The organism is Chryseobacterium sp. GP-SGM7 (assembly GCF_049166575.1).
GTDB lineage: Bacteria > Bacteroidota > Bacteroidia > Flavobacteriales > Weeksellaceae > Chryseobacterium.
In genome coordinates, this window is the sequence record NZ_JBMHFF010000003.1 from 345,735 (window position 1) to 461,077 (window position 115,343).

Consider the following 115,343-nt stretch of genomic DNA (forward strand, 5'->3'; position numbering starts at 1 on the left):
CAGACAATCAATCGTTTTTTATCGGTAATAAAAAAAGCAAATGGTGGCTCGTTGCTTTCGGAATGATCGGAACAAGCTTAAGCGGTGTGACATTTATTTCCGTTCCGGGAACAGTCGGAAAAATGACCGAAAGCGAATATATTTTCGGTGGTTTTGAGTATTATATGATGGTGATCGGGTTTTTCATCGGATACTTCATCGTTGCAGCAATCCTTCTTCCACTCTATTACAAGATGAATCTGACCTCGATTTATACGTATTTAGGAAAAAGATTCAATGTAGAAGCGCACAAAATAGGCTCTGTATTTTTCATTGTTTCAAGAGCAATTGGTGCGACTGCGAGATTATATTTGGTCGTCAATGTTTTGCAGATATTTTTGTTGGAAGGTTTAGGCGTTCCTTTCTGGGTAACTGCTTTGGTGCTTTTATTAATGGTACTTTTATATACCTTTGAAGGCGGTGTAAAAACGATTGTGATAACAGACACTCTTCAGACTTCGTTTATGATCATCAGTTTGATTGCCTGCATCGTTTACATTTTATCTAATTTGAATTTATCATTTGGTGAAGCATACACGATTTTAGAACAGAAAAATTATACACATTTTATCAATTTCGATCCTAACTCCAAGACATTCTTCCTGAAAACTATTTTAGGCGGAATTTTCATTACCATTGCAATGACCGGATTGGATCAGGAAATGATGCAGAAAAATATTTCGGTTGATAATCTTCAGAATTCAAAGAAAAACATGCTGACTTTTGCGGGAACATTGCTTTTCGTCAATCTTGCATTCTTGTTTTTAGGCGGATTGCTTTATCTTTTTGCTTTACAGAATGGTGCAGGATATTCTCAAATTACAACTTTGGTTGATGGAAAAGAGGTCGTTTCAAATGTTTTCGGATTTAAAGATTCTGCCGGAAAAATTGTCAACGTCATGGGAGACGATTTATTCCCATCTTTATCACTTCAGGGGCATTTTCCGATGATTATTTCGGTGATTTTTATTATCGGTTTGATTTCTGCGCTTTTCCCTTCGGCAGATGGCGCTTTAACAGCTGTTACAAGTTCGTATTGTGTTGATATTCTTAATCTTAATGAAGTTAAAACCAAAACAGAAAAAGAGAAAAAACATTTAAGAATGAAAGTCCATTTGATTTTCACGGTAGTTTTCTTTATTTTAATTATGGTTTTCAAAGCAATGAATGACAAGTCGATTGTTTATCTCATCATGGAAATCGCCGGTTACACATACGGCCCGCTTCTCGGACTTTTCGCTTTTGGAATCTTTACTAAATTTAAAATCTCTACAAAATATTCCATTCTTTCGGTAACGCTTTTGGCTCCGGTTTTAACTTATATTATCAACATGTTGGTAACCAATTATACAGATTACAGAATCGGCGTAGAATTGATTATTCTGAATGGATTATTGACCTTTATAGGATTGTGGTTGGTGAAAAATAAGAATTATCTGAAGGTGGTTTAAGATTATTTGGCAGTTTAATACGCCCTCCACTTCGCTTTTTGTTCGCAATACCTCTTCACAAAAAGAGCTCGGTTCAGGTCGGGCCGTGAAGCCCTATAAAAAGCCTTCACTAGAATCATCAAACCTTCAAGGTTTTGTTTAATAAAATTTAAAATCCGGAACTCAATCTTCGGATTTTTACATTTCCGTAAGCCGACAAATTATTGTAATTTCGCATAGATCAATTTTAATAATAAATCCTAATATATGAGTAAAAGTATTGAAGAGCTGAAATCTCTTACAACACAAATCAGAAGAGACATTTTAAGAATGGTTCATGCTGTAAATTCAGGACATCCGGGCGGAAGTTTAGGCTGTACAGAGTACTTTACAGCACTTTACGGAAAAGTTTTGAATTATAAGCTTCCTTTCACCATGGATGGCAAAAACGAAGACCATTTTTATCTTTCAAACGGCCACATTTCACCGGTTTTCTATTCTACTTTAGCCAGATTTGGTTTCTTTCCGGTAGAAGAATTGAAAACTTTCAGAAAATTAGATTCTAGATTGCAGGGTCACCCAACAACTCATGAAGGTTTGCCAGGAATCAGAGTGGCTTCAGGATCTTTAGGACAGGGACTTTCTGTTGCTTTAGGTGTTGCGCAGGGTAAAAAATTAGACGGTGACGATTCTTTGGTTTATACGCTTCATGGTGACGGAGAATTGCAGGAAGGTCAGGTTTGGGAAGCTTTTATGTATGCTGCAGGAAAGAAGGTTGACAACATTATTTCTACAATTGATTATAACGGACAGCAGATTGACGGGAGCACAGAAAATGTACTTTCTTTAGGAAATCTTCGTGCAAAACTGGAAGCTTTCGGCTGGACAGTTTTAGAAGAAAAAAACGGCAATGATCTGGAAGCCGTAATTGCAATGCTTGAATTGGCAAAAACTGAAACAGGAAAAGGAAAACCAGTGGTAATTATCCTTCATACCATAATGGGTAACGGTGTAGATTACATGATGGGAACTCATGCTTGGCACGGAAAAGCGCCAAATGACGAGCAGCTTGATACAGCCTTTAAACAATTGTACTTAGAAGCTCCGGCAGATTACTAATATCGGTAATGAGCAATTGGTAATGAGTAATTTAAATACAGAAAAAATATTAAAACATTAAGAAATTTTAGTTCTTAAGATTTTTTTAGAGTCAGATAAATCTGATTCAACGTTATACTTAAGAATATCTAAGATATTAACTTCATTTTTCCTAAAATTTAAAAACCTTAATGGTTTAAATAATATTTATATTCGATTAAATTCATTAATCAATTATCAAAAATCATTAATCAATTATAAATTTAGAATTCTCATGAAATATACATATACAGAAAAAAAAGATACACGTTCAGGTTTTGGGGCTGGTTTAGCAGAATTGGCTGATACAAACCCTAATGTTGTTGCCCTTTGTGCAGACCTTATCGGTTCTTTGAAAATGGAAAAATTCATCGAAAAAGCTCCTGAAAGATTTTATCAGGTTGGTATTGCAGAAGCAAATATGATGGGTCTTGCGGCAGGTTTAAGCATCACAGGGAAAATTCCTTTCACAGGAACTTTTGCCAACTTTTCTACGTCAAGAGTTTATGACCAGATTCGTCAGTCGATCGCATACTCTGATAAAAACGTAAAAATCTGTGCTTCTCACGCAGGGCTTACTTTAGGGGAAGATGGCGCAACACACCAGGTTTTGGAGGACATCGGAATGATGAAAATGCTTCCTGGAATGACGGTTATCAATCCTTGTGATTATAACCAGACCAAAGCAGCTACTCTTGCCATTGCAGATCACCACGGTCCGGTTTATCTGAGATTTGGTAGACCAACTGTACCGGTTTTCATCCCTGAAGATATGCCTTTCGAAATTGGAAAAGGAATTCTTTTGCAGGAAGGAACTGATGTAACCATTGTTGCAACCGGTCATTTAGTTTGGGAATCTTTGGTTGCAGCAGACGAACTGGAGAAAGAAGGAATTTCTTGTGAAGTCATCAACATTCACACCATCAAACCTTTAGACGAAGAAATCATCTTAAAATCAGTTGAAAAAACCGGTAAAATTGTAACAGCTGAAGAGCACAATTATCTTGGTGGGATGGGTGAATCTATTGCCGGAATGTTGGCCAGAAGAAGACCCACAAAACAGGAATTCGTTGCTGTAAATGATACTTTCGGTGAATCTGCAACACCTGCAGAATTAATGAAAAAATATAAAATCGACTCCGCTGCTGTGAAGGAAGCTGTAAAAAGAATTTTAGCTTAAGATTTTTTAAAATATAAATGAAAAAGCATCCAGATTTGGATGCTTTTTGCTTGTATAAAGAATTCTAATCACTTTTTTGATTTATTGACAAGAATCAGAACTGCTTTATTAAATTATCTGAAAAATTTCCATTTTGGAATAATAGCCAACATTCCGAATCCTGTAAACAAAAACAGATTGGTAACGTCAGAATATAAGAATGTAGAAAGATAATAATTGTGCATAAAAAAGTGCAATAGCAACATCGCCGGAAACAATACAATGCCTAATTTTTTATAGAAAAACATTAATACAATTCCTAAGATCATCAAAATATCAACTGAGAAAATAAGGTAAAAATATCCTTGAGGAATGTTTAAGCCTTCATGTTGTAAATACTCATCGAAATCGAGCCCGATACCCATGAAAGTAAACAACAGCAAAGAAGCCAGTGCTAAAATAAAACCCCATCCTTTTTTCGGATCTTCATCAAAATAACTGTACTCTTTGTATTCTTTTTCCATACTGCAAAAATAAAGAACTTATGAATGATTTCATAAGTTCTTCGGTATTTATATCGTCTAAAATTTGATTAAATCGAGATTGCGTTGATCAATCTGTTTTTATCGCTTAAGAATTCTTCCATAGAAATCATAGATTCAGTTCTCATTACGTCCTGAATGTCGTCTATTTGATAGATAATTCTTTTTGCGTCGTTTGTATTTTTAGCTCTTACTTTACAGAAAATATTGTATTTTCCGGAAATAACGCTTGCTTCGATAACGTTTGGAATAGTTCCTAACTCTTTCAAAACCTCTTGCGTACGGTTTGATTTTGTTAAAAGAATCCCGATAAAAGCTGTGAAATGGTAATCTAATTTACCATAATCAAGATTAAGAGATGATCCTAAAATAATACCTGCATCTTCCATTTTCTTTACCCTTACGTGAATTGTTCCCGCAGAAACATCCATCTGCTTAGCAATTTCTGTAAAAGGCATTCTTGTGTTTTCTACTAAGAAATCAAGAATTTTCTTGTCTATTTCGTCCAGTTGATAGTTCATATTAGTGAAATTATATTTTTCCTAAAAAATCCATAAATTTTTTACAAAATTAAAAAAAATAATTAAACTAAAAAAATATTATTAAATATTAACAATAATTAACACGGATGATAAAAATCATTAAAAATTCCGAACTATTTAGCCTCTGATTTTACAGAATCTGTTTTTATTTCGTTATCGTCTTCAGGCTGTTTTTTTCTGTTTTTCTTCTTTTTAAAGAAAGAATTAAAACTTTTACTCCAAACGATACCACCACCATAAGCCTGATTTGCAGAACCGTTTGTTCCTACAGTTCCTACTCCCATCCCGATATTCGTTGGTTTAGAATATCCTCTTAAAAGCAGTGTACCATCATTTTTCTTTGATATATCATATTCCACCGTACCTTCTCCCGAAAGATAATTGTTGCTTGTATTATCTGTTCTGGTAAGTGGAATTCCCAAACCTGTTTTTACGGTAATTCTTGGTGACACATCAAAACTTACTCCCGCATTTGCTCTGTCGCCATTATTTGAATATTGGTCATTTCCTTTTACGTAATTTAGATCAATTTGAAATTCGTTACTGACTGTATTTAAAACAGAACCCAGTTGTTTCAATAACATATTATACCCGGAAGATTCTGCTACTCCTACTGCATCAAAGCTCAAACCACCGCCACTATTGGTTACATTAAACATATTGAGCAATAGAATGGAACCAAACTGCAATACATTCTCGCCTTCCGTCTGATTAATTTTCGCAGCTAATGTTTCTTTCACCTGACTCGAAACGTCCAGTGCAGTAACATTTAAGGCAACTTTAGGATCATTTAAAGTATTGGTAATATTCGCCTGAAGTAATACACTGATAGGTTGCAACTGTCCCATGTTCAAATAATCTCCTGCGTTGGAAACCATTCTCACATAATTGGCAGAAATATCTAAAGCCGGCTTCATTGCATCGCCATCCCAACGAATACTACTATTTTTCTGAATCTGGAAAGTTCTGTTCAAAATTGCTTTAGATACAAAAGTTCCGCTATCAACCATATAAGAACCGTTCATTGCAATATTTCCTTGTCTGCTCATCTGGAATCTCAGATTATTTGCCATTCCTTTTACAGAAATATTACCTACATCATCTCCAACCAATACATTTACTGTAGTGCCTTTGTCAACATCAAGATTGAAGTCGATATTCATGTTTGCCCCGGTTCTTTTCTTTTCTTCCAAAGTCACCAAACCATCTTTTCCTTCTTTTAGGAATCTCAGCATTTTAAATTCTTCCACATTTGAAGTTGATGCTGAATTGAACGTAAATGTACTTCCATTCAAAGCTTTCATATTTGGTGTGGAAAGATTTAAAGCTGAAACTGGTCCGTCGACGTATAAATCGCCTTGTCCGTAAACTCTTCCCCAGAATAAATCATAATCTTTCTGAGTAGTATTCAGCATTAATAAATTATCAGCTCTCATTACCAGGTTGACTCCCATAGAAGATAAGGTTTCAAATTGTATTGCTCCTGAAATTGTTCCCTGGGAATTTGTTCTCCCGTCATGAACTGCAATATTATTTAAAATCGCAAGACCTTTAGAAAGCGGAATCACCGTATCATCAAAAGAATAATCAACCCCGGTAAATAAAAGTTTTAAACCAAACTGTTTTAAAGCAATATCACCACTGTAATCTAAATTTTTAAGGGTACCGTTTATTTTTAAATCACCCGTTGCTTTTCCTCTTAGATTTCCGAAAATAGTCTGTACAAACTGTTGGGTAAATGCAAGATCGAAATCTCTCAATTCTGTCGTAAAATCTATTGTTGGTGAAGGCGTATTATTATTAACTGTTCCTGTTAAATGCAGATTATTATTACCGATAACTCCGGCTGAAGCTACCTTTACATCAACATCATAAACATTTAAAGAAAAGCCATTGACCGCAGAAATCGTAAGATCTCCCATATCATTGCCATTCATCATGATATTATCAACCGTAAGATCAACCAAAGGCTGCAAAGTGCTTTTATCCATCTTGATTTTCACACTTCCGTTGGCTAAACCTTTAATATCCATAGGATTTCCGCCTGACTGCATTTCGAATATCTTTTCGATCTGAAAATTCTGAACTTCTGCATCTACATAAAAGTCTTTAGCAGATTTAAATATAGATTCATTGATGAGCAACGAACTTGTATCAGAATAAATTTTTAAATTATGAATTTCAAAATCACCTGTCTTTCGCCGGTAACTTACATAATGATCGAGTTCGGGGTTGGTATCAATCGCCCATTTCACATTATTTAAATTAACTTCTGTAGGCTCAAATCTGAAAACATAATCTCCTGCCGGATTTGTCGATTGATTAAAATTAACTGCATATTCTTTCAGATTATCGTTAATCTCATCTTCCGGACTTCCGTGTTTGAAATTAGTGGCAATTCTGAGAATCGAATTATTCTCGTTTTTACCTGTTAATATTAAGTCTTTGAGGATATTTTTATTGTATTCTAATCTGCTGATTTTTGCATAAAGCTGTTGATCTGTATTGGCTGTATTTATTCTTACCATCACACTGTCGACCATTGCACTATCGCGGGTTACAGCGATTCTGTCATCCAATTTATAATCAGGATTGGCTTGTGCCAAAGCTTGATCTGCTTCTGTAATTTCCTCTTTTTTGGTCATTACATATTTCAGTGAGGCAGCGTCAAGATTTAGAATTAAATTATTTGAATTCCCATCATATTCTCCTTCTACTTTTGCCCCTTTAGGAAGTTTTAAATCAGGCAGAAAATAAGCAACAAGACCTTGCTCAACATCAAAATTCATTGCAAATGATTGTCCGCGATACAATTTTCTCGGTTCAGGCCCCACCAAAATTTTGCCTAAACCATTTTCTACCATTCCTGCTAAATCTGCCAAATTATATTTTCCTGAAATTTTGCCATTTGCAGCTCCGGGTGCATCAACTAAAATAGAACGTTCTCCTCCCTCAACAAAAGTTTTAAGTTTAGCATTCGGAATATGATATTTCTGGTCAGCAGTTGCAAAATTTACATTAAAGGCTTCAACATCCAGATTCAAATCATTGATGTTCGACATCGCCATTTTACCGCTTACTTTACCGCTTACCACCTGAGTTCCCGCTTTATCGGTAAAATAATTCATATTTAAATATGAAACATCTGCATCAACATTGGCAGAAATTCTTGAAGTACTAAAGTCTATCAAACCTTTTACTGTTGCTTTTGCCTGTTCATCATTCACAGTAATCAAACCGTTGTATTTTTTATGATCTAAAAGACCATCCAAAACTACATTATTGATTTCTTTATTCATGATTTCAATGCTCGAAATCTGAGATTTTGTACTCAAACGCATCGTATTGACATCAAAGCTCTGTCCGTCAAGATTAAATTTTCCTGAAATTAAACCAACTGCTTTGCTTTTGGTAATGACAGATGTGTTTAAATCATTCACTTCCGCATAACCTTTGTACTTTGGCAAAGGAGAACTGTAATCTGTTAAAGAAAAATTAGATATTTTTGCCTGCCCGATTCCTGTCATCAGATTTCCTGAGAAAACATAGACCTGTTTCGGATTTACTTTTGCAGTTCCGTTGTATTTTAATTTCCCAAAATCATCTGCAAAGTTTTTCATCTTCGACGAGACGAAAGTTGGCATCATTGCTTTCAAATCTTTATAGGTAAAATCTGCAGAAAGATCATTGGTTTCAATTTGAAAATTACCTTTCAGTAAATCTTTGGCTTTCAGTTTTCTGGTCGCAATATTAACACTCGGATTTCTGATTAAGAAATTTTCTAAAGTGAAATTATTTAAAGGACCCGTCATTTTACCACTTGCATTAAAAGGAATAAAATTATCCCAGTTGGTGACGAAATAAGAGATGTCATAACCACTTATCTGGCTTCCCAGCTTCATATTCATATCCCATTTTACTTTATTGGTAAAATCTGTCCACGCTCCATTATTCAGATTAAATTTTATATCTCCCTGAAGAAGCGAATGATCTGTATTTAAAGTTAAATCTCCCAAAGAGAGAAAATCATGAGTCATAGAAAAATCCGTAGAAAACGTCTCAACAAAGTGAGATTTTCCCCATCTTTTGGTTGTAAAAGTAAAATTATCAATTCTCGCAGCAATATTTACTCCGTTTACTTTTAATTTTGATACAATAAGATTGACATTGGTTGCGGTCAGCCATTTTCCCGGTTCTCCCGGAGAATTCTGATTGACGATGGAAATTTTAGAATTTAAAATCTCTAAACGTGCATTGAGCTGGAAAGGCGGTTTTTTAGGATCTTTCTTTTTACCGCTGTCAAAAAGTTGTGTAAAACGGATGAAGTTTGAAATACTGTCACCTTTGTAAGTAATCACTTTGATATCAGCGTCATTAAGCGTCAATCCGTTAAAGCTTAAAGAATTATTTTCACCGATATTTGTCGCTAAAGAAAACCAGTCGGAATTTGCTTTAAATTCCCGTGCTTTAATGAAATCTAAATCTTTATAATCTTTAATTCTTAAACCTTTGATGGTAACATCTCCAAAAAAATCTACTTCTACACTTTCTGTAGACATTTTGGCTTTAAAATCTTTGTTTACAATCTGTAAAGCCTGATTTGCAGCCCATCTTTTGGTAACCGGCAAATTGATGGCAATGAAAACCAAAACGACAATTGAAAGAACAGTCCAGAACAGAATCAATAACAATTTTGCCCACCAGGAATAGCTGACTACGGCTTTTGCAGCCTGCTTACCAAACTCCTGAGCAGTATCTATGGGGTGGTTTATAGCATCTGAAGCCAGTTCAGATGCTTCTTTCACCGTCTCCTGAACATTTTCTACGGTCTTCTGTACCTGATCTCCCAAGTTTTCAGCTACCGATTTTTTATTCTCATTTTCGTTATTATTCTCTAACTTTGCCATTATTATGAGCGACTCTATAATTTTAGGTATCGAATCATCTTGTGATGACACTTCAGCAGCTATTATCAAAGGAAATTCTATTCTCTCCAACATTGCAGCCAATCAGGAAATCCACAAAGAATATGGTGGTGTGGTTCCGGAGCTGGCTTCCCGTGCCCATCAGCAAAATATTATTCCCGTTGTTGAAAAATCGATACTCAAAGCAAATATACAACAAAATGCAATCTCTGCCATAGGCTTCACAAGAGGTCCCGGTCTTTTGGGTTCTCTGCTTGTAGGAACGTCTTTTGCCAAGTCGCTCGCCATGAGTTTAGATGTTCCTTTAATAGAAGTAAATCACCTTCAGGCGCATATTTTAGCGCACTTCATCGACGATGCAAATCCTGTGCCGCCCAAATTTCCGTTTCTGTGTCTTACCGTGAGTGGCGGGCATACCATGATCGTTTTGGTAAAAGATTATTTCGACATGGAAATCATTGGAAAAACAACTGATGATGCAGCAGGTGAAGCTTTTGATAAAATCGGGAAAATTTTTGATCTGGATTATCCGGCTGGTCCTATTATCGACCGATTGGCAAAAGAAGGAAATCCTGATGCTTTTAAATTCAATAAGCCTAAATTAGACAATTACGATTATTCTTTCAGCGGAATTAAAACTTCGGTGCTGTATTTTATTCAGAAAGAAGTAAAGAAAAATCCTGATTTCATTAAAGAAAACATGAATGATTTGTGCGCTTCGGTTCAGAAATGCATCATTGAAATTTTAATGAATAAACTGGAAAAAGCGGCAAAAGATTCAGATATAAAAGAAGTAGCGATTGCAGGCGGAGTTTCTGCCAATTCTGCGCTGAGAAAAGTAATGCAGGACAATCACGAAAAATTAGGCTGGAATATTTACATCCCAAAATTTGAGTACACCACTGATAATGCAGCCATGATTGCTATGGTTGCCCAGCTGAAATTTGAGCGGGGAGAATTTACAGATTTAAGAACAACAGCCATTTCAAAATACGATTTGTAATTATTTTTACCGCAAAAGTTCCAAAAGAAATAATTGAAAATAAAGACTTACAAAGTTTACAAAATGTAAACGAGCGATTTTCATTTCATTATTCGTTTGCAAGCGGTAAAAAATTTAAAATATATTATTCGATGAAAATATTATTAGAAGAAAAAGTACTGGGAACGCAATCTAAGAAGAACTCAAAATATTATTGGGTTTTGGAAACCGTGACAGGAAAAAATGAAGTAAAAGAACAGACTGAAGAAGATGATTATTTAATGATAAATTCAGAAACAGGATTTATTCAGAATATTAAGGAAGAAATTATTGAGAAAATTAATGCTGAAAATGTTTTTAATTTTGATTTTGAGCCTAAGGAAGGAGATTACTTATCCATCAAAAATAATTTAAGGAAAAAGGAATATTTAAATTTAATTTTCATGAATAATATTTGGGTTGAAGAAATCTATATGTGTTCTTACCGTGATTGCGAAGGCGATGTTTACTCCACCATCAAAACCGGGGTAGCGTTTATCAGCGAAAATGAAATTTATTTTTAAACGATTCTACTTATTTTTTTGATTACAAAACTGGAAACAGGAGTCATTTTGTCATTCAGGAGGAATCTAAACAGCTTTATTTTCACTACATTAAGATTGACAAACAAGTCGTTAAAAACTAAATTATAACAATTTACAGACATTCATATTTACAGATACCCATCGAAATTTTAATATTTAAACAATGAAACTTTTTTTTGGCGAAATCATTAACGGAACAGCAATCATTAATGACGAAGAACAACAGCACATTGTAAAAGTTCTTCGTATGAAAGACGGTGAAGAAATTTTTGTTACAGACGGAAAAGGAAATTTGGCTTCCGGAACATTGATTATTGAAGGTAAAAAAGCAGGAATTGAGGTTTCTGAAATTAAAACTGAAACTCCAGATTTCAACCCGAAACTTCATATTGCGATTGCGCCGACAAAAAATATTGACCGCATTGAGTTTTTCGTCGAGAAAGCTGTGGAAATGGGAATTTCTGAGATTACGATTCTTCAGACTGAAAAAACTGAACGTAAAAATATCAACATTGATAAAATAAGAAAACAAGCCATTGCGGCTTCAAAACAAAGTTTGAGATTTCATTTTCCGATAATTAATGATTTAATTAAAATTCAGGATTTTTTGAAAAACATCAATTCTGAAACCACTTTTGTAGCGCATTGTAATGAAAATTTAGAACGAACGGAACTGAATTCTGTTCCAAACTTAGAAAATTACACTTTCCTGATTGGTCCGGAAGGAGATTTTTCGGATAAGGAAATCTTGTTTTTAGCAGAAAAAGGAATTAAGGCAGTTTCTCTGGGAAATCAACGTTTAAGAACGGAAACTGCGGGAGTTTTTGTGGCAGCCTGGAATTATAATAAAATGATTAATAATATCCGTAATTAGTAACAATTTACTTTTCAATGATCTTTTTGTCATTCTGAAAGAATCTAAACTGCTTTATTTTCAATGCATTGAGATTCTTTCAGAATGACAAAATGACTGCTTATTTTAGCATTAAGCATTCCTAAAAAGTAATATTATTATCCCTCAAATATTTTTCAAAAATCTGTTCACCACTTCGTATAGAATTTACCGCCCATCGAATTTTCATTCTCAGGAGTTTTTCTTCGTTCAGTTTATAATTAATATTCGATTTTATCAATTTCTGCTTCAGTTCATACATACAGATTGATGCCGCAACTGAAACATTAAAGCTTCTCGTAAAGCCATACATCGGAATCGCTAAAGTTTCATCTGCAAAATCTAAAATTTCCTGAGAAACACCTTCCATTTCAGTTCCGAAAACCAACGCAATTGGCTCGGTAATTTCGTAATCAGGCAAATATGTAGCATTTTTTTCTAAAGAAACCGCTACAATTTTATAGCCCTGACCTTTTACTTTTTGAAAAGAATCCATATTTCGGGGAAGTTTTTCTACTTCAACCCAAGTATCCGCACCTTTTGTAACCCTTAAATTAGGTTCAAAAATATTTTCTTCCTGCAAAGCAACCACTCTATGAAAACCGCAGGCTTCAACGGAACGTACAATCGCAGCTGCGTTTCTGAACTGATAAATATCTTCAATGACAGGAAGAATAAAATCTGAACTTTCGGGAGCGAAATGTTCAATTTTTCTCAATCTTTCTTCCGTTAAAAACTGCTGTAAATACTCGTAAGTTTTTGCTAAATCTTCCATCTTCTTTCAAATCTTTGCAAATTAACGTAATTTTGAAATTCTGAACCTCACACAGCTTTAAATTCTTCAATAAAACTATGAAAAGAAAAGTCCTGCTCATTTATACCGGTGGAACGATTGGTATGGAAAAAGATTACGAAACCGGAAGTCTCCGTGCATTTGATTTTGGAAATATTTTTGAAAAAATGCCCGAAATGAAGCTCATGGAATGTGAAGTTTTCGTACACCCTTTTGCACAGCCGCTTGACTCTTCCGATATGGGCCCTGAAGAATGGAGAATGATTGCCAATCTGATATTTGACAATTATAAAAAATATGACGGGTTTTTAATTCTTCATGGAACGGATACAATGTCTTACACCGCTTCTGCACTAAGTTTTATGCTGAAAGGTTTGACAAAACCTGTTATTTTAACGGGTTCACAACTTCCAATCGGAGATTTGAGAACCGATGCGAAAGAAAATCTTCTGACAAGTTTGTATTACGCAAGTTTATACGAGTTCAATGATGCCGTTATTCAGGAAGTTGCGATTTATTTTGAATACAAATTATTACGTGGAAACCGTACCTTAAAATATTCTGCGGAGTATTTTGATGCTTACGCAAGTCCGAACTACCCTATCTTAGGACAATCCGGGGTTCATTTGAAGATTGATAAGGATAATCTTTTCCGTTGCGATGGCAGAATTGAGTTTCATGTAGACCAGCATATTTCGGAAGATGTTTTATTCTGGAGAATTTTCCCGGGAATGAAACTCAATCATTTTAAAGAAATTCCGAAAATGAAAGTATTGATCTTACAGGTTTTCGGTTCGGGAACGATTTTCAGCAGTGAAAAAACTTTGGAAACTTTACAGCAAATAAGAAATAACGGAACTGAAATCGTGGTGGTAAGTCAGTGTATTTCAGGTGGAATTTCGTTTGGGAAATACGAGAATTCTAATATTTTTGCGAAAATCGGAGCCATCAGTGGAAGAGATATGACGGCTGAAGCTGCGATTACCAAAGCAATGCACCTCATTGACAATCCTAATTACAGCGGAAGTTTTGCAGATAATTTTTCATGGAATCTTTGCGGAGAAATAAGCAACTAATTTAAGTTAAGAATTTGCAGATTCAATAAAATAGCCTATTTTTGCAGTCTTCAAAACATAGAGAGGTGTCCGAGTGGTTGAAGGAGCTACCCTGGAAAGGTAGTATGCGGGTAACTGTATCGAGGGTTCGAATCCCTTCCTCTCTGCAAAAGCGTTGAAAATCAACGCTTTTTTTTGTTTTATATTATTATATTATTTTTAAATCAGTTCAGGGAAAATATTGTCATAAATTGATACGTGAAATCTGATTCATCTTTACGTATACACAAAAACTTAATCAACTAATTTACAGGTTTTTAAATAAAACTCAAACAGGATTAACGTAATTATACATAATTCATATTTGCGCAATGCATATAATTTGGATGCTACCTGCAAGCTGATTCGATGAGCCGTCACCAAAAGAAAATTATGACATTGAACAAATCGAAATTTCTTTTCCGCTTTCATAAACTTTGCCCCAATCACATAGACTTTCTAAAATCGGAACTAAATCCAGACCTTTATTCGTAAGAACATATTCTATCCCAACTGGAACAGTATCGAGAATTTCTTTCTTGACAATTATTGCGTGTGTTTCCAATTCTTTGAGCTGACGACCTAAAACTTGTTCAGAAATATTCGGCAATTCTTTTTTCAACAAATGAAAACGATAGTTTCCTTGTGAAATCGAATAGACAATTTGAGATTTCCAACGTCCGCTAATCATAGCTATTGCTGAATTTAACTCGCAAACCTGAAATAAAAATCGCTCGTTCATTGAATTGGTCGAATTTTCTTTTCTCATAACATATAAAGTTAGACTAACAATTTTGTTCGTTATTGCAAACTCAAAAACGCTTGCAGAACTTTGCTACAAAATTACAAAAATGAAACAGCTGATAATAATAGTATTCGCATTTACGATGAGCATATCAACAAAAGCACAATAAAAATGGATTTTAAAATCGGAAAATTTAGCAAAACCCGACACTGTTTTGATTTTCAAGCCAAAAACATATAATGCAACCGAAAAATATCCTTTGGTTTATTTGCTTCACGGATATAGCGAAAATTACAAACAATGGTCGCAAACAACAGATTTACAAAAGTTGTCCGACCAATATGACTTTATCATTGTTACGCCAGACGGATTTGCCTCATATTATGTCAACAGTCCGATAAATAAAGGTTTTCTATATGAAGATTTTCTCTTCTCGGAATTAGTTCCTAAAGTTCATACGTCGTTTAACATTGACGATAAAAATATTTTCATAAGCGGTTTAAGTATGGGTGGTTATGGAGCTTTGAGATATTTCATTTTACACAAAAATTATTTTAATACAGCAGGTTCTACAAGTGGAGCCTTGGAAATTGATTATGTGAATTTTCAGAAAGTAAGCCTACAATTTTGGCAGACAAACAGAATGACAGATGACTTGACAAGAAATCTTGGAAATCCAAAAATCGAAAATTGGAACAATTACAGCATATCAACGCTTCTGAAACAAAATACTAACTTTAAAAAAGCGTTCATTTTTGATTGTGGAACAGAAGATGTCTTATATCCAAACTCAGAAAACTTAAAATTACTAACTGATAAATTAAAAATACCGACAACTTTTATTAGTCAACCAGGCGACCATAATACAGAATATTGGAGTAAATCTATTGAATATCATTTCGTGTATTTTCAACAACACTTGACGAAATAAAGAACCGAAACACAGCCAGCAGGCAACAAGGGTTTTGCAATAGTGGGGCTGAAAGTGATAAATTGAACTTGTATACTTCTATCAACTTTTGTACATTAATTGAACGGAAGTGCTTCGATTGCCCCACCATCGCAAAGCCCCAAAACGTTAGCGGCAACCTTGACCGACCACCGCACAGACAGACAATTACAATCCGTTTAAAAATTTTTCTAAAAAAATTGCATTGTTTTTTAGAAACCAATTATCTTTGCTACAAAGATATTTAGACAATGAGCAAAAAACAAACAGACAACATTGCTGACAAGTTTAGAATTGTAAGCCGACAGTATTCAGACGCTTCAATCTTTATGCACGAAGCCATTGCACAAAAGGCAGGTTTGTCGGGTACAGACCACAAGTATTTAGGTCTTATACTTCAACATAAGGAACTAACCGCAGGCGACATTTCCAAGTTGACAGGACTGACAACAGGTGCTGTTACAGGCTTAATAGACCGTTTAGAAAAGAAAAAACTACTGAAAAGACAGTTTACCAAAGACGACAGACGAAAAGTAATTATTATACCAAGCGTTGAAAATAGTATGAAACTTTTGCAACCAATTTTCAGCGGACTGCAACAAAAAACCGCTGACCTTATTGCTTCGTTTTCTGAAAAAGAAATTTTAATCATTGAACGCTATTTTACAGAAGCAACCAACATTATGAAAGACATAACCAATAATTTAAACAACAAATAGAATGACAAAAATGGAAAATATAGCTACTTCATACTTGACAAGAGCCGAATTTTGGCTTTGCATTACGACACTCATTTATTTTTTAATGAATGGTGCACAAATTTTTGAAACACTTGTGTTTGTTCCTAAGTGGACAGCTTCACCGCCCGACAATTTCAAAATTCTGTTAGACGGAAAAGGAACAAGTTTGAAATTCTTTTGGATAATTTTTCATTCGTTACACGAAATTACATTCTTACTTGCCATAATATTTTGTTGGAAAATAGAACTCGTAAGAAATTGGTTGTTGATTTTGTTTGCCGTTCATTTTGCAGTTAGGGTTTGGACACTTGCATTTTTTGCACCAAACGTAATAGACTTTCAAAAAGTTGCGAAAAATCCGACACTTGCAAAAGACTTAATAATCCGAACTTCACTTTGGCAGACACTTAACTATGTAAGAGTTGCAATTTTCATTGCAGTATCAATCGGGCTAATACCTTTGTGTATGAAGTTATTTAACCTGCGACACTAATCCGAAAAGAAAAGGCAGCCGCTAACATCGGTTTTGCGTCAGGCGGGATAACGTGCTTCTATTGAAAATTTTGTGAATAATTGAAGTGCGATTCTTCGTATCAAGTGCAGTGCTAAAACCCCGCCCGAACGCAAAGCCCCAAAACGTTAGCTGTTATTTAACAGCTAAATTAATTAAAGTTAAAAAATTTCATTGACATAAAATTCTCAAAAACAAAAACCAGATCAATCGATCTGGTTTTCACTTGAAATACAGTTTTTACATTGCATTTCAACAATATAATGATGTGTATGAATGTTTTAATGATGAACTACTTTCCTAGCCCGGATTGCAACGACATCCTTTTTCTGAAATGGCTTTGTAAAAAAACGTTGGCGAAAAAGATACAGTGGAAAGCCGGATTAAGCTCCTAAAAAAAATCAATTGCAAATAGTAAGAAAAGTCTGATTTCTCATGTGAATTTTCATCATCGCTTCAGATCGTAGTTCACTGTAAATACTTTGTTCGAAAGCTTCCACTCCTTTCAGTTTATAGTCGATAAAATTTGCAATTCTCACGACCGAAAAATAGAAATTTCTGTATAAAGACATATCAACGGTGTTTCCGAAATTCGGGAGAAAAGCCTTTAAAAAAGGCAATTTTTTTTGATGTAAATCATAATCCGGGCAATACCCCGTTTTTTCCTTTGCCATGATGATTTCGTAATGATTGAGATAATCCAGAATCGTTTCATTTTCTTTCATCGTAACATTATTCTTTTGAAAATAAAGATGAATTCTATCTAAAATATGTTGCGCATATTCCATCATTGTGATGGTTTTTGTCTCGGAAACATTGCTGATTCCGGTTTTGAAGTTTTTGGCGTTGGCATGATTCCTATTGAATGAAATCCCAAAGTTTTCATGATACGGAAAGAAGCAGTTTTTTATTTCAATGGTCGCATCCGCCTGCAATCGTTCTTCTGAAAAATTGTAGCACAAATACGGCTTGTACATTTCTTTTACATAAAGCAAAAAGTCTGTCTCGGAAGTATTTTGATCGTTTTCAAACCACTTTTCAAGATTTTGGTAGTATTGATTTTTGAATTCTCTGAAACTTAAATAAAACGGGATTTCCATAGCTCTTAATATTTATACGACAAAGCTATAGGTGTAAAGCGTCAAAACTTGACGTGTTTTATCTTGTTCAAAATAAATTTTATTTTTTTCTGATTTTATTTAAAATTATTGAACTTTTTTAACCACAAAAGGCACAAAAGATTATATTCTGCTAGAAGCTACTCAAAAGATGGCAAAATTTTACATTTTGTCATCTTTTAAATAACTATTATTTCAGTTGTGTTTTTTTTATTTTGCGGGTAATTACTTTTAAATTTTTACCCGGATTTTAAAATACTAATCTCTAAAAAAAGTCCGGCTCTGAAAACAGAACCGGACTTCATGATTGAAATAATGATATATGAATAAAAAATACTTATTTCCAGCCGCCGCCTAAACTTTTGTAAATGTCGACAACGGTACTTAACTGTTTTTGCTTTGCTTCGATGAGTTCCATTTTAGCATCTAAAGCATCTCTTTGATTCAATAAAACTTCCAGATAATCTGCTCTCGAATTTTTGAAAAGCTGATTCGCAATGTCAATCGATTGGTCTAAAGCCTGAGTTTCCTGAGATTTCAACTGATAATACTGATCGATATTTTTTACTTTCGACATCAGATTTGAAATATCCAGATATGCATTCAGAATGGTTTTGTCATATTCGTATAACGCCTGAATCTGTTTTGCATCAGCAGTTTGGAAATTGGCTTTAATGGCACTTTTATTAATCAGCGGACCTGCCAATTCTCCCACCAGACTTGTCGCAATAGATTCGGGTAATTTAACCAGATAAGAAGGCTTAAATGCTTCCAGTCCGAGAGTTGCAGAAATTTCCAGGCTTGGATAAAATTCTTTTCTTGCTGCTTCTACGTCAAGTTTCGCAGCTTTTAATTCTAATTCAGCCTGTTTGATATCAGGACGATTTGCCAGCAACTGAGATGGAATTCCTGTATAAACCGTTTGCGGAATGGTAGACATAAAACTTTCCTTGGTTCTCACAATGGGTTGCGGATAACGACCACAAAGTGCATTAATCTGATTTTCTTTTTCCGTAATCTGCTGACGGATGGTATATTCTGTTGCTTTTGATTTTGCCAGTTCAGCTTCAAACTTTTTCACTGCCAGTTCGGTTGCAGCAGCTGCCTGCTTCTGAATTTTAGAAATTTCCAAAGCTCTTTTCTGCAATGTGATGTACTGCTGAATAATATCCAGCTGGTTATCCAGCGCCAATAAATCGTAATAATTATCTGCAACTTCCTCAATCAGATTAGACAGAACGAAATTTTTCCCTTCTACTGTTGAAAGATAATGTGCAACGGCAGCATCTTTTTCATTTCTGAGTTTTTTCCAGATATCGATTTCCCAGTTCGCCATCAAACCACCTTCGAAATTCCCAAGCGGATCGGGCATTTCTTTTCCTGGTTCAATTTCTGTGGAAGCATCTCCTGCTCCTTCGCTTGTATAACGGCCTACTTTGCTTACTCCAGCTCCCAAACCTGCTCTCACATTGGGAGAAAGTTTACCTTTTTTGGCAACAACGCCACTTTTGGCAATTTCAATTTCCTGAAGCGTAATCATTAATTCCTGATTGTTTTTCAGAGAAGTTTCAATTAAACTTACCAGATTGGGATCCGTAAAAAACTGTCTCCAAGGGGTTGTTCCGCTGTTGTTATTAACATCCTGATTTTCGTTTTGATTAAAATTCTCAGGAATATTATTTTTTACTTCGTCCTGAATGACGGTTGCCATCGGAGCTTTACAGCTTGCCAAAACAAGCGAAACGGCAATGGCTGCAATATATTTATTATAAATCTTCATGTTTATCATCGTGTTGATAAGGTTCTGTTTGTTCTGTTAAAGGATTTTCCTCTTCATATTTTGCCAGTCTCGTTTTATCGGCAATCGTTCCGAAAATGTAATATAATCCCGGAATAATCATCAATCCGAAAACGGTACCAAGAAGCATCCCTCCTGCTGCTGCGGTTCCGATGGTTCTGTTTCCTACAGCTCCCGGTCCGGTTGCCATTACCAAAGGAATTAATCCTGCAATAAATGCAAAAGAGGTCATCAAAATCGGTCTGAAACGAACTGCTGCTCCTTCAATTGCAGCTTTCGCTACGGAAATTCCTTCTTCGGCTTTTTTCTGAACGGCAAATTCAATAATCAATACGGCATTTTTACCTAAAAGTCCGATCAGCATGACCATGGCAACCTGAGCATAAATATTGTTTTCTAAACCTAAAAGTTTTAGACATAAAAATGCTCCGAAAATACCTGTCGGTAAAGAAAGAATCACCGGTAATGGAAGAATAAAACTCTCATACTGCGCCGATAGAATTAAATAAACAAATCCTAAACATATTAAGAAAATATAAATAGCTTCGTTTCCACGACCTACTTCGTCTTTTGAAATACCTGCCCAGTCGATTCCGAAACCTCTCGGCAACGTTTTATCGGCAACTTCCTGAATTGCTTTAATAGCTTGTCCGGAACTGTAACCCGGAGCCGGAGTTCCGCTTACCTCAGAAGAGTTGTACATATTGTGTCTTGTAATTTCCGAAAGACCGTACACTTTTTCCAAATGCATAAAATCTGAATACGGAACCATCTGATCTTTGTCGTTTTTCACATATAATTTCAACAAGTCACTTGGCAAAGCACGATATTGAGGACCTGCCTGCACAATCACCTTGTAAGGTCTGTCGAAACGGATGAAACTTGTTTCGTAGTTTGAACCAATTAATGTCGATAAATTATCCATTGCTTTTTCGATACTCACGCCTTTTTGTTCGGCCAAATCGTTATCAATTTTAAGCATATATTGAGGGAAACTTGCAGAGTAAAAAGTAAACGCAGATCCTAATTCCGGACGCTTTTTCAATTCTTTTACAAAGTCTGTACTCACCTGCTCCATTTTCTGGTAATCACCACTTCCAGCTTTATCTAAAAGTCTTAATTCAAATCCACCTGCAGCACCATAACCAGGAATAGAAGGCGGTTGGAAAAATTCAATATTAGCTCCGGGAATATTTTTGGCTTTTTCCTCGAGTTTTTCGATAATTTCGGCGGCAGATTCTGAACGTTCGTCCCAACTTTTAAGGTTAATTAAACATGTTCCTGAGTTTGAACCCGTTCCTTCCGTTAAAATTTCGTAACCCGCTAAAGATGAAACAGACTGTACGCCATCAATATCTTCAGATTCTTTCAATAATTCTCTTGCAATCTGATTGGTACGTTCCAACGTTGAACCCGGCGGAGTCTGGATAATTGCATATATCATTCCCTGATCTTCACTTGGTATAAATCCTGAAGGCAATGAATTACTCAAGAAATAAGTACATGCACAGAAAAGTAACAGTAAAGGAAGCGTAATGAACTTTTTGGTCACTGTTTTATTCAGTACTTTTTCATATTTCCCAGCTCCTTTATTAAATAAACCGTTGAATTTATCTAAAAGAATAGTAATCGGACCTTTCTTTTTCGCTTTTCCGTGGTTATTTTTCAGAATTAAAGCACATAAAGCAGGAGTCAGTGTTAATGCAACAACTCCCGAAAGAATAATCGCTGAAGCCATTGTAATTGAAAACTGACGATAGAAAACTCCAACCGGACCCGACATGAACGCTACCGGAATAAATACCGCTGCCATGACCAAAGTAATTGCGATAATTGCTCCGCTGATTTCGTGCATTGCTTCTTCAGTCGCTTTTAATGCAGAAAGTCCTTTTTCTTCCATCTTAGCGTGAACCGCTTCAATCACTACAATGGCATCATCGACGACGACCCCGATTGCCATTACCAAAGCAAAAAGCGAGATCATATTTAAAGTAATTCCAAATGCAGACATTACCGCAAAGGTTCCTACTAAAGAAACCGGAACTGCAATAGCCGGAATCAGCGTTGAACGCCAATCTCCCAGGAATAGAAATACCACAATCGCTACTAAAATAAATGCTTCAAATAAAGTATGTACTACTTTTTCAATTGATGCATCCAGGAATCTTGAAACGTCATAACTGATGTCATAATGCATTCCTTTAGGGAAATTTGTCTTTTCCAATTGCGTCATCAACGTTTTTACGTTTTTTATAACGTCACTTGCATTGGAACCGTAAGATTGTTTTACCGTGATTGCAGCAGACGGTTTTCCATTCAATGTAGAATAAATATCATACATCGAAGAACCAAATTCGATATCCGCAACATCTTTCAGCCTAACAAATTCTCCAGCTGATTTAGCTTTAAGAATAATATTTCCGTAATCTTTTTCATTATTAAAACGTCCGGAATATTTCAGAATATATTCAAAAGACTGAGAACGTTTTCCTGAACTTTCTCCTGTTTTTCCCGGGGATGCTTCCAAACTTTGCTGGTTTAAAGCTTCCATCACTTCATCAGCTGAAATATTGTATGCCGTTAAACGATCCGGTTTTAACCAAATACGCATTGCATATTCACGGGTTCCCAAAATATCGGCAAAACCAACTCCGCTTACCCTTCTTAACTCAGACATTACATTAATATCTGCATAGTTGAAAAGAAATTTCTGGTCAGCTTTCGGATCGTCACTGTATAAATTGATATACATCAACATATTCGGTTCTTCACGGGTAATTTTCACCCCTTCACGAACTACCAACGGCGGAAGTTTGTTCACTACCGAAGATACACGGTTCTGCACATTTACTGCAGCTACGTTAGGGTCGGTTCCTAAGTCAAAAACCACCTGAATAGAAGCTTCTCCATCGTTTCCGGCATCGGAAGTCATGTATTTCATTCCCGGCACACCATTTAAACCTCTTTCCAACGGAATAACTACAGATTTAATCAGCAATTCGTTGTTTGCACCCGGATATTCTGCGGTGATGTTTACTTTTGGCGGTGAAATGGATGGGAACTGAGTGATCGGAAGTTTCATTAACGATAAAACTCCCATAAAAACGATAATCAAAGAGATTACAATCGACAGAACGGGTCTGCGGATGAATTTTTTAAACATGATAATGTTGGATGTTAGATGTTAGATGATGGATGTTTAATGATTCGCTGAACATTTGGAAAATCAATCATCGATTATCATTTATTTTTACTCTGCTTTTAATTTTAAAGACTGAAGAACTTTCTTCGGATCCTGGAATTTCACCTTTACTTTTTGGTCATCTTTCACTTTCTGAACACCTTCTAAAAGAATTTTATCACCACTTGAAAGACCAGATGCAATGACATAAATATCCGGAAGTTCATAAGAAACTTTGATATTTCTAGATTTTGCCACACCATTTTTATCGATTACAAAAACATATTTCTGATCCTGAATTTCGTACGTTGCTTTTTGAGGAATAATTAACGCATTGGTTAACGGTAAAGTCATACGCACTTTTCCGGTTTCACCATTTCTTAAAAGTTTCTCAGGATTCGGGAACTTCGCTCTGAAAGCAATATTTCCGGTTTCATTATCAAACTGACCTTCAATGGTTTGAATTTGTCCTGTCTGATTAAATATATCACCGTTTGCCATTACCAAATTCACATTCTGGTTTCCACGGTCTGCAACATTTTTCTGATAGTTTAAATATTCGGGTTCAGAAACATTGAAATAACTGTAGATGTCTGTATTGTCTGAAAGTGTAGTCAGCAAATCACCTTCATCTACCAAACTACCCAATTTTAAAGGAATTCTGTCGATAACACCGGAAAATGGAGCTTTGATGTCTGTGAAAGAAAGATGAATTTGTGCCAATTTCATTTCTGCATTGGCAGCATCTAACTTAGCTTTCGCCATTAATCTTTCATTCTTAGAAACGATATTATTATCGGATAATGTACTCGCATTTCTAAGTTCAATAGATGCCTGTTCAACTTCGGCTTTCGCTTTTAATAATTCAGCCTGATACAATTGAGGCATAATTCTGAATAAAGTTTGTCCGGCTTTTACATACTGACCTTCATCAACATATATTTTTTCAAGGAAACCTTTTTCCTGAGCCCGAACTTCGATGTTTTTTACCGACTGAATCTGTGCAACATAATCTTTATTAATAATTGTATCCATTTTCACAGGTGAGGTCACCGGATACACAGAATCTTCTTGTTTTTCTTCTTTTTTGCTGTTACAATTTGCCAACAACAGCAAACTGCCGAGAGCGACGAATGAAGCTACTCTTTTCATAGGTATAAATTTGTTTATTTAAAAAAATTGCCCGACGAAATCAAAACAAAGTATTGGTTTTTCTAAGACCCAAAACTTGTGATTTCATAAATTTGAGGGATAGATCGTAAATGAAATTTGAATGATGTGCAGAATAAACGCACCGAATTATTCTGTCTTTAGGATAAGACAAAATATAAATTGATAAAAAGTACTATATTCTGATAGAACGGATAAAAATGAATCTTTTTACAGACAGAATATCTGTGACAAAATCGAAAACCTGTGGCTTTAATCTTTTGCGATAGTTTAAGCCAAAAACATAGATAAATCCGAAAACACTAGCAAAAACCAAAATCGTCTTTGCTGCATCAGAAATCTGAAAATTGCCTTCGCTTAGTTCAAAAGAACTTGCAGCAACATTGTCTGCCTGTTGTTGGACAGATATTTTTTCTAAGGTCTGATTCAGACGGTTTGCTCTTTTTGGAAGATTTTGAGAATTATGAGTGGTATAGTCATTACGCAATGTATTTACATTGAGTCTGCTTTCTACTACAAAAAGCAGAAAAAGCCCGGTAAGAAAATATATAATTGCGTTTTTCATTTGAAGCAACAAATGTAAGCTTACATTTATGAATTCTAAAATCAATTAACAATATTTAACTGTAATTTAATTTAACTGAAAATTTTGAACATATTTTATTGTCAAATTAATAAAATGTAGTTATACAGCGAAAAATCAGGAAAGCGTTTCACAAATAATAATTAAAAAGATTATAAAATAAAAAAATTCAGTTATTTTATCAAAAATTAACATTTTATACTAAAAATAATTGTAATTTTATAAGTAATTATTTACACCAATACTCACACCATATAAAACATTAATATTATGAAAAAAGCCTTACCTATATTACTTTTAGTATTATATACTTTAACATTTACAGCGTGTACTCACTCTGCAAAAGATCCAGATTTACAAACAGTTGAAGCCAAAACGGAGATTTCAAATGACGAAATCTCAAAAAAAACTATTGTTGATCGCCATGGTGATGAAATGGAAATTATCACAAACAACACAAAAAATACGGTAACGGTGAGACTTAACGGAAAATCATATGAGCTTCATAAAAATTTTGAAAATGCAGGATTTTCAACTTCCGATAATAAATACCAATTTAATGAAACCAAAAATGAAGTTACTTTCTTGAAGAAAGATGCAGACATGGTATTATTTCACGGAAAAAAAGATCAGGCATCAACAAAAATGGCTTCACAATAGCAGAAAGAAGTTTTAGTAAACATCTTTTTACTTAAATCTATCAATCGAAACTTCTGATGGCAATGAAATATTGTTCTCGATAAAATCGAATAATATTTTTGAAAAATAGCATCCATTCAAAATTCCTCTTGCCCCCAATCCGTTAAAAACATAAAAATTAGAATGCTCAAAATGTCTTCCTAAAATAGGTCTTCGGTCTTTTACTGTCGGTCGGAAGCCAAAATGAATTTCTCTGATTTGAAAATTGCCCGGATAAAATTCTGAAAGTCCTTTTTGTAATTGTTCAACCGCAGAATCGTCGATCTCATAATGTAATTGTTCACGGTCGTAAGTTCCGCCATAAAAATGAAGATCATTTTCTACAGGAAATAAAAAGTGCTTTTTTTTGATGGTAATATCATCCGGAAAAGATTCTGAAAGTTTTACCCGAATATGATGGCCTTTGTTTGGAATAACTGTAATATCTGAGAAGTATGGATTTTCTTTCACTGCCATTCCTTCACAAAAAAGAATATTTTTAAACTTAAAATCTTTGTATATTGAATCTGCAGCACTAATTTCTGAATAATTGAATTTTTCTTTGATTAAATTTCCATTATTTTCTAAATAACCCAATAGACCTTCAAAAAAACCTTTAACGTGTAGTCTCGCAGATTGATTCACCTTTCCTGTGAGAAAATCGTTTTTTACTCTATTTAAATGATGAAAATTTTCATCTAAAAAGTTTTTTAAATCATCATTAGCAGATTTTCTGAGCCAAAGTTTTTGCTCATTCTCATCATGAAAAATCCTGTGAATAGGAGATTCAATTAAATAATTTTCATTTGTGTAAGACTCAATTTCTTTTAAAGTTTTTTTTAGAAAGTTTATTTGCTCCTGAGCCAGCCAAAATGTGGTAAACTTTTTAAGCACTACAGGATTAATGATACCTGCAGAAATTTGGGAAGCACTTTTCTTACCTTCTGAGAAAACTACAAATGATTTGTTATTTAAAATTAACTGATGCGCAAAAAATAATGCTGCATAACCATCACCAACAATGATGTAATCGACGTTTTGCATAATAAAAAAAAACCTGAGTAAATGTACTCAGGTTTTTTATAAATATCAAGTGAAATTTAGTAATTCCACATATCATTTTCCATTTGAAGAATCTGATCTTTGATTCTTTGGCTTTCAGCCAACTGCTCTTCAGCATTTCTAGGAATATAATCTTTAATTGTACCATCACCAAGACCATTGGTAGACTTGTAGATGATTGAAGAGAATCTTCTTGCATTGATAATATCATCAAAAGATAAATCTGCAGACGAGTTTGCTCTGTTGAATACATAATTGTTTGCTAAAATATCTCTTGCTTTCGGATAATAAACCCAAAACAAATCGATAAGTTCATCGTTGCTTGCAATAGGTTTACCTTCAGCATCATATACACCTTGAACAGCTGGATCAGGACCCATTGCAGCAATACCAATTGGTCTGTATTTCATCATACCGTCTCTTTTATCGATAAACCACATTCCCATAATTTTCAAAACTTTAACTTTGTCAGTTGTGGTTCTGAAAACATCTGTATACTGTTTCTTTTCTTCTTCTGTAAGTGCTCTTCCAGAATTAAGAATATCAATAGCTGCATTATCTACAACAACTTTTTCAAGTCTTCTTTTGATTGCTTCAGGCGTAAGTTTATCTGAAAAGTTTTCATCATCATAAACTTCTTCAATCTTACCTTCTAACGCTGCATCTAATAAAATCTGATATAAAGATCTTGTAGTTTTAGAAAGCAATCCATTTGGATTATCATAGTAAAAAGGCTGATTAATTTTATCATTTAGGTCAATAATTTCCCAAACCATCATACTTTTTAAGATATCTTTCTCATCTACAAAACCATATTCTAAAGGAGTTACTTTATTGCTAATAACAGTATCACCTACCTTTTTCATATTTTCAGCTCTCATCTGTCTGAATTCTTCCGGAGAAGAGGCATTTAGAATAGTTTGAGAGAATGCAAACCCAGAAGCTAATACTAAAAGACTGCTAATATATTTTTTCATAATAATTGCTATTTAATCTTAAGGAACATTTATAATGATTGGAGTAATTCTCTTAATCGTTTGACCATCCAATCCTTGCGCAGTTGCTTTAATTTCAATAATTGAAACAACATCACCTGATCTAACATTTTTCAATAAACCTGCCGCACCATCTAAAGAGTTACCTTTTACTAACATGGCAGCCCTTCCTGGGATTCTCACCATAAATTCAGTTACATTAAATGTTACAGGGAAATCAAAATCAGGAATTGCAGCTTGTACAATTTGATTCTGAATAGACTGAGCTGGCATTGTAAGAACATTTTGTCCTCTCATTTGACCTTGCGGTGGAGGTACATTTTTAATTCTGTATTCAAATACCTGTGATACTCTCTTACCTGTAGGATCAACACCTGAAAGCGTTAGATTGATTGTATTACCAGTCGTTGGTTTCACATTCCATTTACCTTTTCCAGCACTTGAAACACTTCCACCAGAAGCTGTCAACGATAATTGAGCATTATCTGCACCAAGGATAGATCCTGAAACAGGGTTTTGCAATCCTCTATACATCACATTCATCTTATCAGCAGAAAGTAATAAACCTTGTTCTAGTTTTACTTGTTGAGGACCAGCGATTACATTATAAGTATGCGTGAACGGGAATTGCTGAGCTTTTCCTGAAGCATCTGTTAAAGTAATTACACCACCAATCTTTTTCTCACCAATACCACCTGTATTTAAAGGAAGATAACCTTTACCGTTCTCTTGTCTGCTTACACCACTGATGCTGATTTTGTTACTGTTTGAATAATTTCCTAACATAATAACTGCTTCAGCTTTTTTACCAGCAACTACATCTGTAGGAGCAGAAACAATGGCTTCATAGCTTGTAAACTTAATACTTGCATCAACTTTTTCCTGAAGCATTAACGCCAATGCATCTGACTGTACGTTTCTTGCATCATTCTGAATAATTTCTAAATTTGAAATCGCTGCAATAAGCGGCTGATGATAGAATTTATTCTGAAACCAAGTCTTACCGTTCGGAGATTTTCCAGCAGGGTATTCTGCGATAATAGATTTATTAGCTCTATCAACCAGTTTCTGCAACTGAGCATTTCCTCCGAAATTATCAATGATATATTTTCTTACATCATCCAGTTGCTTTTTAAGTTCTAAAGCTTTGGCTGAAGGAGAATTCTCATCACCTTCTTTAAAGAAATACTCTGTGGTAGCTTCATTATTATTCAAAGCAGAGAAATTCTCACTAACATCCATATCTTTCCCAGTCTCATCTTTGTCGTGGAAGTCAGATTGTTTTTTTAATGTTACTTTAATTTCTTCAGCAGATTTTACCAAACCATCGATTTTCGTTTTCAAACCTTGATACTGAGCCCACGGCTGAGCATAAGTATCTGGAACTTGCTGCGCTTTTGCTTCAAGAGTTTTTTCGAAAATATCTTCATTCTTCTGCTCTGTTAAAAATCTTGTTTCGTTAAGAGCTCTTGTAGAATCATAATATGATCTGATGATTTCAACATCAATGTTTAGGGCCATCATTGCGATGAACACCAAATACATTAGGTTGATCATCTTCTGACGTGGAGTCTGTTTTCCTTTTGCCATTCTTTTTTCTTTAGTTTTTGTTTAAATAATGGTTAAGGATTATGATTTCATAGCAGTTAACATACCACCGTAAACTCTGTTTAGGCTGTTTAAGTTGGTTGTTAAACCTTGTAATTCCTGATTAAATTTCTCAGACTGCTCTGCTGATTTTTGCATATCGTCAACATATTTCTTAGCGAATTCTGATTGTCTCTGACCGTTTTCCAATTGCATTGCATACAAAGCATTCATACTTTCCATGTGTGTAGCAGCTTTGTTTAACTGATCATTGTATTTGTGAGTAGAAGCAGATACGTCAACAGTTTGGTTGATCTGATCTACAGAACTTGAAAACTTGTCAATACCTGTTCTAAGTCTGTCAAACAATTGTACGTCAAGCTTTGCATCCTGAAGCATTTTATCTAACTTCCCTGAAAGAGAGTTTTCCAATTCAGCAAAATGATCACTTGTATTTTTAGCAGAGATATTTGAGTGTAAAGGGTTAGGATTTGCGTGCTTATCCAACAATTCAGGATAAACGTTTTCCCAGTGGTAAGACTCTTCCGCAGCTGGAGGGTCAAACGCAAAAATAATAAAGATAATTGCCTCAGTTACAAGCCCTACTGTAAGAGCCATGTTACCATTAATCGGGCCTAAGGTAATGTGAGTAATTTTAAGCCAAGCTCCAAGAATTACAATTGCAGCACCGAATGAATAGAAGAAATTCATCCAAGCATCTTTAGTCTTAAACATATAAGTTAGTTTTTTTTAAGTTTTAAAATAAATTAATATTGAAAATAGAATCAGTAATTCCTTATCTGTTAACTCTTTTTACTTTAACAGCAGCCTCAGGAATATCCTGTACAGTTCTGAAACCGATATAACTTCTCGCAGAATCTTTGTTTTCCCAATCTCTTCTACCGTTCATCAACATGTAACCCACATCTTTCCAAGAACCGCCTCTTACAGATTTTTTGTTATCTGCTTTAGCTGTAATTGAAGGATTTAAAGTGGACGAGAATCCGTAAGCAGAATTATTATATCCAGAAACAGTCCACTCAGAAACGTTACCCGCCATATCAAATAATCCAAAACCATTTTTCTTGAATTTTTTCACAGGAGCCGTGTAAGTATATGTTCCTTTTACTTCATCTTCCATGTAGCTTCCTCTTTTTGGTTTGAAGTTTGCTAAATAACATCCTCTGTCATCCATTAAATAAGGACCTCCCCAAGGATAATCAGCATTTTCTTTACCTCCTCTTGCAGCATATTCCCATTCCATTTCGTTAGGAAGACGGAACTCTAAAGGTCTTTGTTGTCTTCTTTTTAAGCTTTCGTTGTAATCAGACTTCAATTTTGATCTGAAATTACAGTATGCTCTTGCCTGATCCCAAGTTACCCCTACAACAGGATAATCTTTGTAAGCCTTGTGCCAGAAATACTGCTCAAACAAAGGCTCGTTATAAGTAAAGTGGAAATCATTTACCCAAACTGTTGTATCAGGATAAATTGCAATACTTTCGCTTCTTAAGAAGTTTACACCTCTTTCGTTATCAGCAATCGCAGCTTGCATATCTCCCCACTTATAATTGTATTTTAATTTACTTACGTCAATAAGTCTTTCGCTACCCACTCTGGAAGAAGCTGGTAAATACATAGACTCTAACACTTCAGCATATTCTACATCCGGATATTTAGATGTACTCCAATGTAATGGAATTTTCCAATCTAATCTTTTGCTTGCATCAAAACCATCATCTCTTCCACCTGCTCCTTCAAGATATTCCTGATAAGGTGTAAGGTTTTCTTCTTTTTTAGCTAAATAAGCATAATCACCAATACTCTGACCTCTACCTTTACCGTCGCCTCCTTCTCCGGCAGCTTCAGCAAGCATAGTTCTAGCAATAGAATCTCTTACATAATTAATGAAAACCCTGTATTCTGCATTGGTAGTTTCTGCTTCATCCATAAAGAAAGGAGCTACAGTTACCGTTTTCAAAGGTGCAGTTTCGCCGTTATTGGTAAATGATTCACCGGCCATACCCGCAATAAACGAACCGCCCGGAATTGCCACCATACCATAAGGTCTCTGTGCAACAAATGATTTTGCTTTTTCTCTAGGTATCAATTCTCCTTTTGTTCCTGGCTTCCCTACAGAAGAAGATCCACCACCTGAACAAGATACCGATGCTACCGACGCAGACAATAATAAAAGAAATATCCTTTTCATGTTAATTTTTATAATTAAGCCGTAAATATATAATTTTTTTAAGAAACTTTTAAGATTTTTTTTAGAATAACGAAAAAAATCTAAACTTATTTTATTTCCAAGTACTTTTTACTCTACCGTCACAGATTTTGCAAGATTTCTTGGCTGGTCAACATTTGCCCCTCTGTAGACCGCTATATAATAAGCCAATAACTGTAAAGGTACCGAAGCAACGATTGGAGAGAAGCATTCTGATGTTTCAGGAATTTCAATGACGTAATCTGCCATTTCACTCACCTGTTTATCTCCTTTATTTACGACTGCGACAACCTTACCTTTTCGAGCTTTAATTTCCTGAACATTGCTTACAATCTTGTCATAATGCCCTTTTTTAGGAGCAATAATAACGATTGGCATATTTTCATCGATTAACGCAATTGGCCCGTGCTTCATTTCTGCTGCAGGATACCCTTCCGCGTGAATATAGGAAATCTCTTTTAGTTTAAGAGCACCCTCCAAAGCAGCAGGATAATTGTAACCTCTTCCTAAATAAAGGAAATTTGTTGCATTAATGAAATCTTTAGCAATATGTTGAGTAAGCTCATGAGTTGCTTCCAGAACTTCTTCAATTTTTTTAGGAATAGCATCTAATTCTGAAATGAGACTCATAAATTCAGCATTTCCTAAATTGCCATTATGCTTTCCTAGTTTTAAAGCAATTAAAGAAAGAATCGTTAATTGAGCAGTAAAAGCTTTTGTAGAAGCAACACCTATTTCGGGACCTGCGTGAGTATAAGATCCTGCATCTGTAATTCTTGCAATAGATGAATCTACTACATTACAGATACCGTATATAAACGCGCCTCTTTCTTTAGCCAATTTCAAAGCTGCCATAGTATCGGCAGTTTCTCCTGATTGAGAAATAGCAATTACTACATCTTTATCTGTAATAATCGGATTTCTATATCTAAATTCTGAAGCATATTCTACTTCAACAGGAATTCTTGCAAATTCTTCAATTAAATACTCACCAATTAAACCTGCGTGCCATGAAGTTCCGCAAGCAATAATAATGATTCTGTTTGCATTTTTGAATTTTTCGATATGATCCCAGATTCCGGCCATTTTAATGACCCCTTCATTTACAATAAGTCTTCCTCTCATTGTATCGTGAATAGATTTTGGCTGCTCAAAAATTTCTTTAAGCATAAAATGCTCATAACCACCTTTTTCGATCTGCTCTAAACTTAATTTGAGCTCCTGAATTTCAGGAATTATCTTAGAATTATCTGTAATGGTTCTGATATCTACACCTCCTTCTAAAGAAATGGTTGCCATGTGACCTTCTTCAAGGTAAATAGCTTCTTTTGTAAATTCAACGAAGGGAGAAGCATCAGATGCAATGAAATATTCTTTTTCACCAATACCAATTGCTAAAGGAGAACCTAATCTTGCAACAACTAAAACCCCCGGATAATCTTCATGCATTACAGTAATTGCGTAAGCTCCATAAACCTCATTTAATGCATATCTTACAGCTGTAGGAAAATCTGTTTCAGAATTTAAATCTGTAAAATACTGAATGAGATTAACTAAAACTTCAGTATCAGTCTCAGATTTAAATGAAAACCCTTTTTCGGTAAGCATTGTTTTAATCGTATCATAGTTTTCTATAATACCGTTGTGAACAATAGCAACTTTACCATTATTTGAAATATGCGGATGTGAATTTCTATCGCTGGGAACACCATGAGTTGCCCAACGAGTGTGTCCCATCCCTATTTTTGCTGTTCCTTTTAAATCACTGGCAATATTAGCCAAGTCGTCTACTTTACCCTTAGTTTTTTCAACACTAAAGCTGTTGGCTTCATTTTCCAACACAATTCCGGCACTGTCGTAACCTCTGTATTCTAATCTTCTAAGACCATTGATAACAATATCATAAGCATCTTGAAAACCTGTATAACCAACTATTCCGCACATAATTTAATCAAGTGTTTTTTTAAGTATTTTTAGTTTTATTTTTTTGTTCCGTAAGTTACTCTCAGTTTTATTTCATTCGGGGTAACTGTTGTATCATTGTCTGCATTTGTAGGATCTGAACCAACAAATACTGTTCTTAAAGGTGAAAATGATCTTGATGTGTAAGTATATCCTGCTAAAGCACCAGAAGAATTTGGTAAAAATTGAGCAAGGTCAATTTTAAAATATTTATTACTGTAATTAACATTAGTAGTAGATTCTACGATGTCTTTAAGAGACTGGGTTACTGTAAAATCATAATAGGCAGGGTTTTTATCTGTATCATATGCTCTTACTGGAATAAATGTAGTTCCCAATGACGTATAATCTGATGTAAAAGCCGTAGTTTCTTTTCCGTCTGTTCCTTTATCCCTCTGTACAATTGTAAAATCAGAACTAGCCGGTTTGGGATAAGTGTTTGACCAAGTAGATTTATCGGTATAAATTCTGATTTTAGCACTTATAATTGCCGCTTTGTTGGTTTGATACAACTCTTTAAGCTTATCAATAGTAGCGACCGGGAATTTTACGCCAATCGAATTTCCACCCATCCCTTGAGCATATAGTTTTAAATCTCCGGTTGTAGTATTTCCGTTAGCATAGGTTTGAATTGCAGCTCCTGCTCTATCATACTCGTAGTAACCAGAATGCATATTTGATGCTTTTAAGTCGAAAGCATATTTCGTCTGAGGTCTTGTAGTTGCACCATTAGAATCAACCAAATCACTCTTATAGTACATGATTAATTCCATATCATTCGGATAAATCTGGAATAAGTAACCATCATTATTATTTACCGAAACTTTCAATCCTCTGAAATGTCTGATAAAGTTTGAAACATCACTCAATTCAGGTTGCCCTTTTTTATTAATAATTTTAGATTGAAAAACAGAATTTGACAATTTAATTCTCACCGCAGGTGCTGCAGAAGTAAACAATGCTGAATTATCAGAATCTTTTGTAATGGTAACTGAGCTTGCATTACCATCTGCGATTTCTTTTGAACCTAAAAGATCAGTATATGTTGCAAACTTCTTGTTAGAATACACAATATCATTAAAGCCATTCATAAAATCTGAAACTTCATGTACTTCAAGTGTAAGACTTTTCTTAGCTTTTCCAAATTTCGTAATAGGATATGTACTTACCACTTTTTTTGCATCTACATTTCCATCAGGATATATGTAATTCTCATCTGTTGTAGTTGCTTTAAGTGAATCTGTACGATAAACAGGCTTCACCACCAAAACAACAGAATCTACAACAGCATTAGTTCCAAAATCAGGATTATAAGTTGCCAATCTTACCTGAGTAAAATAAGATGCTCTCTGCATCCCAAACTGATTTTCATTAAAAGCACCCAGAACTGCTCTGGAAGAGGTAGAACTTGAACTTATCAAATCTAAAAGCTTAAAGGCATCAGATCTTATTGAATCGTTATTTTTGATATTATACGCAATAAGATCGTAGGAAGACTCAACTCCATTTGCTGCACCATCCAAAAATAATTGCTCGCCCAGAGAGTCCGGATCTGGTTCACAATTATAAACCAATGCACTACCCATAACCATTAAAGAAAGGATAGCGAAAATTTTTCTAATATTATAAATCATCAAAATGTATATTAATATAGTTTACTGATAGATTCTACATCCAAATATTCAGACTTTGAAGTAGAAGTTTCGTTAAATGCCTTATCAAGCTCGCCATTCAGGAACTCATCACCTTTTACCACTTCGTCAACGTAATTCATACTTTCAATCACGAAACTTTCGAAGCTAGGGTTAGTTAACGCATTTAAATCTGAAATATTATCGAATTTTAATTTCTCACCCACATTTCTGGCTAAAGGAGCATCCTTCTCATTATATAATGAAAGAACAATTTTAGCGTCTTTGAAGTAAGTATCAGATTTGTAGTAAGTTTTAAGATAAATAGGAACGAAAGAAGACATCCACCCATTCAAATGAATAACATCCGGAACCCAGTTTAGTTTTTTAATCGTTTCAATCACACCACGCGCAAAAAATATCGCTCTTTCGTCGTTATCTTCAAATGCCGCTCCTTCATCATCAAAATAATATTGTTTTCTTTTAAAGTACTCATCGTTATCAATAAAATAAACCTGAAGTCTTTCACCCGGTAAAGAAGCTACTTTAATAATTAAAGGCTGATCTAAATCGTTAATAATAATATTCATTCCCGAAAGGCGAATCACCTCATGAAGCTGAAACTTTCTTTCACTTATCTGTCCGAATCTTGGCATAAAAACTCTTACATCATTGCCTTCTTGGTGCATTTTAAATGCCATTTTATTTACCACCGCTGCTAAATTTGTATCTTCCTGGTAAGGGTACATCTCTGTGGTAATGTACAGTATTTTCTGATTGGGCATATAATTTTTTATATAATTTTAGATAATGCTTTAATTTGCAAAATTACGAAAAAACATTCAACATTATTCTAATTAACATTTTTTTACGATAGTTGTTGACATTAATGTAATAAAACTAAAAATGAATCCTTTAATATTTAGTATTTTTGAATTGTTATTAAAATAAACTATGGAAGTTCTAAAAAATAAAAAAACGCTTCAGGATTTCATTGAAAGACAGAAAGAAATGGGCAAAAAAATAGGTTTTGCACCAACAATGGGCGCCCTGCATGACGGGCATCTTTCTCTATATGAAGCAGCGAGAAAAGAAAATGACTTGGTAATTTCTTCAATTTTTGTTAATCCCACCCAGTTTAACAACGCTGAAGATTTAGAAAAATATCCAAGAGACCTCAATCGAGACCTCTCAATTCTTGAAAATTCAGGTTTAGTAGATGCTGTTTATCTTCCAGAGGTTGAAGATATTTATCCTGAAAAAACTGAAAGCCAACATTACAATTATGATGGATTGGAAAACGAGATGGAAGGAAAATCACGCCCGGGACATTTTGACGGGGTTGGAACCGTGGTTGAAGAGCTTTTCAGACAGGTAAAGCCGGATAACGCTTATTTTGGAGAAAAAGATTTCCAGCAACTGATGATTATTAAAAAAATGGTTGAGAAAAAGCAGCTTCGTATAAATATAAAAGGAGTAGATATTTTCAGAGCCAAAAACGGGCTAGCTTTAAGCTCCAGGAACCAACGTTTGACGGAACAAAGAAGAGATGATTCTAAAATTATTTTTGAAACATTAATCAGAGTTAAAGATGAGTTTAAAGATAAGTCTGTATCTGAGATAAAAGAGAGAGTAAATGAAATTTTCAGCAATCAGGAAAATATGGAATTGGAGTATTTTCTGATCGCTGATGAAAACACATTAAAAGAAATCAGCATAAAAGAAAACGGAAAGTCTTACAGAGCATTTATTGTGGTAAATGTAGACGGTGTGAGACTGATTGACAATATGCATTTGGACTGACATAAAAAATCAAAGGCTTCCTAACGGAAGCCTTTGAACACCAAATCACAAAATATTAATATGAAAAAAATTTACTTTTCAGTAAACTTGTGACCCGGCTGGGATTCGAACCCAGGACCCATACATTAAAAGTGTATTGCTCTACCAGCTGAGCTACCGAGTCGGTCACATAAAATTAATGACGACAAATATAAAATTATTTTTATATAATATCAACTATTAATTGAATATTTTTTGCAGTGCCTGCGACTGGATTCGAACCAGCACATCCTTAGGAAACCACCCCCTCAAGATGGCGTGTCTACCAATTTCACCACGCAGGCAAAAAAAATTACAAATCTGTAAGATTTTTTGCTAGTGACCCGGCTGGGATTCGAACCCAGGACCCATACATTAAAAGTGTATTGCTCTACCAGCTGAGCTACCGAGTCGGTCACTTTATTATCAAGTTTCAGTGTTAAGTAATGTCCCTTGTTTTTAGTGGTGCAAAGATAGGGCTTTTTTCATTATCTCAAAACTTTTTCGCAAATTTGTTTAAAATAAATTCATGATAATTTCACTGGTAGGATACATGGGAAGTGGCAAATCTCACATTTCCAAAATATTAAGCGATAAAATAAATTTCAAGTTAATTGACCTGGATAAAGAAATTTCCAGACGAAATAAGTTAACAATCTCTGAAATCTTCGATAAGAAGGGAGAAATTTACTTTAGAAAACTAGAAAGAGAAACTTTGGAAGAGATTTTGGCAGCTCAGGAAAACATCGTTCTGAGCTTGGGAGGCGGAACTCCGGCTTATTATAATAACATGGAAATTATTAATAATAATTCAAAAAGTATCTTTTTGAGAGCTTCAATCGAAACTTTATCGGAAAGAATTTTAAAACAAAAAGAAAAAAGACCGCTTATTGCAAAAATTTCTGATGAAGATTTACCCGAATTTATTGCAAAACATCTATTTGAACGAAATGTTTTTTACAGTAAAGCGCAATTCAGCATTAATACAGATAACAAAAATCCTGAAGATATTATCAACGAGATAACAGAAAAACTCTATCTCTAGAGTTTTTCTGTCTTAAATCTGTTTTTAATTAATCTTCTTTTTCAGAATCACTTCCGTCTTCGCCAAAGAAATCATCCCAATCTGTAAAATCTGCGGTGACATCATTTTCCACATAATCATCCATATCACGCCGGTCTTTCTTGGTAGGTCTTCCTTCGCCTCTGTTTCTGTAATATTCCTGAGACATCTTGCGCATCATTAATTGCTCATACTGATCTTTATCGGTAACATCTTTGATGTGAAGCGGAACTAATTTAGCGCCAATTCTGCTTTTAGGAATCTGAATGACTTTAATTTTATATTCAATCTGGTTTTTACGAATTTTAATAACATCTCCTTCTTTCACTTCTTTTGAGGACTTCACGACCGATGCTCCGACAGAAACTCTGTTCTTTTTTATTTCATCCGCAGATACCGATCTTGTTTTATAAAAACGAATACTCCACAAAAATTTATCTATTCTCATAATTTTTTATACTTTTGTCGTTATATTATTTGTAAAGTAATTAAAGTTTTTTAAATGAAAAAAATATTTTTGTATATCCTTGCAGGATCATTGTGTTTCGCAGCTTGTAAAAAGGATGATGAAGTGGAAACTTTCGTAGAACCGGAAGATATCAATGTAAGAAACTCTTATGATGAGCAGGCTATTCAGAAATTCATGGATAACAACTACTTAGATTCTAAGGGAAATATAAAAGCTTTCAGTAGCACAGATACTTCTGATGACAATGAGAAAAAGCTTTCTCAGTTAAGTCCTGTTACACTTCCTTCAGGAGTTATTTATATTAAAAGAGATGGAGCTCAACCTAATCCGGGAGTAGCAATTAATACAGATTCAAACTCAACTACAGCAAGCCTTATCAAAACAATGATAAGATCAAACTATTATCTTGCTACAGATACAGATGGAAACGTTTCGCTATCTTTATACGGAAGTCTGAATAATACACTTGATAGCAGCGGATCTCCTTTAACAGACCCTAGATATTATTATGTAAAAAAATCTGTTTTGGATGCTGCAACAACAGATATTGCTAAACAAAGAAGTTATTATGAAATCCCTGGTTTTAAAGAGGGACTGAAATACTTTAATGGATTTCAAAATCTTCCAAACAGCGATTTACCAAATTTACAGGGTGTGATAATCGTTCCATCTAAAGCTGCATTTGCAAGAAATGAAAATTATTACGGACTTAAAAACATAACCTTTGTCTTTAATTTCCAAATTTACAATACAGAAACAAGACCTGCAGATTTACAATAATCTTAATTTAGATATAAAAAACGGCTTCAAAATATTTTGAGGCCGTTTTCGTTTTTATTTGTCTGCTTATCTCACATTTCCAAGAATATCCGGAAAATATGTATCTGAAAGATGTTCAAATTCATCACCTCTCATGAACATGGATGCGTCGACTTCCTCGTAAGAATTTCTTCCTGCTGCTGCAATTAATTCATTACAAGTATGAAGTGTATTTTTATGAAAATGATATACTCTCTCCGCTTTATCGGTAACATCTAGTCCTTTTATCAACATTTTATCCTGAGTCGCAACACCGGTCGGACAATTGTTATTATTACATCTCAAAGCCTGAATGCAACCCAAAGCAAACATAAATCCTCTCGCATTATTGCACATATCGGCTCCCATTGCAACCGCCCTCAGAATATCTAAACTTGTCAAAACTTTCCCGCTTGCAATTACTCTTAATTTATCTCTTAAATTATAATTTCTCAGCGTTCTATTAACGAAAATCAAGGCTGGTTCTAAAGGCATTCCTACTCCATCAGAAAATTCCGGAGGTGCAGCTCCGGTTCCTCCTTCTGCGCCGTCAATTGTAATAAAATCAGGATAGATTTTCAAAACATTCATTTGCACACAAATATCTTCAAACTCTTTGGTATCGCCAATACATAATTTAAATCCGACAGGTTTTCCACCTGATAATTCTCTTAATTGCTGTACAAAATGTAACAATCCTGCGGCATCCGAAAAAGAAGAATGCGAAGGCGGAGAAACAATTGTAAGACCAGGTTGCACGTGACGGATTTTCGCAATTTCCGGTGTATTTTTCACGCCTGGTAAAACTCCTCCATGACCTGGTTTGGCACCTTGAGATAATTTAATTTCAATCATTTTCACACTGGGTAGTGTAGAATATTTTGTAAACAGTTCAGGATTAAATTTTCCTTCTTCATCTCTGCAGCCAAAATATCCTGTCCCGATTTGCCAGCAAAGATCACCGCCTTCCAAATGATGCGGAGAAATTCCACCTTCACCTGTATTATGATAGAAATTTCCTCTTTTTGCACCTCTGTTTAAAGAAATCTGAGCTCTGTCACTCAACGCCCCAAAACTCATTGCTGAAATATTAAATAATGATGCATGGTAAGGTTGTGTACATTGTTCACCCCCTACCAAAACTCTCGGAAGCTCTTCTTTTGGAGATTTAGCATAAATAGAATGCTTAATCCCTTCATATTTTCGGTGATTGACTTCTAATTGAGTTCCAAAAGGAACGGTATCGCTTAAATTTTTCGCCCGTCTGTAAACTGCCGAACGCTGATTTCTGGGAAAAGGCTTTCCATCGGTTTCTCTTTCAATGAAATATTGCTGCATTTCAGGAGAAATACCCTCAAAAAAATACCTGAAATATCCTAAAACAGGAAAATTTCTTAAAATTGCGTGTTTACTTTGATAAGCATTGTAAACACCTAGAGCATAAATAGTCGCTAAAAGTGTAGGAATCCAATAATGCGCTTTGATCAGCAATGACACCGCCAAGGTCGCCAATACCAATACAATTCCCCAAGATAAAAATTTATCTCTCATAAGAATGTAGATTTAAAAATGTTAATGAATAAATTTAGTAGAAATTTAGCAGAAAGACTAAGCTTTTGCTAAAAAACTCTCGTAAGAAGAATGCACAGAAACCGTGCCATCCGGCAGGATTTTTTCTAATTTTAAACATTCAATCTGATTAACAGAAGATTGATCAAAATCTTTTTGCACTCTCACATAGTTTTCGGTGAAGCCAAACATTTTTCCGTCTTTATCTTCGTGTTCCCAAAGTACAGGAAGAGTTTTCCCAAGCTGGTTTTGATAAAATGCCATCTTTTTCTTTTCAGATAAGATTCTGAGCATTTTATTGCGTTTTTTTCTTTCAGGAATCGGAACAACGCCTTCCATACCAACAGCCTCTGTATTTTCTCTTTCAGAATAGGTGAATACATGAAGATAAGTTATCGGAAGATTATTCAGAAAATTATACGTTTCCATAAATAATTCTTCAGTTTCTCCCGGAAAACCTACAATTACATCCACCCCAATTGCTGCATCGGGCATTACTTCACGAATTTTATTGACTCTGTCGCTGTATAGTTTCGTTAAATAACGACGCTTCATTTTTTTCAGTAAATCATCGCTTCCCGATTGTAAAGGAATATGAAAATGCGGAACGAAACTTTTGCTTTTAGAAACCAATTCGATGCTTTCGTCTTTTAAAAGATTCGGTTCGATGGAAGAAATACGGATTCTTTCAATCCCTTCAACTTCATTCAATTCTGAAATTAAATCTAGAAAAGTATGTTCGTGTCTTTTATTTCCAAATTCTCCTTTACCATAATCCCCAATATTTACACCGGTTAAAACAATTTCTCTGATGTCTTTCGCAGCAATTTCTTTGGCATTTTTTATCACATTCTCGATGGTGTCTGAACGTGAAATTCCTCTTGCTAACGGAATCGTACAATAGGTACATTTGTAATCGCAACCATCCTGAACTTTCAGAAAAGCTCTGGTTCTGTCGCCAATAGAATAACTTCCGATGAAAAAATCGGTTTCTTCAATCTCACAAGAATGTACAACCCCTTCACTTTCAGATTTTTCTAAATCATCAAGATAACTTAGAATATTGAATTTCTCTTTGGCACCCAAAACCAAATCAACACCGGTAATTTGTGAAATTTCTTCGGGTTTTAGCTGAGCATAACATCCAACCACCACCACCAAACCTTCAGGATTGGCTTTCATCGCTCTTTTTACGTGAAGTTTACATTCACGGTCTGCATTTTCGGTAACCGAACAGGTATTGATGACATAAATATCTGCTTTCTCATCAAAACTCACCTTATCATAACCTGCATCTGTTAATTGACGGGCAATAGTAGAAGTTTCCGCAAAATTTAATTTGCAGCCAAGAGTATGGAATGCGGCAGTTCTGTGAAAGTGAGACATTTATTGATACTGAATTTTGTGGGTGCAAAGATAATCAATTTAATATGAATAGTAAATTGATTGAATCTATTGTTTGTATTCATCATAAATTTCCGGATTGTGAAAATTTATCTTTCATTTCAGAATTAAAATCATCAGATTTATTTCTTGCAATGGAGAGCGTTTTCCAATCTTCATCTTTCATCATTTTAGCGATAAAAACAATCTGTCCGACATGATAAGGATAATGTGCCAACTGACGAAAAACCGCATCAATTACAGAATGTGCCTCGTTTCGGATATAAATTGTTGATTGCAGATTTTCATCATTAATTTGTTTCAAAGCATCGAAAAGATACTTCCAGCCTTTTTCCCAATAGTCTAAAACCTCAGCTTTCGTTTTAAAAGTATTAATGAATTCTTCATCTCTGTTTCGCCAGGATTTTTCGCCGTCTTCTGTCAGAAAATTTGTCCATCTTGATAACATATTTCCAGCAATATGTTTTACAATAATGGCAATTGAGTTGCTTTCTCCATTGAATTGCCAAAAAATATGCTCATCTGAAAGCTGCTCAAACGACTTGTCACCAAGCATTTTGTAATACTCAAAACGTTTTAAAAATAAGTCTTGCATTTTATTTTATTTAAAACCAATTTAGCATTTTTAACGTATATGATTGTAAATTGCAGCCTATGAATTGTAAGATAAGCCATTTTATGCAGGATTTGAACTCCTTAAATCTTCAGGAACTTGAAAAATGGTTTAATGATGAAACTGTAATCTGGATTCCGCCCGCTAAAGAAGTTTCAGGAAAAACCCGTATTTTGGCATTATTCAGAGCTATTTTCAGACGATATGAAAAAATCGAATGGAATGTTTCTGAAATTTTCAATTTGGGAAATGATAAATATTTTTATTTAACTGATTCTTTAGGAAATCTTTCCGGAAGAGATTCATACAGAAATCAAATTTGTACAATCATACAGTTTTCTGAATCTGGAAAAATTCTCTATTTATCTGATTATTTCAAAGATACTGAAGCATTCAGCTAAAAAAAGCCATCTCTTTTGGAAATGGCTTTTACTATATTAAAATATTCAAAATTACTCTCTGTTTTTTACTAATACCCAACCTGTATATTTAATTGGTGTACCTTTTTTATCATTTTCATTCCATGAAACAGAATACCAGTAACTTCCTGTAGGAACTTTCTTGTTTGCTGACGTTCCGTCCCATTTATAATTATTGAATTTATCTGCCTGGAAAATCCTGTTTCCGTATCTGTCAAAGATATTAAAGGTTAAATTTTGTTTATTTGCTAAAGCCGAATAATCGATAACGTCATTAATTCCGTCTCCGTTCGGAGTAATCACATTAATAAGATTCGGAACAACAATACCAATTTCCATCGGTTCACAATCATAAGAATCTTTTACATAAATCTTATGATCGCCTCGTTTCATATTTGTAAATACATTAGAATCCTGCCAAGCAACTCCATCCATTGAATATTGGTAAGGAGCTGTTCCTCCGTTCACATTAACTGTAGCCGTTGCATTAGAAATATCAACACTTGTAATCACAGGTTGTTCTGAAGGATAAACTTTTACCATTTGAAGAGCAATACAATCGCCGGTTTTTAATTTTACCCAATAAGTTCCGACACCAACACCAGAAATAATTTGAGTTGTCGCTCCGGTACTCCACTCATATCCGCTGAATCCTGATCCTGCATCCAAAGTCGTTCTGTCTTCTATACAAATTGTTTTATCTTTCAAAACTGTAGAATACACCAGAGGAATAACTTCCAGCGTAATTTTTGCAATACCAAAACAACCGTTCGCATCGGTTACTCTTACATAAACAATTGCATTTGGAGAGATATAATTTGTGAAAGGCAATATTTGGTTTGTATCATTTGTGGCATCAGCTAGAGACGGGTAATATTTTTTTGTTGTTCCGGCTTGTGCAGTTACATTCGCTGTTGTAAGATTAAAGGAAGCTGTTTTCAGATCCGGATCTATTGTACAAAATCTTAAAGTAGCGTCATTTACGACAACTTCAGGATAAAAACTAAGTGTAATTACTGCCGTATCTGAACAACCATCACCGGTTTTTACCAAAGCATAAACCGTTCCTTCCGCAGACTGATGCTGATTAGGATTAGAAATTTGCCCTGTTCCTGCGTTTAAATTTGCCAATGAAGGATAATATGTGGTGGTAACAGTTAACGAGCCTGTATAAATATTTGCTGTTGTTAAATTAAAGATCCCTTGTCCTTGTTTATTATTATTACAGGCAAAGATCGTTACGTCATTTGCGGTGATATTTCCTAATTTAAATTTAAATGCACCAATTTGTCGGCAAGAATTAAGGGCATTATTTGGATTTGCAGGATCTTCATAATGAATACTGTAATAATAAGTTGTTGCTGTATTTACAATGATAGGTGCGGTAATCGGGCTTGCTCCCGAAAGTGCATTATTTTGAGTTGTATGATAAGAAATCGTAAAGTTTGGGTTTCCATTTAAAATTCCTGCACTTAATGTACTGAAATCAAACAAAGCAGGACTTGAGCAAATAAGAATCTCACGAGGATCTGCAGGATTTACAGCAGGAATTCCCGGAGGAACAAATGGGTTTGGCTGCAGTGCAGGGTTTGTAAAAGGTGACGCTAAAGTTGCCGTTCCGCCCCAAGTTAAAGAAAATGGAGCTGTTGTTGTACTTCCCGCTCCTACCCAATTGTCTATAAATAGATAATAAGTTTGTCCTGCAACAACATCTAAATACTGACAGTAAGGAGTTGCGGAACCTCCTGTTGCACTTATCACAGTACTCGTCATATTCATACCGGTAGAAGCTCCCACACCAATTACGGTTGCTGCATTACAGCGGATAGGTGAACCAAGGTTTCCGCAAACTGCATTAGGACCAAAAATAGCCCAATCATAATCTGCTCCGGAATTGGTAGGAACTAAATCAAATGTAAGCGTTCCACTTGTTGCAATGGTGATTTTGTACCAAATAGAATTATGTTCTCCAGAAGTGATACAGTCACCAATTGTTTCACTTACCAAACCTACGCCTGTAGGATTGTATGTTATACTGGAATTTCCGCAAACTGCTAAAGCTGTTGCGCAATCTGCTTGTGAATAAAATGTCTGAGAAATACAAAAAAGAATAAAAAGTAGAGTTTTTTTCATGTCTAATTTGGTTATTAAGTTTAAAGTCATTCAAATATAGCAATTTTTAATTAAAATCACCAAATATTGACAAAATGAAAAAATTTAGCAACGAAAAACTTATTTAATTAAATTTTTTACACCAAATCTACAAAACTACTTAATACTCGTTATATTACCACAAAGATTTTCGAGGTGGAAAATCTTATGAAAAGGACTTTTTACTTCATGTAAATGTTCTTTATCCTGAATGAAAGTATATCGTGATGCAATAGAATTCATATCCGAAACAATAACCAACCAACACTCATCAACAGACGTGTCATAGTAAGGAAATTTCTCATTCTTTTTTTCAATCAGTTCTAAAATTTTCTCAGAACACAATTCATCAAAAAGATTCATATTATACTCATGAGTAATAAAAACATTTCTGCGGTGGAAAGATTTTCTGATGGATTTTACACAACCAAAAGGCTTTGCTTTTTTAATGCTTTTATAAATATTCAAAATAATTTCCTGTTGGTTTTCGAGAGAATCAAACTTGATGCTGTGGTGGAATTCTAAAAAATAAACACCACGATATTTCGTAGTGTCTTCCTGTTCCAATAATATTTCTGCCTGACGGAAAATTTTGTTTAAATTGCTTTCCATCTTTTTCATTTCAAGATGGTTGATCACTTCGGTTAACTCGATTCCTATTTTTTTGTCGTTGAGCTTGGCGATAAAGTCAGGACTTTCGCAGGTAAAATTTTCAAAGGTAACTTCCGGAAAATGATGCATAAAAGAATTAAGCAACAAAATTTCCGTTTTTTTCTTATACTTTTCGCGGTCATGAAGCTTTGATTCATCTATTTTACGATGATACTTTTCTATCGGCTTTTTTTTCAAATGCCGGTTGAGATAGTACAAACTGAGACTTTTGATCAAGTCTTCATCCGAAAATGCTTTTTTCATGTTGCCTTTTTTTAAGATTAATAATGACACATGGTTTTCACGGCTGGTTCGAAAGTTTTTGATTATCAAAAATTTACGTATTAAATATATGAAATTAAAGAATACGTTTACGTAAAAAGAAAAAATTTAAACTTCATTTAATATTTAATTCTTCATTTGAATTTTTATCTTTGAATAAACATCTGACAACAAAATAGAGAAGCTGTTTAAATAAAAAGTAAACATTCAATAAAGATGAGTAACTTTATATAGTAGGCATAGTTTTTTCAATACTGTCTTTGGATTAAAAAATTAAAATTTAACAATAACACACACTAATGGATTTTAAAAATTTTCAGATGCCTTTCAGCATCAACCCAAAATACTCTAAAAAAGTTGCGTATTTTTCAATGGAATTCGCCTTAGAGCAGGTTTTAAAAATCTATTCTGGCGGACTTGGGTTTTTGGCAGGTTCTCACATGAGAAGTGCCTATAATTTAAACCAAGATCTTATCGGAATCGGAATTCTATGGAAATTCGGTTACTACGATCAGGCAAGAAATCATGATCAGACTTTGCAACCGACATGGACAAAAAAAATGTACAGTTTTCTGGAAGATACCGGAATGAAGTTTCAAATTGAAATTCACAGCGCACCGGTTTGGGTAAAAGTCTGGTATCTAGATCCCGAAATTTTCAACACGGCACCAATGTTTTTCCTTTCAACTGATGTTCCGGAAAACGACCATATTTCAAAAACAATCTGTCACAGATTATACGACGCCAACGAATCGACGAAACTGGCCCAATATATTTTACTTGGAAAAGGCGGTGCAAAACTTCTGGATGAAATGAATATCGAAAGAGACATCTATCATCTGAATGAAGCTCACGGACTTCCCGCTGCGTTCCATTTACTGAAAAAATATAACGGAAACATTCAAAAAGTAAAAGAAAAACTGGTTTTCACGACACATACTCCTGAAGAAGCCGGAAATGAAAAACACAACCTGAAATTATGCTACGATATGTCTTATTTTTCAGGTTTTAGTATGGAAGAAGCGAAGCAGATTGAAGGTTCGGATGGCGAATTATTCAATCATTCACTTTGTGCTTTAAAAATGGCAAGAATTGCGAATGGCGTTTCACAGCTTCATGGTGAAGTTTCACGGGCAATGTGGAGCAAATATCCCGGTATTTGCGAAATAAAATCAATTACCAATGCTCAGGAATTCAAATATTGGGGTGATAAAGAATTATACAATTCTAAAGACGAAAACAACGATACTCTTTTCGACTACAGAAAGAAAATTTTAAAGAAAAGATTATTCAAAATTGTCGCAGATCAAACCGGAAATTTATTTGATCCAAATGTTTTCACTATCGTTTGGGCAAGACGATTTGCCGGGTATAAAAGAGCAGACTTGCTTTTACACGATAAAGAAAGATTCAGAAAGTTATTAAATAATCCAAAATATCCGGTGCAGATTATTTGGGCGGGAAAACCTTACCCGATGGATTATTCTTCGATTTCTATGTTTAATGTTTTGGTTGAGGAAAGTAAAAATCACAAAAATATGGCGGTTCTTACGGGTTATGAACTTTCACTAAGCAAATCTTTGAAACAGGGTTCAGATTTATGGTTAAATAATCCAAGAGTTCCGAGAGAAGCTTCAGGAACTTCAGGAATGACCGCCGCAATGAATGGTTCTATCAATCTTTCAACAGATGATGGCTGGATTCCTGAGTTTGCAAAACATGGAGAAAACGCTTTCGTGGTTCCAAAAGCAGATTATTTAAACATGAGTATTTACGAACAGGATAATTATGATTTGAATAAACTATATGAAATTTTAGAAAATGAAATTCTTCCGACCTACTACGATCAGCACGATAAATGGAGAAAAATCCAGCATAATTCGATGAAAGACGTGAAAGATAATTTCAACAGTGATAGAATGGCAGATGAATATTACAGCATCATGTATAACAAATAAAAACAAAAACCGTGAAATTGATTTCACGGTTTTTGTTTTTATCATTTTAAGATTTTAAAGTAGAAACCCCAATTTCGTAAACATCTGCATGTTTCAAATATTTCGAGCGTTCTCTCGATGTTACAGATTCTAGATGATCATTTTTAATAACAATTATCGGATCTTCTGCATTTTCAATTTCAAAACTGGCAAAATATCTCTCTTCAGGGCCTGTTTTATCCTGATTGGCTTTTATTTTCTGAAGTTCATCTGCGTATTGTTTAAAACCGGGATCAGAAGAATGAATAAATTTATATTCCGGCCCTGCTTCTACATGATAATGTAGTTTTTTTTCAATTAATCCAGCTTCATCAGTCAGTTGAGGATTATCATTTCCGTCTTTAAAAGCCACTTCTACCAACTTTCCGCCTTCGTTTTGACTGTAATTTTCAGCTTCGTTAAAATTAGAAAATCCAGTAAAAATGATTTGATCTTCCAATTCATAACGGTTTAATTTTTTGTTGTCTTCTTTCGTTTCCATAATTAATTTCTTTGATGAAAAACAATATTCAATTTTTTTGCCAAAATACTTCCGATATAGCTTTTTAAATTTGGTTTAATAAAATTATTATCTTTGGATTTCTTTAAAATTCGAAATGAAAAAATTCATACTTACCCTTTCAGTTCTTGCTGCATTTCAAAGTATTTCTGCGCAGGAAATTACATTAGATAAAATATATTCAGGATATTACCGTGGAAAAGGCATTGCCGGAATCACTTCTATGAAAAACGGTGAAAATTATCTGGTTATCGAACAAGGCGGAATCGCAAAATATTATTACAAAACCTCCCAAAAAGAAGGCAATCTGGTTGACGGAAATTTCGAAAGCTATGAATTTTCTGATGATGAAGCTAAAATTTTACTTTTAAAAGAAAGCCAGCCGATTTACAGACATTCTTTTTTAGGAAAATATGACATTAAAGATTTAAAATCAGGAAAAACGGTTAGTCTGAATGAAGGAAAAGCCGTTCAGGAACCGAGATTTTCACCGGATGCCACGAAAATTTCTTTCATTGTTGATAACAATTTGTTTTATCAGGATTTAAATTCAGGAAAGATCACTCAGATCACAGAACACGGCGTAAAAAATAAAGTATTGAACGGTTTGGCAGACTGGGTTTATGAAGAAGAATTCGGCCATGCAAGATTATATGAATGGACGAAAAATTCTGCTGACATTTTATTTGTAAAATTAGTTGAAACTGATGTTCCTGAAATCTACATTCCAATTTATGGAAAGTCGCTTTATCCTACTGAAATGCGTTACAAATATCCGAAAGCCGGAGAAAAAAACTCGGTAGCTTCTGCACATATTTATCATTTGGCAGACGGGAAAAAGACGAAAGTTAATTTAGACAGTTTTAAAAATTATTACATTCCGAATGTGATTCAAACTTCAAATCCGGATGAAATTGTTTTGATTACTTCACAAAGAACGCAGAATGCTTCTGATGTTTTAAAAGTAAATACAAAAACAGGTCAGACAACAAAACTGTTTACGGAAAGCGACGACAAATGGATTGATACAGACAATGTTACTCTAGAATTTTTAGAAGACAATTCTTTCCTGTGGGCATCTGAAAGAGACGGTTTCCGCCATCTGTACTGGTATGATAAAGACGGAAAACTGAAAAAACAGGTTACGAAAGGAAATTGGGAAGTAACAGAATATTACGGTTACAATCCTAAATCTCAAGAGATTTTTGTTCAGACTACAGAAAAAGGAAGCATTAATAAAGTAGTTTCTAAAATCAATATTCAGACCGGAAAATCTCAGTTGATTTCTAATACAGATGGAAATAACTCGGCAAATTTCAGCAAAAACTATAATTACTTCATCGAAACTTCTTCTACAGCTGCAAAACCATACACTTTTGTACTGAAAGACGGCAATGGAAAACAGTTGAAAGAACTTCAGAATAATGATGACCAGCTTAAAAAATTACAATCTGATAATTTTTCAGTAAAAGAATTCATTACGATTCCAAATGCAGCAGGAGACCAGATGAACGCTTGGATTATTAAGCCTAAAAACTTTGATAAAAACAAGAAATATCCTTTGTTCATGTATCAATATTCCGGACCAGGATCTCAACAGGTTGCCAATTCGTGGGACAACGGAAATGCACTTTGGTTTGAAATGCTGGCTCAGAAAGGGTACATCATTGCATGTGTTGACGGTCGTGGAACAGGTTATAAAGGAGCAAAATTTAAAAAAGTTACGTTTAAAAACTTAGGAAAATACGAAATAGAAGACCAAATTACAGCTGCAAAATGGTTTGGAAATCAATCATATATCGACAAATCAAGAATAGGAATTTTCGGATGGAGTTTTGGAGGTTACATGGCGAGTTTAGCTTTAACAAAAGGAGCTGATGTTTTCAAAACAGGAATCGCTGTAGCACCCGTTACAAACTGGAGATATTATGATTCTGTTTATACAGAAAGATTTTTATTGACACCACAGGAAAATCCGGCTGGATATGATGATAATTCTCCGACAACGTATGCGAATTTATTGAAAGGAAAGTTCCTTTTAATACACGGAACCGCCGATGACAACGTACATTTCCAAAATTCTATGGAATTTTCTGAAGCTTTGATTCAAAACAAAAAACAGTTCGAATTCATGGCTTATCCTGATAAAAACCACGGAATTTACGGTGGACAAACAAGACCGCAATTGTACCAGAAAATGACAAATTTTATTTTGGAGAATTTGTAAGGAGATGGATGTTGGAAGATGGATGCTGGAAGTAAAAAATCACTCAGAATTTGAGTGATTTTTTTATTTTCTGGATTTCCATTGTTCTGGATTTCTGGAAGTATGAAAAACGGAATATATTTCAATTATTTTTTTTCTTCATTGTAGAAATAGTGAATTCCAAACGGAAATTTTTTTAAGTATGCAATTCTAAAATTTTCATATCTGATTTCACAAACTAAAGGATTTTCTGAAATGTATTTTACTTTTTCTTTGAAATCGCTTAAGAATAGCCGGATTAGTTTCTTATTTCTTTCGTTATACCAATCAGCAATCTGTGTTAAATCGAAATCAGCATTTTCAGTAATAACCACTTTAGTTTTTTTCATTCAATAATTTTTTCTCAAAATTTTCGATAAAATCATCAAATTCAAGAAGTGATTCAGGATTTTCTTTTGCATATTGCATTCTTCTTCTCACCTCTTCTTTTTGCCATTCGGGAACTGAAAAATCTTCTTCTATTGTGATAGAAATAGGTTTCTTTTTATATGCAGCTTTTATACTTTTTATCAAATCTTCATTAATTTCGTCAGCTGATGATAAATGAAATATTGTATTCATAATTTTATTTTACTCAAAGTTAATAAAATTCGATTATTATCTTAAAAATTTTATATTTGTGAAATTGTAAAAATCTTATTCATGAAAACCAAACATCCCAAAGGCCTTCCCTATCTATTTTTCACAGAAATGTGGGAGCGTTTCGGCTATTATCTTATCCTCGGAATTTTTGTACTGTATATGATCGACAGTGAAAAAGGCGGATTGGCTTTTGACGATAAAAATGCAGACGATATTTTCGGAACGTTTATCGCATTGACTTATTTAACGCCATTTTTGGGCGGATTTTTAGCCGACAGAGTTTTAGGATACATCAAAGCAATTTACATTGGCGGTTTTTTGATGGGATTAGGTTATCTCGGAGTTGGCTTGTTTAAAGAGTTACCGCTTTTTTATGCATCATTAGCTTTAATCATCATCGGAAACGGATTCTTTAAGCCAAGTATTTCTACACTTTTAGGGAATTTATACAACGAAGAACCTTATAAAGCCAATAAGGATGCAGGTTACAATATTTTCTACATGGGAATCAACATTGGTGCCTTTGTCTGTAACATCATCGCTGCTTTTATGCGAAATAAATACGGATGGGGACCAGCTTTCATGACTGCAGGAGTCGGAATGTTTGTGGGTTTATTGGTTTTTACCATTGGAAAAAGACATATCATTCAGGCAAATATCTTAAAACCTGCACAGGATGGCGATACTAAAATCTCTGATGTTTTAATAAAAGTATTTTTACCGGCAGTAATATTCGGATTGATTGGCTGGTTTATTCCAAATAACATTTTCGGAAGTGACAGCACAGATGCATTTATTTTTGCTTGTATTCCTGTCATTTATTTTTACGTCATGCTGTATGTAAAAGCTAATGCGGAAGACAAAAAACCAATTGGTGCATTACTGGCAATTTTTGCAGTGAGCTTAATGTTTTGGGCTGTTTTCAAACAAAATGGAACAGCTTTAACACGATGGGCAAATTATTATACAGATAGAACCGTACCCGCTCCCTTAGAAAAACCTTTGGAAGCCATTTTCCTGGTTGATAAAAAAGATTACTTGGATAAAGAGGTTTCAGTTTATGACAACCAATATCAAACTATAAAAGACGCTTCAGGAAAGCCTAAAAAAGAGCAAGGAAAAGATATTTATTTCAGAAATGTTTCTGCGGCCGACAAAGCAAAACTAGAAGCGAATCCATCACAATCTATTAATCTTTACAATACTGAGTTATTTCAATCCATCAACCCGGGTTGGGTAATTTTATTAACTCCGGTTGTGGTTGCATTTTTCATGATGCTTCGTAAAAAAGGAAAAGAACCAAGTACGCCTTCTAAAATTGTTTTGGGATTATTTATTTCTGCACTATCATGTTTGGTAATGGTGGGAGCTGTTTATGCCGGACAAAATGGTTTGGTAAAAGTTTCTGCTTTATGGCTTGTTGCAGCTTATGGAGTAATTACGGTGGGAGAACTTTGTCTTTCACCAATGGGATTATCTTTGGTTTCAAAACTTTCCCCACCAAGATTAACCGCTTTAATGATGGGCGGGTTTTTCCTTTCCACATCAATCGGCAACAAACTTTCAGGAGTTTTAGCAAGCTTTTGGTATGATTATGACAACAAAGCTAATTTCTTTATTGTAAACTTCGGTTTATTGCTTTTAGCAACTTTATTAGGTTTATCAATTTTAAAAAGGCTTAATAAAATCATGAAAGAAAAAGGTGTAAACTAATTTCACATAAAAATTACAACAATTAGAGGCTGTTTCACTTTTGAGACAGTCTCTTTTATTTAAAAATAAAATTAAAACCTTGTCAAAAACACAAAAAAAACTATATTTGTGGGTCTTAACAAAAATTTAACAAGTATATATGGATACAGCACAAAAGAAAGGACATCCTAAAGGTTTGTGGGTTCTATTCGGAACCGAAATGTGGGAGCGTTTCAATTTCTACGGGATGAGAGCAATCTTAACTCTATTTATGGTAAATGCTTTGCGTTTAGGTGAATCTAATGCTTCCATCATTTATGGAGGATTTTTAGCTTTATGTTATTTAACACCACTTTTAGGTGGCTTTATTGCTGATAAATTCTTAGGAAATAGATATTGTATACTTTTAGGAGGAACATTGATGGCTATCGGTCAGTTTTTACTCTTCTACAGCGCAACTATATTCGACACTGGGCTGGAAACTTCTAAAATAGCATTCTGGCTAGGTTTATTGGTTATTATTTTTGGTAACGGATTCTTCAAACCCAATATTTCATCAATGGTTGGAAGCTTATATCCTGCGCAGGAAAAATCAAAATTAGATTCTGCTTTCACCATTTTTTATATGGGAATTAATATTGGCGCATTATTAAGTCAATATTTTGTTCCAATCATTGCAGATGTTGTTGATCAAGATGGGCAGAGAGATATTTTTGTATTCAAATGGGGATATTTAGCTGCAGGTATTGCAATGGTTTTGGGAACTTTAATATTTTTATTATTAAAAGACAAATATGTTGTTGATCCAGATGGAAAACCAATTGGTGGATTACCTTCAAAGTCATCAAATAAAGAAGAAGAAGATGGAGAAAAAGCAAAATTCTCTTCGGCATCTTTAGGTATTACAGGTATTTTATTTATAGTTCTATTTTTTGTTTTCAGATATCTTCATGTAAATGAAGTATTTTTCAGCAAATTTGAAATTGGAAGTTTAGTAAAAGGGATTATTTATCCAATCATCTACGCTTCAGGTATTTCATTAGCAATTCTTATCTTACTTGACAAAGCATTAACTAAAATTGAAATTCAAAGAATATTAGTAATTTATATTGTTTCATTTTTTATTATTTTCTTTTGGGCTGCTTTTGAGCAAGCAGGTTCTTCTTTGACGTTTATTGCAGATAATCAAACAGATAGAACATTTCTATTTGGTTGGAAAATGCCTGCATCTATGGTACAGATTTTCAACGGTTTATTTGTTGTTATTTTAGCAGTTCCATTTAGTATTCTTTGGGATAAATTAAGAGCAAAAGGAAAAGAACCCGTATCACCACTTAAGCAAGCAATGGGGTTAGCATTAATTGCTCTTTCTTATTTCATTATTGCTTACAATGTAAAAGATTTAGGAAACAGTGGTCTTTTGGCTATCAAATGGTTAGTATTACTATATTTCATTCAAACTTGTGGTGAACTTTGTCTTTCCCCTATCGGCTTATCTTTAGTTGGAAAATTATCTCCAAAAAGATTTGCTTCTCTTTTATACGGAGTATTCTTCATTTCCAATGCTGCAGGTTATGCTTTAGCAGGAACATTAGGGTCTATCTTGCCTGCAACTGGTGATAAATTTTTAGCTGCCGAAAAGCAGGGTATTGATTTACAAGCTGTTTTAGATAAAAAACATGACGCATCCGGAAAGGAATTGTTTATCTTAGCTCAATATGATCTTGCTAAAGTTGATAAAGAAAAACTAGATCACACAGGAATCAAATTAAATGAAGCTATTGAAAAAAATAATAAAACCATTAATGAAATAAAAAAAGCAGATAAAAAAGCGGAAATAAAACCAGACCAGTTGGCATATCCTTCTGAAGCCGAGTTATCTAAACTTAAATCAGACAATGTGATTACTGTAGAATATAATTCGTTTGCTGGGTTTACAATTCATAATTTGTTTGAATTTTTTATGGTTTTTGTGGTTCTTTGCGGTATAGCAGCTGTAATTTTAGCCCTTATTTCACCAATTTTAAAGAAAATGATGCACGGAGTAAACTAAACTCTTTAACATTACATCATATAAACCTCTGATTTTTCAGAGGTTTTTTTTACATTCGTATTATGGAAATTTTGTTCTAAGTTACCTTAACATATGTAAATTAGAATATATCTTTGAATTGTTGACACAATGCCTCAATAATTCAGTTGGACAATTTTTTAATATCAAAAATCTTCTGCATAGATTCGTGATACTGTGAGTCACAAATCAATTATAAATAATCATTCATCAATTATAACTCATGAACCTAACTCTCGACGAAATACAAAACTTCAAAGGAAAATATCCTAAACAAATCTGGTCACTTTTTTTCTCCGAAATGTGGGAACGATTCTGTTTCTACGGAATGCGCGGAATGCTTGTTTTCTTTATGATTTCGCAATTAAACTTTCATGAAAAAGAAGCTAATTTGCAATACGGAGCAACTCAGGCATTTGTTTATGCATTCACTTTCGTAGGCGGACTTTTTGCGGATAAAATCTTAGGATTCAGGAAATCTCTTTTTTGGGGCGGGCTTCTAATGATCATCGGAAGCTTAATTCTTGCCACAGACCCGCATAAATTTTTCTTTTTAGGAATAGCTTTTACCGTTGTAGGAACAGGTTTCTTTAAACCCAATATCTCTTCAATGGTCGGGCAGCTTTACAAACCCAATGATTCAAGAGCTGATGCAGGGTTTTCACTTTTCTATGCAGGAATAAATCTTGGAGCATTATTGGGAGGATATTTATGCATCGCAATAGGTAAAGGTGAGCTTTTTTCCAGCATCATTACCGAAGATATGAGATGGCATATTGCTTTTGGTCTAGCTGCAATTGTAATGGTTATTAGTTTAATTAATTTTGTTTTCACACAGAGAAGTTTAGGAACAATCGGGCTTCAGCCAGGGCATCCTGCAAATGAAACCAAATCTGCTCCAATGCCAAAATGGAAAGAATACGGAGTTTATATTTTGTCATTAATCCTTATTCCGATCATTATGAAAATGGTCTCAGTTCCCGAGTATACAGACTATTTCATGTGGACTGTAGGACCGTTGACTTTGATCTATCTTTTCTTTGAGATGTCAAAAGTAACGACTGCAGAAAGAAACAAACTTTGGGCAGCCTTGATCTTTATATTATTTTCTATTTTATTCTGGGGAATTTACGAGCAAAGTGGTGGTTCATTAAGTATTTTTGCGGCTAAAAATTTGAATAAAGACCTTTTAGGTTTAGATCCGAATGGGGTTAACAATTCCGGTGGCGCATTTTTCATCATTTTCCTAGCGCCGCTGCTTGGTTTATTATGGATTTGGATGAGCAAACGAAAAATTGAACCCAATACTATTATTAAATTTGGTTTAGGTTTTATCTTTTTAGGATTGGGATATTATGTTTTGTTTGCCACAAGATTATTTGCCGATTTACAGGGAATTACCTCATTAAACTTCTTTACATTAGCTTTATTGGTCATCACTTTGGGAGAATTATGTCTTTCTCCTATCGGTTTATCAATTATGACTAAACTTTCTACCAAAAATCTTCAGGGAATGATGATGGGAATGTGGTTTCTCGCCTCAGCTTACGGCCAGTATGTTGCAGGAATTATAGGAGCTGGTTTAGCCGACACAAAAGAAGGTTCTACAAATTATGATGCTCTTATCACCTACACAGATGGCTATAAACAACTTGGGCTTTACGCTGTAATTGCCGGTGTGGTATTAATTTTGATAGCTCCGTGGGTGAAGAAACTCATGCAGGAAGTTCGGTAATGAGTTAATTATCTACTATTTATGAAAAAGATATTTGCAGTACTATTCGTTATTCAATCATTTTTTGCTTGGTCTCAGGTAAAATGGATGACGATTGAAGAAGCATTGAAAGCACAAAAAAGCCAACCCAAAAAGATATTGATTGATTTTTATGCCGATTGGTGCGGTCCGTGCAAAATAATGGATAAAAAAACATACGGACACACGGTGATTTCAGAATTTTTAAATGAAAATTATTACCCTGTAAAATTTGATGCAGAAGATAAAAAGACCATAGAAATTTTCGGAAGACAATTCTCAAATGAAAATACTTCTCATAAAAAAGGAAGAAATTCCCTTCATGAATTTACTCAATTTATGAATGTAAATGCTGTTCCAAGTACAGTTTTTTTGGATGAAACAGGTCGCCCGATAACAATGTTGCAAGGCGAATTATCAGCAAAAGAACTAGAACCTTATCTCGGATTTATTGCAAACGACTTATACAAAAAAATAAAATCCCGTGAAGAATGGGAAGACTATCAGAAAAAATTTAAGTCAAAGATAAAAGAATAGCTAATTGCATATTGCATTTGGCGACTGGCTTTTAGCTTATATTACTGCCACGAATGCACTAATAAATGCTTTGACAGCAAAATTTATTCGTGTATTCGTGGCAAATTAATTTCATCATTGTCTAAAAAATATGCAAGATCTGCGTGAGCAAAACAAAACAAGGCTTTCAAAATCGAAAGCTTTTTTTTATTGCCGAAATTTCACGAAATTCGTGCTTCAAAATTTAATTTCTGACTTTAGAAACTCCCATAGAATTCGTCAAAGGAATCGGTTCCGAACGCTCCAAACTCATCAAAAATGTGTTGGGAATTTCCGTGGTGGAAGATTTTTTAAATTTCTATCCGATCCGATATTTAGATAAAAGCAAAATTTTCACGGTTTCTACACTTCATGAAACAACAATTGAAGTTCAGCTTAAAGGAAAAATTACTTCGATCCAGGAAATTCAGACCGGAAAAACAAAAAGACTTTCAGCAAAATTCAATGACCATACCGGAACGATGGATCTGGTTTGGTTTCAGTATTCGAAATGGCTGAAAGAGCAGATTCCAATCAATCGGGAAGTTTATATTTTCGGAAAAATTAATGTCTTTAACGGTCAGTATTCGATGCCACATCCGGAAATTGAATCTGAGGAAGATAAAGAAACGGAAACACGGCTAAAACCCATTTATCCAAGTTCAGAAAAACTCAGCAAGAGAGGTTTAAACCAGAAGTTTTTTCAAAATATTTTAAGAAATATCTGCAAAGAAATCCCTAATCTTATTGAGGAAAATTTTCCTGAATATATGATTAATCACTATCAGTTTCTTTCGAGACAACAGACTTTTCTGAATATTCATTTTCCGAAAGACCAGCAACATTTTGAGAAAGCAGATAACCGATTGAAATTTGAAGAATCATTCTTTTTTCAACTGGGTTATGCTCTGAAAAAGCTGCATCATAAAACACAATCCATTGGCAATCCTTTTCCTATCGTTGGCGATTTTTTTACAGGATTTTACGAAAAACACCTTCCGTTTGATTTAACAGGTGCTCAAAAAAGAGTTTTAAAGGAAATCAGAATGGACATGAAAAAGCCCATTCAAATGAACCGGCTTTTACAGGGTGACGTAGGTTCCGGAAAAACAATGGTGGCATTATTAACGATGCTGATCGCTTTAGACAACGGTTTTCAAAGCTGTTTGATGGCTCCAACCGAGATTCTCGCTCAGCAACATTATGCAGGAATTAAAGATTTATTAAAAAATACCGATATTAAAGTCAGTCTTTTGACGGGTTCTGTGAAAACTTCCGCCAGAAAAATTATTCATGAAGAGCTTGAAAACGGTGAACTTGCGATTTTGATTGGAACTCACGCGGTTTTGGAGGATAAGGTTAAATTTAAAAATTTAGGATTAGCAATTATTGATGAACAACATCGGTTTGGTGTTGCTCAGCGAGCTAAACTTTGGGCTAAAAATAAAATCCCACCCCATATTCTGGTGATGACTGCAACGCCGATTCCCAGAACTTTGGCGATGAGTTTTTATTCTGATTTGGATGTTTCTGTGATTGATGAGATGCCGGTTGGAAGAAAACCTATTGTTACCGCTCATCGAAGAGAAAAAGACCGGGCTTATGTATATCATTTCTGTCATGAAGAAATCCGGAAAGGCAGACAGATTTATTTTGTTTACCCTTTGATTGAAGAATCTGAAACATTGGATTACAAAAATTTAATGGAAGGTTTGGAAAATGTTATGGATAATTTCTCGAACTACAATGTCACCATGCTTCACGGGAAAATGAAGCCTGATGAAAAAGATGCTGCAATGAATTATTTCGCTTCAGGTAAATCACAGATTATGGTAGCAACTACAGTAATTGAGGTAGGAGTAAATGTTCCGAATGCATCTGTAATGGTAATAGAAAGTGCTGAAAGATTCGGTCTTTCGCAACTCCATCAGCTTCGTGGAAGAGTGGGAAGAGGGGCTGAACAAAGCTATTGTATTTTGATGACGTCTGATAAATTGTCGAGTGACAGCAGAACAAGAATTAAAACAATGGTAGAAACCAATGATGGTTTTAAAATTTCTGAAGTCGATATGCAGTTGCGTGGTCCCGGAGATATTTTGGGAACTCAGCAAAGCGGCGTGGTTGATTTTAAAAGACTGGATTTGGTGAGTGATGCGCCGATTATTAAAACTACAAAAAATTTAGTCGAAAAAATTCTTGAAAGCGATCCGCATTTATCAAGAAATGAGCATCATATTATTAAAAATTATTATCTGCAGAATTACAAAGGGAAAAATAAGTGGAGTAAGATTTCCTGAAATATTTCATTCCAAATCAAGAAAATCTTTTTTTGTTGTATCATTTCGTCTACCGTCCCAAACAGATAAGACTTTTATCTGAACACTCGAAAACTCATAAAACACAAGATAATTTCTAACATTTTTCACCCTTACATTTTTCAAATCTGTTTCTCGACCAATCATAGGATTTTCTGCAAGTTGTTTGAGAGATTTGATGAAAAGCTTATTTAATTTTATACTGTATGTTTTAGATTTGTTGTTGTCAATCCAAAATTCAAGAATCTCTTTTCTTTCAATATTGGCTTCTTTCGTCCAACTTATTTTTCTTGAAGCCATTTTTCAATTTCATTATTTGCTTCATTTTCAGTGAGAATTTCATCACTTTGAGCATTTAAAAGTCTTAATCTTTGCTCCTCATTTAATTCAAAAACGGTATTATCCTGTTCAAAATCTAAAAAATTTTTGATTTCTTCAATAACTTTAGAATCTTTCAGGTTTGCAATCCTGTTAATTAAATCTAATTTCACTTCCGCAGCATTCATATTCTTAATATTTAATTCAAATTTACAACTTTTAACACAACATAATCAATTCTTTACAAATTTTTCTCCATCAAATAATCATCCATCATATAACTATTTCCAATATCAAAAACACCTTCATCGTAAACTTTATAACCTTGAGATTCATAAAATTTTTGAGCGGAATTGTATTTATTCACATTTAAAATAATTCTGTTATCACCGACTTCCTTTACCTTCTCGTTGAGAAATTCAAGCGTTTTTTTGCCTAAACCTTTCCCTTTACTTTCTGGAACTAAATAAATTCGGTGCAGTTTGGTTGTATTTTCTTCGTAGTGATTTTCAAAACCTAAAAATCCGTCAAATAAATTCAAAACTTCATCAAAAACAAGGTAATAATGATAGTTTGGATTTTTCAAATGAGCCGAAATTTCTGTTTCGGAATACATCGTTTCAAGCATGTAGTTCATCTGTTCGACAGAAAGTATTTCTGCGTAAGCATTTTCCCATGAACGTTTAGCTAAATCCTGAATTAAGGGAATGTCTTTTTCTGTTGCTTTGATTAATTTCATAGTAGATATTTCTTTAACGCTAAGTTTTTGTTTAAAACCAATTGCATATTTTTCGTTCGCAAAGGCGTTTCACTCAGCAAAGGCATGAGATTAAAAAAGTGAAAAGCATCACACTCTTCACTTTTATATATAGATTAAACACAAAGTTTGTCATTCCATAAATCCTACACAAAGTTGTAGAGATGCTTTTCAGCATGACAAACGGAGCGTAAATTTTGAGATTTAAAATACTAAATCTTTTCCATTTCAGCTTTAATTTTCCCGTAAAGTCCTTCTGAAGCAGGAACTAAAGGAAGTCTCAGATAATTTTTAATGATTCCCTTTTCTGCTAAAACCGCTTTAATTCCGCAAGGATTTCCTTCAGCAAAAATCAATCTTGTGATTTCAACCAATTTATTATGAATTTCATATGCTTCATCCACTTTTTTATCAAAAGCCAGCTGAACCATCGTAGAAAATTCTTTCGGATATCCTTGTGCAATTACAGAAATAACTCCTGCTCCGCCCGCTAAAGTTACAGGAAGCGTATACTCATCATCTCCGGAAACCAAATTGAAACCTTCAGGCTTTTTTCTCAAAATATCAAAGTATTGAAGAATATTCGGTGCAGCTTCTTTAATTAAGAATAAATTTGGAAATTCCTTTGCCAAACGTAGAGTAGTTTCTGCCTCAACATTTTGTCCTGTTCTTGAAGGAACGTTGTAAATGATAATATTTTTTCCCGTAGAAGCCAACATTTTATAATGCTGATAAAGCCCTTCCTGATTAGGTTTGTTGTAATAAGGAGACACAGATAAAACTGCTGTAAAATCTGAAAGATCTGCCTCTTCAATCTGTTTTTTAACTTCAAGCGTATTGTTTCCACCAATTCCTAAAACCAGCGGAAGGCGTTTATTATTTACTTTAATGATATGATCTACTACCTGTTTCTTCTCCTCAGCTGAAAGCGTTGCAGCTTCTGCCGTAGTTCCTAAGACAACTAAATAATTGGTTCCGTTTTCGATATTGTAGTTTACAAGTTTTGTTAAACTGTCAAAATCAACGGATAAATCTTCATTAAAGGGCGTAACCAAAGCAACACCAACTCCTTTTAAAATGCTCATCTGTTAAAATTATTTTGTTCAAATTTAATAATTTAAGATAAGAATTTATAATAATTACTGATGTTTTATTATACATATAATTATATTTGCATATACTAAAAGATATTATGCAAAATAAATTCTTATTACTAGGAATTGCTTTGGTTTCACTTACTGCCTGCAAAACAACGTCGTTACAGGTAGCGAATGTGGAGACTCAAAAAAACATTTCCATTAATAATGAGCTGAAAAATGATGAGGAATTTGCCAAATTTATCGAACCTTACACGTTGAAACTCAATAAAGAGATGAATCAGAAAATCTCTTATACGCAGGTTGATTTAACGAAAGAGGGCGACAACAGCAATTTGGGAAATCTTTTAGCCGACTTTACATTTGATGGAGCTGACGTTTGGGCGAAAGCCAATTTAAATAAAAATATAGACGCAGCTTTGATTAACATCGGTGGAATTCGTACGACAATCGGCAAAGGCGATATCATGCTGAAAAATGTGTTTGAAGTAATGCCTTTTGAAAATGAGGTGATTATTGTAAAATTCAAAGGTTCAGATTTGCAGGGACTTTTTGATTATTATGCTCAAAATGAAACCAATAATCCGGTTTCTCATTTATATATTGAAACTCAGAATAAGCAGGTTGTTAAAACTTTAATTAATGGAAAGCCCGTAAATCCTAATCAGGATTATTATGTGGCAACATCAGATTATTTAGCTTTGGGAGGAGATAATATGAAGTTTTTCAGCAAAGGAGAAATGATTCCTACAGGCATCAAATTAAGAGATTTATTTATTGATTATTTTAAGAAAAATCAGCAAATCAATCCTAAAGAAGAGGTTCGTTTAAATTTTATCGGGAAGAAATAATGAATAGAAAGAGTTTTTTAAAAACAATCACCGGTGGAACTTTAGCCATGTCTTTAGCTCCCAATTTGTTGATGGCAGAAGAGTTAAATCTGAATTCTTTTAAACCCGCAACCAAACTTACAATTCTTCATACCAATGATCAGCACAGCAGAATTGAACCTTTTGATTCGAGTTATACAAAAAATCCTAATCAGGGTGGTTTTGCGAGAAGAGCCACTTTAATTCAGAAAATCAGAAGCGAAGAAAGCAATGTTATGCTGCTGGATTCCGGAGATATTTTTCAGGGGACTCCTTATTTTAATTTTTTCGGAGGTGAATTGGAATTTAAACTGATGTCGATGATGAAATATGATGCTTCCACCATGGGAAATCATGATTTCGACAATGGTCTGGATGGATTTTTAAAAGTACTACCGAATGCCCAGTTTCCTTTTATCTGCTCAAATTACAATTTTAAAAACACCATTTTAGACGGAAAAACTTCTCAATACAGAATTTTCAACAAAAACGGAATCAAAGTCGGAATTTTTGGTGTGGGAATTCAGCTTGAAGGTTTAGTAGGAAAAAAACAATACGGAGAAACGATTTGGAATGATCCTATTGAAGTCGCACAGCACTATTCAAACTTTTTAAAAAATGAACATAAATGTGATGTAGTGATCTGTCTTTCACACATCGGATACGACTATAAAGGTGAACCTGATAAATTGAGTGACAAAATTTTAGCTTCAAAAACAGAAAATATTGACTTAATTTTGGGCGGACACACTCATACTTTCTTACCAGAGCCTCAAACGTTTCAAAACAGACAAGGGAAAAATGTTTTGGTGAACCAAGTAGGTTGGGCGGGACTTCTTTTAGGCAGACTCGATTTCTTTTTTGATCAAAATAAAAACGTAAAACAGATTTCCTGGAACAATCAGGTAATCGACAGCAATATAATAGCATAATTTGTTCCGACTATTCGGGATGAACTTAAAAACGATAGACCTCTACAATATGAAAAAAATCTCACTACTTTCTTTTGGTATTTTCGCAGCTTTACAATTTGTAAATGCGCAGAATATTTCTTCAAAAAAATGGGCAGACTTGTTTTCTTACAACAACGTTCTGGCGATGAAAGAAGATAACGGAAAAATCGTTGCCGCCACAGAAAACGGGATTTTTTATTATACAATTTCCACAGGAGAAATCACAAAGCTTTCAAAAGCAAATGGTCTTCACGATGTAAAAATCTCAGCGTTTGATTATAATCCGCAAACAAAAATTGGTTTGGTGGGTTATCAAAACGGCTCTCTAGATGTAATTACGGCACAAGGCGTAGTTTATGTTGTAGATATTCCTATTGCAACAGGTTATAACGGCAGTAAAAAAATCAATCATATTTCTATTACCGGAGACAGAGCAGTTGTTTCCGTAGGCTATGGAGTTTCTATTTTTGATCTAAAAAAGAAAGAATTCGGTGATTCTGCATTTTTTATCAGTGGAGGCGTTTTTCAGGCGAGCAATGAAGCCACGATATTAGGAAATAAAGTTTTTTCTGTAACCAATACAGGGCTGAAAACTCATGAGCTAAATACTACTTTTCCTGTATTTTCAACCTGGACGACAGAAATGACAGGAAATTTCATCGATATAGATTCAGAAAACGTTTTGGCTTTTTCATCTGCAAACACTACTTATCTTTACAATAACGGAACGTCTACTCCTTTATCTCAGACTTTTAGTGGAATTAAAGATGTGGTGGTTACCTCCGGCAGCATTATTGTGACCGATGGCGCAAGAATTTATACCTACAACACAAACGGAAACTCTACAGGAGCGTCTACAGTGGGAGAAGAATGCAACACGGCAACAACGGTAGGCTCGAAAATATATGGCGGAACCGTACTTTCAGGAATAAAAACCGAAGATAATATAACTTATAAGCCAGATGGCCCTTATTTTAATTATGCTTACAAAATAAGATTATTTAATGAAAATCAGCTTTTAGTTTCTACAGGAGCCAGAATAGATGGCTACAACCAGTCACAGTTTAACCCAAAAAATCCGGGATTTTATTATTTTACGGGCACAGAATGGATTTATCCTTCAATTTTCGTAGGAAGCACAACTCTTTTCAATGTTTTGGATGCATTTCCTGACCCGGCGAATACTTCAGATGTTTTTTTCACCAATTATGCGACCACTTCGGCAGGAGGTCACGGTATTTACAAAATGAAATACAACACAACATCTAAAAACTTTGATTTCGTCAAGCGCTATGATCTTGGCGCACCAGATGGATATGGCAACAGACCTGTCGGCTTTACTTCAGATGATCAAAATAATCTTTTTGCCACTATTGGCTATTTCGGATCCTCTTCGGCTCTCGCATTTTATGATAGAACTACCGACAGTTTTTTACTAAAAAATCTTAATGCAAGTGCAGGAATTCAGTTTCCAACGTTCAGCAATGATTTACTTTGGATTCCTTTACCAAGAACGACCAATTTCCTGGTTTACGACACAAAGAAAACAGCAAATCCTTCGGATGACACGCAATATTTACTCGATCAGTCAAATGGTCTTCCGGGAGCTTCAGTTTCTTTTGCTATGGACAAATCCGGTGATGCCTGGATCGGTGCCCAAACCGGACTTAGAATTTTACCAAATGCCGTAAACGAAGTAAAAAACAATCCACAGCTAGAACCTATCGTTATCGAACAAGGCAATCTTGCTGAGGAACTTTTTAGAGATGCACCGATTCTTCATGTAGAAGTTGACGGAGGTAACCAGAAATGGGTTTCTGTAGAAGATGGCGGAGTCTACTATTTATCAGCATCGGGTGAACAAACCATTATGCATTTCACAAAAGATAATTCGCCCTTACCTACAAACACAGTTACTGATATTAAAGTAGATAAAAAAACCGGAAAAGTTTATTTTGTAACCTTTGACGGAATTGTAACGTATCAGGGAAATGTTGCAGATGTAACTTCAAATTTCGGGAACGTTTTGGTTTACCCCAATCCTGTTGTCTATTCCCAGTTTAAAGGAAATGTAACAATAAAAGGTCTGGCTGAAAAAACGAATATCAGAATCACTGATGCCGCAGGAAATCTTGTTCATTCTGCAATCGCAAGAACCGGATATTACGAATGGAATCTGAATAATCAAAAGGGTAAAAGAGTTGCTTCGGGAATTTACTTTGTTTTGATGACCAACGAAGACGGTTCAGATAAGGCTACGGCAAAAATAGCGGTAGTGAATTAATGACTTCTCAAAACGGATTTTTACTTTCATTTATAAAATATGGAGAAAACGATGCGGTTCTTCATTGTTTTACCGAAGAAGATGGTTTTCAGACGTATTTTCTGAAAGGAATTTATAGTAAAAAGAATAAGAAAAAAGCTTTTTTACTTCCACTGAGTAAACTCAATTTTTCTGTTAATTCAGGTAGAAGCACAGGTATTCAGACGGTTTCAAAATTTGAAATGACGGAAATAAGTGATGTTTATACCGACATTAAAGCCAATACTGTTATATTTTTTATTGCAGATTTCCTGAATCAGGTTTTAAGACATGAAAATAAAAATCCGTTAGTTTTTTTTGCCATCGATGAGTTTATTCAGCAGTTAAATCTAGAGAATTATCGTTCACATCTGTTTTTTTTAATTAAAATTTTAAAGATACAGGGTGTAGCACCACTTTTAGGTGAAGGTAATTTCCTAGATCCCGAAACCGGAATTTTTACCAACAGCGGAACACATCATTTTTTCGACAGCGAAAATTCCATGCTTTGGAAGTTGGTTTTATCTTCCCCAAATCCTTATGAAATTAAAATTCCCAAAAATTTAAGGAAGAATTTTTTAGACAGTATATTAATCTATTATCATTATCATGTTTCTGATTTCAGAACGCCAAATTCTTTGGAAATCATTCAGCAGATTTTTGAGTAACCTTTAATGATTGTCACAGTTTTTTGGCATTTCAGTTTCAGATTTTGCTATTAACTTTTTACTATATCGAGGCTGCAGAATTTTTGCAATTAAACCTGTCCATCCTGTTTGGTGTGACGCTCCTACTCCACGCCCATTGTCACCATGAAAATATTCGTAAAACAAAATATAATCTTTAAAATCCGGGTCAGTCTGAAATCTTGGATACTGACCGTTAAAAGGTCGGTTTCCGTTTTCATCTTTCAAAAATAATTGAGACAGTCTTTTGCCTAAAGAATCTGCAATCTGATCTAAGTTTGAATAATTTCCGCTTCCTGTAGGATATTCAACCATAAAATCCGGGCTGTAATAAAAGAAAAAACGCTGAAGACTTTCAATAATTAAAAAATTAACAGGAAACCAAACCGGACCACGCCAATTGCTGTTTCCTCCAAAAAGTTTGCTGTCGCTTTCGGCTGGCTTGTATTTTACTGAATAATCTGTTCCGTTTAAATTTAATTGATAGGGATTCTCTTCATATTCCTTCGATAAAGCACGAACGCCATAATCACTAAGAAATTCCTTCGGATTCAGCATTCTGCTTAATAATCTTTTTAAACGGTGGCCGCGGAGAAGTGAAAGCAAATGTTTAGAGTCTTCACCTTTCACTTCCCAATGCGAAACCAAAGCGGCGAGCTCAGGTTTGTTCTCAAGAATCCATTTCATTCTGCTTTTGAAACTGGGGAGTTTTTCTATCATTTCGTCATCAATCACTTCAACCGCAAACATGGGAATCAATCCTACAATTGTTCTCAGTTTTAAGAATTGATTATTACCATCACCAGAAGAAATTGCATCGTAGAAAAACTCGTCTTCCTCATCCCAAAGACTGAAATGCTCTTCACCCATATTATCCAGCGCATTGGCAATATATAAGAAATGCTCAAAGAATTTTGTTGCCATTTCTTCATATATCCTATTGTATTGAGCCAATTCTAAAGCAATCCTCATCATATTGAGCGCAAACATTGCCATCCAGCTTGTTCCGTCAGACTGTTCCAGATGTTCGCCATTCGGAAGTACAGCATTTCGATCGAAAACACCAATATTATCGAGACCCAAAAATCCGCCTTCAAAAATATTGTTTCCGTTGTTGTCTTTTTTGTTTACCCACCATGTGAAATTCATTAAAAGTTTTTGAAAGGCACTTTCAAGAAATTCCAAATCCGGCTTACCTTTCAGATATTCATCAATTTTAAATACTCTGAAAACCGCCCATGCATGAACCGGCGGATTCACGTCACTAAAATCCCATTCATAAGCCGGAAACTGTCCGTTGGGATGCATATACCATTCAAAAAGGAAAAGTTTCAGCTGATATTTTGCAAAATCAGGATCTATAAGTGATAAACTAATGGTATGAAAGGCTAAATCCCATGTCGCATACCAAGGATATTCCCATTTATCGGGCATGGAAATAATGTGCTCATTATTTAGCTGTTTCCAATCGTAATTTCGGATTTTCTCACGGGATTTTGGTGGTTTCGGATCTGCAGGATCTCCTTTAAGCCATTTATCGACATTGTAATGATAAAACATTTTATTCCAAAGCATTCCTGCAAATGCCTGTCTTTGAACCATTTTTTCGTCATCTGTCTCTATTCCGTTCTGAATTTCTGCGTAAAACTCATCCGATTCTGTTTTTCTTAGATGAAATATCTCCTCAAAATCTTCAAAAGGGTTATCTAAATCTTTATCAGAAAGCCTGTATTCGAAAGTTTTCGATTCTTTTGGGTTAAAATTTTCATCAATCAAAAAAGATGCTTTTGTTCCGGCGTTTTGTGGATTGACTGAGGATATATTTCCATTAATGATGTAATTATTGATGCCATCTTTACAGTATTTTGACAGGTTTGAAGATTGGTAAAGCCTTTCGTTATTGGTTTCATTTTCACAGAATAGGGCTTTTAAAGATTGTTTAGCATAGAAATTTTTAATTTCAACATCTTTGTGGGCGACTTTTATGTGTGTTGGCTGTTCTGAATTTAATATTGGTTTATAACCGTCGTAACCCCAATTCCAGGTATTTCTGAACCAGATTGTTGGGAGTATGATGAGTGATGCCTGCTTACCAGATTTGTTAACAACCGTGAGTTTCACCAGAACATCATTCTGACTTTCTTTGGAATATTCTATGAAGATATCAAAGTATTCATTCTGATCAAAAATTCCGGTGTCGATCAGTTCATATTCCGGTTCGTCTTTGGTTCTTTCTGCATTTGTTTCTACTAAATCTTCGTAAGGAAATTCATTCTGCGGGTATTTGTAAAGCATCTTCATGTAAGAATGAGTAGGTGTAGAATCTAGATAGTAGAAATATTCTTTCACGTCTTCACCATGATTTCCCTGCTCATTTGACAATCCAAAGAAGCGTTCTTTCACCATTTTATCTTTTTTATTCCAAAAACCTACGGAAAAAACCAGTTTCTGCATATCGTCACAGATTCCGCAGATTCCCTCTTCACCCCATCTGTATGTTTTTGCTTCAGCGGTATCGTGATTGGTATAATTCCATGCATCGCCGTCTTTACTGTAATCTTCACGCACCAATCCCCATTCACGATTGCTTACATAAGGACCCCATTTTTTCCAGGAAACATCTTTTACTCTTTCTTTTTCGGAATTCATTATTGACTGATTTTTAAATAAAAACTAATATTGATTAATAGACCGACTGCGCCCCGGATTGAACGGCATGTTTGAGCTCTTTTTGCAGGAAAGGGAAATGCATGGCACAAAAAAGCGAGTAGTGAAAGCCGGAATTGTGCGCCAAAAACTATCCGCCGTTTGAGAAACTTTCAAGACTTGTCATTCCGCCATCGATGAAAATACTCGTTCCTGAGATATAATCTGCTAAATCGCTCGCCAAAAAAACAGCCAGATTTCCTACATCTTCGGGTTGACCGATTCTGTTGTACGGAATGAGCTGCATCAAATCATTCATCGCTTCAGGAGTTCCCCACGCATCTTTATTAATAGGAGTCTGAATCGCTCCGGGACAAATAGAATTAACCCGGATTTTATCGGCGCCATGTTCCTGCGCCAAAGTCTGCATCAGCATTTTTATTGCCCCTTTGCTTGCTGCATAATTGGCATGACCTGCCCAAGGAATAATTTCGTGAACCGAACTGATATGAATGATTTTTCCACAGGCAACCGATCGGGTTTTATCTATTCCTCGGCGTAGAAATTCTTTTATAGCTTCTCTCGAACATAAAAACTGCCCACGAAGATTGACTCCCATCACGGTATCCCATTCTTCAACGGTCATATCAATAAATTTGGCATCTTTCTGAATTCCTGCATTGTTAATCAAAATATCAACCGTTCCATATTCAGAAATCACGTCTGCAAACATTTTTACAACCTCATCTTCTTTGGAGACATCACACCGATAAACCATTCCGTTTCCTCCGTTTTCCTGAATTTCTTCTAAAACTTTCTGAGCTTCATCTGTTGAGTTTTCGGATGAATGATTAATGATGACCGTTGCTCCTGCCGAAGCAATAGATTTTGCAATTCCTGTTCCTATTCCGCTGGATGCACCGGTAATTATTGCGACTTGATTTTTTAATGAAACCTCCATATCTTGATTTTATAATATTTAAAATCAATTGAAAGTTTCACGCCAAACTGATCGTTTATTTTTTAAATTAATCTAAAATTTTAGACATCACCAACTGTGGTCCGCTTCTCCCGTCTATTTTTTTACCATCGTAAATATAGCCTTGATTCTGATAAATTTGAAAAGCCAAATCATTTCTTTCATTGACAGACAAAACGATTTCATTACAATCTTTATCATGCTGCTTAACGAAATCATCAATGGCAACCATGGCAGATTTTCCGATACCTTTTCCCTGAAATTCGGGATTTACAGATAACGAACGAAGCAAAACAGCATCAGAATTGTCGGTCAGTTCAAGTTTATCGGCACCAAAATCTAAAACACAAAATCCTGCCACTTTATCATCGTAAAAAATCGTAATGGGATACGCAAAAAAGTCGTCATTTTGATTTCTTGATTCAATTCTTTCCAATGCCTGTTTGGGTAAAGAAGAATATTGTGCCTGAATTTCATCCAGACTATAAGTTAATTCAGATAGATGTTTCGGTTCAAAAAATTGTAATTCTACCATAACTTAATGATTATAAATATCTTTGTACATCACTCCTGCTCTGATTTCTACAGGAAGTTTATTTTCTTGCGGAACAATCGGGCAATTGTAATCATAAGCGTTGTAAGCGCAAAAAGGCTGGTAAGATTGATTAAAATCTAACACGACCGTATTACCTTTCGGGATTTTTAAATCCATATATTTCCCGCCGCCATATGTTTCTTTCTGATTGGTTTCATCGCGAAAAGGAAGAAAAAGATAGTCTTTATACTCTTCCATCTTCATTAAATCTAAACTTTGATAGATTGTTAATGTATAGGATTTCCCCTCTAAATCAAATGTTGCCTTCCCATACTCCTGATATGATTTTGATTTCCCTGAAGAAGTGGGCAAATTAAAAGGTTTAGGATTTTCATTTTTAACAAATTTTGCAGTTACTCTGTATTTCAGATTAATTGGAAAAAAAGGATGCTGCCTGAAATTAATAAAATTATCTCCACGTAATGGCGTTTCTTTTTTGTCAAGATATTCTTTATTTAAATCTGCCTGAAATTTTTCAACTTCTTTTATATGTTTTGAATTGTTTATCAAAGAATTGCTGCTTTTAGCTTTCTGAGAAAACATAAACAAAGGAAAAAAAGCCAAAATAATCAATATGATTTTCTTCATTTTAGTTTAAATTTAAATCTACTCTGAAATTTTAATTCTATAAATATCAGATGAATTTCTTTTTATTGATTTCACAAAAAATCCGCCTTCTTCGGGAATTTCTTCTTTAAAATCAAAACTTTTGCAATCTTTGGGCAAACCTGTAAAGACCAATGTAAACCAAAAATCTTTCATAAAGGGAACTACAGTCCAGTTAGGATAAATACTGATGTTTTCAGCATGAATCAATTTGCTTTTATGAGAAGAATTCTGATCAATAAGAACGGTGGTATTCCAAATTCTAATCAAATTCCCTAAAAACGGTGACGCCGGAAAACAGCAATGCACAATCACCTGTTTCTCTTCCTCAATTTTTGTCTGAAGAGATTCTAAGATTTCCTGTGCAATAATAGGTTTTGTGAGTACGTCCATCTTTTTTTATGAGTAATAAGTAATGAGCAATTCGAACTGCAAAATTACTGATTGCTCATTACACATTACCCATAGTTTAATGTTTAAGTTCTAATTTTTCTTTGCTGTTTGCTCTTACTTGCTTGGTAAGTTCAGGATTTTCGGATAATTTTTGCCCGTAAGACGGAATCATTTCCAGCAATTTATCTTTCCATTCACCATGAAGTTTTTCTGGGAAACATTTTTCTAAAACATTTAACATGGCGAAAACTGCCGTTGAAGCTCCGGGAGAAGCTCCTAAAAGTGATGCGATGGTTCCTTTTTCGTTAACAACAACCTCAGTTCCGAATTCTAATTTACCACCCAATTTATCATCTTTTTTAATGATCTGAACACGCTGTCCCGCAACTTTCAATTCCCAGTCTTCTTCTTTTGCATCTTTCACAAACTCTCTTAAATGCTGAATTCTCTGAGCTTTTGTCATCGCAACCTGCTGTACCAGATATTTTGTCAGGGGAATATTATGCCACCAAGCTCCAAATAAAGAACGGAGATTTTTTGTATTCACGCTTTCAGGCAAATCAAGATAACTTCCTTCTTTTAAAAATTTAGTGGAAAAACCAGCAAAAGGACCAAAAAGTAAAGCTTTTTCGCCATCAATAATTCTTAAATCTAAATGCGGAACAGACATTGGAGGCGCATCAACGGTAGCCTGAGTGTAGACTTTTGCCTGATGTTGCTTCACTAATTCCTGATTGTGCGTTACCAACCATTCTCCCGAAACCGGAAAACCACCATAACCTTCACTTTCTTTAATATCCGAACTATCCAATAATGGCAAAGCATAACCTCCCGCTCCGATGAAAACAAAATCGGCGACAACTTCCTGTTTGTGACTGTTGATACGGTCTTTCACCTTCATTTCCCACTTTCCGTCTTCTCGTGGATCAATATCTTTTACTTCATGATAAAGAAAAACTTCCACATGAGAATCTTCCAAAAGATGACGTCCCATTTTTCTGGTGAGTGTTCCGAAATTGACATCAGTTCCCAAATCCATTTTTGTGGCTGCTAAAACTTCAGTTTGGTTTCTTTTGCTCATCACCAAAGGAATCCATTCTCTCAGTTTATCATGGTCGGTTGAGAATTGCATTTCAGAAAATAAAGGTGAATCTTTCATTGCTTCATGTCTTTTCTGAAGATATTCTGCATCTTTTTCACCAAACACCAAACTCATGTGTGCGCAAGAATTGATAAATTCCTGTGGATTCTGGATGTAATTTTTATCAATTAAATAAGACCAGAACTGTTTTGAAATTTCGAACTGTTCGGCAATTTTTTCTGCTTTTGAAATATCGATTGTTCCATCCTCTTTTTCGGGAGTATAATTGAGTTCACAAAATGCCGAATGACCTGTTCCGGCGTTATTCCATGCAGCGGTACTTTCTTTGGCGAATCTTCCGAGTCTTTCGAAAATTGCTATCTCTAAATCGGGATCAAACTCATGAAGTAAAGTGGCTAAAGTTGCACTCATTATTCCGCCTCCGATCAATACCACGTCATATTTTGGCTTGGGAGTTCTGTTTGTAATCTGCTGTGACATTCTGTGAAATTTTACACTAATTTCGGGAAAAGTTTTCAGACAAAAAGATATATCCGATGATTTTTAACAAGAATTATTGTTAAAATCATTAATAAGAATTTCAATTTAAACTTAAAAAAACACCAGCAATAAATTACTGATGTTTTTCTCATCTATATTTAAAAAAATTCTAATCTAATTTTGCTGTAAGCTTTTTAAACTGCTTTTCAGCATTCTTTCCTTCATATAAAATTCCGTAAATGGTATCAATGATTGGAAGTTTTAAACCTTTTTCTTTAGATGTTTTATAAATAGAATCTGCTGCATAATACCCTTCCGCAACCATGTTCATCGACTGAATGGCAGATTTTACGGTATATCCTTTTCCGATTAAATTTCCTAAGTTTCTGTTTCTAGAGAATAATGAATATGCCGTAACGAGTAAATCTCCTAAATAAGCACTTTCGTTAACATCTCTTGGTGCTTCATAAATTGCTTCAAGGAAAATTTCCATTTCACGGATGGCATTGGATACGAAAACTGCTATAAAGTTGTCTCCGTAGCCTAAACCACTTGCAATTCCTGCTCCGATCGCGAAAATATTTTTAAGAATCGCACTGTATTCATTTCCCAAAATATCTTTGCTTGACTGTACTTTTATAAAATCTGAATTAAAAATATTAACTAATTTTTGTGAAGTTTCGTCTTCCACCGTTGCAAGTGTAAGATAAGAAAGCCTTTCCATTGCTACCTCTTCTGCATGACAAGGTCCAGCAATTACCGCCTGATTTCTGAAACCAATCTGGAACTCTTCTTTCAGATAATGCGCAACCACATCATTCACTTTAGGAATAATCCCTTTAATCGCAGAAACAAAAATTTTATCTTTATAATCGCAATTCATTTTATCCAAAGTGTCTGAGAGATAAATAGACGGCGTCGCCAAAACAACAATATCACAAGCTGTTACGAGCTCGTTGACATCCGTTGTCAGTTTCAAATTTTTAAGATTAAAATTGACCGCAGTCAAATAAGTCGGATTGTGTCCCCGAAGTTCAATTGCACCTTTTACAAACTCATTTCTTACGCACCAATGAACGGTTTTGCAGTTTTCAACAAGCATTTTTACGATTGCTGTTGCAAAACTTCCGCTTCCTACAACGCCAACTGTGACGTCATTTTTATTATTTTTTGCAGTTGAAGAATCTGAGTTGATTTTCTTTTTCGCCATAATTGAAATTGATGTGCAAATATATTAAAACAAAGAAATATCAGAAATTATGCCATCGAATTATCTCTCTAATTCTGAAAATTTAATATTCTCACACAATTAAATAATTAAAACACCGTTTATTAGAAGTATTTATAAATTTTTGTTAAGAATAATACCAAAAGTCTATTTTTAACTAAATTTGCACCCTTAAAACCTTTTTAAATTCTAAGAGAAAGAAAAATGAAGAAATTTTTAGGAAGCAAAAAGAAAGTAACAGTCCTGATTAGCGGACTTTCACTTATCGTTTTTGCACAAAGTATTTTCATTGCCAAATTGTTTTCGGAAAAAGATAACAGAAACTATGAAGTAAATTTGGTAAAAATAAATACAGAAAAAGACAGCGTTGATTATCTTAAAATGAAGACCGATCTTAGCTTAGTTGATCAAACAGTTTCCCAACTGAATTCTTTTCTGAAATCAAAAGATATTAAGAACGAAAAACTAATGGTTCTTGATAACGACAGTATCTCAAACTCAATTTATCTGGCAAAACAATCAAACAGATACAGCGAATATCTGATGAATCTTCAGCAAAAACTGATGCAGGTTCCTTTGGGAATGCCAACCGATGGTTATATTTCCTCTAATTTCGGAATCAGAAAAAACCCGATTCCTTTTAAAACAGTTTTTGCTTCTGTAAAACCAATTGCAGAAGAAAATACAAGTGTTGCAGCGGCTGCTTCTAAACCTGAAGTAAAAACTGTACCGGTAGAAAAAATCATTGAGATAACCGATAGTTATGGAAATAAAAGAGAAGTAAAAGTAATGGTAACTCCAAAAACTGCAAGCGCTCCTGTTTCTGCTCCGGCAAGCTCAACGGCGAAAAATACGGTTGTTTCTAAAACTCCGACTGAAAAAAATAATGCTCCTGCTGAAGCTGATCAAATGCAGTTTCACAAAGGGTTGGATATTGCCGTAGCTTTCGGATCTGATGTGGTTGCAACGGCAGCCGGAACCGTTATTTTCTCAGGACAAAAAGGCGGTTATGGAAATTGTGTGATTGTTTCCCATGGAAATGGATTGGCAACACTTTACGGACATCTTTCGCAACTGGTAGCAAAAACCAATGATAAAGTAAAAGTAGGACAGGTTATCGCAAAATCAGGAAATTCAGGACGTTCTACGGGACCTCATCTTCATTATGAAGTGCATAAAAACAATGCACCTGTAAATCCTAAATTGTTTATGAATTTATAATTTTATTGTTAGTAAAAGTTCCGGCGACACATTAGTGTCGCCGGAACTTTTTTGATAATCATATTCATTTTATCGGGTTTTACCCGATTCTTTAAAAGGTCACCACTTCCTGGCTCTCTAAAAATTCAAGTAGAATTTCAAATTAATAAGCTGCGGTAAATCTTTCACGAATGTGATTATTCTGCTCCAGTTCATCAACCAAAACCACCGCAACATCTTCTACAGAAAGTACACTTCTTCCTTCATCATTAAAGACAGGATTTTCAAGACCAGTTCTGTATTTTCCGGTTCTGATTCCTGCAGTTCCTTGATGCATTTCAATTGCCGGACTAAAGAATGTCCAATCCAACGTTATATTTTCTTTGATTTTGTTTAAATAATCTCTTGCGGCAGTTGCTCCTGGTTTGATGTCTGCAGGAAAATCCGGTCCGTCTACCAATTGATTTCCGTTGATAAACAAACTTCCCGCTCCTCCAACGGTAATAAATCTTTTTACACCCGATTTTTCAACTGCTTTTTCGATATTGACTGATCCGTTTAAGAAATCATCATAAAGATTAGGATTCGTCCATCCTGCGTTGAACGTGTTGATTACTGCGTCGTTTCCTTTTAAAGCTTCTGCTAAAGCTTCAACATTGTTGACATCAATGCTCTTTGCTTTTATATTATCAGTTTCATTTACTTTTGAAGCATCTCTTACGATTGCTTCTACTTCAAAACCTCTGCTTAAAAGCTCTTTTACTACTTGTGTTCCCACAAAACCGGTTGCTCCGATTACTGCTACTTTTTTGTTCATACTTTTTTTATTTATTTTTAAAGGAATTCACGAACCTTTCGGTTTCGTTTGATATTATTTTAATTAATTGTAATAATTTTTGTTACAATTTATGTTAAAAATTTTTATTTAAACTGTTCTGTAAACTCTTTCAACGTCTTATTTCCTAAAAATTTTAAAACCAACTGATCGGTTTCGCCAAACAAAACATTAAGATGACTGTTAATATTTTTTCCAACACTACAAAGAGGACTCGGGTTATTATTTCTTTTACCTAAAACTTCAGTATTTTTCACGGCTAAATAAATATCAGAAATACTTATCAAATCTGAACTTTTTGCCAATTGAGCCCCTCCAATTTTCCCTTGTCTGCTTATAATTAAACCAGCTTCTTTTAAAACACCGATTTCTTTACGAACAATTACAGGATTAATATTAATACTTCCCGCCATCCATTCGGAAGTGAGCCAGTTTTGCGGACTTTCCGCCAATAAAGTCATGATATGTATTGCCGTGGCAAATCTTGTGTTGTTCATTGTAATTACAGTGCAAATATACAAATATTTTAATTGTAACAAAAATAATTACATTTAAGATGTTAAAAATTATTTTGTTTCTATTTCAATAATTTTTTTGCCAATAGCACCTAGATAATAATTGACTATCGGTTCATATATTTTATAGCCATCTTCAACATTGGTAAAAATAATCAGCCCTTTTTTTGTTTCAGGTAAAAGGAAGACAATGGTATTAACGCCTTTATCTGAACCACCATGAGATAAGGCTATTTCGTTATCTCCAAGATTGTAAATTTCAAATCCGAGTCCGAAATATTTATCTTTTTTAGTTTCAATCTGCTTCGATTTCATTTCTTCGAAAACTTTGGGAATCAATAAATCATTATTCAATACTGCTGCTAAAAACTTTCCGTAATCTTCTATTGAAGTTATTAAATCATCGGCTGCATTTGGAGTTTTATTTTTCACGATATCATAACTTTTTCCATTTTTGTCATAACCGACAACCATTCTTTCAGAAAAATTCTTTTCATTCCAAATATAACTTGTGTCCTTCATGTCTAAAGGTTGGAAAACAAACTCTTTCGCAAGTTCTTCAAGGCTTTTATGAAATTTATTTTCGACGGCTTTTCTAAGATATTCAAAACCTTCTCCAGAATATTGATATTTTGTTCCGGGATCAAATTCGAAAGCAAGTTTTTTATCTTTATTCATCCATCTCCAATTCGGAAAGCCTGTTTGATGGCTCAAAACTAATCTTGTTGTCAACTTTTTATGTCGCACATCATTTGCAATATCTTTATCAATAAAATATTTGTCAAGCGGTTCATCAAGATTCCATTTACCAATACTTACCAAACGTAAAACCGTCATTGCAGTAACAGGCTTTGTCAAAGAAGCAACATTAAAAAGACTGTTGTAAGAAGCAGTAGATTTATCATTTAATTTTCCATAAACTTTTATTTCTTTTAATTTTCCATCTTCAATTATTCCTAAACCCAAAGTCGGGATATTATTACTTTTCATCAATTGCTCAAAGTTATCTGTCAGTTTTGATTTATTAGGATCTCCGTGATCATAGCTCAAAACGTCACTCATCATCCATTTGCCGTCTTTTTTTGTCCATACGGTTGTGAATTTTGCATGACCACCCAAAACATCTTGTTTATTTTTTTCACGAATGTAAAACTGATGCTCTCCGGTTTGTATTGCTCCGTACAAAACACCGTTGTTATACAGTGGAAAAACTTCTAAACTGCTTTCAATCACTTTACGAATTGGTTTTTGATTGGGATTTGAGCAAATATTCTGTTTTGTTCTTTCTATGAATAATTTCTTATCCTGAAAACCTCCAGTGTCATGATAAAATTTCAAATTATCATCCATTTTCTTTTCTAAGAAAGCCATATCACAATTATTGAATCCACGTTCAAAAAAGATACTGTCTTCCTTTTTTAATTCTAAAAATAACGGCGATTTTTTCTCAATTTGAGCATGTATGTTTCCGAAGAAAAAGATGAGAATAAAAATAATAAGATTAAGTTTTTTTGTCATTGAATTATTTTTGACAAAGATTCAGAATAAATCAAATTTAATTCAAAAAAAAACCCGACAAAAACCCGACAATTAGCTTTTAAATTTATATAATACTGAAATTCAATCTAAAACGAAGACATTGTTTCTTATCAATTTCATATGTATTTCTCAAAATAATAAAAATATTTGTCAACGTTAATGTAATCATCGTCAACATAACGGAAGTTGAACCTAACTTTAATAAAGCTACAATCATGAAGATTATGGGAGAAATAATGGCTAAAAATATCTGAAGAGAAATAATCTGTTTTACAATTTGAGATTTTTGTTTTGTAAATAACATGAGGAATAATGGCAACAAAAAATTGACGATAGGAAACCACGCAAAAGGTATCGATGAGAGATTAATGATTTTCACTAAACGATAATTAATGTCATCTTTATACTCTACTTCCTGAGCATTTTCTTCACTATTATCGCTTATTTCTTCAGCCGGAAGAATCGGAGTTAATAAATCTTTTTCAGCAATCTCGAGAGTTGCAGCAAGAGTTTTCAGGGTGTAACCTTTCGGCTCGGTTCCTGCTTCAATTCGTTGGATTGTTCTTACAGAAATTCCCGATTTTTCGGCTAATTCCTCTTGAGTTAGATTGTGTTGTTCTCTGATTTTCTTTAATTCCGACATTCTTTAAGTAGATTAGGGCAAATTTACAGATTCAAAATTATTTAAAAATTATAATTTTTTTTACTACTAAATGCTTTTTAAGTTAAACAAAGGCGTTCTACTTAAACATGAAAAAAATGATTTATCCAGAGAAATATTTTAGTTTAAAACTATTCAGAATCATAAAATCAACTTATCCAAATCCAAAAGCAGGTAATTAATCGTCTGATTTATTGTACGGGTTGCAGACTGCATCTGGTTGAGCATTGCAGCCCGATTATGCAGATCATCGGCTCTGTAAAAGCCCCCATCTTTGAAAATTACAGATTGATCTGCCGCATCTTTATTATCATCAAACTGGTAATGCAGCCATCTTTCTTTCATACTCGAAATAATGGAGTGTTTTTCTTTATTGGAAAACCTTTTTTCACTGTACATATACCAAATAAATGGTGGAAAATTTGAAGATTCCAACTTTTCATTCCAAATATCTCTCAGTAAATTTCTTTGGTGAATAAATTCTACTTTTTTGCCTTTAGGATTTAAAGTTGCCAAACCAAAACCAGCTCCCAAAGCACCTCCGGTAATATCAATGGCACTGCTCCAAGCATCATCTTTTACAATTCCACCTGCAATCGATGCGACTGCTCCGGCTGCAATCGAATATAAAATAAGTTTGTTATTTCGGGAGTCGTTCAAGTTATCAACGTAATTTCCGATTTGAGCCACACGTTCTCCTTCACAGTCAAATTCTGCGGCAACTGCGTCTAATTCAGTAAGAGCAATGGTAATTTTGCTGTTGATTTTCATTTTTAACTGTAAAACTTTTACCTGAGAGCTTAAAGAAGAATCTTTTTTAAGCTTCATAATTTCATTCACTTCATCCAGATTATCCAAAGCATTTAGAACCAGAATACTCTGATCTGAAAAAATAGTTTTCAACTGTCGATTAGCAGAAATAATAGAATCTGAATTGTATGAAGGCAATTTTTCTTCATAATTATATTTGAAAGGTGCTTTGCAATAGCTGTCTTTCAAAGTCAAAATATTTTGTCTGATGGTCTGATTTTTCTTAGAAACACACGAAACCATCAGCATAAAAACAGCGCAAAAAAAGTAAATCTTTTTCATTGAAACCGGATTAAAAAATTTTGGAACAGGTACTAATATAGTGCAAATAAAAAAATTCACCTGAACAACAGGTGAATTTTTTTATTTATTTTGATAAACAGATTATTTAATCTCCAACAATTCCACCTGGAAAACCAATGTAGAATTTGGTCCGATTTCTTTGCTGATTTGCTGATCTCCGTAAGCCAGATGAGGCGGAATAATTAATCTCCACTTGCTTCCAACCGACATTAGTTGCAGAGCTTCGGTCCAACCTTTAATCACTTTATTTAAAGGAAATGAAGCCGGAGTTCCTCTTTTCACAGAACTATCGAAAACTTTTCCGGCAATTGTCGTCCCATGATAATGGCATTTCACCATCGATTTCGGTCCCGGTTTTGCGCCATCTCCTTCGGTAATAATCTCATACTGCAACCCGCTCGGTAACTGGACTACACTTTCTCTTTTGCCATATTCAAACATATATTCCTGACCATCTTTCAGGTTTTTTTCGGCCAATTCCTTTTTTTTCTTAAATAACAAATCTGCTACTCCCATAATTTTTTTTTACAAAGATAAGGTTTTATGGTTGGATGATGGAAGCTGGAAGCTGGAAGTACTGAAAGTGATCTTTTCTGCTTACAGCACCACAAACTTTAAAAATGTTTAATATTCTCGTAACGCAGAATTAAAAACTTGGCGTTATCATTGACTTTTTAAAAACTATATGCCAGATCCGTTACGATATAATAAGAACTTTGAAAAACTAAGCTATGAAGAAAAACAACTTTTGGAAGAAACAAAAAATAGCATTGTCGATTTTGTGGAATATTCTTCTACAATAAGTGACGTGAATTATGCAACGAGAAATGCCCACGCAAAAACTTATGCCGTTTTAAAAGGTGAATTTATCATTAATAAAGATATTCCGGGAGATTTAAAATATGTTTTCGACAGCGAGAAATACGAAATAGTTGCAAGATTATCTAATGCTCATTTAAAAATAAATAAAAACAAAAGAGACATTCCGGCGTATGGTTTTTCCATTAAAATAAAAGATGAATCAGGACGAACAATTTCCAATTATCCTTTGGTGAATTTCCCACTGTTTCCAGTGAGTTCTGTTTCGACATTTTTACAGTTTTTCACTTCTTTGAATCGGTTTTTTCTAAAAAAATGGAGCAATGTAATTCCCTTATTAAACCATTTTTATAAAATTATTCCTTCAACATTGAATCCTTCATTTCTAAAAAATGTATGGAAATTTATTTTAAATAAGAACAATTTTATGCTTTCTTTTGATTACCATTCTGTTGGAGCGTATCGTTTTGATGATAAAATGATCAAAATTAAAATGAGCCCGAGAAATGTTCAGAAAAATTTTGGACGAAGAAATTCAGTCAAAGAATCGGTTGAAAATTTTTGTCTAAATCAGGATTATTTGGCAGATGTTTTTATTCAGTTTTGTTATGATTTGAAAGATCAGCCTATCAATAAACTCAATGTAGAATGGATAAACTCTCCTTTCATTAAAATCGGAGAAATTAAAATTGATAAAAATTCTTTGCTGAATCCTAATAATTGCGAGAACGAATTGTTATCATTTAATCCTTTTGATAGTGCAGAAATCTTTCAACCTGTCGGGAAAATTCAGAAACTGAGAGATGAAGCCTATAAAGTATCGTTGCAGACGAGGAAAAAGATTAATAAGCTTCTGAAGTATAGATAAGGTTGATGGTTTTTAGTTGATGGTTGATAGAAATATGAAGTGTGAATTTCTTGCAAAAAAACCTTCAAGGTTTTGAAAACCTTGAAGGTTTGAACATAAAAAAGGCTTTACGATTTGTAAAGCCTTTCCTGTATTAATTTTCTTCTATTTTTTCTTTTTCTTCATCCTCTTTCTTATCCGGAAACATGATGGAAAGAAGTACGGAAAGTACCAAAACGCCACCTACAATTCCTAACGAAACCGGAGAGGTGATGTGATACCAAGGCGCAATCAACATTTTCACACCGATAAATGCCAGAATAATTGCCAATCCATACGGTAATTTACTGAACATATGAATAAAGTTCGCCAATAGGAAATATAAAGATCTTAATCCTAAAATCGCAAAAATATTCGATGTATAAAGGATAAAAGGATCATTTGAAATCGCAAAAATCGCCGGAATAGAATCCACTGCAAAAAGTACATCGGTAAATTCAATAACTGCAACCACAACCAAAAGTGGTGTTGCCATTCTTACTCCGTTTTGTATGGTGAAGAATTTATCTCCCACGTAATTATCTGAAACTTTCCAGAAGCTTTTAATTAATTTCGCACCTGCTGTATCACTGTAATCTTCGTCGTCATCGTCGCCACCATCACCCCAGGATTTAATTCCTGCATAGATTAGGAATAATCCGAAAAGTGTCATTACAACATTGATTCTTACCGCATGGCCGAAGATATTCATTTCAGGTAAATAGGTTAAATCAATTAATTCAACTCCTGCAAAAATGAAAATTGCTCTGAAAATTAATGCTCCGATAATTCCCCAGAATAACACTTTGTGATGCAGGAATTTCGGCACTTTAAAGAATCCGAAAACCAGGATAAATACAAAAAGATTATCTACGGACAGTGCTTTTTCAATCCAGTAAGCCGCTTGATATTGTGTGAATTTTTCTACTGCCAAAGCATGACTTTGCGGAGATCCGTCGGTATTGAAAACCCAATACACCACTCCTGAGAAAATCATTGAAAGTGAAATCCAAACCACTGACCAGATTGTAGCCTCTTTGGATGAAACTTCATGGCTTTTTTTATTGAAAACTCCTAAATCGAGAAGTAGCATAATCACAACCGTGATCGCAAATCCCCACACCAAACCAGGGTGCAGTTCTAAAATACTTTGATGTTGTTCCACTTTAGTTTTTGTTTATTATATGATAAAAGCAATAGTTGTAAATATACAGCTATTGCTTATTTAAATCTAATTTCGTTTCAATAAAAAATATTGAATGAATTGAATTATTCTACAAATATCTTTCCTGAACAGTTTTTACAGTCTGCTCTAATTTTTTATCTGAAGTAGGATCTCCGATCGCGTTGAATTTCCATTCACCATTTCTTTTGTAAAAAACTCCCATCACCATTGAAACGTGACCGCTGAAAGATTTATCATTTGCAATATCGTATTTCGCAAAAACCTCTCTTACATTAGTTGGAGTTCCTTCGTAAATTCTGATTGACGCAAAAGGAATTGTCCCAAAATCCTGACCTCTGTAGCTGTGTAAAACCATGGCAACATGCTCAACACCCGCATCAAGATTAGAAAAATCAACTGTGATCACTTCGTTATCTAATCCATCATCACCATTAATGTCACCTGTTAAGTCATCTCCACTGTGTGTTACAGATCCGTTCTTTGATTTTAAGTTTCCGAAATAGATAACTTCAGTAGCATTTTTATTTGAATCGTATAAAATACAGCTTCCATCTAAATCTACTGCTTCTTTTGAAGTTCCGCCAAAGAAGCTTTTCTTTTCGATTGCTCCCCAATTAATTCCTACACAAGCCTGGGAAAGTGTTGTTCCGTTTTCTTTGGTAAGGTTTATTCTCTGACCTTTTTGTAAGTTAATAGCCATTATTATATTTTGTTTTTGTTATTTTTTTGAATCTTTGTGTCTATTTTAAACGCAAAGAGCGCAAAGATTTTTTTAAACTGTTCTGCATATTTTTCGTTCGCAAAGGCGTTTCACTCAGCAAATGATAGCAGTTTAGACAAAAAGCTTGTAAAAAATTGAATTTAATAAATCTTTTTACTTTTTACTTTTTACTTTTTACTTTTTACTTTAATTATTGATATTCAAATTAAGCATTGCCCGAAGAATATTTGTTTCTTCGTTGACATCAAATATTTTGCTCATAATATCGATGTTTTCGAGATTTCTGAGGTAATCTTTTAAAACCAATTCAACATCTTCGGAAAGAGATTTTTTCTTAAACTCCATGGTTTCTTCCAAGTCTTCATTCTTTCTTTTCAGCTGATTGATTATTGAAATCTGATTCGATTCGTTCTCATTCGTATTTAATGATTCTAAATCTTCATCATCAATCAGATACATTTTTTTTTCTTCTACATTGAAGACAAAATGATCATCCGACTGAAAAATTTTAAACAGTTCATATTCATCTCTTTCAACCCGATAACCACAGACAAAACGAACTTTAAAATTCTGAATATTAAGCTTCCCTAATAATTTCCGCTCAATACAATAATCTTGGTACTGGTAAAACGGAACAGATTGAGGTTTTAATTTCTCCTCATCAAAATCTGCTCTGTAAAATTCTGCAGCATATTTTTTATGAAAATACAGTACATCATTCCAGTTCAGCAGTGCCCTGTTTTCTGTTAAATCTTTGTAGAGATTTCTCAGATGCTCAGAAAAAATTCCGCTGTAGATTTTTCTGTCGGTTTCAAAACTGTCGTTCTTTTTTTCTTCGAAAGAAGCAATGTATCGGTTGTTGATATTGATTTCATTGATGACCGCCAATAAATCGTTTTCCTTTTTCTTTTTTATTTTGGTCAGCAATTCGATAAGACTGTCGGTATATTGAAGGTGAAAAAGCTCCAATTTATTATAATCTAATGTCTGATTTTCATTAAATAAATTGTGGATGATATCCGTTTTGATATAAATCGCAATGATATCAACATTTTCAAAGAAATTAGCAAGAAGTTTAAGCCTTGTTAATCTTCTTTTGCTTTGAGACATTATGGTTGCAACCTCCTCATTCACCTTTTTACCCTCTTATTAACCTCTGATGTTTGCTTTTAATTCTGATTCTAAAGTCTGAAGATCCTGATCCAGTTTTCTTCTGCTTTCTGTACCTTGCTTTTGAATCTGTTTTACTTCATTCAAAGTGTTGATCAACATTGCAGTCGTTTCTTTCAATGTTTCAGCTGAAACAATAGTCTGTTCGTTTGCTCTCGCTACATTTCTTGAATTCTGACCCAAACGTTCTGCATTTTTTCTTAAAATATCTTCTGTTGTCTGCGAAACTTTCTGCTGAATCTCGATATTCTGCTGTTGTCTGTGCATGGCAACTGCTAAAGAAAGCTGGTTTTTCCAAACCGGTAAAGTGGTTGTTAAAATAGTTTGCGCTTTTTCAGCAATCGAAACGTTGTTATTCTGCACCAATCTTATTTGCGGAAGAGACTGCATCATAATCAAACGAACAACCTTTAAATCAGCCAATCTTCTGTCTAACCTGTTGATAAAATCTCTTTTATCAGCAATCTGGTAATCGGCAAAATTCTGAACATTCGCTTCCATATGAGCTAGCTCAACGGCTGCTTTTTCCATTCTAAGATTTCCGGCAATTACCAAATCTTCAATGGCTTTAATAGAATTGACGTTGCTGTCGAAAATAGTCTGTAAAACTGCATTATCTTTTGTCGAAGTAATAATTCCGGCATTTACTTTATGCGAAATCTGGTCGATATTGCTTGTAATTTTATCGTATTTAGCGAAAAGATTATCAACCTGCGTCAGCATTTTTTTCATAAAAGGAATTTTACTTAAAAAACCTTTTACTCCTCCATTGTTGATTTCGTCTACGTCAACGTAATTTAATTCAATCAATAAATTATTGATCAATTCTCCTACTTCACCAGAATTCGATCTTCTTACATTACCTAAGAAACTATCACTCTGATTCGCTAAGGTTTTCTGTAATTCTGAGCCGAAATTAACGATCGATCCGGGATTTGTTTCGTCGATTGCATTGGCTACCATTTCGTATTTTGCACGATCAGCATCCTGAATCTGATTTAAATTTACATTTCCGTCTCTATCCATCAAAACTGCCGGTGCAGCAGGATCAGGCTGTAGTGACTGACTCATTGAAGGTGTCGGATCGAAACTTTTTAAAGGCTCAATGGATCCTAATGGATCATTTTGGTTATTTTGATTATCCATAATATGATAATTATTGATACATTGATACAAATTTTTCAAGGCCGTCTCTCTGACCGCTTCCTACTGCTTCAAATTTCCATTCTCCGTTTCTGTTGTAAATTCTTCCGAATTCTACTGCGGTTTCGATAGAGAAATCTTCATCCAATTCATACTTTAAAATTTCCTCGTTGGTATCTGTATTAAAAATTCTGATAAAAGAATTTCTTACCTGACCAAAATTCTGTCTTCTAGTATCTGCTTCGTGAATTGTTACAACCACTGAAATTTCTTTTACGGCAGAATCAATTTTAGTTAAATCAATTTTAATTTGCTCATCATCTCCATCACCGTCTCCTGTTAAGTTATCTCCTGTATGAATCACAGATTTATCCGGAGATTCAAGGTTGTTATAAAAAATAAAATGGCTGTCTGAAACCAGTCTTTTGTTGTCACCCAATAAAAAAAGCGATGCATCAAGATCGAAAGCTCCGCCGGTTGAAGTATTGTTAACGTCCCAACCTAAACCAACTGTAAATTTTGGTGCGTTTATATTTTCTCTTTGTCCTTTCTGTAAATTAATTGCCATAATAGATTTCTGTTTGTGTTAAAGTGTTTATGTTATTTTTATATTCTTTTATTAAATGATAATTGTTGCTGATTGCAAGCTCAATTAAATCATCTGTATGTTGTTTTTTTATTTTAGACGTAAGATAATCAAAATTACTTGAATCTAAACCTAAAATATACTTTACAATTCTCGTATTGAACTGAAAACTTTCCTTAGCCATTACTTCTGCAACGTCTTCTACATTTTTTACAGTGTAATAATTGAAGAAATTTTCAATCTTCGGATCAATATCAGAATTCGTCAGTTCCGCGTAATACATGAAAAGAAAATCGGCATTTACCGCATATTCATTTAAAATTTTGTTCACTGTAAATTCATGACTTCCTGTAATTTTAATATCATCAATAAAAATGCAGAGTTTTTCTCTTAAAAAATCTTTATCGAGATAATAGGTATCATTGGAAATCAGGTTTTTACGGTCTTCAAAACTTAAATTGCCATAATCGGTTGTATATGTATGATTTCTGTTGATTTTTGAAATAATACTTGCCTTTTTTCCTTTTTGAAAAAGATAAAAATCAAGATGCTTTTTAAAATAAAAACAAAGAAAATTCGAAGCTGTAGGAATCGCCATGTAAGGACTCGGCAAAACAAGGATTTCTTTTTCTGTATTTAAAATTTCAGGATGTTGAGAAATAAAGCCGTCGAAAAGTTCTTTTGCAAACTTCTCTGCGTAAAATTTGTCTCCATATTTGAAATAGCTGTACTCCGCAGGAGAAAATGTAAACTCTTCTGAAGAGTTTATTTTATGTAAACTGTAACGTTTATTCATAATTATATTTTGTGTTTTAGAAGGTGTGCACTGAAACCGAAATCTTTTGCGCCTTTGTAATCAGCAATCGGATTATCACCGATATGCAAAATCTTCTCCAATTGTAAATCTTTATTTTTGATTAAATTTCTCACTTCCTGAAAAATCTCCGGACTGGGTTTTGAGCAATTGATTTCATCAGAATAAATATGGAAATCGATGTATTGATTCAGATTTTCATTTGCAAGAAATTTCCGCATCGTAGTTCCTTTTATAAAACCTGTATTGCTAAGAATATTAATAGTCTTATCCTGACTTTTGATTTCATCAAAAAACTGATGCAATTCGTTAAAAATCACAACAGGTTTATATTCTAAAAACAGGTCTTCACTTTTTTGATAAAAATCATTCAAGACATCTTTATTTAATCGTTTTAAATCAACATTTAATGCAGCCAAAATCAATAAATAAATCTCAAATGTATCGATATTTCCACCGATTACCTCATTAATATTATTGCAAAGATCATCGTAGTATTTCACTGTTTTAGCAACTTCTTCAATCGGTTTATTTACATCAAAAAATGAAGAGAAAAGCTCAACTCTTTTTGCCTTAAATTCGGGATGAGATTTGATTAAAGTAAGCCATAAATCAAAAGAAAAATGATCATGGTTTTGAATATCGATATCTGTTTTCAAAATAATTTAAATTAATCTAGTAAGCTTTTGCTGAAAAAAGTTTCTTCCTTAATACCACAACTTTTTTCCAAGATTTTGTGTTTTAAAATCAAAACTTATCAAAGATAAAATTTTTCATTCAATCTTGATTCTTTTTAAGATTTTTTAAGATATTATTAAACACTAATGAAAGATGTTTATACTTTTGAATTTCCAGATTAGTCTTGTCGTATGATTTTTGAAATCTAAAATGGCAATTTTAAATAGATGATATTTTTTATAGAATATTATTAAACAAATTCTGCTTTATTTATTATAAATTTCTCAAAAATCATTTAAAACAAAAATATCACATCACATAAATACAATATATTAAGCAATTTTAACATAAAAAAATTAAACAAATACCATTTATAGCAAAAATAATACATGAATAAAATCATATCAGTGTCAAATATTTAAAACTAATAGCTATATTTGAAAAACCATTAAAAATTAATACTTATGAAACGAACACTACTCCTCTCTTCAATTCTGTTTTCTTTATTTGCAAAAGCACAAACGCCAACCTACGTTCCCACATCAGGATTAGTCGCATGGTGGGGTTTTACAGGAAGTGCAATTGATACGAGCGGTAACTCAAATGATTTAACGGTAACCGGAGCAACCCTTACCGCAGACAGAAATGGCACAGCAAATACAGCGTATTCCTTTAACGGAACAAGTGCATTTCTTACAAAATCCTCATTATCTTATAATTTTTCACAAAGTGGAACTTATTCTATATCGTTTTGGATGAAAAAAACCGGAAATTCTGAAGGTGTTGCGATGATGAGTGGCTCAAACACTTCAGGGAATTTTATTTGGCTTCTTCAATGTGATGCTACAAAAACCATTTTTGGAACCAACAAACAAGGCGAATCCTGGACCTGGGCAAACGGACCAAATTATTCTACAACAGCATGGGAACATTTTGTCGCAGTTTATAATAATCAAACAATGCAGCTTTACAAAAATGGAGCTTTAGTATCAACATCAACTAATGCTTACACCGGCTCTACATCAGCTGCAATGCCTTTTTATATTGGCAGGGCAATCGGCGGCGGATATATTGCTGCAAGTATTGATGATGTTGGAATTTGGAGCAGAGTTCTTACCACAACAGAAATCAGTCAATTATACAACAGTACGCTTTCAACAAATGACGTAAAATCAATAAAATCAAATACTAGTATTGCGCCTAATCCAGTAAGTGATATTTTATCTGTAAACATTCCATTGAAAGGTAAAAACGTATACAAAATCATCGATATTAATGGCAGAATCGTGCTTACAGGAGAATTGAATGATTCAAAAATTAATGTTTCCTCATTAAATAACGGAGCTTATTTTCTTGATATTGAAGGAATTTCCAGCTTTAAATTTATTAAAAAATAATTTTTTCTAAAAGCAATACCATCTCGTTAAATCTGAGAAGGTATTGCTTTTCAAAAAAACACTTACAATCCACTATTTATCCGGCATAACTTTATATGTAGGATCTTCCTGGATATTGACCTCTATCACTGCTTCAGCATTTTTTAACATTTTTATTGAATCTTCGCTGAGATGTTTCAAATGAAGTTTCTTGTTTAACTGACTGTATTTTTTTGATACTTTATCTAAGGCATCAATAGCACTCATATCCACAATCCGGCTTTCTTTGAAATCGATTACTACTTGCTCGGGATCATTTTCAGGATCAAATTTATCTGCAAAAGCAGTAACAGAACCAAAAAACAGCGGCCCTGAAACTTCGTAATATTTAATCCCGTTTTTATCTAAATACTTTTTTGTTCTGATTCTTTTCGCATTATCCCATGCAAAAACCAACGCAGAAATAATAACGCCAACCAAAACTGCTAATGCCAAATTATGAAGAATAATCGTAATTAAAGCTACTGTAATTCCTACAAAAATATCAGATTTTGGCATTTTATTGACAATTCTAATCGAAACCCATTGAAAAGTACTTATTGCAACCATCATCATCACTCCAACCAAAGCTGCCATCGGAATTTTTTCAATAAACGGAGCTCCGACCAAAATGATAACTAAAATAGTGAGAGATGCAATAATTCCGGAAAGCCTTGCTCTTGAGCCTGCATTTAAATTAACTAAAGTCTGGGCAACCATTGCACAACCGCCCATTCCTCCAAAAAAACCATTCGTGATATTGGCCAAACCCTGCGCAACAGATTCTTTATTGGCACTTCCTTTGGAATTGGTGATTTCATCAACCATTGATAAAGTTAAAAGAGACTCAATTAAACCAACTCCTGCCATAATTAAAGCATAAGGAAAAATAATCTGTAAAGTTTCGACTGAAAAAGAAATGCGCGGAATATGAAAAACCGGCAAACTTCCGCTGATGTGGGCAATATCCGCAACGGTTTTTGTATTAATTCCGAAACCTAAAACAATTCCAAAAACAATCACTATTGCAACCAGAGAGGCAGGAATAACTTTGGTGATTTTTGGAAAAAAATAAACAATCGCAATCGTTAAAACCGTCAAACCTGCCATTATATACAAAGAGCTTCCTTGTAACCAGCTTACAGCTCCATTTGCATCAATTATTTTAAACTGCTCAACCTGTGCCATAAAAATAATGACCGCTAAACCATTTAAAAAACCATACATTACAGGTTGCGGAATTAATCTAACAAATTTTCCAAGCCTGAAAGCTCCGACCAATACCTGAAAAATTCCGGCAAGAACTACCGTTGCAAAAAGACATTCTACACCGTGAGTTTTTATCAGGGCAATTAAAACAACAATTGTAGCTCCCGCTCCACCGGAAACCATTCCGGGACGGCCTCCTAAAATTGAAGTGACTAATCCCATCATAAAGGCAGCATACAAACCAATCAAGGGCGAAAGTCCGGCAAGTATGGCAAAAGATAGCGATTCTGGAATCATAGTCATTGCGACAGTGAACCCAGCCAAAAGTTCATTTTTATAATTGATTTTCTTTGTGAAGTCGAATAAATCTATTGATCGCATAGCAGTTTATAATATTATCAAAAAAAACATAAATTAATTATTAAAATAAAATATAGTTTATAAATATACTATTACTATCCTCTTATTCAATCTATTTTTTTGACGTTACAAAAATAAGACATAAGAGTCACAATTCAATTTTTCCTGAAAAACTTTATATCTGAAAGAAAGTGTATATAATTGAGAATCTATACGAAAGCCAATATTTAAAACATTATTTTCTTGTATTAGCCGCTATTTAACAATCATTTCTCAATATTAATTAAATATTATTAATGTTTATTGAATAATAAATTGTGATTTATTCATTAATTTTTTCTACTTTTGACATGCAAACAAGATGATAATTAACCATAATTTTATATTAGAGTAAAAATATTATGTTAAATAGTGTAATGTAATATCGAAGAATGAAGATTTATAAAACAAAGAATTAAAAACCTTTATTAAATCACACTAATAGTCTTTATTATTATTTTAAACTGTTATCTGAGATAAAAAGCTCATTGTAAAATCTTGTTTCACCAACCAATCACAAAGCACAAATTGCTGAAAATCATATTTATACAATTAGTAATCAATTAATTTTGTAAAGTAATGAAACAGCAGGGAATCAAAACCCTATCATTTTGCCATAGAATAAATTCTCATTTTTCTTAAAAAGGCAGCAATAACAACTTCTTTACTTGATAAAATATGATTAATTTAAAAAAAATTAGTTTTTAATAAATGTTATATAAAAATATACATATAGGTACGTACATTAAGGAAATGGTAGAGAGCAAGAATATTGCTCTTGAAAGAATATGTAATTTTCTGGGCAAAGATGAGGATTTTGTGGAGAATGTATACGAAAGCCAATCGGTAGACACAGACGTTCTTCTAAGATGGAGTAAACTGCTGGAATTTGATTTTTTCAGATTATACAGTTCACATCTTATTTTATATGCGCCACCTTCAGCTGTTAATAAAACAGAAAAAAAGAGCGAAACAACCCCACAATTCAGGAAGAATATTTACACCCAGGAAATAAAAGATTTTATCCTGAACAGAATAGAAACCGGAGAAATGACTCAGGCAGACGTCATTAAGGAATATTCTATCCCGAAGAGTACTTTGCATCGCTGGATTCAGAAAAAGAGATAACACACCGAAAAATATTATATCTTATGAGGCCAAATTACAACAAGATCTACGAGGATCTGCTCAAAATGAAGCATCCCGAAAAACTGGAATGCCCAAAAGTAAAAGAACAGCTTGGAAAACTTAATTCAACAGAAGAGATTTTAAAATTGAACGAAAGACTTTTCAAGCCCAATAAAGAAACTGCAAAAACAAATCAGCAGTTGAAAACTTACGATAAAAAGACAATGATAAAACTTTTAAATTATCAGAAAAAACACAGTCTTTCAACGAGTTTTATGTCTAGAAAATACAGTATCAGCCGAACAACTTTTTCTAAATGGAAAAAAATACTGGAAGATGAATTGATTGAAACTTCAAAAAAATAAAAAAATACTACGCAAATTGCGTAGTATTTTTTTGGGGTTGATAAATTAGCTCTTCTTTAAAACATCTTTTATCCCATCCAAACCTTCACTGAACTGAGCTAATAAAGCTACTATCTGCGTCATTCTGTCATTATCTCCCAAACCTTTAATCATTTTATTTGTAACGAAAGTTTTCTTGATCTCTTCCCAGCGTAAATTTTCATCTTCAGAAATCAGATTCATTAATTCTTTTAATTTAAGCATATTTGATTCTGCTCCGGTCGTCAAAGTCTGAGATTCGTTTTGATAATGATTTAAAACAATCTGCGTCACTTCCTCCTCTTTTAAAATAGGGTGAATCTGAGCAATCAATTTATTCATATTCCGGTAAGATCCCTGCAGTTTGAAAGACGGCTCATTCCTGTAATCATCAGACATTGCTGCAGAAGAAATATATTGTTTGTTGACTTTTAAAACAATATCTCTTACTTTCAACGTATTTTCAAGCACTTTTCTAAAATCTGAAATCTCGTTTGAACTGAAATTCCCTTCCAAATCTACATTCGGCGAATCAGACTGAATACTTTCGTATAAATTGTATAGATTTATCATTCCGAACTGCGTCAATCGGGTAAGATAATCGTTTGACATTAAAGCATTTTCGATTAGACTTAAATCAAATAACTCCGATTTACTGCCTGAAATTTCACCTAAATTATAGGTATCAGAACGATTCGCCAACATATCCGGAATTCTGAATTTCTCCCCACTTTCTGTATAAGGATTTCCGGCCATCACGAGGCAGAAACGTTTCGATCTTAAATCATAGGTTTTGCTTTCGCCATTATAAATTCCTTCAATTTTTCTCTGTCCATCGGCTAAAGAAATGAATTTCTGCAGAAACTCGGGATTACAATGCTGAATATCATCGAGATACAAAATTACATTATCGCCCATTTCCAAAGCTAAATTCAACTTTTCGAGTTCCTGTTTTGCACCGGCATTTTTCGCCTCACTTGGATCAGTTGAAACTATATCGTGACCGATTGACGGACCGTTGATTTTCATAAAAACCAATCCCATCCGGTCTGCCATGTATTCCATCAAAGTCGTTTTTCCGTAACCCGGAGGCGAAACCAAAAGCAGCATTCCCATTCTGTCGGTACGTTTATCATTTCCAACCGTTCCCAACTGTTTGGCCAAATTTGCTCCGATTAAAGGAAAATAAACATCATTAATCAATCTGTTTCTCACAAACGAACTTAAAACCTGAGATTTGAAAGTATCGATTTTTAAATCTTTCTTTTTATCAGAAACCCATTTCGCTTTTAATTCCTGAAGCTGTCTGTACTTTGGAACGACAACTTCATTGAAATTGGATAAACGAGAAATGAATTCATAATAATTTACAGCATAACCGACATCTTTTTCTAAAGATTTTAATCCTTTTAGAACCGTTTCATAAGCGATGTGAAAAATATTTTTAGCGTCAAAATTCTGTGTCACGAAAAATACGGCTGCTTCTTTTCTAACATCATCTTCAAAGCTTGATCCTGAATTAAATATAAACGCATTCAAAGCGCTTTCTGCAATAGAAAAACAAGCAGCAGGATACTGTTTCAAAGCATTAAGCTGGTCGATAAGCTCTAAATCTTTACCTTTTTCCTTTAAATCTTTTAAAAATAATTCATACAATAAACCTGCTTTTTCTGAAACCACAAACGCTGATTTATTTTCTCTTTTAAGATAAATTGCGGCATTCAGATAATTGATTTCGGCAAAAAGATGATTATTCTGAGCAAAAGATTCTATTTCATTCGATAATTCTTCATTTAAATATTGAAAACCTTTATCCGTTGTAAATGACTTTGAAATTAAATCCGCTGCTTCAAACTGTTTTTGGTAATATTCTTTTCTCTCCTGATTTAAAAAATACCAGAACAGTTGCGCCAACGCTCTTTCTTTGGGAGTAAACTGCATTAAACCCAATTCATTATGCATCTGCTGAAGTTTTGAAACAATCACAAGAGCATCTTCATCATGAATTCCTTTTACCAAACCTTCTCCAAAATGCTCAGTCATAAACTGCTGAATTGCATTTCGGTTTTGTTCTTCAGTATTGATATTTTTATTTAGCGAAAAGATATTCCACGCCAAATATTCAAAACGTCTGACTTGCTGATTCTCTGAAATATATTCCTGATTCCAGACTTCTTTATAATCTGAAATCGTTTCAAAATTTAAAGGCTCGTAAAATCCGGTTCCCGTTAAGTGATAATAATACCGTGCATTTCTCATCACCAAAGTCAGGTCTAATTTCTGACGGTTGACCGCAAATTTATAATCCCCTAAAGCAATCACATTTTCGCCGTCTGCGTAAATTTCCTTTTTATCTTTAAGTTTTCTGACCGATTCCTGCTGAGAAGTTTTCAGTAAAGTCTGAATTTCTTCCGCTTTGGCAGAGTCCTCCATTTCCATCAACTGTCGGGAAATATCACGGACTTTTTCAACCATTAGATCGGTTGCAAAATATCCGTTAATTTCATTTTCAGAATCAAAAGATTCAGATTTTGTCTGAACAGATTTTAAAATTCGCAGTGCAGAATCGTACAAACTTTGTGTACGCTTGTTTCTGGATTCTGTTAACTGAACTCTCTTGTTTTGAAAATGACCGTAAACTTCTTCACGCTTTTCGCCTATATTTTGTATGAATTCATCAAAATCAACGAATTTCGTCTCCATTTCTTCTAATTGAATGGAAAGTTTGGTCAGGTATTCATCACATTGTTCGGGAGTTTGGGAAAGTTCCAGAAAATTGATTACCGATTGGTCAAACAACATCATTTGCGCCTGAAAATCAGCAGACAATTCCTTTCCTGAAATTTCTCTTTTCCTTTTTGAAAGTTCTAACCGTTCCTGATTTAATCTCGCAAAAATCAGGGAAATATTTTCAATAATCTGCGTAGATTGTGAAGTGTCTTCAATTTTCAAATTATTGACAATATCCACCAAAAGTTCGAGCTGTCCGGATAAATTATTAATTTCTTCCTCAATCGATTTTGCATCAATTGCTTTCTGTAAATTGATTATATTTTCAGAAATAAGCTTTGCTCTGTTTTGATACGGAAGCAACGCCTCGTCCTGCAACAGGAAATTCACACACGCATTGGAAAGTTCTTCTGATCTTTCAGCCAATGATTTTTCCAGAGAATCGAGAACCGCAATATCAACATATTTCAAATCTCGTGCACCGGTAATTTCACCGCGCAACGCTCTGATTTGAGAAAGCATATCGATATATTCCGTTAGTTGAGAATAATGAATTCTTTTGGTTTCATCTAAAATTTTCTCGCAGGCAACTTTGATTTTTTCAACGGATTCGCCTGTATTTTTCTTCTGCTCGACAACCTTTTCGTATTCATTAATCGCAGAATGGGCAATACTTCTGATTTCCTTTAAAGGCTGGTCGAGATTTTCAACCTCATCATCCGCAAGGAAATAATACGCATCTAAAATAGTCGTGGAAAGCTTAACAATATCGTCGTAAAGCCCGCTGTAAGAATCTTTTTTATTTAAAAGTGTAATCAGCTCCTGACTTTCAGCCATGACTCTTACAATATCTTTATTCCCGATTTTATAAAGTAGTGTGTCTGATTTTTCCGTATTCGGCAACAATTCTTTTGAATATGGAGTCTGCCAGATTTGAGCTAAATGATGCTTTGTCGTTTCAACACTTTCTCTTAAATAGATTAATTTTCCATCATTTAAAATCGAATATCCGCTACAACGAATCGGTGTTTCAATGGTTTGGGTAATGATATTATACGAAATCAGCTGATAATTATTGGTTTTATCATCGTAGAAAACATACATGAAATTCTCACCGTTCGGCTCCTGAATCGTTTTCAGATAATGAAGTCTGTTGACATCCTGAGAAATCACTTTCAAACCACCCGTTTGCAAAGCATAACCGTTTGAGAACAAAACTCCCTGATTTTCCGGAAGCAAAACCGCCGAATGCTTCAACGTATCAACTCTGGAAACCGTTTTTTCTTTATGGTTGTAAATGAAATATCTTTCTGTTTCCTGATAAGGTTTAATTTTAAATAAAACCAAATTATCCAGATCACAAAAATAGATTTCCGCATCATCAAGATTCTGGTCTTTATGAATGACATCTTCAGAATAGATTCCTTTTCCGGTATCGGTATTGTCTTCAATTTTTATGGTTAGATCTCCACCGATGGATTCCACAAAAACTTTATCCGCCAAAGAAACGTGCGGGAATTTTCCGCTTCGCTGCATATCTCGGGTCGCTTTCGTCCATAAAAAACCATGTTGCGGCGGATACGTGACTTCCGAAGCACTTCTGGAATCAACGTATATCAATTGATTGTCTTTAATCAACCATTTAAACGCTTTGATATCCGACGTACTTTCAGACAACTGAAAAACCATATACAGATAGTTTTCGGTAAAATGGAAGCGTGCAAAAAATGTATTTCTGTAATATTTATAGAGATTTTTGAACTCATCAATAAAGATTTCATCATTGATCAGCGACGAATCACGAGGTTCAAATCGATCATCATTAATATTGTAGATTGAAAAAACATCAGTGATATTAATCTCTGTCTGCAAACCCAAATGTGCATTAGAGCCAAAGATCAAAGTATCTTTCAGCGAGAAAATATCTTTGGCGACGCAATTGTGCTCCGTAGAAATTCTTTCGTTGGCGATGAGTGAAAAATCTACTCCGCCGAAAATCTCTTTACGGTTTTCGTTCAAGTTCTGAAGCCTCTGAATGAGATCATTTTTCTGCTCATTCAGACGGTTCTGAATTATTTCGTATGTCCCTGAATTGAGTTGTTCTGACATAGGTTTTTATATATTTGATGAATGATGATGGATGTTTGGTGTCATCATCGCTCAGTTATGTTTTGGAAAATACTGCGGTGATTTTAACGCAAAGTTCACCAAGATTTTTTTTGAAAATATTGTGTTTATTTTTCCGTTCGCAATGGCGTTGCACTCAGCTAAGACCTAAAGCTATTTTAAGTTTTGGCTAAAGCCGAATACATCGACCTTTTTTTTAACGGGCTAAAGCCCGTTTCTATTGAATTAATTATTCAAATCAAATACCTTTAGAAAAAAAAACTCTCAAAGTATCATTGAAAATCACACAATGAGAGTTTTACAATATAATTTCTTGTTTTTATGGATAGGATTTTATCCTATCCTTTACAAAATCGTCCTTTCAGGACTTTTAGAGATTTTCTGTTTATCTGATTGGTTTTTGGTCGATGCCTAGATTTCTTGCCATATCCATTGCTCTGTCAAGAAGTCCTCTTTCCTGTGGGTTGGCAACATTATTTAATTTAAAAATAAGACTTGCAATACTCATATTTTTGATATCTTCCGAGGAAACGTTGTATTTTTCAACCATTCCCATTACTTTTCCAATGATGTTTTCGCCGTCGCCTAAAAGGTTTTCTTTTACCAAAGTTGCATTTTCACTGTGGCTGATAAATTTATCTAAACCTTTACCTGCAGAAACCTGGCGAATCACGTTATCAAAGAAAGTATTATCTCCACCTACGATATCAATTTTTGCAGACTTGAATGCTTCTGCTAAAACTCCGGCTTGAGCCTGTGCAATTTCTTTCTGAATTGAGATTTGCGCCAACTCTACTTCTTTTTCTTTTGATAAAGTCAGTCTGAATTCTTCGTGTTCTTTTCCTGCGTCGTTCAGTTTTTTCATCGCTTCTGCCTTTTCGGTAATTCCGGCAGCTTCCGCTAATGCTTTTTCTTTGATAACTTCTGCCTGAGCAATTCCTTCTTTTCTTTCAGCTTCAGCTTTTTTCTCAATAACAATAGACTCTACAATTCCCTGTCTTTCGGCTGCATCGGCTTTTGCGTGAAGAACCTGAGCTTCAGATAAACCAACCGTAGCTTCCTCTTTCGCTTTAGCATCAGCGATAATTTTTCTTGCTTCTGCTTCTTTTTCAGCTGCGTCACGTTTTGCCTGAGCTTCGATGACGTATTTCTGAGCATCTTTCTCAGCAGATAATTTTCTGGATTCTGCGGCTCTTGTTTCCTGAATTAATTTCTTTTCAGCTTCCTGAGTTGCCAAAGTGATTTCTACCTGCTTCGTTCTGTCGGCGGTTTTAAACGCTTCCAGATCTTTAATGGTTTGCTGTTCTTCAACTACAGTTTTTTCCATTGTCAAACGCTCACGGATTGCATCCTGAATATTTTTCTTCTCTAACTCGATTGCTTTTTCTTTTTCAATCTGAGCTAAAGAAACAATTCTTTCTCTTTCTGTAGCTTCCAGCATTTTGTCTTTCTGCACTCTTTCCGTTTCCACCAAGTCTGCACGCTCTTTATTCTTAGCAGCGATAACTACCTGTCTTTGCTTATTTTCTTCGGCAATTTGCAGTTTTTCTTCGGTTGCAATACGAACAGTTTCATATTTTAAACGCTCTTCTTCTGTAACTTTTAAAATTTCTGCATTTTCACGGGACTTAATATTCGCCACCTCTCTTTTCTGAGATTCTTCTTTTTCAGCCAACTGTTTTTCCAGTTCTAAAATCGCTTCACGGGCTTCAACATTCTGTTTTGTAATTGTTTTTTCCTCATCTCTTCGAACCTGATTAGCCTTAATGTTCTGAGTCGCCGTTAATTCTGTAATCTTTTTAATCCCTTCTGAGTCTAAAATATTGTCTTTATCTAAATTCTCGATTTTGGTCTGTTCCAAATAATCAATCGCACAGTCATCCAGAACATAACCGTTCAAATCTGTTCCGATGATATCCAAAATTTCCTGGCGGAATTCGCTTCTCGCTTCGTACAGCTCGATAAATTCAAACTTTTTGCCGACCGTTTTCAGAGCTTCCGAAAATTTAGCCTCAAATAATTCTCTCAAAGTATGAATATCCGAAGCCCGCTGACAACCGATAGTCTGCCCAACATTCACAATATCATCCGCTGATTTATTAACTCTGATAAAGAAAGCCACCTGAATATCGGCTCTCATATTATCTTTACAAATCAATCCCGCTCTTCCTTCTCGGGCGATTTCCAGTTTTTTTACGGAAATATCCATCGATTCCATTCTATGGATGACCGGAATAACAATTCCTGCGTTGAAGAAAACTTTCGTTCCGCCATAACCTGTTCTTAAAATCACAATTCCCTGAACCGTTTTTTTATACATAGATAAAATCCAGAAAATCAATCCGATGGAAGCTATCACTATGACAACAATTCCTACAATCAAAGGTGTATTCATATTTTTATAGTTTATTTATTTAATGTGTTTTTGTTTTTAATTGAAATTATTCGAACCATTAAGTTTGATTAAATTTTTAAAATGGATTAAGGAAATATCTGCAGATATTTTTTCAGCGCTCACTTAATAAGATTTATCTGACCTTTAAAAACTTAAAACTTTTATATTCTTAATGTTTCAATCTTCTCATTTTTTAAAATTTAATTTCCTTGGCTACGTAATAATACTTTCGTCCTTCTGCTTCATCAACTATGTATACTGTTGTTCCGTGCTCGATCATTTCACCATCTTTGCTTTTTACCATTAAGGTCATTGGGTCGCTTCCGATAAAAACTTCCAAAATCCCTATTTTGTTTCCGTGGATTGTTGATTTCATTCTGCCCTGTCTTCCCAAAAATTCATGTGGAGCTTCTCCTTTGTGATTAATTTCTCTAAAAAATGGATTGAGCGGTTTTAAAAACATTTTAGTCAATAGCATACTTACTAAAAACATAGGAACAATTAACAATGCTGAAATCCAAATTTCGAATGAAGCAAAAACTTCGAGATAAATTGAGCCTAGCCAAGTGAGAAAAAGCGAAATTGTAAGAAAATAAGTAATCGGAACAATATCGAGATTCAGAAATTTTAAAAAATGAATCCATGCAGAAGGGTCATCCGGAATATGAACATGACCATCCGGTGCATTCGTGTCAATATCAAAATCCGCATCAAGCCCGATGTCAATATCCAAACCTGTAACAATCGTGAAGAGCCAATAAATAACCGCCAAAATAAGCAGCACGCTCAAAACGGTGTTGACCGGCGAAAAAGCTAAGGTTAAAAATTCTTGAAAGTTCATATCTGGTGTTTTTTTTTTAATTTTAATTATTATCAATAAATACCCAATTTTCATTTAATATTTATTGAGATCCAACCTAAATTACAAACTATAACTGTTTATTTCTTACGGATGTTCACAAATATAATAAAAATTTGCCATAATGCAAATATTATTAGCAAAATATTTAAATTTAATCTTACATTTGCAAAAATAATTAGACATATGAGTTTTTTCGGAGCTAATATTAAAACAATAAGACAGGCAAAAGGTTTGAGTCAGCAAGCATTCGCAGATTTATTTGAATTAAACAGAGGTGTAATTGGTGCTTATGAAGAAGGACGTTCTGAACCAAAAATATCAACATTACTCACTGTCGTGCATTACTTTAATCTGGATTTAGATAAATTTTTAACTGTTCCTTTAACTGTGGATGATTTAAATAAACCAGAAAATTTTGAAAAATTTCAATTATCATTTAATTCAGATCTTCCCTATCGGGAAAATAATTTTGACAATAATGCTAAATATAACTCACTGCAAAAAGCATTAGCAAATATTGATTTAATCTATGAATTCTGTGAAAACACATTGATTTTACCAAACTACAACATAGGAGATTTTTTATTTTTGATAAAATCTAATATTGCAGAAGAAAACTCTGAAACTTTATTGTTTATAGAAAATGGAAATTTAAAATACCTTTCATCAATTCCAAAAGAAATACATTCAGAAAAAGAGATTTATAAAATTGCCGGTTATCTTGCTTTTGACCAAAAAAACATCCTCTCCAGAATATTGGAAAGGATTGAGGTTTTGGAAAGAGATAGAAAACAGCATCAAAAATAAATTATTCTACCTGTTGTGCATTTATGGGAAAATATTAAACAAACTGAAAATCAATTTTGAAATTGGTGAAACCATTCGTGTGATTTGTGTTTAGAAAAAATCTATCATTGATTTTAAATAAAGGAATCACTGATTTGAAATTTTTGAAAATCTCTTTTATAGCTTTGTTTAATTAAATTTAAGACGATGATTAAAGGATTATACGAGACTCACATTCAGGTAAGCGATTTGGAAACTGCCACTCAATTTTATACTGAAGTTTTAGGATTGGAATTGGCTCACCGGGACGAAACCCGACCGATTGTTTTTCTATGGATTGGAAAAAATAAAGAATCGATGTTGGGATTGTGGGAGCAAAAGGAAAATTTGCAGACGAGACATTTTGCTTTTTCTGCCGATAAAGATGATATTTTAAATTATTCTGTTGAGTTTTTGAAAAATAAAAATTTAAAGCCTTATAATTTCCTAAAAAATGAAACTATTCAACCCATGGTTTTCTCGTGGATGCCGGCTTTGGCAATTTATTTTAATGATCCTGATGGAAATCAACTGGAATTTATCTCGATATTGGAAGGTGTGGGAAAACCGGAATTGGGAGTGATTTCTTATGAAGATTGGTTGCAATACAATTAAGCTTTTAATAATAATTGAATAATCAGCTCAAGATAAATATCCATCATTGCCATCCTTTTATCATCGTAATAAAAGGAATAGAGATCGGAATAATCTGCAGATTGCAATAATGCAAAGCTAAGTTTGTTATCAAAATTATTTTCAAATTGACATTCTATAGTTCCAGAATCAAGAGATATGATAAAATGCATTTTGAATTTATTGTCATAATTGCAGTCCGTTTCTATTTTATAAGCCGATTTTTTAATATTGGAAAAGACAATATTAAAATTCGAATCAATAATCGGAAGATCAGATGGTTTTTCATTTTCTCCCAAGAAGTAATAGTAACAGTTATCGTCCAAAGCAATTTTAAGTTTTGAATCTGACATGAACAGATCAATTCCCGTATCCCAATGTGATCCTTCTTTTCTGAAATACATTGTTTCTTGTTCAAATTCCTTGAAAGGATAAGCTTTTTCTTCAGGAACAAGAGATTTTAAACTTTTATAATAAGGTTGATTTACAGCACTCATACTGAAGAAATATTCATTTTCATATTTTTCTTTTGAATAGAAATCCGGGCTGTAAGGTTTGCTTCTGTCAACATAGTTTTCAATTTCTCCTTTATGATTAAAATTCACAAAGATGGATTCGGCAGAGCCTTTATCGGTGGTATGATGGGGTTCGAAAAAGTTGTAATGAATTTTTTGTCCTGAAATAAGTTCTTTTGTACGTTCTTTAAAAGTAATTTTACTTATTAATCTATAAAAATTATCATAAACAACCGTTCCCGAATATTTTACCTGCGAAAAATCTTCAACATCACGCACCAAAAAATCATAAACGATATAGGTATTTTCTAATCTTCTGTTGTAATAAATAGTGTTTCTGCCTAAATAAAAATCTTCTAAATTCGGGATTTCTTTTACATGATGATGATAACTTTCCGTGTATTGTTTATATGTTTTTTCTTTAAGATCTTTTTTTGAGAATGCTTTATAAGTTGTTTTATTTTTGGGCAAATCGTTTTCGAAAATTTCTTCAATATACTCGTAAAGTTCCTCCGCTTCTTCTTTTGTAATGATCTCACCCAAATGATTTCTATAAATTTCTCTGTAAGATTTAATTAAAAATCTCGATTCTGGAATTTCCGGCTTTGCAGACAGATAATATTTACCATAATCCGAGTTAAAAAAACCTCTATTTCGTAAGTCAGAAATATAAACATCTTCTCCACTCCAACCATCATCAATTGTGATGTATTCCGTTGTCAATACGCCATTTTCATCATAATAAAACCCGTCATACTCATTATCATCGCCATCATAATAGGCGTCTTTTCTTGTAAACTCAACATTTCCTTTCAAATCGAATATTTGACGAAAAATACTTTTATCCAATATATCAAATACTTCTATACGTTTTCCGGTGAATATATTTTTTTTGTATTCTTCTATCTCCCATTTCGTAAAACCGTCTCTCTTTTCTCTCAAATAATTAATTGTGACATTAATATTTATATCTTCTAATTTTAAAGTCATCGGAAAATTGTCATAAACAAAATAATCTTTCGAATAAACTTTAAACCCTGAAAACCTAATCGTTCTCTGATGGATATTGTTTCGATATATTCTCTTTTCGAAACTTCTTTTAAAAAAAGCTTCCTGCAGTGTTACTTCTTTTTCTACCCCAAACTTCTCTGAAAAGTATTTACAGGTTTCGGTTTCAATTATTTCTCCTGACGGAATCATCGGGAAAAAATTAAGATAGTAAGAATCATCGTTTTTTTCGTTACAATTTTTTGAAAATTCAGATAATTTTTTTTCTATTTCAGATTTCTTGAATGTAGGATTTCCACTTGAAAAATAGTAAATATCCAATTTATCACCATTGTCTCCATGCATTGTTTTTTTATTATGATCTGGCTGTTCGCCTTTTTGATAGACATTCAAGATTGAAATTATGCGATCTAAAGAATCTTTTATTTCATAATTTTCATATTGCCGTGTAAATAGGTAATATCTTGTTTTATGCAATAATGTATATTTTTGAAACAGCTTTTCTCTTATGATGGTCACTGCGGTCACGAAAACATTTTCAAATAAAATCTCTTCATCAGTAATATTGTCCTCCGAAATGTAAAGTTCTGCACTTAAAAGTTTTCCGAAAGCATATTCTTCAACCTTCTGAAGCACAACATCACAATAAAAATGTTTAAGATAGCTTGTATGCTCATGGAGCTGATCTTCATTCAATATCGTTTCTTTGTCTTTCAATGTATATATAATTTTTTGTCTCATTTTATTATCGTTTTAATTAAACGGATTTGCATCTGATTTTTGGTAAAATCATCCTTAAGGATCATTTTTGAATATAAAAGTAGAGACAGATTTTCATTTATGAAAATCTGTCTCTATATTATTTTGCGAAAATTTCTTTCAACTGAGAAACGATGTTGCTGTTTCCGGAAACGGTGATATCTCCAATTTTATCGGCGATTTTCTCCATATATTCCATTTCTTTCAGCTTCCAAAGTGTTTCGTTTTCTTCCATTAATTTCGCAGTGTTTAGCAAACTTCTCGTGGAAGCGGTTTCTTCACGTCTCATGATGCTGTTTGCCTGAGCTTTTTTCTCAGCAATCAAAACCTGATTCATGATTTCCTTCATTTCTCCTGTCAGAATTACATCTCTGATTCCTGCATCGGAAGCTTTCAAACCAAGATCTTCGTCTTTATTGTCAAGATTTTTCAGGATTTCTTTTCCTACAGAATCTTTTTTCACAAGCAGTTCATCCAATGTCAAAGCTCCAACGAATTCACGCAAAGCCAACTGCATCATAATATACAATTGCTTATCATATTCTTTGTTTTCCATCAACGCTTTTTCGATGTTTTCCACCTGAAAACGTACATAAAAATTGATACGAAGCATTGCTTTATCTTTTGTCAACAATTCCTGACCTGCAATTTCCATTTGCTGCATTCTTACATCAACAGATTTTACATCAATGGAAATTTCGTTGTTCCAGAAGTAGTAGGTTCCAGCTTCCAGAATTTTGATTAATTTTCCGTCAATCAGCAAAAGACGTTTATATTGATTCGTTACTACAAACTTTCTTACGAAATTTTTCAACTTCATATTTTCAAGAATTGTTTTAGAGATTTTCTCTGTAATTTCAACTTTTGCCAAGTCGATTTTTTGAAATTCTATGTTCAAAATTCCTTTCCAGAAAGCATATTGACCGACATTCAAAACTTCTTTGAAAATCCCGTTTTCGTACATCAGAACGATTTCACCGTCTTTCACTTCAACAACTTCCAACAGAGATTTCAGTCTTTCATTTTTCAATAAAAGAGTAAGATCAGTATTTGATTTAAATAAAGATTTCATATCGTAAGTTTCCACAGTTTTATTTCCGAAAATCCAGAAATTACCTTCTCTTAAAATCTCAATCAGGTTTCCGTTTTTGAAAACCAAACCTGTTTCATACGCCTTAATTTGTACATTCTTTATCATGGTTTTATATTTTAAATGGTTATTATTAAACTTGCAAAAAAGAACACATCAGTTTTCAAAAATCTTTAATTTCACTTTTGAGAACTTTGATTATCTAATTATTACTTTCAAATATCTTTTGTCTCTTTTGTGGTTAATTTAAAATCATCTCAAACATTTTTTTAATTTTAAAAGAAAAATCCGGAATCTCTTCTTCCAAAAACGGCGGAAGGGAAGCAATTCAAAAAAATTCCATTGAGCTGAGTATAATAATTTTAAATTTATTTTAAAAAGTTTTGATTTTAAACTTGATTTAACTTTGATTATTTGCGGACAAAAAACATTGTTAGATCATTGATATTAAAACTTTAACTTAAAAAAAATCCTATAAGAATTATTACCTCATAACTTAAATTTCATTTTCAGAAAACATCTTTTCTTACAGGCTTTTTCAAAATGTTGATTTAACAACTGAAAAAAATCCCAGACTTTCCTATGGTGAATATTTTTTGAGAGATATTCAAACTCGCTGATAAAATAGATTTTAAGTCTATTTTCAAACTACATTAAAAGTGTAGTGCTCTAACCAACTGAGCTACCTCAAAACTGAATTGAGAGAGGGATTCGAACCCTCGCATCCTAAGATTTCCATGCTATACCACTTAGCTACTGTATCGACTACAGGGAGGATTCGAACCTCCGTACCTAGAAAAATTACAGAAATTTTTTTGGAAAAATTCCTCAAACCTTCAGATCAAGTTGAACAGAAAGAGATTATGTTTCTCAACAAACCTTTCTGCAATGGTGATATACCGAAACACTCAACGTGACCTGCCTGATATTTTGACTAAAAATTTATTTTTCAAAATTTTAGTGTTGTTTCATTTTGATGATGCAAAGTAAAAAGGAAATTGCGCAATGTTTTTGCGTAGAAAAATTAATTAAAAAAATAATTAATTTTTATTTTAATCAGTTTTTCTGCAAGCACCAAAAAAGAATTTTCGCAATATTCTTCACATCATCCACACCTATGTGATGAGTTCCTTCCAATGGGATTTTCAGCTCTTTCAATGCTCTGTCCATTCCAACGCTTTTTCTTATCGGATGCAGCTGAGCAAATAATGTTTTCACATTAATATGATCATCACTCAACGGATAATCGACATTGAATTTTCTTGCCTGATTCTGAAGCATGTTTAGATCGTAGTTTCCAAAACTTGCCCAGGTTAGATTTTCAGGATCATAATCTGATCTCAGAATATCTAATGCATCTTCCAGCAAAATGCCTTCCTCATCAAGCATCTCTTGAGTAATAGAGGTCAGTTCCGTACAAAACGGACTTACTTTTGAGTATTGAGGTTTAACTAAAATACCTTCATTTTTGGAAATCTTACCGGTTTTTGCATCCATTATGCAAACTCCGATTTCTATGATTTCACTTTCCTGACCTCTCGGCGGTCGGTCATTCCAACACGTGGCTTCAAGGTCTATAATTAATATTTTATCTGTTGTTTTCATTTGTTTAAAAAATTTAATTGTTAATGGATGGAAGTTGGATGTGGGAAGATGGAAGTTTTTACAGTGCTTAATTCATTTCCTCTAGATTCAGACTTTTCTATCTTCCATCACCCAACTTCCAACTTATTAATTTCTTGGAGCAAACGGCGGTGTCCATTTTTTCTTTTTCATCAATTCCTTAACTTCTTCGTACGAAACCGGATAAAAATTATGACAATCTACACCGACATCGAAGCTCAATGCCGTTTCATCATCCGGCAAAGTTCCGTGTGAATGTCCGTAAAGCTGCCAAACTCCTCGATGCGAACCGTTCCAAGTTCTCATGGCGTAATGAAAAAGAATGATTTTCTGTTTACCGTTGCTGTTTTCAGGCTCATCAATTTTCAATTCGTGATAATCTCTAATCGAGGCGAATCGTTTAGGATAAGTTAATGCTGCGCCTTCATGATTGCCTTTTATTAAATGAATATTTCCGTTTAATCGATCTAAAATTTCTTTCGTGAAATCTGGTTTGCCTAAACTGACATCGCCTAAATGATAGACAGTGTCGTTCTCGCCAATTCTTTCATTCCATCTTTTGATGAGTTCTTCATTCATCTGTTCCAAAGACTCAAAAGGTCTTTCGGAGAATTTTATAATATTTTCGTGACCAAAATGATGGTCTGCCGTGAAAAATATATTTGGTTTCATTTTTTTTAATTTTAATAGTTTTTGAAATTTTTTAAAAGGCTCTCAATATTTTGCTTTCCAACAGGGTTCATTGAGTGGCAATAGAATTTTGGCAAATCAAAATAATTATCCAGACAATATTCTACCAGCCATTTCGCACAATCGTAGCCTGTTTTCTCGACAAATTCCTGAGAATTTGGTTCCAAATAATGTTCATCAGCGAGGTCGTGGTCAAAAGAGACCATCTCCGGAAGTCCTTTTTCCAAAATCCTTTTAACAAACTGCTCGTAATTCCGAACGATATGCCAGTCTTTTCTGAGGAAAATGTCCTGTTTCGTGTATTGATACGCCTCAATCGGATATCTTATATCATCCAGAAACAGTAACCTTTTTATGATTTCCATTGTTTTAATTTTTATTTTTTAAGATTAAACCATCATATCTGCACAATTAGAACTTGCAAACGCATAAGGTTTTGCTTTAAATACATATCCCATTCCCAAAATATATCCCATAGCATCTTTTAAAGCGACATTGGATTTAAAATCCGGATCGGTATTGATGTCGGCATGAACCTCCATTTCTACATCGTACATTTCCAGAATAGAACAGATGGCGTAAGCGATTTCTACGGATTTATTGACCTCATTCAGCATTCGCTCTTTGATGCTTATTTTCTGGATTTCTCTTTCTTTTCTGATAAAGGTAAACGCTCCTTTTCCTTCACGGATAAAGACAACTGCAGTCGCATAATTGATGGCGTCACCGTAAACATGGGAGTCTGAACCCACGCATACTTTCAGTCGGTGACCATTTTTCTGTTCGCGGATGATGGCTCCTTCTACCAAAGTTGTGATAGAGTTTCGGAAGATTTTTCCGTTCATATTCTGCCATTTTTGTTGTTGCGTTTCCATTTTTTCTACATTTTTAAGTTTGTTTTTGTTAAATTTTAAATTGTTGATTTTTATCTTTGTTTTCACAAAATTGTACGGGAAGAGGGAGTCGAACCCTCAAAATCTTGAGCCTAAGTCAAGCGCGTTTTCCAGTTTCGCCATACCCGCAAGTTGATGAGTGATAGGTAATTTTCAATGAGTAAATCTTCGCACTAAATTCCTATTCAATCTCTAAAAGTTTGCTGATTCATCAGGATTTGAACCTGAACTCCAAGAATCAAAATCTTGTATGCTGACCAATTACATGATGAATCAAGGTTGAAGAAAAACAAAGCCTGTCTTTTATTTTTTGTTTGATATAAGAACTTCTGCGCCCGACAAACTTTTATTTTTTCTTCGGAACAATTAATTTCGTCAATTGTTAATCGTGAATTCGCTTCGCTGGTCAATTTTAAAATTCACTTACAAAGCAAAATTCTCCATTGACTATTGACAAAATGTATTTGAGATGGTTATGGGATTGTTCATAATCGTTTTTGTTTTTTTATTTGAATTCACGAATGTTTCACATTTCAAAACCCACTCAGTTTTCACAACGGTTTTGCAGACCGCCCCTACTCTTCCACTTCGGCGAGCCATCGTTTTTGCAACCAGTTGTTGGTTGATAGTTAATAGTTTTTAGATAATTTCTATTCTAAAAAAATAAAGCCTGTCTTAATTTTTTGTTTGATGTAAGAACTTTTGCGCTTCGACAAACTTTATTTTATCTAAAAATTTATATTCTGTTAATTAATTTCCATATTTCTGTTTAATTGAGTTAAGAAAAAGTTTATCTATATAATATTGTGTTTTTGGCGTAAAGATCTTCTGCTCTCGACAAACCTTTTCTTTCCTCTTTTTGAAACAATTAACTTAGTGTGAATAGTGAACTGTCAATTCGCTTTGCTGGTCAATTTTTAAAATTCACTTACGAAGTAAAATTGAAAATTCACTTTTCACTTTTTTGTCTGGAAAGCAAGATTCGAACTTGCGACCTCCCGCATCCAAGACGGGTAAACAACCACCGTTATCTTTCCAGTTTTCAGATTCACTTCAAAATTCTTTTCCGAGAGACAGTCGGTATTTGAAAATCTCCATGAATCTTTGTAATCCCAGAAAGAATCGAACTTTCAACTCCCAGTTTAAAAGACTGGTGCTCTACCTAATTGAGCTATGAGATTGTTTTTAATTTTTGTGAATAATCAATTGTTAATTTGCTTCGCTTGTCAATTTTAAAATTCACTTACAAAGTAAAATTCGTTAATGACCGTTCACATTTTTGTAATCCCAAAAGGAATCGAACCTTTAACCTTCGACGTATCAGGTCGATGCTCTAACCGATTGAGCTATGAGATTGGTTTTAATTTGTAAATGATCAATTGTCAATTCGCTTTGCTCGTCAATTTTTAAATTCACTTGTTAAACAAAATTCACCATTCACATTTTGGGTTTCTCCGGGGATCGAACCCTGTTCTCCGGTTCCACAGACCGACGCTTTACCAAATAAGCTAAAGAAACCATAAAAAAAGCGCCTCTTTTCGGGAGGCGCTTTATATTTTTCAGATGTGTTGCTACATTAGCAGACCCATTTATATAAGCACCTTTTATCCACAAATTCATTATCAAGAATACATACAAATCCCATCGGCTCTTGTCCGTTTAGTTTTGAATACTGATTAGATATATTGTGTAAATGTTTCATTATATTCTTGTTATGTTAAAATTGTTTTTTTTAAAAGATTAAAAACGTGTTGCTTTTAATTTTCGGTTGCAAAGTAAAGATGAAATTTTATAACCAGCAAATTTATTTTTGAATTAATCATTTGAAAATCAATTAATTATAATTAAAATATAGAGTAGAGAATTTCTGTCCGCAATACTTCGCAGATACTTTTTAATACCTAAATGACTGTCTCTCATCGGGTTATTGATCACTCTTTATTTTCTTATTATTTGTTCATTATTTATTAAATAATTTTCACTTTTATAGTTATTTTTTTTCATTCTAAATAATTTCTGCCCTAAAAACACAAAAAACGCCCCGATTGTCGAGGCGTTTCTGCAGTATTTTGATTAAATTTTTACGAGTTTACGGTAAATAATTCTCAAAGCAAGCACATTTCGCCTCATTCCATATCATCCATCCATGTCCTAACGATCCCTTTATTACAGGGCGATCGCATAGATTCAAACTGATATGTGCTCTTTGTATTGTCATAATTTTATTGGCGCAAAGATAAATGTTTTTCTTAAAAGTTCTTAATTTTGTCACTGCGAGAAACAAAGCGCTTAAAAATACATCAATTTCTAAACATTTTATTCCTCCCTGTTTTGTATCTTGAAATATCTTTTAAAATCACCTCATCATTCGGATTGAAGTGTTTCAGATCATTAACAATCTCAGAACGGCCGCTGATATTTTCAGCAATGATATCGTATGCAATATTTCGTGTTGAGTTTTGCAATCGCTGATCTTTTTTAAATTCGGTTTTCATCGCTTCCAGATAAATCAATTTTTTTTCGGGTGGCATATTTCCGTATAAATCTTTAATTTCATTTTCGAGTTTACCGATTTCAGGAATATTCGCAAAATAATTATTAAGACAGTTTAATGCTTCTTTATTTTCTTTCCAGCCCTGTAAAAGAGTTTCCTGAGCTTCGCTCGGTTTACCCATTTTATTTCGGTAGATTAAAGAGCCTTTTACTATTTGATGACTCTGTATGTAATCATCAACCACCATTTTATAAAAAATAAATGCATTTTCGATATCATTAATTTCTTTATATAAATCTCCCACTTTCTCTTTTTGCTGAAGTTCTTTGTATAAAGTAATGGCTTTATCATACTGCTTTGCTTTTACATAACAATTGGCAGCATCGACTTTACTTTGAACTTTTCGTAAAAATACGATGGCTGCTTCATTATAAAAACCTCCTTCTTCAAGAGTTGCCGCAGCACGGTAATTATCTTTCAGAAGATTCATGTAGACAATGGCGGCTTTTTTATATTCGTTGTCTTCGATGTGTTTTCTGGCAATATCTTCATAGATATTTTTTAATTTATCAAAAAGTGACGTATCTATTGCCGCTCCACCACCTCCACTGTATATATTTTTTGTTTTTGCTTGAGGATCTTTTTCCTGATTCTGCAAAAAGACGATAGCCACAACAGCAATGGCAGCAAAAAATATAAACTTAAAAACCGTTTCTGTAACATTTACCATCTCTGTCTGAGACATCTGTGCAAAAATGGCAATCACCTTAAAAATCACAAGAATAAAAAAAGCGACCAAAAACTTTTCTAAAAACTTTTGCTTTTTCATTTCTTTCTTGGTTTTAAAATATCAACTTCTTCATCAAACAAACGGTAAAGCAAAACAACGACACCCACAATCAATAAGCAGACCAGCCAATTATACCCAAAAGTGTTAATAAGGGGATAGAAAATATACAGCAAAGCGACTCCCAGTAAAGCAATGAGAAATATTTTTATTCCGTCTGAAACATGATTTCCGCCCATATACAATGGCTTTTTTCTTATAAAATAAAAATATACTCCTATAAGTGCAACAAGTGCAAGAAAAAGCCAGACAATTTCCGACAAGGTAATTTCTTTTTTTCCATCACCTTCTTTATTGATATTAAATGCTTCTTTTCCGCCATTATTATTGAATACAATTTTAGGATCAATTTCATGAGAAGTGCCGTAAATTCTTGCCAAAGAATCAGTGATTACAATTTTTCTCATTTCCAGAATATCGTCTGCAAGAAGTACTTTGGATTTCACAGACATTTTATTTAAGGGATCTTTTTGTATAGAATCTAATATTTTTCTGTAAAATGTCTTGGTCTTCAGATTAACGACACTTTCGATTTTTTTGAGATATTCCTGTTTAAATATTTCTCTTGCCTGTCTTTCCTTTGCTCTATATTCTTCGATTTTCCATAACATTGTCGATCTTCCTTCCTTGGTGTTCATACTTTGTCTGTAATCATTAATCAGCCACCGTCTTTCGTTTCCAAACATCGAATCGATCTTTCTGTCGATTTCTGTAAGACCCGATTCGAAAACCAATCCTTCATCAATCTCCGGATAAGGTTTGTTGTTAAAATGACTTTCGGTAAATATATCATCATTTAAAACTTCCTTCTGCTCTTCTTTTTTCTTATCAAAATTAATAGCGAAAAGAATAATGACAACCAACGCAAAAAGGGCTACAAATATTTTTTGCAGGCCAGATATTTTTCCGGCGGACTGATTTTCTTTAGAATTATTTTCATTATTTCCAAAAAAATTGCCAAACATCCCAAAATCAAAATCCCCAAAACCACCTCTCAAAGCATCGTGAATATCCAGTGGAATTCCTAAATAAACCGCTCGTTCAGGATATTTAGTGATATATTCTATATATTTTAAAATTTCATCATGGTTTCCTGCTCTTACTTTTTCAAGATCGAATGGCAGATTTTTCATCCATTCTTCATCTGTAATAGGTTTTAAAAGCTGTTCCAACAATTCGTCATCATCCATATCCACTTTAAAGCTTCGTATTTTTTGTGGAATGAAAACTCCGTTTGAAGGTTTTTTAAGCTGAGATTCAGATTCCAGAGATTCTTCCAAAATAGAAACCCAGTCGATGGTTTCATTTAATTTCACCAAACCGAAATCGGGATGCATGATAATATATTTTGCATCAATATGTTTCCAGTCTTCTGAATTTATTTTAGGATAAAAATCTGTATTTTCAGGAATAAATAATTTATTATCAAAACATTGAAAATACGAATTTTTCCCAATTTCATTCGGAGCATGACCACCAAAAACAATGAAGCATCCGTACAAAATATTGGGTTTCAAAGAAGGTATTGCAAAAGATTGCACCATATTAAGGTCAATTCCCAACGATTCTATTTCACGAAGCCACACCAAAGGTGAAGCGCTGTTGATGAGAACTCCTCTTTTGGGATAGTTATTTTTCGGAAAAGGTTTAATCTTCAGCTCCATATTCCAATATCTGATCTATAAATGGTTGTAAATAATCCTGATACATATCTGCAATAGTTTTTACTTTCAGCAATGTATTATCGGGCAGATAATATTCGTACCCTCCAAATTCTGTTTCTGAAGCTATGGCCATTGCTGTATGCGTTGTACTTGGCAAATAAAACTCAGGAATATTGGCATTAATACTAATGAAAGTTAGCATTCCCCGGGAATCTGCAATAATTTCGCTTCCATCCGAGAAAGTAAATTTATTTTTATTCTGGTGAGCAACCCTTACAATCGGAGAATGATTTTTATACTGACTTATCGAACTTCCCCAAAATTTCAATTCATTTTTTGAGACTACTAAATTATTGTTTTCATTAATCCCAATCAACGTAAAATTGCTGGTAAATTTATGAATGTTATGATTCAGTTTTTCAAGTTCGATTTTTACTTTTTCTAGATTTTTATCAATTTCAGAATCATTTTTCACAGGGTCAAGAGAAACTTCACCTTCAAGATTAATTTTAAAAATGGTTTGTGAATTTTTCTGATGCAAATAAAAATACCTGTCGAAATACACCAGTTCCATATTTAAAGGAATATCGAAACCCGATAAATTAAGCTCGGAATATTCCTTGGTTTCAATATTAAGTTTTGAAAGAAGGTTTTTATCCTGTTGATACTGACATAAAATAAATTGTTGTTGTTTGCTTTTAGCCAAAGCAAAAACTCCTCTGTCTTTTACCGAAACAGCCTCAAACAA

At 34.0% G+C, this 115,343-nt stretch carries 97 protein-coding genes and 9 tRNA genes (2 of these 106 cut by a window edge); 34 read left to right on the forward strand and 72 right to left on the reverse strand.

Annotated features, from left to right (window positions below):
• The 3 genes from ACOOWA_RS14030 to ACOOWA_RS14040 form a co-directional block, all read left to right on the forward strand.
• Positions 1-1,490 carry the 3' portion of a sodium:solute symporter gene (locus tag ACOOWA_RS14030; RefSeq protein WP_421376371.1) on the forward strand. It extends 85 nt beyond the left edge of the window, so 1,490 of the gene's 1,575 nt are visible here — the last part of the coding sequence; the start codon falls outside the window, past its left edge; it ends in the stop codon at positions 1,488-1,490.
• A gap of 246 nt (positions 1,491-1,736) precedes the next feature.
• Positions 1,737-2,588 (forward strand): transketolase, encoded by an 852-nt coding sequence (locus ACOOWA_RS14035; protein WP_421376116.1) that lies wholly within the window; start codon positions 1,737-1,739, stop codon positions 2,586-2,588.
• 253 nt (positions 2,589-2,841) lie between these two features.
• Positions 2,842-3,786, forward strand: coding sequence for a transketolase family protein (locus tag ACOOWA_RS14040; RefSeq protein ID WP_421376117.1), 945 nt, complete (start codon positions 2,842-2,844; stop codon positions 3,784-3,786).
• 113 nt (positions 3,787-3,899) lie between these two features.
• Here the strand turns inward: ACOOWA_RS14040 and ACOOWA_RS14045 are convergent, their stop codons facing one another.
• The 3 genes from ACOOWA_RS14045 to ACOOWA_RS14055 all read right to left on the reverse strand — a co-directional run bounded on the left by ACOOWA_RS14045 (position 3,900) and on the right by ACOOWA_RS14055 (position 9,756).
• Positions 3,900-4,289, reverse strand: a complete 390-nt coding sequence (locus tag ACOOWA_RS14045; protein ID WP_421376119.1) for a hypothetical protein — start codon at positions 4,287-4,289, stop codon at positions 3,900-3,902.
• A 68-nt stretch (positions 4,290-4,357) separates the two neighbouring features.
• On the reverse strand, positions 4,358-4,828 hold the full coding sequence (locus tag ACOOWA_RS14050; RefSeq protein ID WP_066678756.1) for an Lrp/AsnC family transcriptional regulator: 471 nt from the start codon (positions 4,826-4,828) through the stop codon (positions 4,358-4,360).
• A gap of 134 nt (positions 4,829-4,962) precedes the next feature.
• Positions 4,963-9,756, reverse strand: coding sequence for a translocation/assembly module TamB domain-containing protein (locus ACOOWA_RS14055; RefSeq protein WP_421376121.1), 4,794 nt, complete (start codon positions 9,754-9,756; stop codon positions 4,963-4,965).
• A 4-nt stretch (positions 9,757-9,760) separates the two neighbouring features.
• Between ACOOWA_RS14055 and tsaD the strand changes: the two genes are divergently transcribed.
• The 3 genes from tsaD to ACOOWA_RS14070 all read left to right on the forward strand — a co-directional run bounded on the left by tsaD (position 9,761) and on the right by ACOOWA_RS14070 (position 12,214).
• Positions 9,761-10,777 carry a tRNA (adenosine(37)-N6)-threonylcarbamoyltransferase complex transferase subunit TsaD gene (tsaD, locus tag ACOOWA_RS14060; protein WP_421376123.1) on the forward strand — a complete coding sequence of 339 codons (1,017 nt, stop codon included), beginning with the start codon at positions 9,761-9,763 and terminating at the stop codon, positions 10,775-10,777.
• A 131-nt stretch (positions 10,778-10,908) separates the two neighbouring features.
• Positions 10,909-11,319 carry a hypothetical protein gene (locus ACOOWA_RS14065; RefSeq protein ID WP_421376125.1) on the forward strand — a complete coding sequence of 137 codons (411 nt, stop codon included), beginning with the start codon at positions 10,909-10,911 and terminating at the stop codon, positions 11,317-11,319.
• A 184-nt stretch (positions 11,320-11,503) separates the two neighbouring features.
• On the forward strand, positions 11,504-12,214 hold the full coding sequence (locus ACOOWA_RS14070) for an RsmE family RNA methyltransferase (protein WP_421376126.1): 711 nt from the start codon (positions 11,504-11,506) through the stop codon (positions 12,212-12,214).
• A gap of 121 nt (positions 12,215-12,335) precedes the next feature.
• On the opposite strand, the gene ACOOWA_RS14075 is transcribed toward ACOOWA_RS14070, so the two are convergent.
• Positions 12,336-13,007, reverse strand: coding sequence for a TrmH family RNA methyltransferase (locus ACOOWA_RS14075; protein ID WP_421376128.1), 672 nt, complete (start codon positions 13,005-13,007; stop codon positions 12,336-12,338).
• Between the two features lie 77 nt (positions 13,008-13,084).
• On the opposite strand from ACOOWA_RS14075, the gene ACOOWA_RS14080 reads away from it, so the two are divergent.
• Positions 13,085-14,101 (forward strand): asparaginase, encoded by a 1,017-nt coding sequence (locus tag ACOOWA_RS14080; RefSeq protein WP_421376130.1) that lies wholly within the window; start codon positions 13,085-13,087, stop codon positions 14,099-14,101.
• Positions 14,102-14,160: 59 nt separating this feature from the next.
• A tRNA-Ser gene (locus tag ACOOWA_RS14085) sits at positions 14,161-14,247 on the forward strand.
• Positions 14,248-14,510: 263 nt separating this feature from the next.
• Here ACOOWA_RS14085 and ACOOWA_RS14090 read toward each other — a convergent pair.
• Positions 14,511-14,888, reverse strand: a complete 378-nt coding sequence (locus ACOOWA_RS14090) for a winged helix-turn-helix transcriptional regulator (protein ID WP_421376131.1) — start codon at positions 14,886-14,888, stop codon at positions 14,511-14,513.
• Between the two features lie 151 nt (positions 14,889-15,039).
• On the opposite strand from ACOOWA_RS14090, the gene ACOOWA_RS14095 reads away from it, so the two are divergent.
• The 3 genes from ACOOWA_RS14095 to ACOOWA_RS14105 all read left to right on the forward strand — a co-directional run bounded on the left by ACOOWA_RS14095 (position 15,040) and on the right by ACOOWA_RS14105 (position 17,046).
• Positions 15,040-15,795, forward strand: a complete 756-nt coding sequence (locus ACOOWA_RS14095) for an alpha/beta hydrolase (RefSeq protein ID WP_421376373.1) — start codon at positions 15,040-15,042, stop codon at positions 15,793-15,795.
• Between the two features lie 269 nt (positions 15,796-16,064).
• Positions 16,065-16,532 carry a MarR family winged helix-turn-helix transcriptional regulator gene (locus ACOOWA_RS14100; protein WP_421376133.1) on the forward strand — a complete coding sequence of 156 codons (468 nt, stop codon included), beginning with the start codon at positions 16,065-16,067 and terminating at the stop codon, positions 16,530-16,532.
• A gap of 10 nt (positions 16,533-16,542) precedes the next feature.
• Complete coding sequence (locus ACOOWA_RS14105; RefSeq protein WP_421376134.1) at positions 16,543-17,046, forward strand: transposase; 504 nt, start codon at positions 16,543-16,545, stop codon at positions 17,044-17,046.
• Between the two features lie 419 nt (positions 17,047-17,465).
• On the opposite strand, the gene ACOOWA_RS14110 is transcribed toward ACOOWA_RS14105, so the two are convergent.
• The 5 genes from ACOOWA_RS14110 to ACOOWA_RS14130 form a co-directional block, all read right to left on the reverse strand.
• Positions 17,466-18,164 carry a hypothetical protein gene (locus ACOOWA_RS14110; RefSeq protein ID WP_421376136.1) on the reverse strand — a complete coding sequence of 233 codons (699 nt, stop codon included), beginning with the start codon at positions 18,162-18,164 and terminating at the stop codon, positions 17,466-17,468.
• Between the two features lie 355 nt (positions 18,165-18,519).
• Positions 18,520-19,962 carry a TolC family protein gene (locus ACOOWA_RS14115; RefSeq protein WP_421376138.1) on the reverse strand — a complete coding sequence of 481 codons (1,443 nt, stop codon included), beginning with the start codon at positions 19,960-19,962 and terminating at the stop codon, positions 18,520-18,522.
• The gene (locus tag ACOOWA_RS14120; protein ID WP_421376140.1) at positions 19,949-23,143 is read right to left on the reverse strand and encodes an efflux RND transporter permease subunit; all 3,195 of its coding nucleotides are present in this window, start codon (positions 23,141-23,143) and stop codon (positions 19,949-19,951) included. The genes ACOOWA_RS14115 and ACOOWA_RS14120 overlap by 14 nt, the downstream gene beginning before the upstream one ends.
• Before the next feature lie 87 nt (positions 23,144-23,230).
• Positions 23,231-24,313, reverse strand: a complete 1,083-nt coding sequence (locus ACOOWA_RS14125; RefSeq protein ID WP_421376141.1) for an efflux RND transporter periplasmic adaptor subunit — start codon at positions 24,311-24,313, stop codon at positions 23,231-23,233.
• A 193-nt stretch (positions 24,314-24,506) separates the two neighbouring features.
• Positions 24,507-24,896, reverse strand: a complete 390-nt coding sequence (locus ACOOWA_RS14130; RefSeq protein ID WP_421376143.1) for a hypothetical protein — start codon at positions 24,894-24,896, stop codon at positions 24,507-24,509.
• Positions 24,897-25,184: 288 nt separating this feature from the next.
• Between ACOOWA_RS14130 and ACOOWA_RS14135 the strand changes: the two genes are divergently transcribed.
• Positions 25,185-25,574 (forward strand): hypothetical protein, encoded by a 390-nt coding sequence (locus ACOOWA_RS14135; RefSeq protein WP_421376145.1) that lies wholly within the window; start codon positions 25,185-25,187, stop codon positions 25,572-25,574.
• Between the two features lie 27 nt (positions 25,575-25,601).
• Here the strand turns inward: ACOOWA_RS14135 and ACOOWA_RS14140 are convergent, their stop codons facing one another.
• The 8 genes from ACOOWA_RS14140 to ACOOWA_RS14175 all read right to left on the reverse strand — a co-directional run bounded on the left by ACOOWA_RS14140 (position 25,602) and on the right by ACOOWA_RS14175 (position 35,844).
• Positions 25,602-26,636 (reverse strand): NAD(P)/FAD-dependent oxidoreductase, encoded by a 1,035-nt coding sequence (locus ACOOWA_RS14140; RefSeq protein WP_421376147.1) that lies wholly within the window; start codon positions 26,634-26,636, stop codon positions 25,602-25,604.
• A 56-nt stretch (positions 26,637-26,692) separates the two neighbouring features.
• Entirely contained in the window at positions 26,693-27,631 is a 939-nt protein-coding gene (gene gldN / locus ACOOWA_RS14145) for a gliding motility protein GldN (RefSeq protein WP_421376149.1), read from the reverse strand.
• An 18-nt stretch (positions 27,632-27,649) separates the two neighbouring features.
• Positions 27,650-29,239 carry a GldM family protein gene (locus ACOOWA_RS14150; RefSeq protein ID WP_421376151.1) on the reverse strand — a complete coding sequence of 530 codons (1,590 nt, stop codon included), beginning with the start codon at positions 29,237-29,239 and terminating at the stop codon, positions 27,650-27,652.
• A 39-nt stretch (positions 29,240-29,278) separates the two neighbouring features.
• Positions 29,279-29,971, reverse strand: coding sequence for a gliding motility protein GldL (gene gldL, locus ACOOWA_RS14155; protein ID WP_421376153.1), 693 nt, complete (start codon positions 29,969-29,971; stop codon positions 29,279-29,281).
• A 61-nt stretch (positions 29,972-30,032) separates the two neighbouring features.
• On the reverse strand, positions 30,033-31,448 hold the full coding sequence (gene gldK, locus ACOOWA_RS14160; RefSeq protein WP_421376155.1) for a gliding motility lipoprotein GldK: 1,416 nt from the start codon (positions 31,446-31,448) through the stop codon (positions 30,033-30,035).
• A gap of 108 nt (positions 31,449-31,556) precedes the next feature.
• Complete coding sequence (glmS, locus tag ACOOWA_RS14165; RefSeq protein WP_421376156.1) at positions 31,557-33,410, reverse strand: glutamine--fructose-6-phosphate transaminase (isomerizing); 1,854 nt, start codon at positions 33,408-33,410, stop codon at positions 31,557-31,559.
• 35 nt (positions 33,411-33,445) lie between these two features.
• Positions 33,446-35,062: a DUF4270 family protein gene (locus ACOOWA_RS14170; protein WP_421376157.1), complete on the reverse strand. Its 1,617-nt coding sequence runs from the start codon at positions 35,060-35,062 to the stop codon at positions 33,446-33,448.
• Positions 35,063-35,073: 11 nt separating this feature from the next.
• Positions 35,074-35,844, reverse strand: a complete 771-nt coding sequence (locus ACOOWA_RS14175) for a glycogen/starch synthase (RefSeq protein WP_421376159.1) — start codon at positions 35,842-35,844, stop codon at positions 35,074-35,076.
• A gap of 169 nt (positions 35,845-36,013) precedes the next feature.
• Between ACOOWA_RS14175 and panC the strand changes: the two genes are divergently transcribed.
• Complete coding sequence (gene panC / locus ACOOWA_RS14180; RefSeq protein WP_421376161.1) at positions 36,014-36,862, forward strand: pantoate--beta-alanine ligase; 849 nt, start codon at positions 36,014-36,016, stop codon at positions 36,860-36,862.
• A gap of 90 nt (positions 36,863-36,952) precedes the next feature.
• Here panC and ACOOWA_RS14185 read toward each other — a convergent pair.
• From ACOOWA_RS14185 to ACOOWA_RS14195, 3 genes are all read right to left on the reverse strand, one after another.
• Positions 36,953-37,025 (reverse strand) — tRNA-Lys (locus tag ACOOWA_RS14185).
• Between the two features lie 77 nt (positions 37,026-37,102).
• A tRNA-Leu gene (locus ACOOWA_RS14190) sits at positions 37,103-37,185 on the reverse strand.
• 35 nt (positions 37,186-37,220) lie between these two features.
• Positions 37,221-37,293: transfer RNA gene (locus ACOOWA_RS14195), tRNA-Lys, on the reverse strand.
• Between the two features lie 116 nt (positions 37,294-37,409).
• On the opposite strand from ACOOWA_RS14195, the gene ACOOWA_RS14200 reads away from it, so the two are divergent.
• Complete coding sequence (locus ACOOWA_RS14200) at positions 37,410-37,925, forward strand: shikimate kinase (protein ID WP_421376163.1); 516 nt, start codon at positions 37,410-37,412, stop codon at positions 37,923-37,925.
• A 28-nt stretch (positions 37,926-37,953) separates the two neighbouring features.
• Here ACOOWA_RS14200 and ACOOWA_RS14205 read toward each other — a convergent pair whose 3' ends face one another.
• Positions 37,954-38,391 carry an RNA-binding S4 domain-containing protein gene (locus ACOOWA_RS14205; RefSeq protein WP_421376165.1) on the reverse strand — a complete coding sequence of 146 codons (438 nt, stop codon included), beginning with the start codon at positions 38,389-38,391 and terminating at the stop codon, positions 37,954-37,956.
• A gap of 54 nt (positions 38,392-38,445) precedes the next feature.
• On the opposite strand from ACOOWA_RS14205, the gene ACOOWA_RS14210 reads away from it, so the two are divergent.
• Complete coding sequence (locus tag ACOOWA_RS14210; protein ID WP_421376167.1) at positions 38,446-39,192, forward strand: hypothetical protein; 747 nt, start codon at positions 38,446-38,448, stop codon at positions 39,190-39,192.
• A gap of 66 nt (positions 39,193-39,258) precedes the next feature.
• Here ACOOWA_RS14210 and ACOOWA_RS14215 read toward each other — a convergent pair whose 3' ends face one another.
• The 3 genes from ACOOWA_RS14215 to ACOOWA_RS14225 form a co-directional block, all read right to left on the reverse strand.
• The gene (locus ACOOWA_RS14215) at positions 39,259-40,761 is read right to left on the reverse strand and encodes an FMN-binding glutamate synthase family protein (protein ID WP_421376169.1); all 1,503 of its coding nucleotides are present in this window, start codon (positions 40,759-40,761) and stop codon (positions 39,259-39,261) included.
• A 57-nt stretch (positions 40,762-40,818) separates the two neighbouring features.
• Positions 40,819-42,165 carry a tRNA (N(6)-L-threonylcarbamoyladenosine(37)-C(2))-methylthiotransferase MtaB gene (gene mtaB, locus ACOOWA_RS14220; RefSeq protein WP_421376171.1) on the reverse strand — a complete coding sequence of 449 codons (1,347 nt, stop codon included), beginning with the start codon at positions 42,163-42,165 and terminating at the stop codon, positions 40,819-40,821.
• An 82-nt stretch (positions 42,166-42,247) separates the two neighbouring features.
• Positions 42,248-42,778 (reverse strand): DUF1572 family protein, encoded by a 531-nt coding sequence (locus ACOOWA_RS14225; protein ID WP_421376173.1) that lies wholly within the window; start codon positions 42,776-42,778, stop codon positions 42,248-42,250.
• 59 nt (positions 42,779-42,837) lie between these two features.
• Here ACOOWA_RS14225 and ACOOWA_RS14230 point away from each other — a divergent pair, with 59 nt between their 5' ends.
• Entirely contained in the window at positions 42,838-43,197 is a 360-nt protein-coding gene (locus ACOOWA_RS14230; protein ID WP_421376174.1) for a nuclear transport factor 2 family protein, read from the forward strand.
• A gap of 51 nt (positions 43,198-43,248) precedes the next feature.
• Here ACOOWA_RS14230 and ACOOWA_RS14235 read toward each other — a convergent pair whose 3' ends face one another.
• Together ACOOWA_RS14235 and ACOOWA_RS14240 are read right to left on the reverse strand one after the other, a co-directional pair.
• Entirely contained in the window at positions 43,249-45,348 is a 2,100-nt protein-coding gene (locus ACOOWA_RS14235) for a T9SS type B sorting domain-containing protein (protein WP_421376175.1), read from the reverse strand.
• Between the two features lie 135 nt (positions 45,349-45,483).
• A complete protein-coding gene (locus ACOOWA_RS14240; protein ID WP_421376177.1) occupies positions 45,484-46,281 on the reverse strand; it encodes a hypothetical protein in 798 nt (265 codons plus the stop codon).
• Positions 46,282-46,598: 317 nt separating this feature from the next.
• On the opposite strand from ACOOWA_RS14240, the gene glgP reads away from it, so the two are divergent.
• On the forward strand, positions 46,599-48,257 hold the full coding sequence (glgP, locus tag ACOOWA_RS14245; RefSeq protein ID WP_421376179.1) for an alpha-glucan family phosphorylase: 1,659 nt from the start codon (positions 46,599-46,601) through the stop codon (positions 48,255-48,257).
• A gap of 46 nt (positions 48,258-48,303) precedes the next feature.
• On the opposite strand, the gene ACOOWA_RS14250 is transcribed toward glgP, so the two are convergent.
• Positions 48,304-48,777, reverse strand: a complete 474-nt coding sequence (locus ACOOWA_RS14250) for a hypothetical protein (protein ID WP_421376181.1) — start codon at positions 48,775-48,777, stop codon at positions 48,304-48,306.
• Positions 48,778-48,892: 115 nt separating this feature from the next.
• Between ACOOWA_RS14250 and ACOOWA_RS14255 the strand changes: the two genes are divergently transcribed.
• Positions 48,893-51,022 (forward strand): S9 family peptidase, encoded by a 2,130-nt coding sequence (locus tag ACOOWA_RS14255; RefSeq protein WP_421376183.1) that lies wholly within the window; start codon positions 48,893-48,895, stop codon positions 51,020-51,022.
• A gap of 125 nt (positions 51,023-51,147) precedes the next feature.
• Here the strand turns inward: ACOOWA_RS14255 and ACOOWA_RS14260 are convergent, their stop codons facing one another.
• Positions 51,148-51,390, reverse strand: coding sequence for a hypothetical protein (locus ACOOWA_RS14260; RefSeq protein WP_421376184.1), 243 nt, complete (start codon positions 51,388-51,390; stop codon positions 51,148-51,150).
• Positions 51,377-51,622: a hypothetical protein gene (locus ACOOWA_RS14265; protein WP_421376186.1), complete on the reverse strand. Its 246-nt coding sequence runs from the start codon at positions 51,620-51,622 to the stop codon at positions 51,377-51,379. The genes ACOOWA_RS14260 and ACOOWA_RS14265 overlap by 14 nt, the downstream gene beginning before the upstream one ends.
• A gap of 81 nt (positions 51,623-51,703) precedes the next feature.
• On the opposite strand from ACOOWA_RS14265, the gene ACOOWA_RS14270 reads away from it, so the two are divergent.
• The 5 genes from ACOOWA_RS14270 (at position 51,704) to recG (ending at position 60,011) form a co-directional block, all read left to right on the forward strand.
• A complete protein-coding gene (locus ACOOWA_RS14270) occupies positions 51,704-53,356 on the forward strand; it encodes a peptide MFS transporter (RefSeq protein WP_421376187.1) in 1,653 nt (550 codons plus the stop codon).
• Between the two features lie 139 nt (positions 53,357-53,495).
• Positions 53,496-55,388 (forward strand): peptide MFS transporter, encoded by a 1,893-nt coding sequence (locus ACOOWA_RS14275; protein WP_421376189.1) that lies wholly within the window; start codon positions 53,496-53,498, stop codon positions 55,386-55,388.
• Positions 55,389-55,629: 241 nt separating this feature from the next.
• The gene (locus ACOOWA_RS14280; RefSeq protein WP_421376191.1) at positions 55,630-57,141 is read left to right on the forward strand and encodes a peptide MFS transporter; all 1,512 of its coding nucleotides are present in this window, start codon (positions 55,630-55,632) and stop codon (positions 57,139-57,141) included.
• Positions 57,142-57,162: 21 nt separating this feature from the next.
• Entirely contained in the window at positions 57,163-57,696 is a 534-nt protein-coding gene (locus ACOOWA_RS14285; RefSeq protein ID WP_421376192.1) for a thioredoxin family protein, read from the forward strand.
• A gap of 230 nt (positions 57,697-57,926) precedes the next feature.
• Complete coding sequence (gene recG / locus ACOOWA_RS14290) at positions 57,927-60,011, forward strand: ATP-dependent DNA helicase RecG (RefSeq protein ID WP_421376375.1); 2,085 nt, start codon at positions 57,927-57,929, stop codon at positions 60,009-60,011.
• A 6-nt stretch (positions 60,012-60,017) separates the two neighbouring features.
• On the opposite strand, the gene ACOOWA_RS14295 is transcribed toward recG, so the two are convergent.
• From ACOOWA_RS14295 to dapA, 4 genes are all read right to left on the reverse strand, one after another.
• Entirely contained in the window at positions 60,018-60,329 is a 312-nt protein-coding gene (locus ACOOWA_RS14295) for a type II toxin-antitoxin system RelE/ParE family toxin (protein ID WP_421376193.1), read from the reverse strand.
• Complete coding sequence (locus tag ACOOWA_RS14300; RefSeq protein WP_421376195.1) at positions 60,311-60,535, reverse strand: hypothetical protein; 225 nt, start codon at positions 60,533-60,535, stop codon at positions 60,311-60,313. Before ACOOWA_RS14300 ends, ACOOWA_RS14295 begins: the two co-directional genes overlap by 19 nt.
• A gap of 53 nt (positions 60,536-60,588) precedes the next feature.
• Entirely contained in the window at positions 60,589-61,086 is a 498-nt protein-coding gene (locus ACOOWA_RS14305; RefSeq protein WP_421376196.1) for a GNAT family N-acetyltransferase, read from the reverse strand.
• Positions 61,087-61,316: 230 nt separating this feature from the next.
• Positions 61,317-62,189 carry a 4-hydroxy-tetrahydrodipicolinate synthase gene (gene dapA / locus ACOOWA_RS14310; protein ID WP_421376197.1) on the reverse strand — a complete coding sequence of 291 codons (873 nt, stop codon included), beginning with the start codon at positions 62,187-62,189 and terminating at the stop codon, positions 61,317-61,319.
• 107 nt (positions 62,190-62,296) lie between these two features.
• Between dapA and ACOOWA_RS14315 the strand changes: the two genes are divergently transcribed.
• The 4 genes from ACOOWA_RS14315 to recO are packed head-to-tail and all read left to right on the forward strand — an operon-like array spanning position 62,297 to position 66,993.
• Entirely contained in the window at positions 62,297-63,052 is a 756-nt protein-coding gene (locus tag ACOOWA_RS14315) for a 5'-nucleotidase C-terminal domain-containing protein (protein WP_421376198.1), read from the forward strand.
• The gene (locus ACOOWA_RS14320) at positions 63,052-64,002 is read left to right on the forward strand and encodes a bifunctional metallophosphatase/5'-nucleotidase (protein ID WP_421376199.1); all 951 of its coding nucleotides are present in this window, start codon (positions 63,052-63,054) and stop codon (positions 64,000-64,002) included. Before ACOOWA_RS14315 ends, ACOOWA_RS14320 begins: the two co-directional genes overlap by 1 nt.
• A gap of 49 nt (positions 64,003-64,051) precedes the next feature.
• Positions 64,052-66,307: a T9SS type A sorting domain-containing protein gene (locus ACOOWA_RS14325; protein ID WP_421376200.1), complete on the forward strand. Its 2,256-nt coding sequence runs from the start codon at positions 64,052-64,054 to the stop codon at positions 66,305-66,307.
• Positions 66,307-66,993, forward strand: a complete 687-nt coding sequence (gene recO, locus ACOOWA_RS14330; RefSeq protein ID WP_421376201.1) for a DNA repair protein RecO — start codon at positions 66,307-66,309, stop codon at positions 66,991-66,993. Before ACOOWA_RS14325 ends, recO begins: the two co-directional genes overlap by 1 nt.
• A gap of 3 nt (positions 66,994-66,996) precedes the next feature.
• Here the strand turns inward: recO and ACOOWA_RS14335 are convergent, their stop codons facing one another.
• The 7 genes from ACOOWA_RS14335 to ACOOWA_RS14365 form a co-directional block, all read right to left on the reverse strand.
• Positions 66,997-69,660 (reverse strand): MGH1-like glycoside hydrolase domain-containing protein, encoded by a 2,664-nt coding sequence (locus ACOOWA_RS14335; RefSeq protein ID WP_421376203.1) that lies wholly within the window; start codon positions 69,658-69,660, stop codon positions 66,997-66,999.
• 148 nt (positions 69,661-69,808) lie between these two features.
• Positions 69,809-70,618: a glucose 1-dehydrogenase gene (locus ACOOWA_RS14340; RefSeq protein WP_421376204.1), complete on the reverse strand. Its 810-nt coding sequence runs from the start codon at positions 70,616-70,618 to the stop codon at positions 69,809-69,811.
• Between the two features lie 67 nt (positions 70,619-70,685).
• Positions 70,686-71,171: a GNAT family N-acetyltransferase gene (locus ACOOWA_RS14345; protein WP_421376206.1), complete on the reverse strand. Its 486-nt coding sequence runs from the start codon at positions 71,169-71,171 to the stop codon at positions 70,686-70,688.
• A 3-nt stretch (positions 71,172-71,174) separates the two neighbouring features.
• Positions 71,175-71,819, reverse strand: coding sequence for a DUF1684 domain-containing protein (locus ACOOWA_RS14350; protein ID WP_421376207.1), 645 nt, complete (start codon positions 71,817-71,819; stop codon positions 71,175-71,177).
• 18 nt (positions 71,820-71,837) lie between these two features.
• Positions 71,838-72,230, reverse strand: coding sequence for a hypothetical protein (locus ACOOWA_RS14355; RefSeq protein ID WP_421376208.1), 393 nt, complete (start codon positions 72,228-72,230; stop codon positions 71,838-71,840).
• Positions 72,231-72,306: 76 nt separating this feature from the next.
• The gene (mqo, locus tag ACOOWA_RS14360) at positions 72,307-73,812 is read right to left on the reverse strand and encodes a malate dehydrogenase (quinone) (protein ID WP_421376210.1); all 1,506 of its coding nucleotides are present in this window, start codon (positions 73,810-73,812) and stop codon (positions 72,307-72,309) included.
• A gap of 169 nt (positions 73,813-73,981) precedes the next feature.
• Positions 73,982-75,022 (reverse strand): NAD(P)H-dependent glycerol-3-phosphate dehydrogenase, encoded by a 1,041-nt coding sequence (locus ACOOWA_RS14365; RefSeq protein WP_421376212.1) that lies wholly within the window; start codon positions 75,020-75,022, stop codon positions 73,982-73,984.
• 222 nt (positions 75,023-75,244) lie between these two features.
• Between ACOOWA_RS14365 and ACOOWA_RS14370 the strand changes: the two genes are divergently transcribed.
• Complete coding sequence (locus ACOOWA_RS14370; RefSeq protein WP_421376214.1) at positions 75,245-76,261, forward strand: M23 family metallopeptidase; 1,017 nt, start codon at positions 75,245-75,247, stop codon at positions 76,259-76,261.
• Between the two features lie 142 nt (positions 76,262-76,403).
• On the opposite strand, the gene ACOOWA_RS14375 is transcribed toward ACOOWA_RS14370, so the two are convergent.
• From ACOOWA_RS14375 to ACOOWA_RS14400, 6 genes are all read right to left on the reverse strand, one after another.
• On the reverse strand, positions 76,404-77,057 hold the full coding sequence (locus ACOOWA_RS14375; RefSeq protein ID WP_421376216.1) for an NAD(P)-dependent oxidoreductase: 654 nt from the start codon (positions 77,055-77,057) through the stop codon (positions 76,404-76,406).
• Between the two features lie 104 nt (positions 77,058-77,161).
• Complete coding sequence (locus ACOOWA_RS14380; protein ID WP_421376217.1) at positions 77,162-77,572, reverse strand: Rrf2 family transcriptional regulator; 411 nt, start codon at positions 77,570-77,572, stop codon at positions 77,162-77,164.
• A 69-nt stretch (positions 77,573-77,641) separates the two neighbouring features.
• Positions 77,642-79,108: a serine hydrolase gene (locus ACOOWA_RS14385; protein ID WP_421376219.1), complete on the reverse strand. Its 1,467-nt coding sequence runs from the start codon at positions 79,106-79,108 to the stop codon at positions 77,642-77,644.
• 85 nt (positions 79,109-79,193) lie between these two features.
• On the reverse strand, positions 79,194-79,772 hold the full coding sequence (locus tag ACOOWA_RS14390; RefSeq protein ID WP_421376221.1) for a helix-turn-helix domain-containing protein: 579 nt from the start codon (positions 79,770-79,772) through the stop codon (positions 79,194-79,196).
• Between the two features lie 159 nt (positions 79,773-79,931).
• A complete protein-coding gene (locus ACOOWA_RS14395) occupies positions 79,932-80,882 on the reverse strand; it encodes a hypothetical protein (RefSeq protein WP_421376223.1) in 951 nt (316 codons plus the stop codon).
• Positions 80,883-80,984: 102 nt separating this feature from the next.
• A complete protein-coding gene (locus tag ACOOWA_RS14400; protein ID WP_421376225.1) occupies positions 80,985-81,419 on the reverse strand; it encodes an FKBP-type peptidyl-prolyl cis-trans isomerase in 435 nt (144 codons plus the stop codon).
• A gap of 169 nt (positions 81,420-81,588) precedes the next feature.
• On the opposite strand from ACOOWA_RS14400, the gene ACOOWA_RS14405 reads away from it, so the two are divergent.
• Positions 81,589-82,590 carry a catalase gene (locus ACOOWA_RS14405; protein WP_421376227.1) on the forward strand — a complete coding sequence of 334 codons (1,002 nt, stop codon included), beginning with the start codon at positions 81,589-81,591 and terminating at the stop codon, positions 82,588-82,590.
• A 133-nt stretch (positions 82,591-82,723) separates the two neighbouring features.
• Here ACOOWA_RS14405 and ACOOWA_RS14410 read toward each other — a convergent pair whose 3' ends face one another.
• From ACOOWA_RS14410 to ACOOWA_RS14440, 7 genes are all read right to left on the reverse strand, one after another.
• Positions 82,724-83,773 (reverse strand): TerC/Alx family metal homeostasis membrane protein, encoded by a 1,050-nt coding sequence (locus ACOOWA_RS14410; RefSeq protein WP_421376229.1) that lies wholly within the window; start codon positions 83,771-83,773, stop codon positions 82,724-82,726.
• A 109-nt stretch (positions 83,774-83,882) separates the two neighbouring features.
• The gene (locus tag ACOOWA_RS14415; protein ID WP_421376231.1) at positions 83,883-84,494 is read right to left on the reverse strand and encodes a TerD family protein; all 612 of its coding nucleotides are present in this window, start codon (positions 84,492-84,494) and stop codon (positions 83,883-83,885) included.
• A 207-nt stretch (positions 84,495-84,701) separates the two neighbouring features.
• Positions 84,702-85,625 (reverse strand): hypothetical protein, encoded by a 924-nt coding sequence (locus ACOOWA_RS14420; protein WP_421376232.1) that lies wholly within the window; start codon positions 85,623-85,625, stop codon positions 84,702-84,704.
• A 39-nt stretch (positions 85,626-85,664) separates the two neighbouring features.
• Entirely contained in the window at positions 85,665-86,831 is a 1,167-nt protein-coding gene (locus ACOOWA_RS14425) for a toxic anion resistance protein (protein ID WP_421376234.1), read from the reverse strand.
• Positions 86,832-86,841: 10 nt separating this feature from the next.
• Positions 86,842-87,396: a TerD family protein gene (locus ACOOWA_RS14430; RefSeq protein ID WP_421376236.1), complete on the reverse strand. Its 555-nt coding sequence runs from the start codon at positions 87,394-87,396 to the stop codon at positions 86,842-86,844.
• Positions 87,386-88,210 carry a phosphoribosyltransferase family protein gene (locus tag ACOOWA_RS14435; protein WP_421376238.1) on the reverse strand — a complete coding sequence of 275 codons (825 nt, stop codon included), beginning with the start codon at positions 88,208-88,210 and terminating at the stop codon, positions 87,386-87,388. Before ACOOWA_RS14435 ends, ACOOWA_RS14430 begins: the two co-directional genes overlap by 11 nt.
• A 2-nt stretch (positions 88,211-88,212) precedes the next feature.
• A complete protein-coding gene (locus tag ACOOWA_RS14440) occupies positions 88,213-88,887 on the reverse strand; it encodes an HAD family hydrolase (protein ID WP_421376240.1) in 675 nt (224 codons plus the stop codon).
• A 483-nt stretch (positions 88,888-89,370) separates the two neighbouring features.
• Between ACOOWA_RS14440 and ACOOWA_RS14445 the strand changes: the two genes are divergently transcribed.
• Complete coding sequence (locus ACOOWA_RS14445; RefSeq protein WP_421376242.1) at positions 89,371-90,303, forward strand: LamG-like jellyroll fold domain-containing protein; 933 nt, start codon at positions 89,371-89,373, stop codon at positions 90,301-90,303.
• Positions 90,304-90,375: 72 nt separating this feature from the next.
• Here the strand turns inward: ACOOWA_RS14445 and ACOOWA_RS14450 are convergent, their stop codons facing one another.
• A complete protein-coding gene (locus tag ACOOWA_RS14450) occupies positions 90,376-91,911 on the reverse strand; it encodes a SulP family inorganic anion transporter (RefSeq protein ID WP_421376243.1) in 1,536 nt (511 codons plus the stop codon).
• A 729-nt stretch (positions 91,912-92,640) separates the two neighbouring features.
• Between ACOOWA_RS14450 and ACOOWA_RS14455 the strand changes: the two genes are divergently transcribed.
• Positions 92,641-93,057 (forward strand): transposase, encoded by a 417-nt coding sequence (locus ACOOWA_RS14455; RefSeq protein ID WP_421376244.1) that lies wholly within the window; start codon positions 92,641-92,643, stop codon positions 93,055-93,057.
• Between the two features lie 23 nt (positions 93,058-93,080).
• Entirely contained in the window at positions 93,081-93,422 is a 342-nt protein-coding gene (locus ACOOWA_RS14460; protein ID WP_421376246.1) for a helix-turn-helix domain-containing protein, read from the forward strand.
• A 45-nt stretch (positions 93,423-93,467) separates the two neighbouring features.
• On the opposite strand, the gene ACOOWA_RS14465 is transcribed toward ACOOWA_RS14460, so the two are convergent.
• From ACOOWA_RS14465 to ACOOWA_RS14475, 3 genes are all read right to left on the reverse strand, one after another.
• Positions 93,468-98,279, reverse strand: a complete 4,812-nt coding sequence (locus ACOOWA_RS14465; protein ID WP_421376248.1) for a DNA repair ATPase — start codon at positions 98,277-98,279, stop codon at positions 93,468-93,470.
• 403 nt (positions 98,280-98,682) lie between these two features.
• Entirely contained in the window at positions 98,683-100,692 is a 2,010-nt protein-coding gene (locus ACOOWA_RS14470; protein ID WP_421376250.1) for a flotillin family protein, read from the reverse strand.
• 193 nt (positions 100,693-100,885) lie between these two features.
• Positions 100,886-101,533 (reverse strand): hypothetical protein, encoded by a 648-nt coding sequence (locus tag ACOOWA_RS14475; protein WP_421376251.1) that lies wholly within the window; start codon positions 101,531-101,533, stop codon positions 100,886-100,888.
• A 111-nt stretch (positions 101,534-101,644) separates the two neighbouring features.
• Here ACOOWA_RS14475 and ACOOWA_RS14480 point away from each other — a divergent pair, with 111 nt between their 5' ends.
• The gene (locus ACOOWA_RS14480; protein ID WP_421376252.1) at positions 101,645-102,361 is read left to right on the forward strand and encodes a helix-turn-helix domain-containing protein; all 717 of its coding nucleotides are present in this window, start codon (positions 101,645-101,647) and stop codon (positions 102,359-102,361) included.
• A 186-nt stretch (positions 102,362-102,547) separates the two neighbouring features.
• Positions 102,548-102,994, forward strand: coding sequence for a VOC family protein (locus ACOOWA_RS14485; RefSeq protein WP_421376253.1), 447 nt, complete (start codon positions 102,548-102,550; stop codon positions 102,992-102,994).
• Here ACOOWA_RS14485 and ACOOWA_RS14490 read toward each other — a convergent pair.
• The 14 genes from ACOOWA_RS14490 to ACOOWA_RS14555 form a co-directional block, all read right to left on the reverse strand.
• A complete protein-coding gene (locus tag ACOOWA_RS14490) occupies positions 102,991-105,276 on the reverse strand; it encodes a hypothetical protein (protein ID WP_421376255.1) in 2,286 nt (761 codons plus the stop codon). The two genes, ACOOWA_RS14485 and ACOOWA_RS14490, sit on opposite strands and share 4 nt — an antisense overlap.
• 118 nt (positions 105,277-105,394) lie before the next feature.
• Entirely contained in the window at positions 105,395-106,492 is a 1,098-nt protein-coding gene (locus ACOOWA_RS14495) for a slipin family protein (RefSeq protein WP_421376257.1), read from the reverse strand.
• Between the two features lie 948 nt (positions 106,493-107,440).
• Positions 107,441-107,989: an exonuclease domain-containing protein gene (locus ACOOWA_RS14500; protein ID WP_421376259.1), complete on the reverse strand. Its 549-nt coding sequence runs from the start codon at positions 107,987-107,989 to the stop codon at positions 107,441-107,443.
• Between the two features lie 126 nt (positions 107,990-108,115).
• Positions 108,116-108,679 carry a metallophosphoesterase family protein gene (locus ACOOWA_RS14505; protein WP_421376260.1) on the reverse strand — a complete coding sequence of 188 codons (564 nt, stop codon included), beginning with the start codon at positions 108,677-108,679 and terminating at the stop codon, positions 108,116-108,118.
• Between the two features lie 11 nt (positions 108,680-108,690).
• Positions 108,691-109,062 (reverse strand): cyclic-phosphate processing receiver domain-containing protein, encoded by a 372-nt coding sequence (locus ACOOWA_RS14510; RefSeq protein WP_421376261.1) that lies wholly within the window; start codon positions 109,060-109,062, stop codon positions 108,691-108,693.
• A 24-nt stretch (positions 109,063-109,086) separates the two neighbouring features.
• Positions 109,087-109,572, reverse strand: a complete 486-nt coding sequence (locus tag ACOOWA_RS14515) for a ribonuclease H-like YkuK family protein (protein ID WP_421376263.1) — start codon at positions 109,570-109,572, stop codon at positions 109,087-109,089.
• Between the two features lie 73 nt (positions 109,573-109,645).
• Positions 109,646-109,719 (reverse strand) — tRNA-Leu (locus tag ACOOWA_RS14520).
• Positions 109,720-110,557: 838 nt separating this feature from the next.
• Positions 110,558-110,629, reverse strand: a tRNA-Pro gene (locus tag ACOOWA_RS14525).
• Between the two features lie 68 nt (positions 110,630-110,697).
• Positions 110,698-110,771, reverse strand: a tRNA-Lys gene (locus tag ACOOWA_RS14530).
• Between the two features lie 101 nt (positions 110,772-110,872).
• A tRNA-Ile gene (locus ACOOWA_RS14535) sits at positions 110,873-110,946 on the reverse strand.
• 90 nt (positions 110,947-111,036) lie between these two features.
• Positions 111,037-111,109, reverse strand: a tRNA-His gene (locus tag ACOOWA_RS14540).
• A gap of 781 nt (positions 111,110-111,890) precedes the next feature.
• Positions 111,891-112,913, reverse strand: a complete 1,023-nt coding sequence (locus ACOOWA_RS14545) for a tetratricopeptide repeat protein (RefSeq protein ID WP_421376264.1) — start codon at positions 112,911-112,913, stop codon at positions 111,891-111,893.
• Positions 112,910-114,595 (reverse strand): APC family permease, encoded by a 1,686-nt coding sequence (locus tag ACOOWA_RS14550; RefSeq protein WP_421376265.1) that lies wholly within the window; start codon positions 114,593-114,595, stop codon positions 112,910-112,912. Before ACOOWA_RS14550 ends, ACOOWA_RS14545 begins: the two co-directional genes overlap by 4 nt.
• On the reverse strand, positions 114,579-115,343 hold the 3' portion of the coding sequence (locus tag ACOOWA_RS14555; protein WP_421376266.1) for a hypothetical protein. The gene runs 1,629 nt beyond the window's last position; the window shows 765 of its 2,394 coding nt (coding positions 1,630-2,394); its start codon lies off the right edge, out of view; the stop codon is at positions 114,579-114,581. The genes ACOOWA_RS14550 and ACOOWA_RS14555 overlap by 17 nt, the downstream gene beginning before the upstream one ends.

Coding starts and splice junctions, on each gene's coding strand:
- ACOOWA_RS14240 (WP_421376177.1), bottom strand. CDS start 46,281: ATGAAAAAAGCATTTTCGGATGAAGACTTGATCAAAAGTCTCAGTTTG.
- ACOOWA_RS14260 (WP_421376184.1), bottom strand. CDS start 51,390: ATGAAAAAAACTAAAGTGGTTATTACTGAAAATGCTGATTTCGATTTA.
- ACOOWA_RS14065 (WP_421376125.1), top strand. CDS start 10,909: ATGAAAATATTATTAGAAGAAAAAGTACTGGGAACGCAATCTAAGAAG.
- ACOOWA_RS14125 (WP_421376141.1), bottom strand. CDS start 24,313: ATGAAAAGAGTAGCTTCATTCGTCGCTCTCGGCAGTTTGCTGTTGTTG.
- ACOOWA_RS14510 (WP_421376261.1), bottom strand. CDS start 109,062: ATGGAAATCATAAAAAGGTTACTGTTTCTGGATGATATAAGATATCCG.
- ACOOWA_RS14300 (WP_421376195.1), bottom strand. CDS start 60,535: ATGAATGCTGCGGAAGTGAAATTAGATTTAATTAACAGGATTGCAAAC.
- ACOOWA_RS14215 (WP_421376169.1), bottom strand. CDS start 40,761: ATGAGAGATAAATTTTTATCTTGGGGAATTGTATTGGTATTGGCGACC.
- ACOOWA_RS14150 (WP_421376151.1), bottom strand. CDS start 29,239: ATGGCAAAAGGAAAACAGACTCCACGTCAGAAGATGATCAACCTAATG.
- ACOOWA_RS14210 (WP_421376167.1), top strand. CDS start 38,446: ATGAAAAAAATATTTTTGTATATCCTTGCAGGATCATTGTGTTTCGCA.
- ACOOWA_RS14255 (WP_421376183.1), top strand. CDS start 48,893: ATGAAAAAATTCATACTTACCCTTTCAGTTCTTGCTGCATTTCAAAGT.
- ACOOWA_RS14050 (WP_066678756.1), bottom strand. CDS start 4,828: ATGAACTATCAACTGGACGAAATAGACAAGAAAATTCTTGATTTCTTA.
- ACOOWA_RS14470 (WP_421376250.1), bottom strand. CDS start 100,692: ATGAATACACCTTTGATTGTAGGAATTGTTGTCATAGTGATAGCTTCC.
- ACOOWA_RS14550 (WP_421376265.1), bottom strand. CDS start 114,595: ATGGAGCTGAAGATTAAACCTTTTCCGAAAAATAACTATCCCAAAAGA.
- ACOOWA_RS14265 (WP_421376186.1), bottom strand. CDS start 51,622: ATGAATACAATATTTCATTTATCATCAGCTGACGAAATTAATGAAGAT.
- ACOOWA_RS14335 (WP_421376203.1), bottom strand. CDS start 69,660: ATGAATTCCGAAAAAGAAAGAGTAAAAGATGTTTCCTGGAAAAAATGG.
- ACOOWA_RS14100 (WP_421376133.1), top strand. CDS start 16,065: ATGAGCAAAAAACAAACAGACAACATTGCTGACAAGTTTAGAATTGTA.
- ACOOWA_RS14080 (WP_421376130.1), top strand. CDS start 13,085: ATGAAAAGAAAAGTCCTGCTCATTTATACCGGTGGAACGATTGGTATG.
- ACOOWA_RS14200 (WP_421376163.1), top strand. CDS start 37,410: ATGATAATTTCACTGGTAGGATACATGGGAAGTGGCAAATCTCACATT.
- ACOOWA_RS14035 (WP_421376116.1), top strand. CDS start 1,737: ATGAGTAAAAGTATTGAAGAGCTGAAATCTCTTACAACACAAATCAGA.
- ACOOWA_RS14325 (WP_421376200.1), top strand. CDS start 64,052: ATGAAAAAAATCTCACTACTTTCTTTTGGTATTTTCGCAGCTTTACAA.
- ACOOWA_RS14055 (WP_421376121.1), bottom strand. CDS start 9,756: ATGGCAAAGTTAGAGAATAATAACGAAAATGAGAATAAAAAATCGGTA.
- ACOOWA_RS14045 (WP_421376119.1), bottom strand. CDS start 4,289: ATGGAAAAAGAATACAAAGAGTACAGTTATTTTGATGAAGATCCGAAA.
- ACOOWA_RS14365 (WP_421376212.1), bottom strand. CDS start 75,022: ATGGCGAAAAAGAAAATCAACTCAGATTCTTCAACTGCAAAAAATAAT.
- gldL (WP_421376153.1), bottom strand. CDS start 29,971: ATGTTTAAGACTAAAGATGCTTGGATGAATTTCTTCTATTCATTCGGT.
- glgP (WP_421376179.1), top strand. CDS start 46,599: ATGGATTTTAAAAATTTTCAGATGCCTTTCAGCATCAACCCAAAATAC.
- ACOOWA_RS14500 (WP_421376259.1), bottom strand. CDS start 107,989: ATGAAAACAACAGATAAAATATTAATTATAGACCTTGAAGCCACGTGT.
- gldK (WP_421376155.1), bottom strand. CDS start 31,448: ATGAAAAGGATATTTCTTTTATTATTGTCTGCGTCGGTAGCATCGGTA.
- ACOOWA_RS14420 (WP_421376232.1), bottom strand. CDS start 85,625: ATGTCTCAAAGCAAAAGAAGATTAACAAGGCTTAAACTTCTTGCTAAT.
- ACOOWA_RS14395 (WP_421376223.1), bottom strand. CDS start 80,882: ATGAAAAAGATTTACTTTTTTTGCGCTGTTTTTATGCTGATGGTTTCG.
- ACOOWA_RS14380 (WP_421376217.1), bottom strand. CDS start 77,572: ATGAACAACACAAGATTTGCCACGGCAATACATATCATGACTTTATTG.
- ACOOWA_RS14115 (WP_421376138.1), bottom strand. CDS start 19,962: ATGAAGATTTATAATAAATATATTGCAGCCATTGCCGTTTCGCTTGTT.
- ACOOWA_RS14350 (WP_421376207.1), bottom strand. CDS start 71,819: ATGAAGAAAATCATATTGATTATTTTGGCTTTTTTTCCTTTGTTTATG.
- panC (WP_421376161.1), top strand. CDS start 36,014: ATGGAAGTTCTAAAAAATAAAAAAACGCTTCAGGATTTCATTGAAAGA.
- ACOOWA_RS14280 (WP_421376191.1), top strand. CDS start 55,630: ATGAACCTAACTCTCGACGAAATACAAAACTTCAAAGGAAAATATCCT.
- ACOOWA_RS14170 (WP_421376157.1), bottom strand. CDS start 35,062: ATGATTTATAATATTAGAAAAATTTTCGCTATCCTTTCTTTAATGGTT.
- ACOOWA_RS14370 (WP_421376214.1), top strand. CDS start 75,245: ATGAAGAAATTTTTAGGAAGCAAAAAGAAAGTAACAGTCCTGATTAGC.
- ACOOWA_RS14345 (WP_421376206.1), bottom strand. CDS start 71,171: ATGGTAGAATTACAATTTTTTGAACCGAAACATCTATCTGAATTAACT.
- ACOOWA_RS14425 (WP_421376234.1), bottom strand. CDS start 86,831: ATGGATAATCAAAATAACCAAAATGATCCATTAGGATCCATTGAGCCT.
- ACOOWA_RS14090 (WP_421376131.1), bottom strand. CDS start 14,888: ATGAGAAAAGAAAATTCGACCAATTCAATGAACGAGCGATTTTTATTT.
- ACOOWA_RS14110 (WP_421376136.1), bottom strand. CDS start 18,164: ATGGAAATCCCGTTTTATTTAAGTTTCAGAGAATTCAAAAATCAATAC.
- ACOOWA_RS14135 (WP_421376145.1), top strand. CDS start 25,185: ATGAAAAAAGCCTTACCTATATTACTTTTAGTATTATATACTTTAACA.
- ACOOWA_RS14390 (WP_421376221.1), bottom strand. CDS start 79,772: ATGTCGGAATTAAAGAAAATCAGAGAACAACACAATCTAACTCAAGAG.
- ACOOWA_RS14455 (WP_421376244.1), top strand. CDS start 92,641: ATGTTATATAAAAATATACATATAGGTACGTACATTAAGGAAATGGTA.
- ACOOWA_RS14340 (WP_421376204.1), bottom strand. CDS start 70,618: ATGGAGGTTTCATTAAAAAATCAAGTCGCAATAATTACCGGTGCATCC.
- ACOOWA_RS14275 (WP_421376189.1), top strand. CDS start 53,496: ATGGATACAGCACAAAAGAAAGGACATCCTAAAGGTTTGTGGGTTCTA.
- ACOOWA_RS14130 (WP_421376143.1), bottom strand. CDS start 24,896: ATGAAAAACGCAATTATATATTTTCTTACCGGGCTTTTTCTGCTTTTT.
- ACOOWA_RS14040 (WP_421376117.1), top strand. CDS start 2,842: ATGAAATATACATATACAGAAAAAAAAGATACACGTTCAGGTTTTGGG.
- ACOOWA_RS14070 (WP_421376126.1), top strand. CDS start 11,504: ATGAAACTTTTTTTTGGCGAAATCATTAACGGAACAGCAATCATTAAT.
- ACOOWA_RS14295 (WP_421376193.1), bottom strand. CDS start 60,329: ATGGCTTCAAGAAAAATAAGTTGGACGAAAGAAGCCAATATTGAAAGA.
- ACOOWA_RS14305 (WP_421376196.1), bottom strand. CDS start 61,086: ATGAAATTAATCAAAGCAACAGAAAAAGACATTCCCTTAATTCAGGAT.
- ACOOWA_RS14120 (WP_421376140.1), bottom strand. CDS start 23,143: ATGTTTAAAAAATTCATCCGCAGACCCGTTCTGTCGATTGTAATCTCT.
- ACOOWA_RS14450 (WP_421376243.1), bottom strand. CDS start 91,911: ATGCGATCAATAGATTTATTCGACTTCACAAAGAAAATCAATTATAAA.
- ACOOWA_RS14075 (WP_421376128.1), bottom strand. CDS start 13,007: ATGGAAGATTTAGCAAAAACTTACGAGTATTTACAGCAGTTTTTAACG.
- recO (WP_421376201.1), top strand. CDS start 66,307: ATGACTTCTCAAAACGGATTTTTACTTTCATTTATAAAATATGGAGAA.
- mqo (WP_421376210.1), bottom strand. CDS start 73,812: ATGTCACAGCAGATTACAAACAGAACTCCCAAGCCAAAATATGACGTG.
- ACOOWA_RS14315 (WP_421376198.1), top strand. CDS start 62,297: ATGCAAAATAAATTCTTATTACTAGGAATTGCTTTGGTTTCACTTACT.
- ACOOWA_RS14270 (WP_421376187.1), top strand. CDS start 51,704: ATGAAAACCAAACATCCCAAAGGCCTTCCCTATCTATTTTTCACAGAA.
- ACOOWA_RS14415 (WP_421376231.1), bottom strand. CDS start 84,494: ATGGCTATTAACTTACAAAAAGGTCAGAGAATAAACCTTACCAAAGAA.
- ACOOWA_RS14105 (WP_421376134.1), top strand. CDS start 16,543: ATGGAAAATATAGCTACTTCATACTTGACAAGAGCCGAATTTTGGCTT.
- ACOOWA_RS14385 (WP_421376219.1), bottom strand. CDS start 79,108: ATGACAAAAAAACTTAATCTTATTATTTTTATTCTCATCTTTTTCTTC.
- ACOOWA_RS14225 (WP_421376173.1), bottom strand. CDS start 42,778: ATGCAAGACTTATTTTTAAAACGTTTTGAGTATTACAAAATGCTTGGT.
- ACOOWA_RS14400 (WP_421376225.1), bottom strand. CDS start 81,419: ATGGGAGTAGCAGATTTGTTATTTAAGAAAAAAAAGGAATTGGCCGAA.
- ACOOWA_RS14140 (WP_421376147.1), bottom strand. CDS start 26,636: ATGCAAAACGTCGATTACATCATTGTTGGTGATGGTTATGCAGCATTA.
- tsaD (WP_421376123.1), top strand. CDS start 9,761: ATGAGCGACTCTATAATTTTAGGTATCGAATCATCTTGTGATGACACT.
- glmS (WP_421376156.1), bottom strand. CDS start 33,410: ATGTGCGGAATAGTTGGTTATACAGGTTTTCAAGATGCTTATGATATT.
- ACOOWA_RS14175 (WP_421376159.1), bottom strand. CDS start 35,844: ATGCCCAATCAGAAAATACTGTACATTACCACAGAGATGTACCCTTAC.
- ACOOWA_RS14545 (WP_421376264.1), bottom strand. CDS start 112,913: ATGAAAAAGCAAAAGTTTTTAGAAAAGTTTTTGGTCGCTTTTTTTATT.
- ACOOWA_RS14435 (WP_421376238.1), bottom strand. CDS start 88,210: ATGAATAAACGTTACAGTTTACATAAAATAAACTCTTCAGAAGAGTTT.
- ACOOWA_RS14205 (WP_421376165.1), bottom strand. CDS start 38,391: ATGAGAATAGATAAATTTTTGTGGAGTATTCGTTTTTATAAAACAAGA.
- ACOOWA_RS14465 (WP_421376248.1), bottom strand. CDS start 98,279: ATGTCAGAACAACTCAATTCAGGGACATACGAAATAATTCAGAACCGT.
- ACOOWA_RS14475 (WP_421376251.1), bottom strand. CDS start 101,533: ATGAACTTTCAAGAATTTTTAACCTTAGCTTTTTCGCCGGTCAACACC.
- ACOOWA_RS14230 (WP_421376174.1), top strand. CDS start 42,838: ATGAATTGTAAGATAAGCCATTTTATGCAGGATTTGAACTCCTTAAAT.
- ACOOWA_RS14405 (WP_421376227.1), top strand. CDS start 81,589: ATGCCAGATCCGTTACGATATAATAAGAACTTTGAAAAACTAAGCTAT.
- ACOOWA_RS14285 (WP_421376192.1), top strand. CDS start 57,163: ATGAAAAAGATATTTGCAGTACTATTCGTTATTCAATCATTTTTTGCT.
- ACOOWA_RS14430 (WP_421376236.1), bottom strand. CDS start 87,396: ATGGCAATTAATTTACAGAAAGGACAAAGAGAAAATATAAACGCACCA.
- ACOOWA_RS14495 (WP_421376257.1), bottom strand. CDS start 106,492: ATGATAAAGAATGTACAAATTAAGGCGTATGAAACAGGTTTGGTTTTC.
- ACOOWA_RS14445 (WP_421376242.1), top strand. CDS start 89,371: ATGAAACGAACACTACTCCTCTCTTCAATTCTGTTTTCTTTATTTGCA.
- ACOOWA_RS14460 (WP_421376246.1), top strand. CDS start 93,081: ATGAGGCCAAATTACAACAAGATCTACGAGGATCTGCTCAAAATGAAG.
- ACOOWA_RS14480 (WP_421376252.1), top strand. CDS start 101,645: ATGTTCACAAATATAATAAAAATTTGCCATAATGCAAATATTATTAGC.
- ACOOWA_RS14235 (WP_421376175.1), bottom strand. CDS start 45,348: ATGAAAAAAACTCTACTTTTTATTCTTTTTTGTATTTCTCAGACATTT.
- ACOOWA_RS14250 (WP_421376181.1), bottom strand. CDS start 48,777: ATGGAAACGAAAGAAGACAACAAAAAATTAAACCGTTATGAATTGGAA.
- ACOOWA_RS14355 (WP_421376208.1), bottom strand. CDS start 72,230: ATGGACGTACTCACAAAACCTATTATTGCACAGGAAATCTTAGAATCT.
- dapA (WP_421376197.1), bottom strand. CDS start 62,189: ATGAGCATTTTAAAAGGAGTTGGTGTTGCTTTGGTTACGCCCTTTAAT.
- ACOOWA_RS14505 (WP_421376260.1), bottom strand. CDS start 108,679: ATGAAACCAAATATATTTTTCACGGCAGACCATCATTTTGGTCACGAA.
- gldN (WP_421376149.1), bottom strand. CDS start 27,631: ATGAAAAAATATATTAGCAGTCTTTTAGTATTAGCTTCTGGGTTTGCA.
- ACOOWA_RS14490 (WP_421376255.1), bottom strand. CDS start 105,276: ATGAGACAAAAAATTATATATACATTGAAAGACAAAGAAACGATATTG.
- mtaB (WP_421376171.1), bottom strand. CDS start 42,165: ATGTCTCACTTTCACAGAACTGCCGCATTCCATACTCTTGGCTGCAAA.
- ACOOWA_RS14485 (WP_421376253.1), top strand. CDS start 102,548: ATGATTAAAGGATTATACGAGACTCACATTCAGGTAAGCGATTTGGAA.
- ACOOWA_RS14375 (WP_421376216.1), bottom strand. CDS start 77,057: ATGAACAAAAAAGTAGCAGTAATCGGAGCAACCGGTTTTGTGGGAACA.
- ACOOWA_RS14320 (WP_421376199.1), top strand. CDS start 63,052: ATGAATAGAAAGAGTTTTTTAAAAACAATCACCGGTGGAACTTTAGCC.
- ACOOWA_RS14515 (WP_421376263.1), bottom strand. CDS start 109,572: ATGGAAACGCAACAACAAAAATGGCAGAATATGAACGGAAAAATCTTC.